Origin of the sequence: Nocardioides alkalitolerans (assembly GCA_038184435.1) — a bacterium.
Classification (GTDB): domain Bacteria; phylum Actinomycetota; class Actinomycetes; order Propionibacteriales; family Nocardioidaceae; genus Nocardioides; species Nocardioides alkalitolerans_A.
In genome coordinates, this window is record CP116227.1 from 454,263 (window position 1) to 566,796 (window position 112,534).

Sequence of the window (112,534 nt, forward strand, 5' to 3'; positions counted from 1 at the left end):
CCCGTGGGGCTGGGGCCGCTCGCTGGAGTGGGCCACGTCCTCGCCGCCGCCGCGTCACAACTTCCACTCGATCCCGCGCATCCGCTCGGAGTCGCCGGCGTTCGACCTCCACCACCCGGAGATCGCCGCCCTCGAGCTCGCACAGAACTCGGCGGAGCGTCACGGCCGTGTGGCCGACGCTCCGGACATGGAGGGTCGCGAGGAGCACCTGCGCTCGCGCGGCGCCGACGTCGACCACGCCGACGACACGAAGGGCAAGGACAAGTGAAGGCGCTCCGCTCCGAGGTCTGGATCTTCCTGATCACGACCGTCTTCCTGGTGCTGGTCACGCCGGCGTACTGGTTCGTCACCGACGCCAGCGACGAGGGTGGCGACTGGACGGGCACCTCCGCGCTCGTCATGACCACGCTGCTCGCGGCCATGGTGACCTGGTACCTCGGGTTCCAGGCCCGCAAGCTCGACGAGCGTCCCGAGGACCGCAAGGACGGCGAGATCGCCGACGGCGCGGGCGAGCTCGGGTTCTTCCCGCCCTACTCGTGGTGGCCGCTCTGGAACGCCATGGTGTTCGGCGTCCTGGTGCTCGGCGTCATCTTCGGCTGGTGGCTCTTCATGATCGGGTGCGCCTTCGGCATCCTGACCCTGTCGGGCTGGGTGTTCGAGTACTACCGCGGGGTGCACGCCCACTGATCAGGTCCCGCACAGGTGGCGGGGTTACGCTGGAAGCGCTCGTCGGACTCGTTCCGACGGGCGCTTTCGCGGTTCCGGAGGGGACCCGGCGACACCCAGCAGCACTCGGGAAGGACGCAGCGCATGGCCTCGAACGACCTCACGACCGGCTCGGACGGCTGGCGGTTCACCCGCCGGGGACTGGTGCGCGTGGTCGGCGCCGGCGGGGTGGCGGCCGCACTGGGCGGGTCCGTGGCCGCGTGCAGCCGTGACGAGGACGGCACGAGCGGGTCCCGCGGCGGGGGCGGCGGCGCCGCGAACGGCGGCGGGGCGGACCCGGTCACGATCGTGACCAACCTGCCCGAGGGCGACGAGCCGGTCGCCGTCGACACCCAGGTGCAGGTCGAGGCGCAGAACGGCACCCTGACGACGGTAGCGCTCGTCACGGCCGACGGCGCCGAGGTGGCGGGCGAGATGCGCGAGGGCGGCATCAGCTGGGCCGCCGGCAGCCTCCTCGACCCGGGCGCGACGTACACGCTGACCGTGGAGGCCACCGGTGACGGTGGCGACACGTCGGCCGAGCGGTCCTTCGCGACCGTCGACCTCCCCCTCGACCAGCTCACCTACCCGTCGATCGCCCCCCTGGCGGACGAGGAGGTGGGCGTCGGGATGCCCGTCGTCGTGCGTTTCGACGTCGCGGTGACGGACCACGCGACGTTCGAGCAGCACATGCGGGTCACCAGCGAGCCGGCGCAGGAGGGTTCCTGGCACTGGTTCGACGACCACGAGGTCCGCTGGCGGCCGCGGGAGTACTGGCAGCCCGGCACCGCGGTGACGGTCGACGTCGACGTGAAGAGCCTCCCCGCGGGCGGCGGTGTCTACGGCCAGGAGAGCCGCCAGGTCGCGTTCACCGTCGGGCGCTCGGTCATCCACCGCGTCGACGCGACGACGCACACCATGACCTCGGAGGTCGACGGCGCGACGGCGCGCACCATGCCGATCAGCGCCGGCAAGCCGGGCTTTGAGACCCGGTCGGGCGTCAAGGTCATCATGGAGAAGTTCCGCGAGAAGACCATGGACGCGGCCACCACCGGCATCGAGCCGGGGGACCCGGACTACTACAACATCGCCGACGTCCAGTACGCGCTGCGCGTCACCACCTCCGGCGAGTTCCTGCACGCCGCGCCGTGGTCCGCGGGCTCCCAGGGCGTGGCCAACGTGAGCCACGGGTGCGTGGGCATGGCGACGGAGGACGCTCGCTGGGTGTTCGAGAACTCCCGGCGCGGCGACGTCGTGGAGGTCACCGGGACCGACCGGCAGATGACCCTCGAGAACGGGTGGGGTGACTGGAACGCCACCCCGGAGGCGTACGCCGAGGGCTCGGCGCTCTAGGGCCTCTCGCGTCAGCGCTGGCTCACGGGTAGGCGGTGCGACGCATCGTGAGCAGGAACGACGACTCCAGCCACGCGTGCTGGAGCAGCAGGCCGACGACGAGCACCGCGCCGAGCACGGCCGCCTGCCCGGCGCGGTGCCACCGGCGGCCCAGTGTCGGGAACGGCCACCAGACGACAAGCAGCAGGAGCGCGTAGCGCGTGATGCTGGGGGTGGGCCGCGCCGTCACGAGCAGGAACGCCCCGTAGGAGACGGCCCACGCGCGCAGCTCGGGCGTCCACACCCGCGCCGCCGGCTGCAGCACGATGGCGAGCACGAGCAGCACGACGACGGCGACGTCGGCGGCGAGCGTCGCCCCCGTGACGCCGAGGAGCTGGCCCAGCCAGGTCTGCCAGCTGCGCTCCTCGGTCAGCACCCAGGCGCCCTGGGTGAGCAGGTAGGCGTTCGGCTCCCCGGTGACCACGGCCGCGACGAGGGGCCAGAGCCCGAACGACAGACCCGTCAGGACCACGTGGCCGATGAGGCGGAGGAGGTCGCGGTGGGGGAGGGGGCCCTCCGCGCGCCACCGCCACCAGCCGTGGACGAGCAGGACCGGCACGAGGGCGAGCACCACCGGCCGTGTGAGGGCGAGCAGCACCACCCAGGCGGCCACCGCGCCGTACCGACGTCGGGACAGGGCGTCGAGCATGAGGACGATGAGCAGCAGGCTGAGACCCTCCGTGTACGACGTCTGGAGGATCGCGCCCGCCGGGGCGGCGCTGATGGCCGTCGTGGTCACCAGAGCCACGTAGCGGCCCCCGTGGCGGGCCAGGAGGCGGTAGAGCAGCACCAGGGCCAGCGTGGACGCCACGAGGCTCACGGTGGAGGCGGCGACGCCGAAGGAGGCGCCCGTGAGGGTCATGAGGAGCCGCGCGAGGGCGGGCAGCGCGGGGAAGAACGCCCACGGGTTCTGCTGGACCTCGCCGTCGTACCGGGGCAGCTCGGTGGGGTAGCCCTGCTCGGCGATGGTGCGGTACCACTGCCCGTCCCAGTTGGTGACGAGGTCGAAGTACCCGGGATCGGCGGGGACGGGCTCCACGAGGTAGAAGCCCTGGCCCACCTCCAGGGCGACCTGGTCGGCCCCGATCCGCACGAGCATCCAGGCGTCGACCAGCCGGGTCAGCAGCACCAGCGTCAGCGGGGGCAGCCACCACGGGAGGGCGTCGAGCAGCGTCGTCGGCGAACGCCGACGGGCGCCCGGATCCTCGTCGGATCCGGGCGCCCGTGCGGAGGTGGACGTCACCATGGGGTGGAGGTCAGCCGGCCCGGAGGCCGGCCGCCCTCAGTGTCCCTTGACCAGCGCGTCGCGGTCGTCGTCGTGCGAGCCGGCCTCGAGCTCGTGGCCGTCGTGCCCGTCGTGGTGGTGGTGCGCCGCCTCGAGCTCCGCAGCCGTGGGGGGCTGCAGGTTGTCGGCGAACCAGAACCGGTTGAGGGCCAGGCGCAGCCGCTCCTTGCGGTTGTGCGGACGCTCCACGCCGTTCTTGTCGACCGCGGGGTCGAGCTCGAGCAGCTGGTCGCGCTCGCGCTCGACGATCAGCGCCTGCTTGGCGTCGGGCAGCGGCAGGTGCCGCTCCGAGTAGGCGCCGTCCGGCGACCGCTCGATGATGCCCGTCTCGTAGCCGTGCAGCGCCTGCTCCTTGGCGTGACGCTGGAGCGAGATGCACCAGCGCTTCGTGATCCAGAAGGCCAGGATCGGCCCGAGGAAGATCGCGCCACGCAGGAAGTAGGTGATCTGGTTGATCGAGAGGTCCAACCTGATCGCGATGATGTCGTTGCCGCCCGCGAAGAGCGCGAGGACGTAGAACGTCACGAGCGCCGCCATGAGGCCGGTGCGCGCAGGGGTGTCGCGCGGACGCTGGAGCAGGTGGTGCTCCCGCTTGTCACCCGTGATCCAGTTGTCGATGAAGGGGTAGAGGATCAGGAAGATGATGATCAGCGTCGGCACCATGATGACGGTGAGGAACACCGGCAGCGCGAGGGTGACGCCCCAGAAGCTGACCTCGGTCCAGCCCGGGATGATGCGGAGGAGTCCGTCGGGCCAGCCCATGTACCAGTCGGGCTGGGATCCTGCGGTCACCTTCGTCGGGTCGTAGGGCCCGTACATCCAGATCGGGTTGATGGTCATCAGGCCGCCCATCAGCGCGGTGGCACCGAAGACGATGAAGAAGAAGCCACCCGCCTTCGCGGCGTACACCGGCAGCATCGGGAAGCCGACGACGTTCTGCTCCGTGCGGCCGGGGCCGGGCCACTGCGTGTGCTTGTGGTAGACGAGCAGCAGCATGTGGGCGGCGATCAGACCGAGGATCAGGCCGGGGATCAGCAGCACGTGGATGATGTAGAGCCGCGGGATGATCGAGTGACCCGGGAACTCGTCACCGAAGAGCAGGAACGAGCCGTAGGTGCCGACCACGGGGATCGACTTCACGAAGCCGTCGGCCGCGCGGACGCCCGTGCCGGAGAGCAGGTCGTCGGGGAGCGAGTAGCCGGTGAAGCCCTCGAGCGTGCCGAGCGTCAGCAGCAGGACGCCGATGACCCAGTTGATCTCGCGGGGCTTGCGGTAGGCGCCCGTCAGGAAGACGCGCATCATGTGGATGAGCATCGACCCGATGAACAGGTGCGCCGCCCAGTGGTGCATCTGGCGGAGCAGCAGGCCACCGCGCACGTCGAACGAGATGTGCAGCGAGGAGTTGAAGGCCTCGGAGATGTACGAGCCGCGCAGCGGGGCGTAGGAGCCCTGGTACTCGATCTCGGTCATGCTCGGGTTGAACCAGAACGTCAGGAAGATGCCCGTGACGAGGAGGACCACGAAGCTCCACAGGGCGATCTCGCCCAGCATGAAGGACCAGTGGTCGGGGAAGACCTTGCGGAGGTTCTTCTTGGCCAGGCCGGCCAGGCCGAGACGCTCGTCGGCCCAGTTGGCGGCTGCACCCACCTTCGACGGCTTGCCGCTGCGTGCAGCGGTGCCGCCGTTGGTGTCGGCAACCTTGGACGTCGTGCTCATGGTCAGCCACGCTCCCAGTAGCTCGGACCGACGGGCTCGTCGAAGTCGCCCATCGCGTAGAGGAAACCCTCGTCGTCAGCAGCGAGGTGCATCTGCGGGAGGGCGTGCCCGGCCGGTCCGAAGACGACCTTGCCGGAGTCGGCGAGGTCGAACGTGGACTGGTGGCAGGGGCACAGCAGGTGGTGGGTCTGCTGCTCGTTCAGTGCGATGGGGCAACCGACGTGCGTGCAGATCTTGGAGTAGCAGACGATGCCGTCGACGTCCCAGTTCTCACGGTCCGGGTTGCGGACGATGTCGCCGGGCGACATGCGGAGGACGATGACGGCGGACTTGACCTTCTCGATGAGCAGCTGCTCGTGGTCGAGCGCGGGGCGCAGCTCCTGGCCGTCCGGACCGATCGGCGCCGGGAGGTGACCCTCCGAGTTGGGGACGAGGCCCTCGGGCTCGCCGTTGAGCAGGTCGCCGATCTCGAGGTCGGCACGGTTGATCCGCGTGCCGAGCACATCGCGGACGATGTACATGCCCTCCATCCAGAAGGTCTTCTCGAGCCGGCTGGCGCTCATGTTGCGGGGGCCCAGGTCACGCAGGGCCACGATGAGCGGGACGCCCGCGAAGGCGAGCGCGCCGAGCAGCGTGTTGCGGATGAGCGGACGACGGCCGATGCCGGACTCCTCGAGGCCCGCGGTGAGCGCCTTGAGGGTCGTCTCCCGGTCCTCCTCGCTCGAGGCGGCCGGGTGGCGGAGCTCGGCGATCTCGACGTCGCTCATGAGCTTGCGGGCCCACTGGATGACGCCGACGCCGATGGCCAGCATGCCCAGGCCGAGCGTGAGGCCCAGGAACAGGTTCGACGCGCCGAAGCCGAGGAACGTGTCGATCTCGCGACCGATCTCGAAGCTGAAGTAGGCGACGACGAAGAGGACGGCGCAGATCATCGAGAAGACGAAGAGCGTGGCCACCTGGCGCTCGGCGCGCTTCTCGGCCTTGGGGTCGACGTCCGTCGGACGCCAGACGTGGGCCGGCAGACCGGGTGCGACGCCCTGGTCCTCCAGGGGCTCCGGGACCCGCGAGTGTCCCGCTCCGTCGCCGGTGGCGGGGAGGTTGCTCTGGTCGCTCACGCCGTCTCCTTGCCCTTCTTGGTGCGGGTCGTGTGCGCCGCGATCCACACGGCGAATCCGACGAGGCCGCCGATGCCGACGACAAAGACGTAGAGGCCCTCGCCCACGGGGCCGAGGCCACCGAGGCTGAAGCCGCCCTGCTGGGGCTGCTCCTGCAGCGTCTCCAGGAAGGCGATGACCTCACGCTTGTTCTCCGGCGGGATGTTGCCGTCCGAGAACACGTCCATCTGCGACGGGCCGGTCAGCATGGCCTCGTAGATGTGCTTGTCGCTCACACCGCGCAGCGTGGGCGCGTAACCGCCGCGCGGCATGGCGCCGCCACGGCCGTTGAAGTTGTGGCAGGCGGTGCAGTTGGTGAGGAAGATCTGCTGGCCGCGGTTGATCGCCGCGTCGCGCTCGTCCTCGGGGAGGTCGTAGATGTAGCTCGTGTCGTAGTCCGACTCCGCCGGCACGTCCGGGCCCGGGGCCAGCGACTGGACGAACGCGGCGAGCGCCGCGATCTCGTCGTCGTTGTAGGCGACGTTCTTGCGCGGGTTCTGCTGGCCCGGCTGCACCATCGGCATGCGGCCGGTGCCGACCTGGAAGTCCACGGCCGCGCCGCCGACGCCCTGCAGCGAGGGGCCGAGCTGGTTGCCGTTGACGTCGAGGACGCCCTCGCCGTTCTGGCCGTGGCACGTCGAGCAGCCGACGAGGAAGAGCTCGCGGCCCTGCTCGACGAGCTCGGCGTTGTCTTGCGACTGCTCCGCCTGGCCGGCGGGGGCGAGGGCGGCGTAGGCACCGCCCGTCACGAGCAGGGCGACCAGGAGGACCGCGAGGCCGGCGAAGCGGCCGCGACGGTGGCGGGAGAGCCGGCCCGCAGATCGGTTGAGGAAACGCAACGTGATGTCCCTTGTTCAGGTCCGGACGAAACTGCTCGTGCGGTAGGTCGGGGGCAAGAGGGGCGACCCGGGGGTCACATGATCAGGTAGATGGTCGCGAACAGACCGATCCACACGACGTCCACGAAGTGCCAGTAGTAGGACACGACGATCGCGGACACGGCCTGCTCGTGCGTGAACCGCTTCGCGATGTAGGTGCGTCCCAGGACGAGCAGGAACGCGATCAGACCGCCGGTCACGTGGAGGCCGTGGAAGCCGGTCGTCAGGTAGAACATCGAGCCGTAGGCCGAGCTCTGCATCGTCAGACCCGCGTGCACGAGCTCCGTGTACTCCAGCGCCTGGCCGGCCATGAAGATGGCGCCCATGACGTAGGTGAGGATGAACCACTCGCGCATGCCCCACAGGCCGACCTGGTGGAGCTTGCCGATGCGGGCCACGCGGGGGCCACCCTTCGCGGCCGGCCGCTCGATGGCGAACACGCCCATCTGGCAGGTGACCGAGGAGAGCACCAGGATCGTCGTGTTCGCGAGCGCGAAGGGGACGTTGAGGTGCTGCGTGTCGGTGGCCCAGAGGTCCACCTCCGCGGCACGGATCGTGAAGTAGGCCGCGAACAGCGCCGCGAAGAACATCAGCTCGCTCGAGAGCCAGATGATCGTGCCCACGCTGACCATGTCGGGGCGGCCGTGCTGCCCGCGCAGGCGGGAGGCCGGGATCGCTGCAGTTGCTGTCGCCACGAGCGCCATTATGGCCCGAGGACGGGTGGGTTGTGACCACTGGGCCCCCACAAAGTCCGACACAGCGTCGTAGACCGCGTAGCGGCGCGGAATTTACGTTGAAATCAGGCTCCCCACAGGGACGGGTAGCATCGCGCGGGTGAGCGCGATCCCTGAGCACCGGCCCGCTGCCGCGACGACCGCCGAGGAGCCGCTGACGATCCTCGTCTACAGCGACGACGTCCGCACCCGGGAACAGGTCGTGCTGGCTCTCGGCCGTCGCCCCCACCCGGACCTGCCGGAGGTGCGGTACGTCGAGGTGGCGACCGAACCGGTCGTCCGCGAGCAGATGGCCGGCGGCCACGTGGACCTCGCGGTCCTCGACGGCGAGGCCGTTCCCGCCGGCGGCATGGGGATCGCCAAGCAGTTGAAGGACGAGGTCTACGACTGCCCGCCGGTGGTCGTCCTCACGGGCCGCCCGCAGGACGCGTGGCTCGCCACCTGGTCCCGCGCCGAGGCCGCCGTGCCGCACCCGCTCGACCCCGTGCTGCTCGCCGAGACGGTCGTCTCGCTGCTGCGTGCGGAGACCGCGGTGACGGCGCGGTGAGCGCGCCCGGTTCGTCGGTGTCGGCGGGCTCGTCGGCGTCGTCGTGGCCCGAGGTGCTGTCGGCGCTCGTCGCGCGTCGTGACCTCTCGCCCGCCCAGGCGGGCTGGGCGATGAGCGAGGTCCTCGCCGGTGAGGCCACGCCGGCGCAGGTGGCCGGTTTCGCCGTCGCCCTGCGCGCGAAGGGGGAGTCGATCGACGAGGTCTCGGGCCTCGCGGACGCCATGATCGCGGCCGGTACGCCGCTGACCGTCCCCGGACGTCTCCTCGACGTCGTCGGCACCGGCGGCGACCGGTCGATGTCGGTCAACATCTCCTCGATGTCCGCGATCGTCGCTGCGGGCGCCGGCGCGCGGGTGGTCAAGCACGGCAACCGATCCGCGTCGTCGAAGTCGGGCAGCGCCGACGTGCTGGAGGCGCTCGGGGTGCGGCTGGACCTGCCGGCCGCTCGCGTCGGCGAGCTGGCCGAGGAGGTCGGCATCACCTTCTGCTTCGCGGCGGCGTTCCACCCCGCGATGCGGCACGCCGCCGTCGCCCGGCGCGAGCTCGGCATCGGCACGACCTTCAACTTCCTCGGCCCCCTCACGAACCCGGCCCGGCCGGGTGCGCAGGCGATCGGGTGCGCCGACCCCGCGATGGCCCCTGTCATGGCGGGCGTGTTCGCGCGGCGCGGCGTCGACGCGTGGGTCTTCCGCGGCGACGACGGTCTCGACGAGCTGACGACGACCACGACATCCTCGGTGTGGATCGTCCGCGGGGGAGAGGTCACCGAGGAGCGCATCGAGCCCGGGGACCTCGGGATCGCGCGCGCCACGACGGAGGACCTGCGCGGCGGGGACGTCTCCTACAACGCCGCGGTCGTCCGCCGCCTGCTCGCCGGCGACCGGGGGCCCGTGCGCGACGCGGTGCTCCTCAACGCCGGTGCCGCCCTCGCCGTCCACGGCCTCGACGACCCGGCGGCGGCCGCCCTGCCGGTCGCGGAGCAGCTGTCCCGCGGCGTACGGCGGGCGGCGGACGCCATCGACTCCGGTGCCGCGGAGGCCACACTGGCCAAGTGGGTGGAGGCCTCGGCCGCCTGACGGTCGGCACGGGCGGCTCCGGCAGGTGCCGGCGGGTCCGGTGGGCCCGGTCAGGCAGCGGGCTCGGCGGCCGGCGGCGGCACGACCGGAGCGGGCAGCGTCGCGGGGAGGTCGAGCGCGTACGACTCGCCGAGGCGGCGGAAGCCGAGCCGCGCGTAGTAGGGGTCCTTCATGTTCGCCGGGGTGATCACCCGGCGGATGCCGCGGTTGCGGAGGATGTCGCTGCGGAGCCAGACGTACTCGCCCGCGGCGCAGTCGCGGAACCCGGGCGTGACCCAGTCCAGCTCGACGTGCGCCACGTCGCCGGCGGTCCGCAGGACGACCACGCCGACGGTCTGGTCGCCCTCCTGCACCAGGTAGGCCTGCAGGTCGGTGCGGGTGGGGTACCACGCGAAGTCGGGCTGGTGCTCGTGGATGTCGACGTCGTGGGTGCGGAGCACGTGGTTGAGGTAGGCGTCGTCCGAGCCGACGGCCAGCACCGTGAAGCTGCGGACCCGCGCCGGTGCCGACGGTGCTGTCGCGGACGCCGAGCGCTTGGCACGGGTGGTCCACAGCACGATGACCGCCGACGCGACTGCCAGCAGCCCCACGAGGGGCGGCCAGTGGTCGATGATCAGGGTCACAGTCGCGATCGTACGAAGGCCCCGATCGGCCACCGGGCCCCTTAACCGAAGCGTGACGTGAGGTGCATCACTTCGGGTGAGGGGCTTGCCCGCCGTCAGTCGAGACCGAGCGAGAACGCCGACTCGAGGTCGTGGCGCGAGTAGGCCCGGAAGGCGATGTGCGTCTCGGTCGCCAGGACGCCCTCGACCTTGTTGAGCCGGTCGGCGACGACGGAGGCGATGTCGTCGTGCTGGCGCACCCTGACGAGGGCGATGAGGTCGATCTGGCCCGTGACCGAGTAGACCTCGCTGACCCCCTCGAGCGCGGCGATCGACTCGGCGACCTCCGGGATGCGGTCGACCTCGGCATTGACGAACACGATGGCGGTGATCACGGTCGAGAGCCTAGGGCGTGACGTCACCGGTGGCGACGCTCGCCGGAGGCGCGGCCGCTGCGGACGTCATGCGTCGCGGTCGCCCCGGGCACCGGAGCGCATGACGTCCGGGGTGGGCCGGAGCCGCCCGCCGCCGCGGGCGTTGGGAACTGGGATGTTGGTACGTCGCCGGTCCGCCCCGGGCCGTACCAAGCGCACACTTCCAGTGGCCCGGCCGAGGCGCTCAGCGCACCGGGCGGTGGTGGGTGCCGAGGGGGCGCCGGTCGTCGAACGGGGCCGCCGCGGCGCGGGCCTGGTGCTGCGCCTCGCCGATCCAGAGGTGGCGCGCGGCGCCCGCCACGGGGCAGGTCCAGGCGCCGTCGACGTCGACGAGCCGCACCCCGGGCTGCTCGAGCCACGTCAGGACGGCCTCGGTCTCCTCCGCGCTGGCCGCCGGGACCGGACCCGGGGCCGGGCGCACGGTCTCGGCGCCGGCCCGGAGGGTCGCGACGTAGGCCTGCGCGTCGTGGCCCGGCGGGATCACGCCCGCCGCCGCCAGCCGTCCGTGCCGCACGACGTGGACGGCCCAGCGACCGTCCTCGCCGCGGTGCACGGCCACGAGCTCGGGCAGCCGGGTGAGCGCCACCAGGCGCTGGGTGCGGGCCGCCGCGCGGACCAGCGCCACGAGGCGGTCGCGGTGGAGGCCGGCCTCCTCGAAGCGCTCCTGCTCCGCGAACGTCGTCATCCGGGCACCCAGCCGCTCGACCACCTCGGTGGGGTCGGCGACGAGGGCGGCGCGGGTGGCGCCGACCACCGCGTCGTACTCCTCCGGGGACACGCTCCCGTCGCACGGCGACAGGCAGCGCCCCATCTCCGCGAGGGCGCACGCCGTGCCGTTCGGGACCCGGGCCATCCGTCCGGAGCACTGGCGCAGCGGGTAGGTCTCGTGGAGCGCGACCACGGTGGCCTCGGCGCCGCGTCGGGAGCCGAACGGACCGAGGTAGGTCGCCCCGTCGTCGAGCACCCGCGTCACCAGGGAGAGGCGCGGCCAGGGCTCGTCGGTGAGCTTCACGAAGTGGGTCTTCTCGGGGAACCTCGAGCGGCGGTTGTAGCGCGGCTTGTGCTCCGCGATGAGGCGCAGCTCCCGCACCCGCGCCTCCAACGGCGTCGCGCACTCGATCGTGCGCACCCGCTCGGCGATCTGGATCATCTCGCCCATCCGCGAGCGGGTCTCGGAGGCCGTGAAGTAGGACCGCACCCGGGTGCGCAGGTCCTTGGAGGTGCCCACATAGAGCACCCGGTCCGCGGCGTCGACGAACAGGTAGACCCCCGGGGCGTGGGGGAGGCCCTCCGCCAGGTGGCGCTTGCGGCGCTGCGCCGTGGTCACCTTCGAGCTGAAGGCCTGCAGCTCCTCCAGGGTGTGGACGCCCAGCCCGCCGAGGCGACCGATGAGGCCGTGCAGCACGTCGACCGTCGCCCGCGCGTCGTGCAACGCCCGGTGGTCGGGGGTCGTCGTGGCGCCGAACAGCTGCGCGAGCGAGCCGAGCTTGCAGTTCGGCGTCTCGTCCCGCGTCACGACGCGACGGGCGAGGCGGGCGGTGTCGAGCACCTCGAACGCGGGCCACGGCCGCTGCTGCTCGCGCGCGAAGTGCTGGAGGAACCCCACGTCGAAGGGCGCGTTGTGGGCGACGAGCACGCAGCCCTGGGCGAACTCGAGGAACGAGGGCAGCACCGTGTCGATCGTCGGGGCGTCGACGACCATCGCGGTCGTGATGCCGGTCAGCACGGTGATGAAGGCCGGGATCTCCTCGTGGGGGTTCACCAGGGTCTGGAACTCGCCGAGGATCTCGCCGCCGCGCACCTTGACCGCCCCGACCTCGGTGATCTTCGAGCCTGCGGCCGGGGAGCCGCCGGTCGTCTCGAGGTCGACGACGCAGAAGGTGACGTCACGCAGCAGGCGCCCCAGCTCGTCGAACCCGCGCTGCTCCTCCCAGCGGGAGGACTCGCCCCGCGGTCGCCCCGTGGGGCGCGGACCGGGCTGCGGCCCCGGCCCCGGAGCGGGGCGCGGTGTGGCGGGGCGGGTGTGCTGGTGCCTCATGGCGCGGGACGCTAGGGAACGGCACCGACAGTCCTGCTCCCACGGCCTAGGCTGGTCGGACTGTGACCACCACGAGCACCGACGCCGCCGCGCTGCCCGAGCCCCTGCGGGCCCGGGTGGTGCAGCTGAGCGCCCAGGTGCTGCCCGACGTCGGGGTGCTCCCGCCCCCGCTGCGCAAGGTCGCGACGTTCGCCCCCCAGCGCCGCGCCCGGCTCGGGGGCGGGCAGGTCGCCGCCGCGCTCGGTGACGACGACCTGCGTAGCCGGATCGCCACGCAGGTCGTCGCCCGCACCGACCTGCGCGCGCTCGCGGCGGAGCTGCTCGACGCTGCTCCCGGGGACGACGAGGGCGGCGAGGGGGCCGGCGAGGTCCGCGACCTGCCGCTCCACGATCCCGTCGACGTCGCCGCGCTGCTGTGGCTGGTGCGCCCCGCGGGGTGGGAGACGGCGTACGCCGCGGCCCTGGCCCGCCTCGACGAGGTGCGCGACGCGGCGGTCGCCGCGGAGGACGCCGAGGCCCGGCGCACGTTGGAGCGGCGGCTCGCGGCGGTCGAGGACGAGCTCGCCCGGCAGCGGAGCGAGGCGCGGGAGCAGCACGACGCCCTGCGCGCCGAGAACACCGCGCTGCGACGCAAGCTGGGGGAGGCGCGCGCAGCCGGACGCGGTGCCGACGAGGCGCGCGAGCGGGCGCTCGAGGAGCAGCGCCGGGCGCAGGAGAGGGCGACCGCCGCCGCGACCGCGGCCGAGGGCGAGGCGCGCCGGCTCCGCCGCCAGGTCGAGGAGCTCCAGGCCCAGGTGGCCCAGCAGCGCGGCGGGGCGCGCGCCGAGCGCGAGGACGCGACGATGCGCACCCGCCTGCTCCTCGAGACGCTCGTCGCCTCGGCCCAGGGCCTGCAGCGCGAGCTCGGCCTGCCCGCCGCCCTGGACACCGCGACGCCGGGGGAGCGCCACGAGTCGTCGCTCGTGGCGACCGGGGCCCGCACGACCTCCGCCGCCGGCGCGCTCGGGTCGGGGAGCCCGGCGCTGCTGGAGCAGCTGATCGGCATGCCGCGGGCGCGGCTCATCGTCGACGGCTACAACGTCACGAAGCAGACGTGGGGCGGCTCCTCGCTCGAGGTGCAGCGGATGCGCCTCGTCAACGGGATCGCGCCCGTCGTCGCCCGCTCGGGCGCCGAGACCACCGTCGTCTTCGACGCCGCCTCCTCGCCGACCCGCCCCGTCATCACCGCCCCGCGGGGGGTGCGGGTCGCGTTCAGCCCCGAGCACGTCATCGCCGACGACGTCATCCGCGACCTCGTCAACCTGGAGCCCACGGGCCGCGTGGTCGTGGTCGTGACGAGCGACCAGGCGCTCGCCCGCGACGTACGGCGGGCGGGTGCCACCGTGATGGACGCCGTGGCGCTGGCGGGACTCCTCACCCGCTAGCAGGCCACCCGGCACCCAGGAGTCGGCCCGGGTTGGGCTGGCGTTCTCCTCGACCGGCGACAACGGCTCGAGCGGCCGTCACGTGTGTCCCGGTCGCGGCCGAGCGTCGTCGTGCGTCACCGAGCGCCACCGAGGAGTCCCCGTGCTGCCCTGGGTCGTCATCCCCGCCCTCAACGAGGCGGACAACCTCCGCGTGCTCGTGCCGCGCGTCGTGGAGCACGCGCTCGCGCTCCACCCCGACGCCCGGGTGCTGCTCGTCAACGACGGCTCGACGGACGACACCGCCGCGGTGATGCGGACGCTGGCCGCGACGCACCCCTGCGTCGAGCTCGAGATGCTCCGGCACAACCGGGGCAAGGCCGCCGCCCTACGGATCGGCTTCGAGCGCGCGCTCGAGGGCGGCGCCGACGTCGTGGTGATGATGGACGCCGACGGGCAGGACGACCCCGCGGAGCTGCCGGCCCTCGCGGCCGCCCTCGCCGGGGGCGCCGACCTGGTGACCGGGGCGCGCCTCACCCGCCGCGACCGGTTCGTGAAGCGCACGACGTCGCGGCTCTACAACCGCACGACGGCCCTGCTGTCCGGGGCGCCGGGCAACGACTTCAACTCCGGCTTCAAGATGATGCGCGCCGAGGTGGCGGCGGACGTCGCGCCGATGCTCTACGGCGAGATGCACCGCTACCTCACCGTCATCGCCCACGACCTGGGCCACCGCGTGGCGGAGGTGCCGGTCGAGCACCACCCGCGCATGTCGGGGTCGAGCAAGTACGGCCTCGCGCGGTTCTGGCGCGGCTTCGCCGACCTCGTGACGGTGCGGTTCCTGCTGTCCTACGAGAACCGTCCCTCCCACCTCTTCGGCGGCATCGGCTCCGCGTGCTTCGTCCTCGGCGGCCTGGTGCTGGCCTACCTGACGGTGCTCAAGATCGTCACCGGCGCGACCATCGGCGACCGTCCGCTGCTGCTCGCAGGCGTGCTGCTCGTGCTCGTCGGCCTGCAGCTGCTCCTCTTCGGCCTGCTCGCCGAGCTCGTCGTGCACGCACGGCAGCAGGCCCGGCCGGGCCGCGACGTGCGACCGACCTACGACGCCGGCCGCCTGGTGGCCGACGTGCGGCGTACCGACGCGTGAGCGGACCCCACCCGCACCCCCGGGTGCCGCGGCCGTTGCTCGTCGTGGCCGCGGTCGTGCTGCTCACCTCCGTGGCGCTGGCGGTCCACGGCGCCTGGACGACCGGGGTGTCGTGGGACGAGACCTACCACGTGGGGCGGATGCGGAGCTTCCTCGAGCACGGCTGGTACCTGCTCGAGGGCGACCTCGACGGCGACCGGCCGGGCGCGTGGGAGGACCAGGCCTACGTCTACGCGCCGGTGACGGCGCTCCTCATGCACGCCGCGGTCGTCGTCGCCGGCCTCGAGGGCCCGGGAGAGGTCGTGGCCACCGGCGACGCCTACGCGGTGCGCCACCTCGTCGTCGTCGCCGTCGGGCTCGTCGGCACCGCGGCCGTGGCCGTCACCGCCCGCGTGCTGCTGCGGTCGTGGGGCTGGGCCGTCGTCGCTGCGGCGGTGCTGGGGGCGATCCCGATGTGGACCGGCCACACCATGTTCAACGTCAAGGACGTGCCCGTCGCGACCGGCTGCACGCTCGTGACCGCCGGCCTCGTCGTGCTGCTGACCCGCCGACGGGGCGGGCCGGGCGGGCCGGGCCGACCGGGAGGGCCGCGCTCCGCGGCGTACGTCGTGGGGGCGGGCCTCGTCGTGCTCCTCGGCTGGGTGCTGGCGATGGGCACGCGTCCGGGCATCTGGCCCACGCTCGTCGCCAGCCACGTGGTCGCGGCGGTGCTGCTCCACCCCCGGCTGCGCGCCGGCGCCTCGGCCGTGCGTGCCGCCGGGCCGCTCGTCGCGCTCGTGCCCGTCGCGGCGTGGCTGGTGCTGCTGGCGATCTATCCCGCCGTCTTCGCGACGCCGCTGACGACCCTGCGGGAGTCGGCCCTGTCGTCGTCGCGCTTCGACGAGCGGACCGGCCGGTGGTTCTACGTGCCGGCGCTGCTGGTCGGCGAGGTGCCCCTGGTGCTCCTCGTGCTGGTGCTCGTCGGGTCGGTGCTCGCGCTCCGGCGCGTGGTGACCGACGTGCGGGTGCTGTCCGTCGGCACGACGACGACCGCCTGGCTGCTCGTCGGGGTGCAGGCGTGGACGCTGCCGCTCCTGGCGGTGGTGCGGGAGTCGAACCTCTACAACGGGCTGCGGCAGCTGCTCTTCATGGTGCCCGCGATGGCGCTGCTGGCCACGCTGGCGATCGCGGCGGCCGTGGGGGCCGCGGCGCGGTGGCGCGAGCGGTCGCTCCGGGTCGCGCCCGCCCTCCTGCTCGGCGCCGTCGCGCTCGGCCTCCTCGCGCCGACGCTCGACCAGGTGCGGCTGCACCCCTACGGCTACACGTTCGCGACCCTGCCGTCCTACGCCGTCGCGGAGGCCGCGGACACCGACTACTGGCGCACGAGCGCGCGCGAGCTGGCGCCCTCGGTGCCGGCGGGCTGGGTCACCTGCTCCCCGGCGCTCGACGACGAGCGGCGCTCGCTGCGCCGCTCCCTCGACGGCGACGAGGACTGCGCGCGCGACCTCATCGGGCCGCTGTCGGCCTGGGCCGGTGTGCGGGGGACCGACCCCGCCCCCGACCCCGTCGCGGGCGAGCCGCTCGGGCCGACGGAGTTCTGGGCCGTCACGGCCGGCCCCCGCCGGCCCGGCACCAACTGCGTCGAGGTGGCCCGCGTCGACCGGCCGGGTCCCCTGCCGGGGATCGGCACGCTCCTCGGCCTGCCCGCCCGCGACGTCATGAGCCGGCTGGCCCGCTGCGCGCTGGTGCTCCCCGTCCACGACGGAGGTCCGATGACCTTCGGGCCGGGCGGGGACGCCGGGGACCTGGAGCTCGGCGGGTGGACCGCCCACGCCACGGCCGCGGGCATCCGGCTCACGGGCGAGCGCGGCGAGATCGGGTTCACCCTGACGTCGCCCCGGCCCGGCGGTGCCGAGCTGCGGATCGGGCTCGTCGACCCCGTGGCGCCGGACGCGGTCCGGGTGCGCGTCAACGGCACCGAGGTCGCGGTGCGGGGGAGCGGAGCCGGGGCGGCCGGGACGCGGCTGACCGCCGCGGTGCCCGCGGACGTGCTGGCGGCGTACGGCGGGGGACGGGTCGTCGTCGCCGTCGAGCGTGCGGCGGACGTCGCGCCGCGCCTGCTGACGATGGAGCTCGCCGACGTGGCCGGGCTCCCTGCTGGAGAAGGGGACGGATGAGGTGAAGGGTCTCTACGTGCGGCTCCTGCGGGTGCTGCGGGGCGTGCTGCGGACGACCGGGCTGCTGCGGCTGCTCGACCGGTGGGCGGCGCGCTCGCGCACGGGCCTGTGGGTGCGGTCCTGGCTGTCGATCTACGACCTCGACGAGCTGGTGCGCCACGACGTGCCGTGGTGGACGTTCGACGCCGCCGACCGTGTCGAGGCGTTCCTGCGCGGTCGCCCGGGGGCCCGCGCCCTCGAGTGGGGCTCCGGCGCCTCGACGGTGTGGCTCGCCGCCCGGTGCGCCGAGGTCGTCTCCATCGAGCACGACGTCGACTGGGCCGCGTCCATGCGGCCCGTGCTGCCGGCGAACGCCGAGCTCCGCGTCGTACCGCCCCAGGACGCGCGCACCCGGCTCACCCGGGAGGTCGTGGCGTCGGCCAAGCCGGGGTTCGCGGACCTCGACTTCGCGGACTACGTGGCCGAGGTGGACCGGGTGCCCGGCGCGTTCGACCTCGTGGTCGTCGACGGCCGCGCCCGGGAGGCGTGCCTCGAGCGGGCCGTCGGACGGGTCGCGCCGGGCGGGCTCGTCGTGGTCGACAACGTCGACCGCGCTCGCTACCGCGACGCCATCGCGCGGGTCGAGGGGCGGCTCGGGGGCCGGGCGCGCGTGACGTGGACGCGGGGACGCACGCCCACGCTGCCCTACCCGACCCGCACCGCGCTGCTCGAGCCGAGCCCGTGAGGTCGGTGGGGCCGGTGGGGTCGTCCGTGCGGCCGTGGCTGGTGCGCGCGGCGTTCCTCGCGGTCGTGGTGGGGTGCATGGCCTGGAGCCTCGACGGGCGGTGGGACGAGGTGGCCCGGGCCGTCCGGCGGGTCCATCCCCTCGCCCTGGCCGCGGCGGTCCTCCTCACCGGTGGTGGCCTGCTCGCCACGTCCGTGGTGTGGCGACGGACGCTGGCCGCCTTCGGGCACGCCGTGCCGCGCCGGGAGGCACGCTCGGTGTTCTTCGTGAGCCAGCTCGGCAAGTACGTGCCCGGCGCCGTCTGGGCGATCGGCGTGCAGGCCCGGCTGGCGGCGCGGCACGCCGTCCCGGTGCGCGTGACCGTCACGACGGCCCTCACGTTCACGGGCATCCACCTGCTGACGGCGGGACTGCTCGGCGGTGCGCTGGTGGCGGCGGGCGCGGCGCCGGCGCCCGGTCCGCGGTGGCTGTGGGGGCTCGGCGCGCTCGCCTGCGTCGGCGGGTTCGTGCCGGTGGTGAACCGTCGGCTGCTGCGGCGGGCCGCGGGGACCGACCTGGTGGTGGGGTGGCGCGATTCCCTCGCGGTCGTCGGGCTGATGACGGTGGCCTGGGCCTGCTACGCGGCGGCGCTGCTGCTGCTCGTCGAGGACCGCTCCCCGGCGCTCCTGGGAGCGCTCGCCGGGGCGTTCGCGCTGGGGTACGTCGCGGGTGTGCTCGTCGTCGTCGCCCCGGCCGGCCTCGGGGCGCGGGAGGCCACCTTCGTGGCCGTGCTGGCGCCGGTCACCGGGCTACCCGTCGCCACCGCGATCGCCCTGCTGGCCCGCCTCGTGCACACCGTGGCCGACGTGGTGCTGGCAGCGGTGTCGTGGCGTCCGGAGCGGGCCACCGCGGATGGTCCTGCGACGGCCGGCGGCGCGGCCCGTCCAGAACTGTCGGTGCCTGCTGGCACGGTCCGCTCCCATGACGACGATCGACTGTGACAGCTGTCTCGTGCGGGGGCTGCACTGCCACGACTGCGTGGTGACGGCCCTCCTCGGCCCGCCCCCCGAGCAGGGGTTCGACAACGAGGAGCAGCGGGCGCTCGACGTGCTCGCGGCGGGTGGTCTGGTGCCGCCGCTGCGGCTCGTCCAGCCCGTCCGCGGGCCGGAGGCCGGCACCGCCTGAGCCCCGGGACGGGTGCTGCGCGGGCGTGGCGACGGTCTCGCTCCGACACCCGGACCGGAGGTTTGCCGCCGTGGTGCCGCGCGACTACCCTCGGGCGAGGCCTCCGTGGAAGTGGACCGACCGGTTCGCGCGGAGGTCGCGCCGAGTTCGGAGAGCGCGCCGTCGCAGCAGCGGTGGCGGGTGGTCCGGAGCCGGGGAACCAATCCCCCTGGGGTGAATCGCGCGCGAGGCGTGGACCGATCGGTCCGCGAGGAGCGTGTGTAGGGCAATGTCGTGCCCGAACCCGTCAGCTCACCCGGTAGGCGTACGACACGTGTGAGGAGATCGCCGGCTCGTGCTGGACGGACGTAAGCGGATCGGTGCTGGACTGGCCGCGGCCGCAGTGATCGGTGTGTCCCTGCTCCCGAGCGCCCCCGCGGCGGCGGAGCCGGACATCGAGGACGTGAAGGCTCAGATCGAGCAGCTCTACCACGAGTCGGAGCAGGCGGCCGAGCGTCGCAACGACGCCGAGCTCGAGCTGGAGCGCCTGCAGTCGGAGCTGGAGCTCCTGCAGCAGGACGAGGCCGCGCAGAGCGACGGCTTCGACTCCGTGCGCTCCCAGGTGGCGGACTCCGTCGTGGCCCAGTCGCAGGGCAGCAGCATCTCGCCCGTCGCCGAGGCCGCGCTCTCCGAGGACACGGGCGCCTTCCTCGCCCAGCTCTCGACGGCGTCGACCTACAGCGACATCCAGGGACGCCTCGTCGACACCTACTCGACCGAGCTGCAGGCCCTCGAGGTCCGCCGGTCGGCCACCGAGGAGCGGGTCGCCCAGATCGCCGCGGTGGAGGAGCAGGCCGCCGAGGAGAGCGCCACCATCGACCAGAAGGTCGACGAGGCCGAGGCGCTGCTCGCCGAGCTCGAGGCGGAGGCGGCCGAGGAGGCCGCGACGCTCTTCGCCGAGGAGGGCACCGCCGACACCGCGCAGGCCGCCGAGATCGCTTCCGACGTCCCCGTCTCCGGTCGCGCGGGCGCGGCGGTGCAGTACGCGCTGGCCCAGGTGGGCGACAGCTACGTCTACGGCGCCTCCGGCCCCGACGCGTTCGACTGCTCCGGCCTGACCTCGATGGCGTGGGCCCAGGCCGGCGTCTCGCTGCCGCACTCGTCGAAGGCGCAGTTCAGCTCGGGCCGCCAGGTGTCGCGCAGCGAGCTGCAGCCGGGCGACCTGGTGTTCTACTACAGCCCCATCAGCCACGTCGGCATCTACATCGGCAACGGCCAGATCGTGCACGCGGCGAACCCCCGGTCGGGTGTCGCTATCGCCTCGGTCGGCTCGATGCCCTACTCGGGCGCCGTCCGCCCGGGCTGAGGCTCCTCTCAGCCGCGACCGCTACCGTGCCGGTCGTGCCGCACGACTCGCAGGACCCCGAGACCCCCGCTCCGCACCCGGAGCGGGGGTCTCGCCGCGTCGGGCTGCTGGTCGCCGCCGGCGGGGCGGTGGTGTTCGCGGTGCTCGCGGCCGTGCTCGTGCCGTGGCACCCCGTGCCGGGTGGCGTGCCCGATCCCGCACCGGCGTCGTCGGTGCTGACCACGCAGGAGATCGCCCGGGGCGAGGCCTTCGGCGCCTACGCGCGCTGGGTCAGCTGGAGCTCGTTGGCGGTCTCGCTGGCGGTGGCGCTCTGGCTGGGTCTCGGCGCGCGGGGCGCTGCCCTCGTACGCCGCGTGCCCGGCCCGTGGTGGGTGCAGGTGCCGCTCGGGACGCTCGCGGTGCTCGCGATCGGCCGGTTCGCCACGCTGCCGTTCGCCCTCGCCCTGTGGCGGCGCCGGGTGAGCGAGGGCCTCTCGACCCAGGGCTGGGGCGCCTGGTTCGCCGACCTGCTGCTCGACCTCGTCGTCGGCGCCGTCGGGACGTCGATCGCGCTGCTCGTGGTGATCGGGTGCGCCCGCCGGTGGCGCACGTGGTGGCCGGCGATCGCGGGCGGGATCGCAGCCGCCCTCGTCGTGCTCGGCTCCTTCGTCTACCCGGTCGTCGTCGAGCCGCTCTTCAACGACTTCACCTCCCTGCCCGACGGACAGCTGCGCACGGAGGTCCTCGCCGTCGCCGACGCGGAGGGCGTGCCCGTCGACGACGTGCTCGTCGCCGACGCCTCGCGGCGCACCACCACGCTGAACGCCTACGTCTCGGGCTTCGGGAGCACACATCGGGTGGTGCTCTACGACACGGCGGTCGACGGCCTCGACCAGGACGAGCTGCTCTCGGTGGTGGCGCACGAGCTGGGTCACGCGAAGAACCACGACGTCGCGGTCGGCACCGCCCTCGGCGCGGCCGGCGCCCTGGTCGGGGTCGGGCTGCTCGCCGTGCTCGTCGGCGCGGGGCCGCTGCGCAGGCGTTCGGGCGTCGGAGGGCTCGCCGACCCGGCCGTCGTGCCGCTCGTGCTGGCGCTGTTCGCGGTGGGCTCGTTCCTGGCGTCGCCCGTCGAGAACGGGATCAGCCGGCAGATCGAGCGCCGCGCCGACGTCGTCGCGCTGCGGACGACCGACGACCCCGACGCGTTCATCGGGCTGCAGCGGCAGCTCGCCGTGCGGTCGGTGGCGGACCCCACGCCCAACGCGTGGGGGCAGCTGTGGTTCGGCAGCCACCCCACGATGCTCGAGCGCGTCGCCACCGCGCGGCAGGTGGCGGGGGAGTAGGGCTGCGGAAAATGCAGATCGGCCCCGCTCCTGAGGGAGCGGGGCCGACCGTCAGCGCTGGGTCAGCGCAGGTCCAGAGATCACGTGGCGGCCGGCGCCGGGGGGCCGTCCTGGAGGTCCTCGCTGGCGCCGCCGAAGATCTCGGACAGCTGGCCGTAGAACGCCCACACGGCGACGATGATGATGGCCGCGAGCGCCGCGACGAGCAGGCCGTACTCCACGGCGGAGGCGCCGCGCTGGTCGGCCTTGGCCTTCTGAGCGCCGAGCAGGATGGCGAGGAACTGGATCATGATGGACACCTTTCGGGGGTTGAACGAGTCGCCGTTCGGGTTTCTCGGGGAGGTCGGTCCGGGTTCCCCCGGGCGATGACCTGATCCTCCGCCAGGCGGACCCCCGCGCACATCGTGTGATCGTCCGCACTCGTGTAGTCCTTTGGGACTAGGACGCTCGGCGGGCCCGGGACCTGAAGTCCCACACCCGTTCGGGTCGTGGGCAGGCGCTCAGTCCGCGCGGCGCTGCACGCTGGAGAGCAGGCCCACCCGCATGGCGGTGACGACGGCCTGCGCCCGGTTGGTGGCGCCCAGCTTCTGGTAGATCCGCGCGATGTGGGACTTCGTCGTCGACTCGCTGATGTGCAGCCGCTGGGAGATCTGCTGGGTGCCGAGACCGTCGGCGAGGTGGAGGAGGATCTCGTGCTCGCGCTCCGAGAGCCGGGTCGACTCACCCGACATGCGCCGCACCATGGCCTGGGCCAGGCCCGCGCAGATGAAGGTGCGGGGTGACCGCGCGGCGTGGGCCGCCGTGCGCAGGACCTCCGCGGCCGGGGCGTCCTTGCCGACGAAGCCGGAGGCCCCGGCCTCCATCGCGGCGAAGATCTGGTCGTCGCCGGAGTGCATGGTGAGGACGACGAGCCCGACGGTCTCGGACCGGGCCCGCAACCGCCGCACGATGTCGAGCCCGGTGCCGTCCGGGAGGTGCAGGTCGGTCACCACCACGTCGGGCTGCAGGTCGTCGTACGCCGCGGACGCGCCCGCGACGTCCTCGGCCTGCGCGACGACACGCATGCCGGGGTCGCGGGTGAAGGCAGCGGCGAGACCGGCGCGGATCAGCTCGTGGTCGTCGACCAGGAGGACCGTGGTGGGGTCGTCGGTCACGGTCGTCCTCCGTCGGGTCGGGGTCGGGTCCCTGGGCGCCGGGCGCCCAGGGCGACGTATACCACGGTGCCCAGGGCCGAGCTGTCCACCGAGAGCGACGCGCCGACGAGGTGCGCGCGTTCCCGCATGATGGTCATCCCGTGGGAGTCCTCGCGGGCCGGCCCCAGCCCGGTGCCGTTGTCGCGCACGACGATCCGGGCGCGGGGGGCGTCGACCAGGCACTCGACGTCGATCTCGCTGGCGCCCGCGTGCTTGACCGCGTTGGTCATCGCCTCCTGGGCGATGCGGAGCAGCTCGGCCTCGACGTCGGGTCGCAGGCGGGTCGCGCGCTCGTCCACGGTGCAGCGGATGGAGAGGCCCGAGGAGTCGCTGAGCCGGCGCGCGAGACCGGAGATGGCCTCGCCGAGGCTCTGGTTGGCGTCGACGTCCATGCGCAGGGCGGTGACCGAGGCCCGCACCTCCCCGACCACCCGCGAGATGGTGCCCCGCAGCAGCTCGACCTGGGGACGCAGGTCGTCGGGCAGCGGACCGTCCGCCATCGCGTCGACGAGGTAGCCCATCGACGCGATGTCCTGGGCGACGCCGTCGTGCATCTCCCGGGCGAGGCGGTGGCGCTCGTTGCGGGTGGCGGCCGCGTTCACCTCGGCGAAGACGAGCGCGGTGTCGAGCTGGGTCGTCAGGCCGACCAGGCGACCGCTCGCCGCCTCGAGGCGCTGGACGAGGCTCCGCCGACCCACGGCGAGGGACGGGGACAGCTCGCCCTCGACGAGGAGGGAGCGTCCGCCGATCGAGGCGAGCGGCACGGCGAAGGCACCGCCGCGGAGCACGGGCCTCCCCTCGTCGAGCGCCGCGAGCAGGACCTCCGGGGGGTCGGTGTCACCCTGCGCACCGTGGGGGGCGCTCTCGAGCAGGGACCCGGTCGGCACCGGCGTCAGGCCGCGCTCGTCCCGCAACCACAGCGAGGCACGGATGGCGGGGATGTCGTCCTGGAGCGAGCTGAGCAGCCGCGCGCCGATCGACTGGGGATCGAGACCGGCGTCGAGCACGTCGGTCAGCGCCAGCAGCTGCTGCAGCAGGTCGATCGCGTCGCGGTAGGGCGTCAGCTCCGCCTGGCGGCCCTGGCTGAGCCGGACGTAGGCACCGATCAGGCCCACGCCGAGGCCGACGACCATGCTCGCGACGAGCTGTCCGGCCACGTCCGCCGCCGGTCGCGCCTCGAGCTGGAGGAGGACGAGCGCGAGCACGGCGACCTCGACGAGGATGAGCCCGGTCGCGCCGCGGATGCCGCGGGCGAGACCGCCGAGGAACGGGGGGATCGCCAGCGCCAGCACGGGCACCGCGTCGGCCTGGACCACCGCGAAGCCGCAGATCGCCGCCGACGCGACGGCCTCGGCGACCAGGAGGGCGCGGGGCGGCACCCACCGGAGCGCCGACAACGAGGTCGCCACCAACCAGACGATGGCGAAGAGCAGCACGATCACCAGGCTGGTCGAGTCGCGCAGCCACAGCGCCGGGCCGGCGACCGCACACAGCCCCAGGATCCGGGCGACTGCCCCGATCTCGACGGGTCGGACCACCTGGAGCCTCAGGGCGTCAACCTCCGAAGCCGGAGTCCAGGATGCCGATGACCGCCGGCCCCATCACGGCGATGAAGAGGCACGGGAGGATGAGCAGGATCAGGGGGACCGTGATCTTGACCGGCACCTGCTGGGCGCGCTTCTCGGCGTGCTGCCGACGCTTGATGCGCATCTCCTTCGACTGGGTGCGCAGCACCTGGCCGATGGGCACGCCGAAGGAGTCCGCCTGCACCAGCGCCCCGACGAACGACTGGAGGTCGTCCACCTTGCTGCGGTTGGCCATGCCGCGCAGCGCCTCGGCACGGCTGAAGCCGAGCTGCATCTCGCGGAGCACCCGGGAGAACTCCTCGGCGACCGGCCCGGTCGTGTTGCGCGCCACCTGCTGCACGGCCGCGTCGAACCCGAGGCCCGACTCGACGCTGATGGTGAGCAGGTCGATGGCGTCCGCCAGCTCCCGTCGGGTCGTCTCGGCGCGGTCGTAGGCGCGTTGGTAGAGCCACATGTTGGGGGCCGTGAAGCCGCCGGCGGTCAGGCCGCCGAGCAGGAGCACCAGGACCGGCAGCCCCGGCCTCACCAGGAGCACGAGGAGGAGGGCGACGACGAAGCCCGCAATGCCGCCCACCACCTTCGCGGAGGCGACGCGGTCGACCGTCCAGCCGGCCGGGCTCCCGGCCTGCTCCAGCTTGCGCTGCCAGCGCTGCGCCGAGTCCCCGCCGATGAGGCGGCGGCCGAGCCGCGAGAACCGGTTGAGCAGCGGGGTGACGACGCGTTCCTCGAAGGACCGGTCGGCGTCCTGGCGGAGCTCCTCGGGCGCGTTGCCCAGCGCCTCGAGGTAGGCCAGCGACCGGTTGAGGCCTCCCGTGGCCTCGGTGCGGCTCAGCGCCATCCAGGCGATGACGAACGCGCCGACGAGCAGCAGCGCTCCGAACACGGCGATCACGACCACGTCGTCACACCTCCACCTTGACGAGCCGGCTCATCCAGAAGACGCCGGTACCCAGCAGCACGCCGGCGAGTCCGAGCATCACCCACCCCCGGGGGTCCGTGAACATGGGCATGACGTAGTCCCGCTGGACGAGCACGAGGTAGAGCAGGAACGCCGGAGGCAGCCCGCCGATGATCCACGCCGAGAGCTTGCCCTCGGCGGCGAGCGAGTCGACCTGGCGCCGGAGGTACTCCCGCTCCCGCATCGTCGCCGCGACCGTGTCGAGCAGCTCGGCCAGGTTGCCGCCGACCTCGCGCTGGATGCGGATGGCCATGACCACCCAGCGGAAGTCCTTGCTGTCGTAGCGCTCGGCCACGTCGGCGAGGGCCACGTCGAGGTCGACCCCCAGCCGCGTCTCGACGAGCACGCGCTTGAACTCGCCCGCCACGGGGTCGCGGCCCTCGCGGGAGACGGTGTCGCAGCCCTGCGCGAGGGACAGCCCGGCGGCCAGCGAGCTCGACAGCAGCTGCAGCGTGTCCGGCAGCGCGGCGTTGAACGCCTTGCGCCGCCTCGTGCGCCGCATCCCCAGGTAGACCCACGGCGCCACCGCGCCGATCACGAGGAACAGCAGGCCGACCACGATGTTGCCGCCGCCGAGCAGGAGGCCCAGCAGCCCCACCACGAAGAAGACGCCGAGGTGCACGAGCAGCCACTCGGCGGGCTTGAGCGCACTGCCGGCACCCTCCAGGCGCTCCGCGATGCGGGCCTCGAGGCCCTGGTTGCGCTGGAGGACGTTGGTCGCGGCCGCCTTGGTCGTGGCGAAGGGGTCCTCGGCGCCCTTCGTCGGCGCGGGGGCCGACGGACGCGTGGCGGACACCGTCTCGGCGTACGTCGTGACCCGCTCCGCGGGGGACAGCGCGGCGGGCCGGCGGGGCACCGCCAGCACGAGCACGGCGACCAGGCCGAGGGCGCACACGGCGAGGCCGACGTAGAGGCCCCACGCAGGTATCGCGAAGGAGTCCGAGGCCGGCGCGGCCGCGAGCGGTGCGGCGTCCGCGGTCGCCGCGCTGGCCAGCTCGCCCAGCGGCGCCTCGGCGGAGGCCGTGAGGGGACCGGCAGCGGATCCCACCGTGACCGCGAGGGCGGCCGTGGCGCCGTCGACGCCGGCGGGCACCTCGACGTCGAGCACGAGCTGGGCCGCGATCGCCTGGGCCTGCTCGGAGAACACCGCGGTGAGGCTGTTGGGGTCGGCGGCGACCACCTCGCCGCCGCCCGCGGCCGCGAGCTGGCCCAGCGCGGTGGCGGGGGAGTCCTCGTCGAGAGCGACGGCGTCGAGCCGCACCCCCGCGTCCTGCAACGTCTGGACGGTGGCGGCCAGGTCGCCGCCCACGCTGTCCTCGCCGTCGGAGAGCAGCAGCACCTGCCGCGCTCCCTCGCTGCCGGTGAGCGTCACCGCGGCCTGGACCCCGCCGTACAGCGCCGTGTCGGCGTTCATCTGCAGGTCGCTGACGGCGGCCTCCGCGGCGGCGCGGTCCTGGGTCGGCTCGAGCACGGTCTGGGGTTCGTCGTCGAACGTCACGACGCCGACGAACACGTCGTCCGGGACCGTCGCGAGGAACGCGAGCGCGGCGGTCTCCGCCGCGCCGATGCGGTCGTCCTCCTGCATCGACAGGCTGGTGTCGATGGCGAGGACGGCGGTACGGCGCACCTGGTCCCCGGCGACCGACGCCGTCGTCGGCGCGTCCTGGCCGTCGAGGGTGACGGCCACGTCGTTGAGGTCGGCCTGCACCCCGTCCGGGAGGGACACCAGGACGCGCAGGGACGACTCGCCCGGCTCCATGAGGTCGATCGACACCTCGCCCGGCTCGGCCGCGAGGGCCGGGGCCGCGGCGTACCCAGTGAGGAGGAGCCCGCCGAGCAGCGCGCCCGCCCGCGCCCTCCGCGGGACCGTGGTGCGGCCGCGCATCAGTGCCGGTCCAGCGCGAACACCATCGGGTCGACGGTGACGTTGTGGTAGGCCATCTTCTCGAGGAACTTCGGCCGCAGGCCCGTCGAGCGCAGCCGGCCCAGCGACCGTCCCGCCGCGTCGAAGCCCGCGCCGTGGTCGTAGACGAACACGTCCTGCAGCGTCACGACCTCGCCCTCCATCCGCTCCACCTCGGTGATGTGGGTGATGTGGCGGGAGCCGTCCTTGAAGCGCGTCTGGTGCACGATCAGGTCGATCGCCGACGCCATCTGCTCGCGGATGGCGCGGATCGGCAGGTCCATGCCCGCCATGAGCACCATCGTCTCGATGCGCGACAGCGTGTCGCGGGGGCCGTTGGAGTGCGCCGTGGCGATCGAGCCGTCGTGGCCCGTGCTCATCGCCTGCAGCATGTCGAGCGCCGAGGCGTCGCGCACCTCGCCGACGATGATGCGGTCGGGCCGCATGCGGAGGCTGTTCTTGACGAGGTCGCGGATCTGCACCTCGCCCTTGCCCTCGATGTTGGGCGGCCGGGACTCGAGCCGCACGACGTGGTCCTGCTTGAGCTGAAGCTCGGCGGCGTCCTCGATCGTCACGATCCGCTCGTCGGCGGGGATGAACGACGAGAGCACGTTGAGCGTCGTCGTCTTTCCCGCGCCCGTGGAGCCCGAGACGATGATGTTGAGCCGACCGCGCACGCAGGCCTCGAGGAAGTCCGCCGTGCGGGGCGTCAGCGAGCCGAACGAGATGAGGTCGTCGACGGTGAACGGGTCCGCGGCGAACTTCCGGATCGTCAGGGCCGAGCCGTCGATCGCCAGCGGCGGCACGACCGCGTTGACGCGGCTGCCGTCGGGCAGGCGCGCGTCGACCATGGGGCTCGACTCGTCGACCCGGCGGCCGATGCGGGACACGATCTTGTCGATGATGCGGCGCAGGTGGGCCTCGTCGGTGAACACGGTGTCGACCGACTCCAGCCGGCCGTTCCGCTCGACCCAGACCTGGTGGGGGCCGTTGACCATGACCTCGGAGACCTCGGGGTCGCGCAGGTAGGCCTCGATGGGGCCGTAGCCCAGGATCTCGTCGCTGATCTCCTGCGTCACCCGCACGCGGTCGGCGCTGCTCAGTGGGCGCTCCTGCGCGGACAGGACCTCCTGGAGCACCACCTTGACGCGACCCTCGAGGTCGGCCTGGTCCATCTTCGCGTCGTAGAGCTGCGGGCCGAGCTGCTGCAGGAGCTGCCCGTGCACGCTGGCCTTGATCTCCTCGATGCGGTCGGCCTGCTGGGCGGCCAGCACCTTGCGCGGGCCCGAGGACGACGGGACCTCCGACTTCGGCGGCAGCGGGCGGTGGCGTCCGACGCCCTCGCCGGCGCGCCCCGCGGAGGGGACGGGCTTCGCGGTCGACGGGGCCGACGGCTCGGGCGTCGTGCCCAGCGTGCCGACCGAGCGGGCGATCGTGGCGTCGAGGAGGTCCTCGGCCGCCGGGGGTGCGGCCGCGGCCGGTGCGGGCGGCGGTGCGGCCGCGGGCTCCGGGGCGGGCGTGGGCTCCGGCTCGGGCGTGGGCTCCGGCGACGGCGGGGGCTCCGGTGCGGCCGTCGCCTCCTCCGCCTGGCGGCGGGCGGCGGCAGCGGCGAGTCGTTCGGCGAGCGTGCTCATCTAGGTCACCTCCGGCGACGGAAGAAGCCCCCACGCTCCTCGCGCGGGTTCTGCGGGGTCGTTGCTTTCATCGTCGACGCCGGGGTGGGCGCCGCCGGGGTCCCGGACAACCGGGAGGCGAGCTGCTGGAACTCCGTGCTCGAGGCGTGGTCGGGCTTCGCCGCGACGATCGGGCGGCCGGCGTTGGTCGCCGCGGCGATCTCCACCGACGTGGCCACCTGCGCGGCGATCCGCAGGCCGAGGATCGCCTCGACCTTCTCCGCGCCGATCCCGACCTCGTCGTCCGCGCGGTTGAGGAGCAGGTGACGGTGGCCCTGGGCGATCCCGAGCGCGTCCATCGTCTCGAGGGCGACCTTGACGTTCTTCAGGGTCGGTACGTCGAGGGTCGCGACCATCACGCACTCGTCGACCTCGTCGAGCGCCGTCAGGGTCAGCTCGTCGAAGGCCGGCGCCGTGTCGATGACGACGAAGTCGAAGTTCTCGGCCAGCACGCGGAGCGTCCGCGCCACGAGCGTGGGCGTGATCCGGTCCCGCGCGTCGGGCGTGCTCGGCGCGGCCAGCACCATGAGCGAGTCCTCGTGGCGCGTGAGGATCGGCTCGAGCAGGTGGAAGTCGAGCACGTCCTCGCTGCCGATCGCGTGCTCGATGGAGTGCGACGGGAAGAGCTGCAGCGTGATGGCGACGTCCCCGAACGCGAGGTCGAGGTCGACCAGGCAGACCTGGCGCGCCCCCCGGTCGGCGAGCGCGAGCGCGAGGTTGACGGCCGCGGTCGTCTTGCCGACCCCGCCCTTGGGGGAGAAGCAGGCGACGATGCGGCCCTGGCGGGCGGCGCCGCCGGGTCCGCGCAGCGCGATCCAGAGCTGGTAGGCACGCTCGACGGCGCCGCTGACCGCCGCGAGGTCACGGGTCGGCACCACGTCGCGGACGCCGGCGTGCATCGCCTTCGTCAGCACGTCGGTGTCGACATGGTCGCGCACGACGACGACGCTCACCGTGGGACGGGTGAAGCGGAGGGTCTCGCACACCTCGAGCGCGACGGCGAAGTCGACGCCGGGGCCGATGACCGCGACGTACTCGTCGGGGCGGTTGTCGAGCCAGGCGGCGAGCTTCTCGGTGGTGTCCATCCCGTGGCCGCCCGGGGGCAGCGCGGTCAGCAGGTCACCGAGGACCGAGCTGTCGGGGTCGACGACGACGGGCATGGTCTCCTCGCTGGGGTCGGTCGGATGGGGGCGTGGTGCTCAGGGGGCGGTGATGTTGCCGAGCGAGACGGTCTGACCGCGCACGAGCTCGACACCGTCACCGCGCAGCACCAGGGACATCACGGCGTCCTGACCGATGGCGCTGGTGAGGTCCAGCGCCTCGTCGGGCGTGAGGGCGAGCGTGACGATCGTGTTCTCGACCGGGTCGGCGGAGCCATCGGTGGTGCCGTCCTGGGGGTCGGTCTCGTCGAGGCCGCCGGAGCTGCCCACGCCGAGCACCTGGGTGTCGGGGATGAGCACGATGCCCTCCCCGGTCTCGAGCACCGCGAGCAGTGCCACGTCGTCGCCCGGGTTCGCGAAGCCGGCCACGCGGCCGGCGTCGTCGAGCTCCACGGCCTGGGCGACGCGGCCCTCCGGCACCGGCAGCACCACGCCGGTGCGCACCTCCTCGGCGAACTTCGCCGTGGTGATCTGCTCGCCGGGTGCGATGTCCATGGCCGCGAGCTGGCCGTCGAGCTGGCCGGCCGTCTCCACGGTCACGTAGCCCTCGAGCAGCTGCCCCTCGGGCACCTTCGCCCGGACGATCTTGCCGGTGTTGAGCGCGTCGTCGAAGGCCTCGCCGAGCTGGATCGGCTCGGCGGCCTTGTAGACCTCCACCGTGTCGTAGCGGGCGTCGGCGCGGGCGTCCGCGCCGCGGGCCCACAGGAAGACCAGCACGAGGCCGAGCGCGGCGACCACGGCCGCGACGATGAGGAGGACCCTGCGTCGATCCATCGCTGCTGCACCTTTCAGGCGTGACGTCCATCGGGGAACGACGAGCCTCCGGTGCCCAGCGCAACCAGCACGCCGTCGACCGTCCCTCCCGATGCAGCACCCTGCACGATCGGCGGACCAGGAGCGGCGCAATCCGGACGGATTCGCCCTAAGTGCACCTACTGGTCTAGACCAGTCCGCTGACCTGGGACGATCCTGAGCCCTTTGCGGGAGCCTCTGGCCGATCTTGCAGTGGCCTTGAGGTCGGCCGGCCCGGTCAGGCGCCGTACAGGGCGTCGACCTCCGCGCGGAACTCGCGCATCACCACGTTCCGCTTGAGCTTGAGGCTGGGGGTCAGCTGTCCCGCCTCCTCGGTCCAGTCGACGGGCAGGATCGTGAACTTGCGGATCGCCTCGGCCTTGGACACCGCCTGGTTGGCGTCGTCGACGGCGGACTCGATGGCGGCGACGAGGTCGGGGTCGTCGACGAGGTCGGCGATCGTCCCGGTCTTGCCGTGGGCGGCGGCCCAGGCCGGGAAGGACTCGGGGTCGATGGTGACGAGGGCGCCGATGAACGGCTGGCCGTCGCCGACGACCATGCACTGCGACACGAGGTGGTGGGCGCGCAGGCGGTCCTCGAGCACGGCCGGGGCGACGTTCTTGCCGCCGGCCGTCACGATGATCTCCTTCTTGCGGCCCGTGATGCGCACGAACCCCTCGTCGTCGACCTCGCCGACGTCGCCCGTGCGGAACCAGCCGTCGGTGTCGAGCGCCTCCGCGGTGGCGTCGGGGTTGCCCCAATAGCCGCGGAACACCTGGCCGCCGCGGAAGTGCAGCTCGCCGTCGTCGGCGACGCGCACGCCCGTGCCCGGCAGGGGCCGCCCGACGGTGCCGATCTTGACCGCGTCGGACAGGTTCACGGTGACGGCGCCCGTCGTCTCGGTGAGGCCGTAGCCCTCGAGCACGACGAGCCCGATCCCGCGGTAGAAGTGCCCGAGGCGGTCGCCGAGCGGTGCGCCGCCCGACACGGCGTACCCGCAGCGGCCGCCGAGGGCGGTGCGGAGCTTCGCGTAGACCAGCTTGTCGAAGACGGCGTGCTGCAGGCGCACCGCGAGCGAGGGGCGGCCGTGGTCGAGGCCCCGCGAGTACGCGATCGCGACGTCCGCGGCGCGGTCGAAGATCTTCCCCTTGCCGTCGGCGGCCGCGTTCTGGGACGCCGTGTTGTAGACCTTCTCGAACACCCGCGGCACCGCGAGGATGAAGGTCGGCTTGAAGACGCCGAAGTCCCGCACGAGGTTCTTGATGTCGGCCGAGTGGCCCATCCGCGCCCGCGCCTTGACGGCGCCGACCTGGATGATCCGGGCGAACACGTGGGCCAGGGGGAGGAAGAGCAGGGTTGACGCCCCCTCCGCGAACAGCTCGTCGAGCTCGTCGACCGCCACGCCCAGCTCGAACATGAAGTTGCCGTGCGTGAGCTCGCAGCCCTTGGGGCGTCCGGTCGTGCCGGACGTGTAGATCAGCGTGGCCAGGTCGGCGGGCGTCGCCGCCGTGCGGCGCGCCTCCAGGTCGGCGTCGGAGACCTCGGCCCCCAGCGCCCCGAGCGTCGCGACGGCGCCGTCGTCGATGCCCCAGACGTGCTGCAGCGCGGGCGCCTCCGCGCGGGCGGCGGCCACGCGCTCGAGGTGCTCCGCGGTCTCGGCGAGCACCGCGACGGCGCCGGAGTCCGCGAGGATCCAGGAGATCTGCTCGGCCGAGGACGTCTCGTAGACGGGGACGCCGACCGCCCCCGCGAACCAGATCGCGTAGTCGAGCAGGGTCCACTCGTAGCGCGTCTTCGACAGCAGGGCGACCCGGTCGCCGGGAGCCACGCCGGCCGCGACGAGGCCCTTCGCGGCCGCGCGCACCTCCGCGAGGAACTCGCTCGCAGTGGTGTCGACCCAGCCGCCGCGCCCGTCGGGGCGGCTCAGCACGGGCGTGTCCGGAGCCTCGGCGGCGTTGCGGACGACGTCGTCCGTCAGGTTGCCCGTGGTCGGGATCTCGATGGTCAACGGGGTGGAGTACTCGCGCACGAGCCGCACGTTACCGGCCCGCGGGCGGGCGGAGGTCGATCCGGTACGCTCGCCGGGCGTCGGCCGGCCCGGTCGAGACACCCAGGGGCAGTCCCCGAGCGCGCGGAGGTCGCAGTGGCAGAGCAGACGTCGTCCACGATCGTGATCGACGCCCCTCCCGCCGAGGTCATGGCCGTCATCGCCGATTTCCCGGCCTACCCGCAGTGGGCCACGGGCATGAAGAGCGTCGAGGTCGTCGAGCCCGGTGCCGCGGGGGAGCGGCCCCGCAAGGTGCGGTTCGTGCTCGACGTGGCGCCCATCAAGGACGAGTACACGCTGGCCTACACGTGGCACGGCGACACCGAGGTCACGTGGGTGCTGGACCAGGGCGGGATCCTGCGCGCGCTCGACGGGGCCTACACGCTCCGCGACCTGGGCACCGGCTCCACCGAGGTCACCTACCGCCTCGCGCTCGAGGTCACCATCCCGCTCATCGGGATGCTGCGCCGGCGCGGCGAGAAGATCCTCATCGACACGGCCCTCAAGGGCCTCAAGAAGCGCGTCGAGGGTCTTGCCTGATCCACGCGTCCTCCTCCTCACGGGGAAGGGGGGCGTGGGCAAGTCGACCCTCGCGGCAGGAACGGCCGCCCTGGCCGCGCAACGGGGCCTGCGCACCCTCGTGCTGTCCACCGACGCGGCCCACTCCCTGGCGGACGCCTACGGCGTGCCGGTGGCCGCGGAGCCCACGGCGGTGGCCGACGGGCTGTGGGTGCAGCAGGTCGACGCCCAGCTGCGCTTCGAGCAGTCGTGGGCCGAGGTCCAGCGCTACCTGCTCTCCGTGCTCGACGTGGTCGGCGTCGACCGCGTCGCCGCCGAGGAGCTCACCGTCCTGCCCGGCGCCGAGGAGGTGCTCGCCCTCCTCGAGCTCCACCACCAGGCGCGCTCGGGCCGGTGGGACCTGCTCGTCGTCGACTGCGCCCCCACGGCCGAGACCCTGCGCCTGCTCGCGCTGCCGGAGGCGCTCGGGTGGTACATGCAGCGCATCTTCCCGGCGCAGCGCACGCTCCTGCGGGCGTTCAAGCCCGTGCTGGGCCGCGCCGCCGGCGTACCGATGCCGGGGGACTCCGTGCTCGACGCGGTCGAGCGGCTGCACGCGGACCTGCGGGACGTGCGGGACCTGCTGACCGGCCCGACCGCCTCGGTGCGGGTGGTGCTCACGCCCGAGCGGGTGGTGCTCGCGGAGGCCCGGCGGGCCTACACGAACCTCTCGCTCTTCGGCTACCGCGTCGACGGTGTCGTGGCCAACCGCGTCTTCCCCGCCGACGGCGCCGACCCCTGGCGCGCCGGGTGGGTGACGGCCCAGGCCGAGGTGCTCGCCGAGACGGCCGCCTCGTTCGAGGGGCTGCCGCTGTGGCGCTCGGAGTACCGCACCGCCGAGCCCGTCGGGCCCGGTGAGCTGGCCGCCCTCGCGGCGGAGGTGTACGGCGCGGACGACCCCGTCGCGCCGCCGAGCGGCTCGGGGCCCTACACGGTCGAGCTCGCGGAGGGCCGCGGGGAGATCGGCCTCGCGCTGCCGCTGGTGGCCCGCAGGGACGTCGCCCTCGCCCGCAACGGCGACGAGCTGGTCGTGACGGTCGGGTCGTATCGTCGGCTCCTGACGCTGCCTGCGGGCCTGGCCCGCATGCGGATCGCGGGCGCCCGGGTGGAGGACGGCCGGTTGCGCGTCCGCTTCGAGGAGCGGCCGGTGGAGCGATCGGGAGAGCGGTCGGGAGAGAAGGTCACGTGAGCGCGGCGGACGGCAGGGGCGAGCAGGAGCAGGTCGGCTCGGTGGGCGAGGAGGCCGCCAAGCTGATCGGCGCGCTCGCGGACTGGGCGAGGGAGCACGGCGGCGACCTCGGGCACGGTGTCGCCGACGCGGCCTCCGGTGCGACGTCGGCCGCCGCCGCGGGGGCTGCCGGTGCGGCGTCGGCGGTGGACGAGCACCTCGCGACCGGTGCCCCGGAGTGCACCTACTGCCCGTTCTGCCGCGGCGTCCACCTGCTCCGCGAGTGCGCCCCCGAGGTGCGCGACCACCTCGCGTCGGCGGCTGCCTCGCTGATGCAGGCCGCTGCCGGGCTGCTCGCTGCGGCCAGCGCCCCGCCCCGCACGGACCGGCCGACCGGCCCGCAGCGCGCGGACGGCGTGGAACGGATCGACCTCGACCTCGACCCCGACGACTCCGACGACGAGGAGCCCTTCGGGTTCCGGCAGGGGAGCCCCTCATGAGCCTGGCCTGCGGCATCGACATCGGCGGCACGAAGATCGCGGGCGGCGTCGTCGACGACGACGGCACCATCCTCGCGCGGCTCCGCGCGGAGTCGCCGGCGACGAGCAGCGCCGCCATCGCCGACACGGTGGTGGGCCTCGTGCGCGAGCTGTCGCGCGAGCACCCCGTCGACCGGGTCGGGGTGGGTGCGGCCGGCTTCATCGACGCCGCGCGCTCGACGGTGCTGTTCGCGCCCAACCTGGCGTGGCGCGACGAGCCCCTCGGTGCAGAGCTGGCGACGCGGCTGGGGTTGCCCGTCGTCATCGAGAACGACGCCAACGCCGCTGCGTGGGGCGAGTTCGCCTTCGGCGCCGGACGCCACCACGCCTCCGACCTCCTGCTCGTCACGGTCGGCACGGGCGTGGGCGGCGGGATCGTCGCCGACGGGGCGCTGCGCCGCGGGGCGTTCGGCATCGCGGCCGAGATCGGCCACCTCCGCGTCGTGCACGGCGGACGGCTCTGCGGGTGCGGCAACCACGGGTGCTGGGAGCAGTACGCGAGCGGGTCCGCCCTCGTCCGCTGTGCCCGCGAGGAGGCCCGCGGCTCGCTCCTCGCGCGGGCGCTCGTCGACCGCGCCGGTGGCGACGTCGACGCGATCACGGGCCCGATGATCACCGAGCTGGCCGCGGCGGGCGACCCGTTCTGCGTCGAGCAGCTCGCCGACCTCGGCCGCTGGTTGGGGGAGGGCATCTCCTCCCTCGTCGCCGTGCTCGACCCGGGCGTCGTGGTGGTCGGCGGCGGCGTCTCCGCCGCCGGCGACCTCCTCATGGACAGCCTGCGCGAGACCTTCCTCCGCACCCTCAGTGGTCGCGGTCACCGCCCGGCGCCGGAGATCCGGCTCGCCGAGCTGGGCAACGACGCCGGGATGATCGGCGCCGCCGACCTGGCGCGGCGGTGACCCGGAGGTGAGCGAGCCCCGCCCCGTCCGGGTCGGCGTCGACGTCGGCGGCACGAAGATCCTCGCCGGGGTGGTCGACGCCGACGGCGTCGTGCAGGACGTGGCCGTGCGCCGCACCCCCGGCCGCACGAGCTCGGTGCTGCTCCTCGAGAGCACCGTCGCGGAGGCCGTCGAGGAGGTCGTCGACGGCCGCCCCGTGGTGGCCGTGGGCCTGGCCGCCGCGGGCTTCGTCGACGGCGCGGGGGAGCGGGTCATGTTCGCCCCGCACCTGCCGTGGCGCGGCGAGGCGGTACGCCGCCGGCTCGAGACCACCCTCGGTGCCCCGGTGCTGCTCGACAACGACGCGAACGCCGCCGGCTGGGCCGAGCACCGGTACGGCGCGGCCCGCGGCGCGTCCCTGTCCCTCACCGTCACCGTCGGGACGGGGATCGGCGGCGCCGTCGTGCTGGGGGGCGACGGGGCCGACGGGGCCGACGGGGGAGAGCCCCGGCTGCTCCGCGGGCGCAACGGCATGGCCGGCGAGTTCGGCCACCAGCAGGTCGTGCCGGACGGCGTCGCCTGCGAGTGCGGCGGTCGGGGGTGCTGGGAGCAGTACGCCTCGGGCAACGCCCTCGTCGCGTTCGCCCGCGCCCGGGTGGGGCGCGAGCCGACGGTGCTCGACGACTGGTGCGGGGGCGTCCCCGACCGGCTCACGGGCCCGATGGTCACGGACGCCGCCGCGGCGGGGGACCTGGTCGCCCTGCAGGCCTTCGGCCACGTGGGCGACTGGTTGGGGGTCGGCATCGCCAACCTGGTCGCCTCGCTGGACCCCGAGGTCGTCGTCGTCGGGGGCGGCGTCAGCGCCGTCGGCGATCTGCTGCTCGACCCGGCGCGCGCCGCCCTCGGGCGCTCGCTGGTGGGGGCGCCGCACCGCGTCGTACCCCTGCTGCGGCCGGCCGAGCTGGGGCCCGAGGCGGCGATCGTCGGCGCGGCCACCCTCGCCGCCGCGCGATTCGGCGGCCCTGCGGCGGCTCGTTAGACTCCACCGACGCCCGCCCGGCGTCGATCGGCGGGCGCGACAGGAGCCGGACGGGGACGGGGCGAGCATGGCGATGTGGCACGAGCGCGGGTTCCGCGTCCTCGTCGTCGCCTCGGTCGCCGCCCTGGTGGCGGCCGTCGGGATTGCCCACGCCTCGGCCGAGGACGGTGCCGCCGGCGCCACCGACCCGTCGGTGCAGCGGACCGGTGAGACGCCCCGCACCGACGCCTCCGGCACCGCCGGCACGACTCGCGCCGACGCGGTCGCCCGCCAGCCGCGGATCCTGCTCGTCGGCGACTCGATCACGCAGGGGATGACCGGCGACCACACGTGGCGCTACCGGGCCTACCACCTGCTCCTCGACCAGGGCGTCGTCCCCGACTTCGTGGGCTACCGCACCGACACGGTCGACCCGGTCACGAAGGAGCGGGTCGAGGACTACGCCGACCCCGACTTCGACCGCGACCACGCCGGCGTGGCCGGGATGACCGCCACGGACCCGGAGTACGACGTGGTCGGCCTCACCGCGGCGACCCGGCCCGACCTGGTGGTCGTCTCGCTCGGCGTCAACGACGCCCTCCAGGGGCACGACCCGGACGACGTCGCCGCGGGGCTGCGCGGCATCGTCGACGACGTGCGGTCGGTCGCGCCGTACGCCGACGTCGTGCTCGCCGAGCAGACCACCACCTGGCTGCCGGGCGTGCCCGCCGTCAACGAGCGGATCCGGGCGCTCGCCGACGAGCTGGACACGGAGCGCTCGCGGGTGGCGCTCGCGCGGGTGCCGGCGGGGTACGACGCGACCGGCGACACCTGGGACGGGATCCACCCCAACGCCGTCGGCGAGATCGCGATCGCCCACGAGGTGGTGGCGGCGCTGTCGGAGCTGGGGTACGCGGCCAAACCGGCCACGGTGCAGGACCTGCCGGCGCCCGGACCGGACCGCTCGGTCGAGGGAGCGCGTGTCGTCGACCGGAGCCCGACGAGCCTGCGGCTCGCCTGGTCGCTGCCCCGGGGCGTCACCAAGGTCCACATCGAGGGCCGCGACCTCACCACCGGCGGTCGGTGGACGCCGCTGGCCACGTCTGCCTGGGGCGCGGAGGAGCAGCGGCTCCAGGGGTTCGCCCCGGGGCACTCCTACGAGCTGCGGCTGCGTCCCTCCCGCGGGACCGCGCTCAGCGACGAGCGCTGGAGCACCGAGGTCACCGGGCGCACGCCGACCAGCTGAGGGGATCAGACCCGGGCGCCGTCGTCCCCGTCGTCGGGGCGCTGAGCCGGCATGGACACCACCAGGTAGGCGAAACCGCTGAGGAACCAGAGCACCATGCCGGTCGTCGCCCACGGGGGCACGGCGACCTGGAGCACGATGAGCACGAGCACCAGCACGGGCATGCCCAGCACGCCCATCCACGCCGCGAGGCGCGGCGGGGCCGGCCGGGGCAGCGGCGGCGGGGGCGGGGGCACGTAGCGCTCCTCCGGCGCAGGCACCCGCGCAGGCGGCTCCTCGGTTGCGCCCCCGAGGGCGTCGAGGTCGCGGAGCTCCGCACGGTCGTCGGCGTCGCTCGTCCGCGGAGCGGCGTCCGTGGCCGTCCCGGCGTCGTCCGCGCCGTCCGCACTGTCCGGGCCGTCCCACGTGTCGTCGAGCTCGGCGCGGTCGCCGTAGTTCTCGACGATCGCGCGCCAGGCCTCGTCGTCGGCGCCGCGGTTCACGCCGCCGAGTCTAGGTCGGTCCCGGGCCCGGGGTCAGACCGCGACCCGGGCGATGAAGTCGAGCGACTCCTCGATGATCCGGTCGGCGTCGTTGTCGAGCGTGGCGACGTGGTAGCTGTCGGTCAGGATCCGCTCCATCACGTCGGGCACGCGGTCGCGGATGAGGGCGGCGGACGACGGGTCCACGACGTGGTCCTCCGCCGAGCGGAACAGGAGCACCGGCGCCTGCACCAGGGGCAGCTGCTGGCGCACCTGCGCCCAGCCGCGCGTCATGGAGACGAGCGCGCGCAGGGGCGTGCGGGGGTAGGCGTGCTCGTCGACGCCGGGCTTCTTGATGTCGTTGCCGATGGCGGGCACGGAGGCGACCACGCGCTGCAGCAGCGGAGCGGCGAGCAGCTGCTTGTTCGTGCTCGTCACGGCCGGGTTCACCAGCAGCACGCCGCGCACCAGCCGGGGGTGGCGCGCCGCCAGCGAGAGCACGAGGCCACCGCCCATCGAGAGGCCCCCGACGACGACGGCGTCACAGCGGTCCGCGAGGTCGGTCAGCACCCGGTCGAGGTGGCCCGACCAGTCGGCCCAGGTCGTCGTGTTCATCTCCTGCCACGACGTGCCGTGCCCCGGCAGGCGCGGCACCTCGACGGCGTAGCCGGCGTCGGCCAGCGCCTCGCCCCAGGGCCGCATCGACGCGGGCGAGCCCGTGAAGCCGTGGCTCAGCAGCACGCCGATGCGACGCCCCCCGGTCTCGTCGGGGCGACCCTCGGCCGAGTAGGGGTGGGCCAGCGGGTGAACGGTCATGGCGGGCATTCTGCCGCAGCACCTCCAGGGTCTAGGGTGCGTTCGCAGGACGGGGCCCGCGGAGGTGCCCGACGGGCCCGCTCGGGCCGGCCGACAGAGAGGTGGCGCGGTGTTCTACTGGTTCCTCAAGTTCATCGCCCTGGGCCCGCTGCTCCGGGTCGTGTTCCGCCCGCGGGCGGAGGGTCTCGAGAACGTGCCGTCGCAGGGCGCCGCGATCCTCGCGAGCAACCACCTGTCCTACGCCGACTGGCTCTTCATGCCGCTCGTGCTGTCGCGCCGGGTCAGCTACGTCGCCAAGGCGGAGTACTTCACCGGCACGGGGGTGAAGGGCCGCCTGCAGCGCACCTTCTTCTCCGGCTCCGGCCAGATCCCCATCGACCGCTCCGGCGCCAACGCCGCCGAGGGCGCGCTCATCTCGGCCAAGGGCGTGCTCGGCCGCGGCGAGCTGTTCGGCATCTTCCCGGAGGGCACCCGCTCCCACGACGGTCGCCTCTACCGCGGCAAGACGGGCGTGGCGCGACTGGCCCTCGAGACCGGGGTCCCCGTCGTACCGGTCGCCGTCATCGGCACCGACACCGTCGCGCCCCCCGGCAAGAAGTTCGGCCGGCTGGCGCGCCCGACGGTGCGGTTCGGCGAGCCGCTGGACTTCTCGCGCTACGAGGGCATGGCGGGCGACCGCTACATCCTGCGCTCGGTGACCGACGAGATCATGTACGCGATCATGAAGCTCTCCGAGCAGGAGTACGTCGACGTCTACGCCTCGCGGGCGAAGGCCGACGCCAAGAAGGCCGCCCGCGCCGGCGACGACGAGGCCCCGCGGGAAGGCGACCGCAAGGCCTCCTGACGTGGCGCTGCGCATCCTCCCGCCGGGCTGGCGGGACGCCGCCGCCGTGGCGGTGGAGAACCGCATGTTCCGCGCGCTCGCCCTGCTGCGGGTGGTGCTGCTCGTCAACGCGGTCGCCCTCAACGTCGTGCGCCGCGACAACGCCCAGGTGCCGTGGGCGCTCTGGCTCTGCGTCGTCGCGATGGTCGTGTGGACCGGGGTCGCCCTGTGGGGGTACGCGTCCCCCCGGCGTCGCCGGGTCCTGCTGCTCCTTCTCGACCTGGCCGTGGCGGTCGCGCTGATGCTGCTGACGGTGCCCATCAAGGGCGACGGCTTCCGGGCGAGCATCCCCGGGTTCTGGATCATGGGCGCCCTGCTCGCCTGGGCGGTGCACTGGCGCTGGCGCGGCGGTGCGGTCGCCGCCGTCGTGCTCATCGTGACCGACGTGTCGATGCGCCAGGAGCTCACGCAGACCAACTACGGCCACCTGTTCCTCATCGGGGTCGGCGCACCGGTCGTCGGCTACCTCTGCGAGTCGCTGCAGCGGATGGCCGCCGAGCGGGACCGCGCCGAGCGGGAGGCCGCCGCGGCGGGCGAGCGCGCCCGGCTGGCGCGCGCCGTGCACGACGGCGTGCTGCAGGTGCTCGCCCTGACGCAGCGGCGCGGGGCCGAGCTGGGGCCCGCCGGCGCGGAGCTGGCGCGCCTGGCGGGCGAGCAGGAGGGTGCCCTGCGGGCCCTCATCCGCCAGCAGGACACGCTCGCCCCGGCGACCGCCGCGGGCGACGTCGACCTCGCGAGCGCGGTCGAGGAGCTCGGCCGCCGCGACCGGCCCCGGGTCTCCGTCGTCACGCCCGGGGTGCCCGTGCGGCTCCCCGCCGGGCAGGTCGCCGAGCTCGTGGCCGCCGCCGGTGCCTGCCTCGACAACGTCGCCGTGCACGTCGGTGAGGACGCCCCGGCCTGGGTGCTGCTGGAGGACCTCGAGGACCGGGTCGTCGTCACCGTGCGCGACGAGGGCCCGGGCATCCCGCCGGGTCGCCTCGAGGAGGCCGCCGACGCCGGGCGGCTGGGGGTCACCGGATCGATCCGTGGTCGCCTGGCCGACCTGGGCGGCACCGCCGAGCTCGCCACCGGCTCGTTCGGCACCGAGTGGGAGCTCACCGTCCCCCGCGCCCCCGAGGAGGCCGCCCCGTGACCATCCACAGCACGCATCCCTTCGCCGATCCCCACCGCGACCCGTTCCGGGCCCTGCGGGGACGCCTGGGCGGGGTGGTGACGCTGTGGACCGCGGGCGGCGCGGGCGGCGGGGGCGGCGGGGGCGGCGGGGGCGACCGGGCGGGCCTGACGGTCACCTCGCTCATGGTGGCCAACGGTGAGCCCGGACGCGTGCTCGGCCTCCTCGACCCCGACGCCGACCTCACCCTCGCGCTCGAGGAGACGGAGCGGGGCGTCGTGCAGCTGCTGCGCTGGCGGCACCGCGACCTGGCGGAGATGTTCGCCGGGGTCGCGCCGGCCCCCGGCGGCGTCTTCCGTCACGGCGACTTCGCCGACGGTCCCGCCGGGCCGCGGCTGACGGACGCCGCGGGCTGGGCCGAGGTGCGGCTCGAGAGCGCCGTCGACGTGGGCTGGTCCCGCCTCGTGACCTGTGTCGTGGAGGCCGTCGAGCTCGCGGACGAGGGGACGTCCGACGGCTCGGCCGACAGCGCCGATGCCCTGCTCGTGCACCGCCGCGGTCGCTACGCCCGCGCCTGACGCGGGCGTGAGACCGGCAACTTCCGGGTTCACAAGCGGCGGCCGCCCGTGCTCGACTGGGACGCATGGTTCGATCTCGGGAAACTCGACCACGTCCTGTCCGCCTGCTCCTCGGAGCCCTCGTCGCGCCGCTCCTGGCCCTCGGCCTGCTCGTGCTGCCCGGCGCCTCGCCGGCCGCGCACGCGGCGTACCCCACGCTCTCCGTCGGGTCCACCGGACCCGACGTGACGGCCGTGCAGCACCTGCTCACCCACCACGGTCGCTCGACCGCGGCGGACGGGCAGTACGGCTCGGGCACGGCCGCCGCCGTCACCGACTTCCAGTCCGCCAACGGCCTCGCCGCCGACGGCATCGCCGGTCCGGCCACCCTCGGGGCGCTCGTCGTGACGGTGCGCCAGGGTGACTCCGGGCCCGCCGTGCAGGCCCTCCAGGTGCTCCTCAACGCCCGGGGCGCTTCCCTCACGACCGACGGCGCGTTCGGGCCGGCCACCGACGCAGCGCTCCGCTCGTTCCAGTCGGCGCGGGGCCTCTCCTCCGACGGCATCGCCGGGCCGCAGAGCTGGTCGGCGCTGTTCGGCTCGGGGTCGACGCAGCCGCCCGGCGACACCTACGCCTCGCTCAGCGAGGAGCAGAAGGCCAACGCGCGCACGATCATCGGCGTCGGCAAGGGCGCCGGCGTGCCGGAGTACGGCTGGGTCGTCGCGCTGGCGACGGCGATGCAGGAGTCGACGCTGGTCAACGTCGCCTACGGCGACCGCGACTCGCTCGGCCTGTTCCAGCAGCGTCCCTCGCAGGGCTGGGGGAGCGAGGCGCAGGTGCAGGACCCGGTGCTCGCGTCGAAGGCCTTCTACGGCGTCGCCTCGCACACGCCCAACCCCGGCCTGCTCGACATCGCGGGCTGGCAGTCCATGTCCGTCACGCAGGCGGCGCAGGCGGTCCAGCGCTCGGCCTACCCGGACGCCTACGCGAAGTGGGAGCCGCTGGCGCGCGACATCGTCGCCAACGAGTCGGGCACGGCCCCGATCGGCTGACGTCCCGCCACCTGGACGGGTGGTCGCCGCGGCCGACGGGGGTCGGCCGCGGCGTACGCTCGAGCAGGTGACCGAGACCCCCACCGTGCCCGCGACCCCGGTCCTGCCCGCCGGCGCGGTGCACCTCACCCTCGACCACGACTTCGCCACCGCGGTGCCGGAGCTCGCGCTGCCCTGGCGGGCGGCCGAGGCCCCGGACCCGCGGTTGGTCGTGCTCAACGACGCGCTCGCCCGCGACTTGGGGCTCGACCCCGACGAGCTGCGCTCCCCCGACGGGGTCCGGCTCCTCGTGGGCGCCGCGGTCCCGGAGGGCGCGCGTCCGGTCGCGCAGGGCTACGCGGGTCACCAGTTCGGCGGGTTCTCGCCGCGGCTCGGCGACGGCCGGGCGCTGCTGCTGGGTGAGCTGACCACCCCCGACGGCGCGGTGCGGGACCTGCACCTCAAGGGCTCGGGGCGCACCCCGTTCGCGCGGGGCGGCGACGGGCTCGCGGCGCTGGGTCCGATGCTGCGGGAGCACCTCGTGAGCGAGGGGATGCACGCGCTCGGCGTGCCGACGACCCGGTCCCTGGCGGTCCTCGCGACCGGCCGCCGTATCCAGCGCGACGAGGTCGAGCCGGGCGGGGTGCTCGCGCGCGTGGCGGCGAGCCACCTGCGGGTGGGCAGCTTCCAGTACGCCCGCACGAGCGACGACCCCACGCTGCTGCGCCGTCTGGCGGACCACGCCATCGCGCGGCACCACCCCCACCTGGCCGGCACCGCCGAGCCCTACGCGGGCCTCTACGGCGCGGTCGTCGCCGCCCAGGCGCGGCTCGTCGCGCAGTGGGTGCTGCTGGGCTTCGTGCACGGGGTGATGAACACCGACAACATGACGATCTCGGGGGAGACGATCGACTACGGTCCGTGCGCCTTCGTCGACGGCTACGACCCCGGGGCGGTCTTCAGCTCGATCGACACGGGCGGGCGCTACGCGCTCGGCAACCAGCCGGCCGTGGCGCAGTGGAACCTCGCCCGGTTCGCCGAGGCGCTGCTCCCGCTGCTCGACGACGACCAGGAGCGGGCGATCGCCCGGGCGACGGAGCTCCTCGGGACGTTCCCGGGGGAGTACGTCGCGGCCTGGGCCTCCGGCATGCGGGCGAAGCTGGGGCTGGCCGAGCCGACGGCGGGCGGGCCGACCGACGAGGAGACCCTCGAGCTGGCCGCGGGCCTGCAGGGCGTCCTCGCGTCGGGCCGCGTCGACTGGACGTCGTCATTCCGGGCGCTCGCCGACGCCGGACGCGGGAACCCCGAGCGGCTGCGGGGGATGGTCCTCGACCTGCCCGAGCTGGACGCCTGGCTGGAGCGGTGGCGGGCGCTGGGGCCGGACCCCGCCGCGATGGACCGCGCCAACCCCGTTTACATCCCGCGCAACCACCTCGTCGAGGAGTCGCTCGCCGCCGCGCGGGACGGCGACCTCGCACCGACCGGACGGCTGCTCGAGGCACTCGCCGCGCCGTACGACGAGCGGCCGGGGCTCGAGCGGTACGCCGAGCCGTCGCCGGACGGTCTCGAGGGATACCGCACCTTCTGCGGGACGTGACGCGCCCCCGGTTCAGGAGTGTCGGTGGCCCGTGCTGGGATGCCTGACGTGGTGGACGTGGGGAACGCAGTGAGACGCGCCGGGGGCGGCGTGGGTGCCGAGGCGCCGCGCCGGCTGGTGCGCGTCGACGCGTCGGTCACGGTGCCGCGGCTCGACGAGCACCAGCGGCGCGTCGTCGACCACCCGGGCGGTCCGCTGCTCGTCCTGGCCGGCCCGGGCACGGGCAAGACCACGACGCTCGTCGAGGCGATCGTCGACCGTGTGGAGAACCGGGGCGTCGACCCGTCCGAGGTGCTGGCGCTGACGTTCTCCCGCAAGGCGGCCGAGCAGCTGCGCGACCGCGTAACCGCGCGGCTGGGGCGCACGACGGGGGCCGCCATCTGCTCGACGGTGCACTCGTTCGCCTACGGGCTGGTGCGGCGCTACGCGCCGCCGGAGCTGTACGCCGCGCCCCTGCGCCTGCTCTCCGCGCCGGAGCAGGACGTGGTGCTGGCCGAGCTCCTCAACGACGCGCCCGAGGCGGTGCGGTGGCCCGAGGGGCTGCGACGGGCGGTCGGCACGCGGGGCTTCGCGCGCGAGGTGCAGGCCGTGCTGGCGCGGGCGCGGGAGAAGGGCCTGGACCCCGCGGACCTCGTCGCCCTCGGCGCGGCGAACGGGCTCGGCGAGCTCACCGCGGCGGGGCACTTCTTGGAGGAGTACCTGAACGTCCTCGACGCCCACGGGGCGATCGACTACGCCGACCTGGTGCGCCGCGCCGTCATCGAGGCCGAGGTGCACCGCGACGAGCTGCGGGCGCGCTTCTCGTGCGTGTTCGTCGACGAGTACCAGGACACCGACCCCGGGCAGGTGGACCTGCTGCGGGCGCTGGCGGGGGACGGGCGCGACCTCGTCGCGGTGGGCGACCCCCACCAGTCGATCTACGCCTTCCGCGGCGCCGACGTGCGCGGCATCCTCGACTTCCCGCGGGCGTTCCCGCAGGCCGACGGGTCGCCGGCCCCTGTCGCGGTCCTGTCGACGACCCGACGGTTCGGGCCCCGGGTGCTCCGCGCAGCGAGCTCCGTGGCGTCCCGGCTCAGCCTCACCGGCAGCATCGACCCGGCCGCGCGGCGGGCGTTCGCCGCTCCCGTGGCCGCCACGGGCGTGCCCCGCGGGCAGGTCGACGTGCTGACCTTCGACACGGAGCGGGCGGAGGCGGAGCACGTCGCCGACCTGCTGCGGCGCGCCCACCTGGAGGACGGGGTGCCCTGGAGCGAGATGGCCGTGCTGGCCCGCTCGGGCCGCGCCACCCTGCCGGCGCTGCGGCGCTCCCTGGCCGCGGCCGGGGTGCCGGTGGAAGTGGCCGCCGACGAGCTGCCCCTGGTGCGCGAGCCCGCCGTGGCAGCGCTGCTGGCCGCGGTGGACGCGGTCGTGCACCTCGGGACGCCGCCCGGGGAACCGGGCCACGTCGACGGCGCGACGGTGGAGCAGCTCCTCATGTCGCCGCTCGCGGGCCTCGACGCGGTCGAGGTGCGCGGGTTGGCCCGGCACGTCCGGGCCGTGGAGAAGCGACGGGTGGCGGAGACCGGTGGTGCCCCGCGCTCGTCGGCGGAGCTCCTGCGCGAGGCGGTGCTGGTCGACGGCGTGCTCACCGATCCCGACGTGCCCGGTGCGGCGAAAGCCGCGGTCCTCGGCGCCCTGCTGCGCCGCGCCCGCGCCCGGCTCGACGAGGGCGGCACCGCGGAGGAGGTGCTCTGGGAGCTGTGGGACGGCACGTCGTGGCCGGAGCGGCTGCGCCGGTCCGCGCTCCGGGGAGGCCCCGCCGCACGGCGGGCCCACCGCGACCTCGACGCGCTGTGCGCCCTGTTCGACGCCGCGGCGAAGCTCGAGGAGCAGCGGGGCCACAGCGGGGTCGCGGGCTTCGTCGCCACGCTGTCGGCCCAGGAGATCCCCGGGGACTCGCTGGCCGACCGGGGCGTGCGGGGCGAGGCGGTGCGACTGCTGACCGCCCACCGCTCGAAGGGGCTGGAGTGGCGCGTGGTCGTCGTGGCGCACGTGCAGGAGGAGGGCTGGCCCGACCTGCGGCGGCGGGCCTCGCTGCTGGGGCCGGACCGGATCGGCCGCCGGGAGGACGGCCTGCTGCCGCCCCCGGGCGTCCGCGAGGCCCTCATGGAGGAGCGTCGTCTGTTCTACGTGGCGTGCACGCGCGCGAAGGAGCGGCTGGTCGTCACGGCCGTGCGCTCCGGCGACGACGACGGCGAGCAGCCGTCGCGGTTCCTCGCCGAGACCGGCGCGCCCGTGCAGCACCGGTCGGGGCGTCCCGGCCGCCCGTTGTCGATGGCCGGGATGGTGGCCCACCTGCGCCGCACCGCGGCGGACCCCGACCGGCCGGAGGCCGTGCGGCTCGCGGCCGCCCGACGGCTCGCCCGGCTGGCGGCGGTGCAGGACGAGCAGGGTCGCCCGCTGGTCCGTGGCGCCGACCCCGGCACGTGGTGGGGCACCCGGGGCCTGACCCACGCGGAGCAGCCCGTGCGCCCGGCGGACGAGCCTCTCCGCATCTCGGCCAGCACGCTCGGCTCGGTGCTGACGTGCCCGCTGCGGTGGTTCCTCGAGCGGGAGGCGGGCGGCAGCCAGGTCAGCAGCGCCTCCCAGGGCTTCGGCCTCGTGCTGCACGCCCTCGCCGAGAAGGTCGCCCGCGGTGAGCTGCCGGCGTCGCCGGAGCGCGTCGACGAGCTCATGGCCCACGTCGACGAGGTGTGGCCGCAGCTCTCCTTCCGCACGCCGTGGTCGGGCGCCCGGGAGCGCACCGAGGCGCGCGCGGCGCTGCTGCGGTTCCTGCGCTGGCACACGCGGCCGGACGCGCGCGCCGTGATCGGCGTGGAGCAGGCCCTGCGGGCCGAGGTGGTGCTCGGCGGCGAGCGGATCGTCGTCCACGGCTTCGCCGACCGTCTCGAGCTCGACGACCAGCACCGGGTGGTCGTGGTGGACCTCAAGACGGGGAAGTACCCGCCGACGGGGGCCGAGGTCGCCGAGCACCCCCAGCTGGGGCTCTACCAGCTGGCGGTGGACTCCGGCGCCGCCGACGGGCTCGTCCCGCCGGAGCGCCGGCCGCTGCGCGCCGGGGGTGCCGAGCTCGTCCAGCTGCGCAAGGAGACGCGGGGCAGCGTCAAGGTGCAGGCGCAACCGCCGCAAGAGCCGGACGAGGCCGGCGTGCGCCTGGTCGAGGCCCAGCTGCTGCACACGGCCACGGTGATGCGCTCGGAGCAGTTCGGGGCCCGTCCGGGCGGCCACTGCGACACCTGTGCGTTTGTCGCCGTCTGTCCGGCGCGCGGCGCGGGGACGGTGCTGTCGTGACCACGCGGGAACCGATCGCCATCTCCGACCCGCGGGCGCTGCAGCGGGTCATGAAGGCCGACTTCCCGGTCAGCGACGAGCAGTGGGAGGCGGTCAGCGCCCCGCTGGAGCCGGCCGTCGTCGTGGCCGGCGCGGGGTCCGGCAAGACGACGCTGATGGCCGCCCGGGTGGTCTACCTCGTCGCCACGGGCCAGGTGCGCCCCGAGCAGGTCCTGGGGCTCACCTTCACCACGAAGGCGGCGCGCGAGCTCTCCGTGCGCGTCCGTGACGCGCTCGAGGTGGCGGGGTACGGCGCGGGCGTCGCCGGTCCCGTCCCGGACGACGAGGCGGAGGTGCTGGAACCCACGGTCGCCACCTACAACGCCTACGCGGCCTCGCTGCTGACCGAGCACGGGCTGCGGATCGGTCACGAGCCCGACACCCGCGTGATGGCGGACGCGTCGCGCTACCAGCTCGCGGAGCGCGTCGTGCTGCGGCACCGGCGTCCCGTCGAGCTGCTGAGCGACCACCCGGCGACCGTGGTCGGCAACATCGTGGCCCTCGAGGGCGCGCTCTCGGAGCACCTCGTGACGGTGGCGGACGTGCGGGCCTTCCACGCCCGCGAGGTGCCCCGGTTCGAGGCGAGCCTCGCGACGTCGCGCGCGAAGAAGCCGATCGAGGAGGTGCTCCACGCGGTCCGCCGCCGCGAGGAGCTGCTCGACCTCGTGGAGGAGTACCAGGAGCTGAAGGCCCGGCTCGGCCTCATGGACTTCTCCGACCAGATCGCCCTCACCGCGCGCCTGGCCGACGAGCACCCCGACGTGGGCCGGGTCGAGCGCGAGAAGTTCGCCGTGGTGCTGCTGGACGAGTACCAGGACACGTCGGTCGCCCAGGCCCTGCTGCTGAGCCGGCTGTTCTCGGGGCCGCGTCCGCAGGACGGCCGCGGCCACGCGGTCACCGCCGTGGGCGACCCCAACCAGGCGATCTACGGCTGGCGCGGGGCCTCGGTCTCCAACATCCTCGGCTTCGGCGCCGACTTCCCGGCCGCCGACGGCCGCACCGACGTGCCGACCTACACGCTGACGGTCAACCGGCGCTCCGACCGGCGCATCCTCGCGTCGGCCAACCTCCTCGCCGAGCCGCTCTACGCGGCGTACGCGGGGGTCCGCCCCCTGCAGCCGCCTCCGGGGGCGGCGGACGGGGCGGTGCGGGTGGCGGTCCACGACACGTACGACGAGGAGCTCGCGTGGCTCGCCGACGAGGTGCTGGCCGTCCACGGGCGGGGCACGGCGTGGGCCGAGATCGGCGTGCTGACGCGCGACAACAAGCACGCCGCCGACGTCTTCGACGCCCTGACGGCGCGGGAGGTGCCCGTCGAGATCGTCGGTCTCGCCGGGCTGCTCCGCCTGCCCGAGGTGGCCGAGGTCGTCGCGACGCTGACGCTGCTCCACGACCTCACCGCCAACGCGGCGGCCCTGACGCTGCTGATGGGTCCCCGGTGGGCGATCGGTCCGCGCGACCTGGCGATCCTCGGGCGGCGGGCCCACGACCTGGCGGCGGGCGACGACACGGGGCCGCACGCGGCGGTCGCCGACTCGCTGGCCGCCGCGGTCGAGGGCGCCGACCCGACCGAGCTGTCGTCGCTCTGCGACGCGCTGGAGTCGCCGGGGGAGGCGCCGGACTATCCCTACTCGCCCGCGGCGCGCACGCGGATCGGCCTGCTCGCCGGGGAGCTGCGGATGCTGCGCACCCACGTCGGGGAACCGCTGCTCGACCTCGTGCGGCGCATCATCGACACCTGCGGCATCGACGTCGAGCTGGCGAGCGCGACGTCCCCGTCCGCGGCGGCCCGACGGGACAATCTCGACATCTTCGTGCGCGCGGTGGCGGACTTCCAGGCGATCGACGGCGACGTCAGCCTGGGCGCGCTGCTGGCCTACCTGACCGCCGAGGACGAGATGGGCACCGGGCTCGACGTCGCGACGCCCACCGAGGCCGACTCGGTCAAGCTGCTCACGGTCCACCGGGCGAAGGGCCTGGAGTGGGACGTCGTGTTCCTCGTCGGCGTGGGCGAGGACAAGTTCCCCACGAAGCAGACCCGCACCCAGTGGATCACGGGGCCCGCCGTGCTCCCGTCGCCGCTGCGGGGCGACGCGCGGGACGTGCCGCAGCTCGCCGGCTACGAGAAGGCCGACCTGGAGGCGCTGCGCGAGGCCGCCCGGGCGCACGAGGCGATGGAGGAGCTGCGGCTGGGGTACGTCGCGTTCACGCGCGCCCGCCACGAGCTGGTCGCGTCGGCCTACCTGTGGACGGAGACACGGTCGTCCCCGGTCGGCCCCTCGCCCTACCTGCAGCCCCTCGTGGCCGTCCTGGAGGAGGCGGGTCGGGAGCCGGAGCGGTGGGTGGAACGACCGGAGAAGGGCACGCCCAACCCGCTGAAGGCCGAGCGCCCGCCCGTGCCGTGGCCCGTCACGGAGCACACCACGGAGGCGGAGCGACGCATCGCGACCGCCGCGGTGGTGCGGGCGGAACAGCGTCGGCTGGCCGCCGGCGAGGCCGGTCCCGAGGACGACGCGGACCTCGACCTCGTGGGGATCGCCGAGGTCGCGGAGTGGGACGACGAGATCGACCGCCTGCTGGCGGAGGCCCGCCGCGACAGCCGGCCGGTCCTCGAGGTGCCGGTGCCCTCGAGCCTCTCGGCGACCTCGCTCGCCCGGCTCCGCGACGACCCCGAGGTGATGGCGGGGGAGCTGGCGCGACCGATGCCGCGTCCTCCGTCGCCCACGGCGCGGTTCGGCACGCGCTTCCACGGCTGGGTCGAGGCGCGCTTCGGCCAGCAGGACCTCTTCGCTGAGGAGGAGGTCTGGGGGCAGGGCGACGCCGACATCGACGGCGACGACGACCTGGCCGAGGTGGTCGCGGCCTTCGAGGCGGGACCGTTCGCGGACCGCCCGCCCCACGCGACGGAGGCGCCGTTCGCGCTCGTGCTCGCGGGGCAGGTCGTGCGCGGCCGGATCGACGCGGTCTACGCCGAGCCGGCGGGCTCCGACGCCGACTTCCTCGTGGTCGACTGGAAGACGGGCCGGTCGGGTCGCGCCGACCCGATGCAGCTGGCGGTCTACCGCCTGGCGTGGGCGGAGCTCCACGGGCTGCCGCCGGAACGGGTGCGCGCGGCGTTCTGCTGGGTGCGCACGGGCAAGCTCGTCGAGCCGCGCTCGCTGCCCGACCGCGCCGCCCTGGAACGACTGGTCACCGACCTGTGAGCGGTCGGGAGCCCCGCCGTAGGCTCGCGGGGTGAATGACCGCGTCGACGACTCCCGTCCGCTCCCGCACGTCGCCCTCTCCTCCTTCGCCCATGACCGGCACGGTCTCGAGCGCACCGACGCCGACTGGCTGGGACGGGCCTGGGCGGATCCGACGACCCGTGTGCTCGCCATCGCCGGCAACCGCATGCTGGTGCGGGACGGCGTCCCGGCGTGGCTGCCGGTCGCGGAGCTGCCGTCCGTCGCGCAGGAGGACGGCGCGCTGCGCCTCCTCGTCGGCGAGCACGAGGGCGCGACGTACTTCGCCGCCGTCGTCGACCCCGCCCGCGCCCCCCACCCCGCCGAGCAGTGGCAGGGGACGCGGGAGGTGCTCGAGGCGGTGCTGGGCTCGGAGCGCGGGCCGTTGCTCCTCCACGCGATGGGCATGGCGGAGTGGCACTGGGCGACCCGTTTCTGCGTGCGCTGCGGCGGTCCGCTGACCCCCACGCACGCGGGCCACGTGCTGCGCTGCTCGTCGAAGAAGGGCTGCGGGCGCCAGCACTTCCCGCGCACCGACCCGGCCGTGATCATGCTCGTGACCGACGGCGAGCCGGGCAGTCCCGACGAGCGCTGCCTGCTCGGGCACGCGCAGGCGTGGCCGGAGGGGCGGTACTCCACGCTGGCCGGATTCGTCGAGCCCGGTGAGACGTTCGAGGACGCGGTGCGTCGCGAGGTCCACGAGGAGACCGGCGTGGGGGTCGGAGCGGTGACCTACGTCGGCAACCAGCCGTGGCCGCTGCCGGCGAGCCTCATGATCGGCTTCCGGGCGCGGGCCGCCACGACGGCGATCGACGTCGACGGGGCCGAGATCGCCCACGCGGCGTGGTTCACCCGCGACGACATCGCGCGCGGGCTCGCGGACGGCTCGCTCCTGCTGCCCGGCCCGGTGTCGATCTCCCACGCGCTCATCCAGGGCTGGTACGGCGCGCCCCTCGCCACCAGCTGGTGACGAGGGGCGGTCGGGCTCGCGGGGAGCCGGGGTCCTGCGGGCTCAGCCGGCCAGGGCGGCGAGCTTCTCCTTGACCTGCGCCAGGCTCGGGTTGGTCTGGGCCGACCCGTCGGAGTAGACGAGCGTCGGCACGGTCTGGTTGCCGTTGTTGACCTTCTCGACGAGCTCGGCCGCGTCGGGCTGCTGCTCGATGTCGACCACGTCGTAGGTGATGCCCTCGCGGTCGAGCTGCCCCCGCAGGCGGTGGCAGTAGCCGCACCACGGCGTGCTGTACATCGTGAAGGTCGCGCTCATGACTTGCCCCTCGGTCGGTGGTGGATGGTCGTGCAGGCGTCAACAACCGGCGCCACGCCGATCATCCCGCACGGACCCTGAGGCCGGTGACGCCCCTCGCCGCGGGTGCGCTGGTGCGCGGGGCGGTCGTCGGACGGCCGCTGGGCCACGAAATGTGCAGCTGGGGTCGGCCCGGGGCGACGCCGGGTGCACCAACCGCACAGTGCTCGTCGCCGGCGGGGCGGCGTCCCTGACCCCCGCGCGGGACGTCGTGCGGTGCGGTGCCCCCAGCCGCCGGACCGCATGACGTCCGGCACCCGGGCACCGCGCACGCAGGACTGTCGGCGCCCCCGTCTAAGGTCGGCGACGCCCCGCACCCACCACTCCCGGAGGACCGCCCCGCATGCCTGCCACGCCGTCGCCCGACGCGCTGCTCGCCGCTCTCGACCCGGAGCAGCGCGCCGTCGCCGAGGCGTTGCGCGGGCCGGTGCGCGTCCTGGCCGGTGCCGGCACCGGGAAGACCCGCGCCATCACCCACCGGATCGCGTACGGCGTCGCGACGGGGGTCTACGCGCCGACGGAGGTGCTGGCCGTGACGTTCACGACCCGCGCCGCGGGGGAGATGCGCACGCGGCTGCGTGACCTCGGGGCCCCGGGGGTCCAGGCGCGCACCTTCCACTCGGCCGCGCTGCGGCAGCTGCGGTACTTCTGGCCCCGCGTCCACGGCACCGAGCTGCCGGAGCTGGTGCAGTCGAAGCTCGGCATCATCGGCCCCGCCGCCCGCCGGCTGCGGATCGGCACCGACGCGGCGCTGCTGCGCGACCTCGCCGGCGAGGTCGAGTGGGCGAAGGTCAGCAACGTCTCGCCGGAGGCCTACGAGCGGATCGCCCCGGCCCGCGGTCGCTCCGTCAACGGCCTCGACGCCGCGTCGGTCGCCCGGCTGCTGGAGTCCTACGAGGAGACGAAGCGCGCCCAGGGCCGCATGGACATGGAGGACGTGCTGCTCTGGACCGCCGGGCTGCTGGCGGACGACGAGCGGGTCGCGGCCCAGGTGCGGCGGCAGTACCGGTGGTTCGTCGTCGACGAGTTCCAGGACGTCTCGCCCCTGCAGCACGCGCTGCTCGAGCTGTGGCTCGGGGGCCGTGACGAGGTGTGCGTCGTGGGCGATCCCGCGCAGACGATCTACAGCTTCGCGGGGGCCGACGCGACGTACCTGCGCGACTTCCACAAGTCCCGCAAGGACGTCACGTCCGTCGAGCTGGTGCGCAACTACCGGTCGACGCCGCAGATCGTGGGGGCGGCCAACAGCCTGCTCGCGGGCACGTCGAGCGCCGGCGTGCGGCTCCGCGCCCAGCGGGAGGCCGGTCCGGAGATCAGCACCCGGCTCCTCCCCGACGAGGTGGCCGAGGCGGAGGCCGCGGCGGCCGAGGTGGTGCGCCTGCGCGACGCGGGCACCTCGCTGGCCGAGATCGCGATCCTCTTCCGCATCAACGCGCAGTCGGAGGTCTTCGAGGAGGCCCTGGCGGCCCGCGGGGTGCCCTACGTGATCCGCGGTGCCGCGCGCTTCTTCGACCGCCCCGAGGTGCGCCAGGCCGTGACGCTGCTCCGCGGCACCGCGCGCTCGGGCGCGGAGGACGGCCTGGTCGAGGGGGTGCGCGGTGCGCTCGCCAGCATGGGTTGGGCGCCGACGCCCCCGGAGGCCCGCGGCCAGACGCGCGACCGCTGGGAGTCGCTCCAGGCGTTGGTGGACCTCGCGGAGTCGGTCCACGCGGCCGACGCGTCGACCACGCTGGCCGCGTTCGTCGAGGACCTCGAGCGCCGTGCCGCCGAGCAGCACGCCCCCGTCGCCGACGGGGTCACCCTCGCGACCCTCCACGCCGCGAAGGGCCTCGAGTGGGACGTCGTCCTCCTCTGCGGCATCCACGACGGCGCACTCCCGATCACGTACGCCGAGGGGCCGGCCGCCATCGAGGAGGAGCGTCGCCTGCTCTACGTGGGCATCACGCGCGCCCGCCGGGAGCTGCTGATCTCCTGGGCGAGCGCCCGACAGCCGGGCGGCCGCGGGTCCCGCAAGCCGTCGCGGTTCCTCCGCCCGATCGCGCCCGGCGCCTTCGACGAGCAGGCGGGGTCCGGTGGTGGGGCGCGGAGCAAGAAGGCCTCCCGCAAGGCCGTCCACTGCCGCGAGTGCGGCAAGCCGCTCGACACGGCCGCCGAGAAGAAGATCGGCCGGTGCAGCGACTGCCCGTCGTCCTACGACGAGGAGATCTTCGAGCGCCTCCGGGACTGGCGCCGGCAGCGGGCCGCGGCGGAGAGCGTGCCGGCCTACGTGCTGTTCACCGACGCCTCCCTGCAGCTCGTGGCGGAATGCCTGCCGCGCACCCCGGAGGCGCTCCTCAAGGTCAACGGGGTGGGCCGTTCCAAGCTGGAGAAGTACGGCGACGACGTCCTCGCCGTCGTCGCGGGGGAGACGCCTCCGGGGCTGGCGGAGGAGACATCGTGAAATGAGTCAGAAATTGAATTGCCCATGACAGAAGCGGCGGGGTAACGTCGCCCGCAGTCCTGATCGCACCGCGCATCCCGGCCCTGGCACGGCCCGCGCACGAGACGCAACCTGAGGAGGTGGCACCCATGGAGATCTACACCAGCACCACGTGGCAGCAGTCGAACGACGCTGCGTGCGTCCTCGGCGGCCACCGCGCCCCGGGTGCCCTCGGCGCCGTCGTGGCGTCCGCGGGTGACGTGCGTCTGCGTGCGGGCGACCGCGGCATCGCGACGTTCGCTGCGGCGAAGCCGATGGGTGCGAAGGCCCGTGCCTTCGACGCGCCCGCGGCGTTCGACGCGTCCGAGGCGTTCGGAGCCGTCGACGCGTTCGGCGCGTTCGCCGCCCCCGCCACGCGGATCCACGCCTGGAGACCACCGGTCTGAGACAGCTCAGTCGGCGCCTCCAGGCCACGGTCCCCACAGGGAACCGTGGCCTTTCTGTTTCCCGCCCACCCACGAAGGTCGACGAAGGAGGTGACGACATGACCGTCCACGAGCTGATACCGCACCCGGACGTGGCGCTGACCGCGCTCCACGACGCGGCGGACCAGGTGGACCCGCGCTTGCTGCCGTGCCGCAACGGTGACGCCGAGCTCTGGTTCGCCGAGTCCCCCGCCGACGTGGAGGCCGCCAAGGCGCTGTGCCTGGACTGCCCGGTGCGAGCGCTCTGCCTCGACGGCGCCCTCGAGCGCCGCGAGCCGTGGGGCGTCTGGGGAGGAGAGCTCTTCGCCCAGGGGGTGGTGATCCCCCGGAAGAGGCCCCGGGGACGGCCCCGGAAGAACCCGGTGGCCGCGTGAGCCCGCCAGCACCACCCGTCCCGCCGCACCACCCACCGCACGACCCACCGCACGACCCACCGCACGACCCGAACCCACGTCCCAGGAGGACCCGATGGAGCTCATCCGACCGCTGATCGACCGGCCCCGCGCCACGGCCGCTGCCTTCGGAGCAGTGACCGCGTGACCACCCCGACCCCCACCTCCGTCCTCACCAGCCAGAACAGGAACACCGAGATGCAACTTCTCAACGAAGAATTGGCCCGAGCACAGTCAGCCGAGCTGCTCCGCGAGGCGGAGCAGCGCCACCAGGTGCAGCGTCTGCTCGCCGCGCGTCGCCTCAGCCGACGGGCCGAGGCGGCCGCGCAGCAGGTTCGCCTGAAGCTCGCGCGCTCGCTCTGACGCGGCGGCCCCGGACCGAGGGGGCCACGCCGAGGAGCACGAACCCCACGACGGACCCGTCGGGCATCAGCCCGGCGGGTCCGTCCCGTCCTGCCAGGAGCACCCGCACCACGGGTGCCGCGGCCACGCCCGGTCCGCGTCGGGGTCGTCGGGGAACACCTCCACCGTGCGGGACCACGTGCGGGGGACGCCGCCGTCGACGTACCGCACGACGTCCCGGGCGGCCACGGCCACCCCGAGCGCCAGGCCGATCGGGTCCACCGGGGGCGGGAGCACGCCCGGCGGCGACCCCGTCGACTGGGCGAGCACGACCGGGTGCTGGGGGTCCTGCTCCCGGTGGGCCGCGTCGACGCAGCGGAGGCACGCGGTCGCCCCCGGGCCGACGAAGGGCCCCACCCGCACGCGGTCGGGGAGCACGGCGACCCAGAGGTGGTCGCGTCCCGCCCGCACGAGGGCGTCGGAGATGGCGCGGTCGGGCTCGCCCACCGTGGCCACCACGGTGAGGGCGGTGGTGCGTGCCGCATCCTCCTCCGCAGCAACCGTCGTGCACGGCACCATGGCCCGCTCCAGCAGGTCGGCGAGCGGTGCGGTGCCGACCGTCCCGTCCAGCACGACGCGGTGTGCGCGGCGGGCCTCGGCGCGCGCCGCGCCCCGTTCCGGATCGGCGGCGAGGAGGGCCGCGACCGCGATGGCGCCGCCGCGGACGGCGCGGTCCGCCGCCTGCGCCGACGCGAGGGCACCGGCCGCGTCGACGACGAGGTGACGCCCCCGCAGCCGCTCGTCGGCCAGCCGGACCCGGGCCGACCAGGACGCCACCGGGCCGAGCACGTCCTCCGGATCGGCGCCGCTGCGCCGGGCGGTGAGCAGGCGCCGTACGTCGTCCGCGTCGGGCACCGTCGTCGCGGCCCCGCCGGGGAACCCCACGTGGAGGTGACCGTCGGTGCGGCGCGCGACGTGGGCACCGGGCCGCAGCAGCATCGGTCGCGAGGAGTCCATGCGCGGCACCCTGGCACGATCGCGGGCCCGGCGTCGGCGCTCCTCCACAGGGCCGGCCCGGCCGGTGTGGCGCGGGGCGGGGTCGTCGGTGGGCGTCGCTAGCCTGCGTCCATGACGAACCTCGCCACCGAACGGCTTCCCCACCTCCGCATCGAGCGCCACGACGACGGGGTGGTCGAGCTGGTCCTCGACAACCCCGAGCAGCGCAACGCGATGTCGGGGGAGATGACGGCGTCGTGGGGCACGGCCGTGGAGTCGCTGGTGGGGGACCGGTCCGTGCGGGTCGTGGTGGTGCGTGGCGAGGGCTCGGCGTTCTGCTCGGGTGGCGACCTGTCGTGGCTGGCCTCCGAGCCCGACGCGACCGTGGACCGGCTGCGGGCGCGGATGCTGCCGTTCTACCGCACGTGGCTCTCCGTGCGGCGGCTCGAGGTGCCGACCATCGCGGCGCTCAACGGCCCGGCGATCGGCGCGGGGCTGGCGGTCGCGCTCGCCTGCGACATCCGGTACGCCGCGCGCGGCGCCAAGCTCGGCGTGCCGTTCGTCGGCCTCGGGATGCATCCCGGCATGGCGACGACCTACCTGCTGCCCGACGTCGTCGGACCGGCCCACGCCCGTGACCTCGTGCTCACGGGGCGGCTCGTGCGGGACGAGGAGGCGGTGGCGCTCGGGCTCGCGTCCCGGGTGATCGAGCCGGACGTGTTCCTCGACGAGGTGCGCGCGGCGGCCCACGGGATCGCGGCCACCGCGCCGCAGCCGAGCCGGCTCGCGACGTTGGCGCTGCGTGCTGGTCACCGCGACCTGGAGGCGGCGCTGCAGTGGGAGGCCCTGGCGCAGCCGATCACGCTCGCGACGGAGGACCTGCAGGAGGGGCTCGCCGCCGCGCGCGGGCGGCGGTCGCCGGTCTTCCGCGACCGATGAGAGCCTGGACGAGCGAGACCCCCGGTGCCCGCGCCACCGGCCTTCCCCTTGCCTGTGGCACGAGCGCCCGGGGGCCTCGTCGCCCGCAACGCTAGGGGGTGCGGGAGCCGCGGTCAACGTCCCGTCCACAGGAGCTGCCGGCGGTCTTGTCCACCGCTGTGGATGAACCTGTGGACGACGTGTGGAACGGTGTGTGGAGATCCGTCAGGATCGGTGGACGAGCTGGGGAGGAACGAGCATGACGGACGCGTACGACGCGGGTCCGGTCGCTGCGCTGCGTCGCATCGCCTTCCTGCTGGAGCGGGCCCGGGAGGACACCTACAAGGTGAAGGCCTACCGCGCCGCCGCGGGAGCCGTGCTGCAGCTGGGCGACGAGGAGCTCGCGCGCCGGGTGGCCGCGGGCACGCTCACGGAGCTGCCGGGCATCGGCGCCAGCACCGCGGCGGTGGTGACCGAGGCGGCGCACGGCCGGCTGCCGCAGCGCCTCGGTGACCTGGAGCGTCGCCTCGGCGGCCCGCAGACGTCGGGCGGTCACGCGCTGCGCGCAGCGCTCCGCGGGGACCTGCACGCGCACTCCGACTGGTCGGACGGCGGCTCACCGATCGAGGAGATGGCGATGACCGCGATGGAGCTCGGTCACGACTACCTGGTGCTCACCGACCACTCCCCGCGGCTCAAGGTCGCCAACGGGCTGAGCGCCTCCCGGCTGGCGCGACAGCTCGAGGTGGTGGACGCCGTGAACGAGCACCTCGGCGCGGCCGCCTCCGGCGCCGCCGACGGCTTCCGGCTGCTCAAGGGGATCGAGGTCGACATCCTCGACGACGGTGGACTCGACCAGACCGACGAGCTGCTGGCGCAGCTCGACCTGCGGGTGGCGAGCGTGCACTCGAAGCTCCGGATGGACAGCCGGCCCATGACGCGTCGCATGGTCGCCGCGGTGCGCAACCCGTTCGTCAACGTGCTGGGCCACTGCACCGGGCGTCTGGTCACCGGAGGGCGGGGCACGCGACCGCCCTCGACGTTCGACGCCGAGGAGGTGTTCGCGGCGTGCGCCGAGAACGACGTGGCGGTCGAGATCAACGCGCGCCCCGAGCGTCGCGACCCGCCGACGGCGTTGCTGGAGCTCGCACGCGACCTCGGCTGCCTGTTCTCGATCGACTCCGACGCCCACGCCCCGGGGCAGCTCGACCTGCAGGTCCACGGGTGCGAGCGCGCCGAGGCCGCGGGGATCGATCCCGACCGCATCGTCAACACGTGGTCGCGCGATCGCCTGATCTCCTGGGCGCGACCCCGCTGAGGCGCTAGCGTCGGCCCATGGAGCGCGGGGCGCGGGACGGCGGGGCCGGGGAGACGGCTGCCGGGAAGGCCCCTGCCCCCGAGGTGGAGGTACGGCGCTCGCGTCGTCGCCGACGCACCGTCTCGGCCTACCGGCAGGACGGCCGCGTGATCGTGCTCGTGCCCGCATCCCTCTCCGCCCGCGAGGTCGACCGCTGGGTCGAGGAGATGGTCGGGCGGCTCGACCGGGCCGACGAGCGGCGGCGGCCGACCGAGGACGCGCTCATGGCGCGGGCCGCGCGGCTGAGCGACCGCTACCTGGGTGGACTCGCCCAGCCGACCTCGGTGCGGTGGGTCGAGAACCAGAACTCGCGCTGGGGCTCCTGCACCCCCGCTGACGGCACGATCCGGCTCTCGACGCGGCTGCGGGGCATGCCCGCCTGGGTGGTGGACTACGTGCTGGTGCACGAGCTCGCCCACCTGCTGGTGCCCGGCCACGACGCGGACTTCTGGGCCTGGGTGGCCCACTACCCGCAGTCCGAGCGGGCGCGCGGCTACCTGCTCGGCTGGTCGGCCGCGAGCAACGTGGAGCCCCCGGAGGAGCCCGACGACGCCGACGACACCGACGGGCCTGCGGCGACGGACGTCGACTGAGCGAGACGGGCGCGCGCCAGCGCGACGGCCTCGACCAGCTCCGGCTCGGGCTCGGGCAGCGCGTCGACGGGCCACCAGCGCACGTCCAGCGACTCCTCGCTGACCGCGGGGTCGACCCGCGCGTCGGCAACCACGAGGTAGCGGACGTCCAGGTGGTGCACGACCTCCCCGTCGCCGAGCCCGTCGGGTCGGCAGAACGGCACCGGGTGGGGCGACAGCTGCACGGGCGACGCGTCGATGCGGAGTCGACCGGCGGCGATGCCGGACTCCTCCACGGCCTCGCGGTAGGCCGCACCCGCGAGCGTCGCGTCGGTCTCCTCGCAGTGACCGCCCAGCTGGAACCACAGGCCCGCCTTGGCGTGCAGGGTGAGCAGCACGTGCTCGCCCGCGGCGTCCAGCACCACGGCGCTCGCCGTCAGGTGGTCGGGCACGCTCCTCCGGAGCACCCCGTCGGCGTGGGCGTCGAGGTGCGCGACGTACCGGCGGCGCAGCCGCTCCTGCTCGTCGTCGGGCGCGCGCCAGCCGGCGAGGGCCGCGCGCGCGTCGGCGTGGAGGCTCACGCCTCGTCGTCGGGCGACTCGGGTGACCCGGGCGCCCCGGGCCCGTCGGAGGAGCCGTCGCCCTTCTCGCCGCCGTCGAGCAGGTCGCGGAGGGCGGCGTCGAAGTCCTCGTCGCTGCTCGTGCCGAGCTCGTCGGTGGTCAGCGCGTCCTCGCGGAAGCCCAGCGGGTCGTCGAGGTCGGCGGCGGTGGGCAGGAGGTGCGGGTGCATCCAGACACCGTCGCGCCCCTCGGCGCCCTGGCGCTGACGGAGGGAACCCCACAGGGTCGAGGCGTCACGGAGACGGCGCGGACGCAGCTCGAGCCCGACGAGGGTCGCGAACGTCTGCTCCGCCGGGCCGCCGCTGGCACGACGCCGGCGGACGGCCTCGGCGAGCTTGGCCGCCGACGGCATGCGGTCGGCCGTGGCCTGGCCGACGACCTCGTCGACCCAGCCCTCGACGAGGGCCAGGGTCACCTCGAGGCGCTCGAGCGCCGCCTTCTGCGCGGGGGAGGCCTCGATCTCGAACAGCCCGCCCTCCATCGCCTGCTGGAGATCGGCGAGGTTGGACGGGTCGATGTTGCCGAGCTGGCCCTGCAGCCGCTCCTGGATGGCGCCCATGTCGATGTCGATGCCCCGCGCGTAGTCGGCGACCGCGCCGACCAGGTGGTCGCGCAGCCACGGCACGTGCGCGAACAGCCGCTGGTGGGCCGCCTCGCGCAGCGCGAGGTAGAGCAGCACGTCACCGGCGGGCACGTCGAGGCCCTCGGCGAAGGCGGCGATGTTGGCCGGCACGAGCGCGGCCTTGCCCGTCGGGCCGAGGGGGAGGCCGATGTCGGAGGCGCTCAGCACCTCGCCGGCGAGGCCGCCGACACCCTGGCCGATCTGGGACGCCAGCATGGCGCCGGTCGCGCGGCCCATCATCTCGACGAGCGGGCCGCCCATGGCCTTGGCCTGCTCGGGGAGCGCGTCGCCGATGGAGCCGACGGCCTGCGCCGCCATCGGCTCGACCAGCACCTTCCAGACGTCGATCGTGCCGACGACCCACTCGGCGCGGCTCCAGGCGGCGGTCGAGGTGACGCCGCTGGAGAAGTCCGTGGTGGCGTCGAGCCACAGGTCGGCGAGGCGCACCGCGTCGTCCACCGCGGCCGCCTGGGCGGTGGTCGTCGACGGGTCGGCGGAGGCCGCGACCTGCTTGCGGGCGATGTCGGTCGCCAGGTTCCAGTTCAGCGGCCCGTCGTGGGGCTGCATGAAGGCCTGCATCTGCTGCATGATCGCGGACAGGTCGGGGATGCCGCCGGCGCCGCCCGCGCCGCCGAGGAGCCCTCCGAGCCCGCCGGCGGAGAAGATCTGCTCGAACGGGGTGCCGCGGAAGGGGTTCTGGTCGTCGCCGGGCTGGTCGCCGTGGGGGTCTCCGGGCTTGTCGTTCATGGCTCCCACGGTACTCGTCGCCGCACAGCCGACGCCCCGTCCCACGAGGATCGCTAGCATCGGGTCGGTGACCACTCCTGCCGCGACCGGCGCGACCCCGGGCGACGTCGTCCGCCTCGTCGGCGTGCGCGACACCGCGCTGTCGGTCGACGAGGTGCTGGCGGCTCTCGACCATCCCGCGGCCGGCGGGGTGGACCTCTTCATCGGGCGCGTGCGCGACCACGACGGCGGCCAGGAGGTGGGCGCCCTCGACTACACGGCGCACCCCGGAGCCCTCGCCGCCCTCCACGACGTCTGCGCTGAGGTGGCCGCCGAGTTCGACGTGAAGGCGCTCGCCGTCGTCCACCGCACGGGAGCGCTCGAGGTGGGCGACCTCGCCGTCGTGCTCGGCACCGCGGCGGCGCACCGCGGGGTCGCCTTCGACGCCACCCGCGCGCTCATCGACCGGCTCAAGGCCCGGGTGCCGATCTGGAAGCACCAGCGCTACGCCGACGGCTCCGACTCCTGGGTCGGCACGCCCTGACCGTCCCGCCGGTACGGCGCGGGTACGCCGCGGGCGCCGCACCGCGGCGTACGCTCCCGGCGTGGAGATCCTGCTCTGGCTCGTGCCCCCGGCGGTGGTGACCGTCGTCGCCATGGTCTGGGTGTCGTGGCTGGGACGGGAGCGCGCGGCGCCCGACCGTCACGAGCAGGTACGCCGCATCGGGACCGCCCTCGAGCAGCCGCCCCGCGCGGGCTACGCCGTGCCGCCGTCGCGCCGCGACCGCAGCACGGGGGTCGCCGTCCGTCGCCCCGGCGCGGACTGATCGGACCGGCCGCCCGGACCCTTGCGGTCATTTGAGAGGCTTGGTCCATGAACCAGCGGACCCTGGCGGGCATCGTCGCCGTGCCGCTGGTGGTCGCGCTCTGGGCGGCCGCGTTCTTCCTGCCCGCTCCGTTCGTGACCTACTACCCGGGCCAGACCGCCGACCTGATCGGCGACGAGGACGGGGCGACGATCACGGTGGAGGACCACGAGGTCTACCCGCCGACCGCGGGGGAGCTGCGGATGACGACGGCGAGCATCACCCGCCCGGAGACCAAACTGACGCTTGCGGAGGCCCTCCTGGCCTGGCGCGACCCGGATGCGTCGGTGCGCCCCTACGACACGGTCTACAGCGAGGACGAGGACGACGAGACGTCCGCCCAGCAGTCGGCGCTGCAGATGACGGGCTCGGTCGACGTGTCCATCGCGGTGGCGCTGGAGGCGCTCGACATCGAGGTGACGTCCACCGTGCAGGTCGGGGCGGTCGAGGACGGGTTCCCCGCCGCCGGCGTGCTGCAGCCCGGGGACGTCCTCCGCTCGGTCGACGGCGAGGAGCTGACCGATCCCGCCCAGCTGGGCGAGATCGTCCGGCGTGCCGGCGTCGGTGCGCAGCTCGACATGAGCGTCGAGCGGGACGGCACCGAGCGGGAGGTCCAGGTCGCGTCGGTCGCAGACGAGGACGACCGCACCGGAGAGACGGTGGCCCGCATCGGCATCACGCCCCTCCAGGGCTTCGAGTTCCCGTTCCCGGTGACGCTGACGCCGCCGCCCGGCATCGGCGGCTCGAGCGCCGGCACGATGTTCGCACTCGCGGTCTACGACTACCTGACGCCCGGCAACCTGACGGGCGGTCTCGACGTGGCGGGCACCGGCACCATCTCGTTCGCGGGCGACGTCGGCCAGATCGGTGGCATCCAGCAGAAGATCCCCGGCGCCCGGGACGCGGGCGCCGACGTCTTCCTCGTGCCCGCCCCCAACTGCGGCGAGGCGCTCCAAGCCGCCCGCGGCTCGATGCGCATCGTCGCGATCGACACCTTCGACCGGGCGGTCTCGACGGTCGAGGCGCTCGCCCAGGACCCCGACGCCGATGTGCTGACCTGCGAGGACGTGGTGGGATGACCAGCTTCGACCCGAACGATCCGGTGGACCCCCGCGCGTTCGACGCCGTCGTGGGCAGCGAGCGGAGCGCCGACCTCGACGCCGGGCTCGACACCGACCCCGCGCTCGCGGCCGCCGTGCTCGAGCTCGAGACCCACGCCGCGAGCGAGGGGTGGGGCCAGCCCGCTCGGCTCTACGCGCTGGTCGACACGGCGCTGCTCGCCGCGCAGGCCCCCGGCCTCGCTGCCGCCATGGGCCTCGACGAGGACGACGCCGCCGGGTCGTTGACGCCGGTCGAGCAGGACGAGCTGCCCGGTGACGTGTCCTTCGAGTCGGCCGTCGCCGAGATCGCCTGGCCGTCGCAGGTCGCCGGGTGCGCGGCGACGCTCGAGCGGCTCGTGCTGCCCCCCGAGGTCGACGCCGAGATCCCCGCCGACCCGACCGAGGCGGCGGAGTTCGCGCGGTCCCACCCGCTCCGCCAGGAGGTCCGCATGGTCGTCGGCGTGACGCGCGCCGGCGCGGCGTACTGCGCCCTCCGCATGCGGTCGCACGACGACGAGCACTCCGTGGTCGGAGGCACCGACCTGGTGCCGGGCCTCGTCCAGCTGCTGTCCACCACCTTCGACGACACCACCTTCGACGACGAGGAGCAAGACACGTGAGCGAGCTGTTCGACCCGGGACCCCGACGACCAGGACGCGGGTCCGGTGGTCGGCCCGCCCCGTCGGGGCGCTCCCGGGCCCTCCTCATCACGGCCATCGTCATCGTCGCGCTGCTGGTGCTGCTCGCCGGCTTCTCGACGTTCTGGACCGAGCGGCTCTGGTACGACTCGATCGGCTACTCGTCCGTCTTCTCGACGCTCGTGTGGACGCGCATCGGCCTGTTCGCGCTCTTCGGCGTGCTCATGGCCGGCATCGTCTCGCTCAACATGTACCTGGCGTACCGGTTCCGCCCGACCTTCCGGCCACCGACGGGGGAGCAGACGAGCCTCGACCGCTACCGCGAGGCCGTCACGCCGGTCCGCCGGTGGCTGCTCGCCATCATCGGCGCGCTCATGGGCGTGTTCGCCGGCACCTCGGCGTCGGGGCAGTGGCGTGACTACCAGCTCTGGCGCAACGCGCAGGACTTCGGCCGGGACGACCCGTTCTTCGGCAAGGACCTCGGGTTCTACGTCTTCGAGCTTCCGTGGCTCCACTTCCTCGTGGACTTCACCATGGCCGCGCTCGTCGTAGCGATCATGGGTGCCGTCGTCGTGCACTACCTGTACGGCGGGGTCCGCCTGCAGGCGGCGCGCGACAAGTTGTCGAGCCCCGCGCAGATCCAGCTCTCGATCCTCGTCGGCCTGCTCGTGCTGGTGAAGGGCGTCGACTACTTCCTCGACCGCTACGACCTGCTCTCGGCGACCGGCGGCTACATCGACGGCATGGGCTACACCGACGAGAACGCCGTGCTCCCGGCGAAGAACATCCTCATGGGCATCGCCGTGATCTGCGCCGTGCTGTTCTTCCTCAACGTGTGGCGCCGCACGTGGATGCTGCCGACGGTGGGCCTCGGCCTGCTCGTGCTCTCCTCGATCCTGCTCGGCATGATCTGGCCGGCCATCATGGAGCGCTTCCAGGTGCTGCCGACCCAGGCCGACAAGGAGGCGCCGTACATCGAGAAGCACCTCGCGGCGACGAAGGACGCGTTCGACATCGCGGACGTGCAGATCGACGACTTCGACGCGCAGACCGACCTCACGGACACCACCGAGGAGACGCGCAGCCGGCTGGCGGCGACCGTCGCCAACTCCGGCGGCGTCCGTCTCGTCGACCCGGCGGTCGTGCCCCAGACGTTCCAGCAGCTCCAGCAGGTGCGCGGCTACTACACGGTGCCGGAGGTGCTGGACGTCGACACCTACGAGATCGACGGCATCGAGCGCGACGTCGTGCTCGGCGTGCGTGAGCTCAACCAGCAGGGCATCTCGGAGAGCAGCCAGAACTGGGCCAACCTCCACACCGTCTACACCCACGGCTACGGCGTCATCGCGGCGTACGGCAACCAGAAGGCGGCCGACAACCGCACCATCCAGGCGCAGACCCCCGCCTGGGCGGAGCGCGAGCTCCCGCCGCAGGGCGACCTGACGACGCTGTCCGGTGAGGACGGTTACGAGGGCCGGATCTACTTCGGCGAGAACAGCCCGTCCTACTCCATCGTGGGCAAGGCCAGCGAGGGCGCGAACGACGTCGAGCTCGACCTTCCGCGCGGCGACGACGGCAGCACCACCACGACGTACGACGGCGCGGACGGCGTGCCGGTGGGTGGGCTGTTCAACAAGCTGCTCTACGCCGTGAAGTTCGGCGAGCCCAACATCGTCCTGTCGGGCCGCGTCAACGAGAACTCGAAGATCCTCTACGACCGTGAGCCGCAGCGCCGCGTCGAGAAGGCCGCGCCGTGGCTGACGGTCGACAACGACGCGCTGCCGGCCGTCGTCGACGGCCGCGTGGTGTGGATCGTCGACGGCTACACCACGACGGACCGGTTCCCGCTGTCCAACAGCGAGTCGTTCGATGAGATGACCGACGACTCGCTCGCCGACAACAACCCGTTCCAGACGGTGCCCACGGACGAGATCAACTACATCCGCAACGCGGTCAAGGCCACCGTGGACGCCTACGACGGCACCGTCACGCTCTACGCCTGGGACGAGGAGGACCCCATGCTCAAGGCGTGGATGGGTGCCTTCCCCGGCACGGTCAAGGACCGCAGCGAGATCCCCGACGCGCTGCTCGACCACATGCGGTACCCCGAGGACATGTTCAAGGTGCAGCGCTACCAGCTGGCCTCCTACCACGTGGACGACGCCAACGACTTCTACGAGGGCAACGACCGCTGGGAGGTCCCGGCCGACCCCAACGACGCGTCGAGCCTCCAGCCGGCCTACCGCCTGTCGGTGCCCTCGGACGACCCGCTCGTGCCCGACACCTTCTCGCTGACGAGCGTGTACACGCCGGCCAACCGCCAGAACCTGGCGGCGTTCCTCCAAGTCAACGGCGATGCCTCGTCGGAGGACTACGGCGAGTTCCGCGCCCGTCGCCTGAGCTCGCAGAGCCAGGTGTCGGGACCTGGGCAGATCGCGAACCAGATCCAGTCGGACGAGGACGTGACGGACGCGCTGCTGCCGTACTCGCGGAACGACATCAGCACCATCTACGGCAACCTCATCACGTTGCCGGTGGGGCAGAGCCTGCTCTACGTGCAGCCCCTGTACTCCATCCGCACCGAGGGCAGCGGCAACTACCCGGTGCTGCGCTTCGTCGCCGTCTCCTTCGGTGACGACCGCGTCGGCATCGGCCAGACGCTGGCCCAGGCGCTGGCGGACGTGCTCGACGTCGGCCCCATCGACGAGCCGGTCGAGACGCCGGACGGAGAGGGCCAGGGCGGCGAGGGCGAGGAGCCGACCGAGCCGACGGGTTCGCTGGAGGAGCAGATCCGCGACGCCCTCGCCGATGCGGACGCCGCTTTCACCGAGGCCGATGCCGCGCTCGCCGAGGGTGACCTCGGAACGTACGGCGACAAGGTCGCCGAGGGTCAGGCGCTCGTCGAGACGGCGCTCGAGCTGGCCCAGGGCCTGCCCGGCGGCGGCGCGGACACCGGCGATGCCGGCGACGGCGCGACGGACGAGCCCACGACGGAGTCGACCGAGTAGGTCGCTGACCTGCGACAACACCCCGATCGGGGCTGGGTGACCTGGTTCACCCGGCCCCGATTTGGCGTCTGGAGGCGTTCCGCGTAATGTTCTGTTCACCGACGCGGGGTGGAGCAGCTCGGTAGCTCGCTGGGCTCATAACCCAGAGGTCGCAGGTTCAAATCCTGCCCCCGCTACAAAGGAACGGCCCCCGATCTCTGGATCGGGGGCCGTTCGTCATTCCCCCCTCCTATCGGCCCAGGGGCTCCTCCCTCGACACGGGGACGTCATGCGCCGCGGTGGCCCAGGGCACCGAACCGCATGACGTCCCGGGTGGGGGCAGGAGCCGTCTGCGTCACACTCCCGCGACCACTTGTTACCCGCGGGTCATAATCCTCGGCATGCTCGACGGTCACGCCCTCCTCGCCCGCTCCCGCGTCGTACGTTCCGCGGCCCGCAACGCCTGGGCCGTGTCGTGGCTCGGGCCCGGTGTCGAGCGGCCCCGGCCCCACCCCAGCGAGGTCGTGCACGACGCGCCCCACGCGCAGCTGCGTCGCTTCACCTCGTCGACCCCGCCCACCGGGCGGCCCGTGCTCCTGGTGCCCCCGCTGGCCGTGCCCGCGACGTGCTGGGACCTGCGGCCGGGGCAGAGCCTCGCGGCGTACCTGGCGGAGGGGGACGGCCAGCAGGACCGCGCGGCACGTCCGACGTACGTCGTCGACTACGGCGACATCACCTTCGCCGACCGCCAGCTCGGGTTCGAGGACTTCGCGTGCCGCATCGTCCCCGACGCCGTACGGCGCGTGTCGGCCCTCCACGACGGTGCTCCGGTGCACCTCGTGGGCTGGTCGCTCGGCGGCACGATCTCGCTGTTGGCCGGGGCGGCGCAGCCCGAGCTGCCGATCGCGTCGATCACGGCGCTGGGCACGCCGATCGACTACGGGCTCAACGCGTCGGCGCGGCCGCTGCGGTGGCTCGACGAGCGCCTCGGGTCACGCGTCATGACCGCCCCGACCGCGCTGCTGGGGGGAGTGCCCGCGCCCCTGGTGCAGCTCGTCTACCGCGGGCTCGCGCCCACGCGCGAGCTGAAGAAGCCCTGGTTCCTGCTGACGAACCTCGCCGACACGGAGACGCTCGCGCGCAGCGAGGCCATCGACCAGTTCATGGCGGCCATGCCCGGGTACCCCGGGCGGCTCTACCACCAGATGCACACCCGGCTGATCGTGCGACGCGAGCTCGCGACCGGCACGGTGCACCTCGGCCGCGGCGTCGTCGTCGAGCTCGACCGCCTGGTCGCCCCCGTGACGCTCGTCGGCTCCACCACCGACGCCGTCGCGTCGGCCGCGGCCGTCGAGGCCGGGACGCGGTCGTTCCCGTCGGCGGCGACGATGAGGTACGTCGAGGTGACCGGCTTCAGCCACCTCGGCCTGGTCGCGGGCAGCGCCGCACGTCACCACACGTGGCCGGCCGTCGTCGCCCAGCTGGAGGCGGCCGACGACTGACGCCGGTCCCGCTCCGGGGCCGCCTCAGGCCAGGCGCGCCGGGAAGCCGCCGGTCGCCACGGGACCCCACTGGGTCGGCGTGATCCGGATGAGGGACTTGCCCTGGTCGAGCATCGCCTGGCGGTACTCGTCCCAGTCGGGATGCTCGCCCGCGATGTTGCGGAAGTACTCGACGAACGCGTCGAGCGCCTCGGGCACGTCCAGCACCTCGGCGTCGCCGTCGACCTGCACCCAGGGGCCGTCCCAGTCGTCGGAGAGCACGACGACGCTGGCACGGGCGCGTCGCCGGACGTTCGTCGTCTTCGCGCGCTCCGGGTAGGTGGCGATGAGGATCGAGCCGTCGTCGCCCAGGCCGCCCGTGACGGGCGAGGCCTGCGGCGTACCGTCGGCGCGCTCCGTCAGCAGCACCATCCGGTGCCGGGGACGCACGAAGTCGAGCAGCTCGTCGCGCTCGACGCGCTCGGACGTGGCGATGGTGCGGGCCATGGGGTCTCCTCCTGCCGGGGGTGGGGTCGCCCCGATCCTGCCAGCGGGGCGGTCAGTGCCCCAGCCACGGACGCGCCCACACCGGCCCGCCCTCGTTGCCGGGGTCGCCGGCGTCGCGACGGCTCAGCGCCTCGATGCGGGAGCTGAGGTCGCGCACCTCGTCGAGCACGAGGTGGGCGCCCCAGACGCGGTCGCTGCGCTTCGGGGTGAGGGGGGCGACCACGTCACCGCGCCGCAGGCGGTCGAGGAGCGCGTCGGTCGCGGCGGCCTCGAGGGCGAGCCGGTCGCCGAGGGCGGGGGTGGTGATGATCGGCTCGGCCATGAGCACCCGGAGGGCGGCGGAGTCGGGGGTGCCGGGCTCGGGGTGCCCGAGCGCCTCGGCCCAGTCGTCGTGCACCAGCTGCAGGTTGGTGACCGTGCGGCGCGCCTCGTGGGTCGCCCACATGGTCGCCGAGGCGAGCAGCCCGATGATCGTGGCCGCGTTGCCGGTGCGGTAGTCGCCGAGGGCGTCGAAGTAGCGCTCGCGGTGGGCCGTCAGCCCCGAGGCGATCGGCACGGTGAGGCGACGGGTGACCTCGCGCCGTCGCAGCACCGCGTGGATGAGGGTGCGGCCGATGCGACCGTTGCCGTCGACGAACGGGTGGATGGACTCGAACTGCGCGTGCACGATCGCCGCCTGGGCCAGCGGCAGCACGTCGTCGCGGTTGGCGAAGGCCACGAGGTCGGCGAGGTAGGGCTCCACCGTCTCCGGGGGCGGCGGCACGAAGAGCGCGTTGCGGGGCGAGTAGTCGGACCCGCCGATCCAGTTCTGGCGGGTGCGCACCCGTCCGGCGCCGGGGCCGAGGTCGGGGTGTTGCCGGAACAGGGCGTGGTGGCCGCGCAGGATCGCCTCCAGCGTCAGCTCCCCGGTGGCACCGGTCGTCGTGATGATCCCGGCCAGCGCCTCGGTGGCCGCCGCCATCGACACGGCGGAGGCGTTGGCCCGCTGACCGGCCAGCGCGCGCCCGTAGTCGGACAGGCTCGCCTCGATGTTCTCGATCTTGCTCGACGCGATGGACTCCGTGCGCAGCAACAGCTGGTTGAGCGCACCGAGGCTGCGGCCGTGCACCTGGTCGAGCCGCACCAGACCGTCCCCGGCCTGGGCGAGGTGGGTGCGCAGGGCGCGGGACGGCTCGTAGGCCACCTCCGCGATCCGCGGCGGCAACCGCACGTCGATCGCCCGCACCGCGCGGTCCGCGCGCGGACCGCGGCCGGACGACGAGCGCCACGGGCGGCGCTCCGTGCCGTGCTCCGGCCAGTCGGTGCCGGTGTCCGTCGGGGCTGCGCCGGTCGAGGTCACGGGATCGATCCTCCCACCTGGGTGCGCCGCGGGGGAGGCCCTCAGGACCGGAGGGCGGCGAGGGCCCGGTCGCGCAGCGGGGGCGGGAAGGTGGCCAGCTGCTCCTCGACGTCGAGACCGAGGTCCTGCGCCTCGGCGAACAGCTCGCCGGCCATCGCCGGGTCGGGCGCAGTGCCCTCGCCGGTCAGCACCATCACGCCCGCGGTGAACGCGGCACCGGCGTGCCCGTGCTCGGCGGCCCGCACGTAGAGCTCGAGGGCCCGCGCGGCGTCGAGGGGGACCCCGCGCCCGGTGGCGTGGCTGGCGGCCAGGTTGTAGAGCGCCCGGGGGTGGTCCTTCTCGGCCGCGGCACGCAGGTGGCGCAGCGACCGCTCCTCGTCGACGGGCACGCCCTGTCCGGTGCCGAACAGCACCGAGAGCTCGAAGTCCGCGGCCGCGTGACCGCGCGCGGCGGCCGCCTCGTGGTCGGCCACCGCCGCCGCGCCGTCGCGGGCGAAGCCGAACCCGTTGAACCGCATCCAGCCGCGCAGCAGGTGGGCGGTGCCGTCGGGATCGTCCTGCGCCAGCGTGTCCACCCGCGCGGCGGCCGCGTCGGCGAGGCCGTCGAGGCGCTCGAAGTAGGCGTGCTGGACCCAGACGAGGGCCCCCTCGCGGGACCCGGCGGCGTCGGCGCGACGGTACGCCTCGAGCATGACGTCGAAGGCGTCCGGCGGGAGCAGGCCGATGAGGTGGTCGGACCGCGCGAACGCGCCGCGCAGGCCGTTGCCGGCGCCCAGCAGCCGCTCCGCGCTGCTGGTGGGGTCGTCGAGCGCGGCGCGGGCCTCGTCGTACGACGGGCTGCCGGACTGGCGCGTGGGGTCGGAGGGGGGCTCGGGACGGTGGTCGGACATGGCCGTCACCCTGACCCTCGTGGCGCGCGCGAAACCTCCGCGCCCCGTCTCAGGCGCCCGACGCGGCGCGCTCCAGGATCGGGTCGAGGTCGAGGCCCGCGGGCAGGGTGCCGAAGGCGTGACCCCAGTCGCCCGCCAGCCGCGTCGCGCAGAACGCGTCGGCGACGGCCGTCGGGGCGTGCCGCACGAGCTGGCTGCCCTGGAACACGAGCGCGAGCTGCTCGACGACGCGCCGGGCGCGCAGCTCGATGTCGTCGAACGAGGTCAGCTCCTTCTTCAGGCGGGCCAGCGCCTCGTCGTACCGGCGGTCGGCGCCGACGGCCAGGTCCGCCTCCGCGAAGAACGCGTCGACCGTGTGCGGCTCGCGCGCCATGGCGCGCAGCGCGTCGAGCGCGGCGACGTTGCCGGAGCCCTCCCAGATCGACAGCAGCGGCAGCTCGCGGTAGATCCGCGCCAGGTCGAAGTCCTCGACGTACCCGTTGCCGCCCAGGCACTCCAGGGCCTCGCCCGCGGCCATCGGCGCGCGCTTGCACACGGCGTACTTCGTCACCGCCAGCGCCAGCCGCCGCAGGGCGGACTCGCCCTCGTCACCCCGTACGGCGCGGTCGTTCGCCCCCGCGAGCCGCAGCATCGCCGTGGTCGCCGCCTCCGACTCGATCGTCAGGTCGGCCAGCACGTTGCGCATGAGCGGCTGGTCGAGGAGCGCCTTGCCGAACGCGCGGCGGTGACGGGCGTGGTGGGTCGCGAGCACGAGGGCGGTGCGCATGCCGCTCGCCGAGCCGATCACGCAGTCGAGGCGGGTCATGTTGACCATCTCGACGATGGTGCGCACGCCCGCGCCCTCCTCGCCGACGAGCCAACCGGTGGCGTGGTCGTACTCGATCTCGCTCGACGCGTTCGACCTGTTGCCGAGCTTGTCCTTGAGACGCATGAAGCGGATCGGGTTGCGCTCGCCGCCGGGCAGCACGCGGGGCAGCGCGAAGCAGGAGAGGCCGCCCGGTGCCTGGGCGAGGGTGAGGAAGAAGTCGGACATCGGGGCCGACGTGAACCACTTGTGGCCCACGACCTCGTAGGTGCCGTCCGGACGCGGCGTCGCCGTCGTCGTGTTGGCCCGGACGTCGGAGCCACCCTGCTTCTCGGTCATCGACATGCCGGCGACGAGGCCGCGCTTGGTGGCGGGGTCGCGGAGGCCGGGGTCGTACTCCCGGCTGGTCAGCAGCGGCTCGAACCGCGCGGCGAGGTCGGGGGCGTGGCGGAGGGCCGGCACCGCGGCGTACGTCATCGAGACCGGGCAGCCGTGGCCGGCGTCGACCGACCAGACCATGAACTTCGCGGCGCGCGCGACGTGGGCGCCGGGTCGGTCGTCCGCCCACGGGGCCGCGTGCAGGCCGTGGGTCACGGCGGTCTCCATGAGGCGGTGGTACGCCGGCACGTACTCGACCTCGTCGACCCGGTGCCCGTAGCGGTCGTGCGTGTGGAGCCGCGGCGGCACGCGCTCGGCCAGCCGGCCCCACTCGCGGGCCTCGGCGGTGCCCGCGAGACGTCCGAGCTCGTGGATCTCGTCCAGTGCCCAGGCGGCGCCCTCGCGCTCGAGGCCCTCGAGGAGGGCGGGGTCGTGCGCGGTGTCGTGGCCCTCGAGGGGCGGTGCCTGGTTGAGCACCTCGTGCGTCGTGGTCATGGCTGCTCCTCGGGTTGCCGGATGCTGCGATGTTACGCACCGGACGACGATTGTGTCGAGAGATGTAATGCAGCACGATGGCGCCCGTGGTCGACCTCCCCCTCCTCAGCGCCCGCTCGGTGGCGGTCAGCGTGCTCCTCGGCGCCCACCCCGCCCGCCTGACCGCCGCGCAGCTCGTCGCCACCGGCGAGCACGTCGGGGTGCCCGCGGCCACCATGCGGGTCGCGCTGACCCGCGCGGTCGCCGCCGGGGACCTCGTGCGCGACGACGGCACCTACCTCCTCGGCGAGCGCCACGTCGCCCGGCGGGCACGCCAGGACGAGGCCGTCGCCGACAGCGAGCGTGACTGGGACGGCGCCTGGGAGACCGCGGTCGTCGTGGCCGGGGGGCGACCCGGGCCTGCCCGGGTCGCCCTGCGCGACGAGCTCCGGGGACTGCGGCTCGCCGAGCTCCGGGAGGGCGTGTGGATGCGCCCGGCGAACCTCACGCGCCCCGGCCCGGTGGCCGAGCCCGACCTGCTGGAGACGATGGCCAGCCGGCCCGACGACCCCGCCCGGATCGTCGCGCGGCTCTGGGACCTCGCGGGGTGGGCGGCGCAGGGGGACGAGCTCGCGGCGTACGTCGCCGAGGCGCCGACGCCCGCCCACCGGCTGGCCGGAGCGGCGGCCCTGGTGCGCCACATCGGCACCGACCCGCTCCTGCCGCCCCCGCTCCGCCCGCCCGGGTGGCCGGGGGAGCGGCTGCGGGCGGTCTACGCGGCGTACGTCGCCGAGCTCGCCGCCCGCGCCCTGGGCTGAGCGCTCGAGGGTGCGTCCTCAGCCGAGGTGCGCCGGGCGCTCCCATCCCTCGCCCAGCACGTGCTGGGCCAGGAACGCGAGGACCGTCTCGTACCAGACGACGGCGTGCTGGGGCTTGAGCACCCAGTGGTTCTCGTCGGGGAAGTAGAGGTAGCGGTGGGGCATCACGCCGTGCTCGTCGGCGTGGTGCTGCGCGAGCTCGGCCCACAGACGGTTGCCCTCGCCGATCGGGACCCGGTAGTCGCGGTCGCCGTGGATGACGAGCAGCGGCGTCGAGATGCGCTCGACGAACTGGTGGGGGGAGTTCGCGGCCAGGCCCGCGTCGTCGAAGATCTCGTCCCAGTAGTAGGCGCCGTCGGTCGTGCCGCGGAACTGGTCGAGCGCCCACAGGCTGGCGTGGGTGACGATGGCGCGGAAGCGGTCGGTGTGGCCGGCGACCCAGTTCGCCATGTAGCCGCCGAAGGAGCCACCCATCGCGGCCGTGCGTCCCTCGTCGATCTCCGGGCGGGCCACGACCGCGTCCGTGATCGCCATCAGGTCGGTGTAGGGCGCACCGCCCCAGGCGTTCCAGCCCCGCGCGATGAACTCGAGGCCGTAGCCCGTGGACAGGGCCGGGTCGGGCAGCAGCACCGCGTAGCCGCGCGCCACCAGCAGCTGCGCGCACCACCGCCAGCTCCACGCGTTCCAGCTGTTGAGCGGGCCGCCGTGGATCCACAGGAGCAGGGGGGCGGGCGAGTCCGCGGAGGCGTCGGGCGGGGTGAGGAGCCACCCGCGCACCCGCGACCCGTCCTCGGCGACGGTCTCCACGTCGGTCATGGTGCCGACCGGCGCGGGCGGCGGCGCGGGGGTGGCGAGCTCGGTGACGGTGCCGTCGGGCGCGACGTGGACCGGGTGGGGCGCGACCTGCCAGCTCGACCGCAGGGCGACGACCGAGCCGTCCGGGCCCACGTGGGCCTGCGTGTAGCCGTGGTCGTCGGTGGTGAGCGCGGTGACCTCGCCGCCGTCGAGCGGGACGCGGAAGATCCGTCCGCGACCGTCGTCGTCGGCGACGACCACCAGGGAGCGGTCGTCGGGAGCGAAGGCGACCTCGGTGGGCCACCGGTCCCAGCCGACCGCGACCTCGCGCGCCTCGCTGCCGTCGACGCGGGAGATCCACAGGTGCTGGTCGGCGGGCCCAGCGGGCGTGGAGAACGCGGACCGCACGTAGGCCACCCAGGCGCCGTCGTGGCTGACGACCGGGCCCTCGACGTAGGTCGACCGCTCGTCCACGAGCGTCGTGTGGGCGCCCGTGGCGACGTCGATCGCGACGAGCGCGAAGCGGTCGCCCCGACCCTGGCGGCGCCGGAGCGCGGCGAGCAGCGTGCGGCCGTCGGGCGTGAGGGCCACGCCCGCGGTGTCGGCGCTGCGGCCCGGGTGCGGCGTCAGGTCGGCGGGGCGGGGGAGGTGCGCCGGGTACGGCGTCGGCGCGCCCCCGGCGTTCCCGGCGTCCTGCGGGCTCCGGTCGGGGGCGGCGGGAGCCACGGTCTCCGGAGCGAGCGCCGCGAGGTCGAGGGCGAGGAGGTGCGGCTCGTCGGGGCCGAGGTCGTGGTCCCAGACCCGCACGGGGTAGTGCTCGTGGAGGATCGCCGCGACCTTCCGCTTCGCCCGCTCCTCCCGCAGCCGGGCGTCGTCCTCGAACGTGGTCGCCGAGGGCAGGAGGTCGGCCGCGAGGACGACCGTCTCGGACGCACGCGCCGTCGCGGCGATCGCGCCGACGCCACCCGCGAGGGCGGTCACGGGGCGGGCCTCGCCGCCGGCCGGGTCGACCGCCCACAGCTGCGTGAGCGGCTTGCCGTCCCGCTCCGGCCCTCCACCGCCGGTGCGGGACGAGGTGAACAGGAGGGTGCCGGCCCCGGTGAAGGCCGCGCCGGACTCGCCGGCCGTGCTGCGGGTGAGCCGCCGCGGAGTCCCACCGCCCGCGGCGTCGACCTCCCAGAGAGCGCGCTCGTACGCCGTGCGGTCCGCGTCGAGCGTCGCCACCGTCAGCACGACGCGGGAGCCGTCCGCCGACCGCGTCAGCGACTCCACGCGGGGGAGCGCGACGTAGTCGGCGAGGTCCGCGAACGGCGAGCCGGTCGGCGGCGGAGCGGGGGCCGCGGCGGAATCGTGGTCGTCATGAGCGTGGTCCGAGAAAGTCACCCTGCGCACGTTAGCCACGCCCACCGACACTCGACAGCGGCCGGGGGGTCACGATGGGGACACGACTGCTCGCCGGCCCGGGCCGCCTTCGGCGCATCGCCGGTTGGGCCATGCTGGGGGCGTGCCCGATCTCCTCGACCGCGTCCTGGGCGACGTCGTCACGCAACAGCCGGCGCTGGACCCCCGCCTCGTCGCGCTCACGGCCGGACTCGCCGTGGTGCTCGTCCTCCACCGCCCGCTCTGGCGTCGCGCCCGGCACCTCGTGACGATCGTGCACGAGGGCGGGCACGGCGTCGCCGCGTTGCTGAGCGGCCGGCGTCTGGCAGGGATCAGGCTGCACTCGGACACCTCCGGCCTCACCGTGTCGCGGGGACGGCCGCGCGGCCCGGGGATGATCGTGACCGCGTTCGGCGGATACGTCGCCCCCACCCTGCTCGGGCTGGTGGCTGCGTTCGTCGTCTCCCGCGGGTACGCCGTCGCGGGGCTGTGGACGGCGCTGCTGCTGCTCGCGCTGCTCCTCCTGCAGATCCGCAACTTCTTCGGGCTGTGGGCGGTGCTCGTCGCGGGGCTCGGCGTCTTCGCCGTCACCTGGTGGGCGAGCGGGCCGGTGCAGGTGGGGGCGACGTACGTCGTCACGTGGTTCCTGCTCCTGAGCGCGCCACGACCGGTGCTCGAGCTGCAGCAGCAACGTCGGCAGGGGCGAGCGCCCCACTCCGACGCCGACATGCTGGGTCGACTGACGCCGTTCCCGGGCGGGTTCTGGGTGGCGGTCTTCCTGCTGGTCACCGCGGGCGGTGCGGCCCTGGGAGCACTGCTGCTGTGGACGGCGGCGGACACGTGAGGTTGTGTCGCGTGCCTACCTTCACTCCATGAGTGAGGACCAGCTGCAGCCCCAGGACACGCTCGACGACCGCGGCGTCGACGACATCCTCGACGAGGGCATCTCGCCGCCGGAGCGCCTGCGCGGATCGAACCTGAAGGACGTCACCGCCGCCGGCGAGCTCGAGGGCGAGACGATCGACGAGCGCGTCGCGCAGGAGGAGCCGGACGTCTGGGACGGTCTCCAGGACGAGCTCGACGCCGACGTCGTCGACGGTCCGGTCGGCGGCGAGGTGGGGGCCGAGCGCACCGGCCGCCTCGTGGCGAGCGACGACGGCTCGGGGAACCTGCGTGAGGACGACCGCTTCGCCACCGACGGCGGCATCGACGGTGCCGGCGCCAGCGCCGAGGAGGCCGCCATGCACACCATCGAGGACGACCCGCAGGACTGAGGCCTCCGCGACGACGCCGCGTGCTCCCGGACCGGGGGCACGCGGCGTCGTCGTTCTCGGGTCAGTAGGCCTGGGCCACCGCGTCGAGGGTGTAGCGCACGTCGTCGTCGAGCGGCTCGCCGCCGCAGGCCCTCGCCGTGTCCTGGTTGCAGTCGACCCGGGACGAGGCGTTGGCGAACGAGACGTAGACGTTGCGCACCTGGCCGGGCTGGAACGCCAGGTACTGCGTCGTCGTGCCCGACTTCAGGCTGATCGCGCCGCGCTTGACCGTGCCGTTCGTGTACTGCACGACCACGAACGCCCCGGGAGACGTCGCCGCGGCGGGCGTCGAGAAGCGCAGGCGCAGGCGGTAGCGCTGGCTCGGCGCCGAGAAGCTCGGCTGGAACCGCACCGTGTACGTCGTCTGCTGCGGCACGGTGAAGCGTCGGGAGACCGGCGTCGTGCTCTTCGTGACCGCGTAGCCGGCGTTCACGGGGGCGGCCGTGTAGCTCGACCCCTCGTCGTAGAACGCGGCCGGGATCTGGTTGGCGGCTGCGAAGCCGGCCAGCTCACGACCGAACTCGGTGCGGGCGCCCGAGGCGTCGCGCAGGCCGTTGAGCACGGTGCGGAGCGCGTAGAGCGAGTGCTGGCCCGGGCTGCTCGTCGCCGAGGCCCGCTCCCACACGCTGCGGGCGATGTTGGCGCCGAAGCGCTCCTCCAGGTACTCGAAGAAGATCCAGTTGCCGTAGGAGTTGCCGGTCGCGTCGTCGAACAGGTCGAGCGGCACGAGGGGGCGGGCCAGCTGGCCGTCGCCCAGGTACTGCCGGTTGTCGTTGACGTCGGAGGCCCAGACCTCCTCCATCCAGGTCGCCGTCGCCTCGTAGAGCCAGGCGTCCTCGAACGCGTCGTACCCGAACTGGATCGCGTGGAAGATCTCGTGGACCGCCGTGACGCGCAGGTTGTCGATCGGCGCGGCCGGTCCGAACTCCGCGTAGTCGTTGTCGAGCACGCAGTAGGACGTCGCGCGGTAGTCCGACCCCGAGACGAAGGCCTCCGGGGCGCAGTACCCGTACACGCCCTGGCTGCCGAGGTCGGTCAGGTAGATGTCGAGCTTGGCGTTGCCGCCACGGGTGCCGTCGGACGGAGCAGCGCGGTAGCCGCGGCTGTTCACGAGGTAGGCGTACGCGTTCTTGGCCACCTGCGCGGTCTGGGAGGCCCACGCCGGTGTGGCGCCGATCTCCTCGTTCTGCGCGCGGTCCACGTAGTGCACGCAGATCCCGCCGGTGCAGCCCGACTTGACGGTCGAGCCGGCCGGGTAGCCGTCCCCACCGGGCTCGTTCGGCCCGTCGGCCGGGCGGGCCAGCAGGCGGTCGGCGGACGCGCGGTCGGCGCCCCGCAGCTTGGGCTTGGCGATCATGAGGTCGCGCAGCGCCAGGGTGGGCGACGCGGTGGTGCCGTCGGCCGCGACGGCGGGACCGTCGCCGGCGAGGAGGACCTCCGCACGCTCGAGCGCCTGCTGGGCCTGCTCGGGCGTGATGTCGTCGGGATCGGCGGGCAGCGAGAGCGGAGCCGGCGGGTCGGTCGGCTCGTCGAGCGCGACGACCGCGGCCGAGGACGGGGCCTCCGCTCGAGCGGCGCCACCGGGGAGCAACGTCGCTCCCAGCATGACGGCGACAGCGGCCACTCCGACGGGCCGCGCGAGATAACGCATAGGGATCCTCCCCCAGGACGAGCGTCCGCCCGGTGCGGACAGGCGACACCCTAGGGGTCCGCGGTGACAGTGCGCTGGGCTCCGGCAGAACCCGCGCACGTTCTCCACAGGTCGGCCGCGCGAGGGTGGTCGAGTAGGTCGTGGCTGTCCTAGATTGGGCGCGGTTGTCGACGCGATCGGGCGCGTCGACCCGGGCTCGTCGGAGGACCGCATGCAGGGCCGTGGAGGCAGGTTGGTCGGACTCGTCGTCGGTACGTCGCTGCTCGCGGCGTGCACCGGGGGCGGGGGTGGTGCGGAGGAGGGTGCGTCGGAGGCGCCGTCGTCGTCGCCGTCGTCGCCGGTGGTGTCGTCTTCGTCGGAGGCGGCGGTTCCGGTGTTGCCGGACGAGGCGCGGGGTGATGACGACGCGGCCGCCGTGGCGTTCGTGGAGCACTGGGTGGAGCTGGTGAACTACGCGATCGCGACGGGTGACACGGCGCCGGCGCGCGCTACATCGCCGGACTGCGAGGCGTGTGGCGTCCTCCTCGACTACATCGCGGGCTCAGAACGGCTTGGTGAGGGCTTCTGGACCCTGAGGGACCTGACCACACGCCCACCGAGCTCTGATGACCCGGCGCCGTCCCCGACCGTTGTCGCGGGACAGGTGAGTATTGAAGGCTCGAAACCCGACCCCTTCGGGGCCACGGCTCTAGGACTGACGACTTCGGACGATGGGTGGCGGGTGCAGTGGTTGTTGAACGAGCCCTACTGACCTTGGCCACGATGGCCCTGATCCTGCCGGACGCCGTCGCGAGCGAAGGCGGTGACGCCAGCGCCGGCGAGGGGGGCTTCGTCGTGTCCGGAGAGGTGCACGAGAGCCACAGCAGGTCGAATGACGGACGAGAATCGGACGCAGTGGCGCCGAGCGAGGCGCAGGTCATGGCTGCGCGGCAGTCCTACGTCGACGCCTCCATCTGCCTGCCCTCCTCGATCGCGGGCCTCACACTCGGCAACATCTGCGCCGGACGCACCGCCTGCGACGAGAACACCCTCGGCCGCTACCTCCAGAACCCCTACCTCGCCACCGGCACCGGACGCCCCACCAACTGCACCCCCACCCCCGGTGAGGACCCCGCCGCCGTCGTCAACGCCGCCGTCTACCAAGCCTTCCGCGAGGTACCGCTCCCCGAGACCGTGCTCCACATCCAACCCCCCGACGGCACCACCCTGGTCAACCTCGAGACCAACTTCTTCACCACCGCCGAACCCTTCACCACCACCATCACCGTCCTGGGCTACACCGTCGACCTCGACATCACCCCCACCAGCTACACCTGGGACTTCGGCGACGGCACCACCACGACCACCACCACCCCCGGCGCCCCCTACCCCCACCTCGACATCACCCACGTCTACACCCGCACCGGCACCTACCCCACCCGCCTCACCACCACCTGGTCCGCCGACTTCCGCGTCGCCGACCGCCCCTGGCAACGCGTCCAAGGCACCGTCGACATGACCAGCCCCACCCTCGACCTCCAGGTCCGCGAAGCCACCCCCGTCCTCACCGGATGACCACCCAGCAGAACCAGAACAGCCACCAACCACGAAAGGGTCACCAACGACACCCATCCCCACCGAAGCACCGTCGTTCGTGACCCTTTCCACCCAGCCCCACAGAGCCCCCACGGCCCCGCGGCCCAGGCCCAGCCCCGCCACACGAACTGTGCAGCTGGAGACCCATCCACCCCCTCTGGGACCCACCAACGTCCCAGTTTCGGGCTCCAACCGAGGTCCGCCGCCCGCCCCCGAGCCCGTCCGAGCCCCCGGCCGTCTGTTGGCTCCACCTCCTAAAGTGAGCGAGCCGCGGAACCGGAGACGAGGAGCAGGGTGACGATGAGCTCGAGCGCGTTCACGGTCCCCGGATCGGCCGAGGCCGACCTGGTGCGGCGCCGCGACCTCAACAAGATGCGCGCCGTGGCCACGGGTCTGCTGGTGGCGGCGGCGGTCGTCTACGTCGCGACGCGTGGCCAGGACGGGTTCCTCGGTTTCGTCAACGCGGGCGCCGAGGCGTCGATGGTGGGTGCCATCGCGGACTGGTTCGCGGTGACTGCGCTGTTCCGCCACCCCCTGCACCTCCCGATCCCGCACACGGCGCTCGTCCCCCGCCGGAAGAACGAGCTGGGCAAGGGCCTGCAGGAGTTCGTGAAGGAGAACTTCCTGGCCGAGGGCGTCGTGCGTGAGCGCGTCGGCGCGGCCGAGGCGAGCCGTCGGGTGGGGGAGTGGCTCGCCGATCCGGCGCACGCGCGGCGCGTGGTGGACGAGGTGGCGGACGTCGCGGTGATCGGGCTGGCGAAGGTGCGCGACGAGCACGTGAGCGAGCTGGCCGAGACCGTCCTGCTCCCGCGGTTCCGCGAGGAGCCCATCGCGCCGATCGCGGCGGCCCTGCTGGGCGAGATGGTCGAGGACGACCTGCACCACGGCGTCGTCGACCTCGGTCTGGGCGAGCTGTTGCGCTGGCTCCGGAACAACGAGGAGACGTTCACCGAGGTGCTCGGTGAGCGGGCTCCGTGGTGGACGCCGACGAAGCTCAACGACGCCGTCACCCAACGGGTCCACGCCGAGGCGATCAAGTGGGTCGAGGACATCCAGGCCGATCCGCAGCACCGGGCGCGGCAGGCCTTCGACTCGATGCTCCACGACCTGGCCCAGGACCTCGTCCACGACCGAGACACCGCGGAGCGCGCCGAGCGGCTCAAGCTGCGCGTGCTTGGCCACCCGCAGGTGCTCGCCACCGCCGTCTCGCTGTGGAAGGCGCTCCAGCGTGCGCTCGTGGCGGGGCTCGAGGAGGAGGCCAGCATGCTGCGGGTCCGCCTCGAGCACGAGCTCGTGAAGTTCGGTCGTCGCCTCACGACCGACGCCGCGCTGCGACGTCGCCTCGACCAGATGCTGTCCGACGCGGTCGTGTTCGTGGTGAACCGCTACGGCACCGAGCTGACGGGCGTCATCACCACCACGATCGAGCGCTGGGACGGCGACGAGGCAGCGCAGCGCATCGAGCTCCACGTGGGGCGCGACCTGCAGTTCATCCGTATCAACGGCACGGTCGTGGGCGGGCTCGTGGGCGTCCTCATCCACGCCATCGACTTGCTGCTGCCCTGACCCCGCGCCGTACCCGCGCGAACGCGGGCGACGGCCCGCCCGGTGCGATGATGGGTCGCGTGAGCGATCCCTTCGACGTACCCGTCCGTGACGGCTCCATCCGTCTCGGGCAGTTCCTCAAGCTGGCGAACCTGGTGGAGTCCGGGGCCCAGGCGAAGCCCGTGATCGCCGAGGGCCGTGTGCTCGTCAACGGCGAGGTCGACACCCGCCGCGGCCGACAGCTCGTGGTCGGCGACGTCGTCACGCTCGACGGTCAGAGCGCCCGTGCCGTCGACGCGGAGGGCTTCGACGACGGCCTCCCGTGGTGAGCCACCAGCCCTCCCGCAACGTCATGCGCCCCGCAGGCTCCAGCCTGCGGGGCGCATGACGTCAGCGACGGGGGACCGTCACCGGCGGGGGACCGGGGGTCAGGAGACGCTCAGCAGGTCCACGACGAAGATCAGCGTCTCGCCGGGCTTGATGACGCCGCCGGCGCCACGGTCGCCGTACCCCAGGTGCGGCGGGATGACGAGCTGACGGCGGCCGCCGACCTTCATGCCCTGCACGCCGGTGTCCCAGCCGGAGATGACCTGGCCGATGCCGAGGCGGAACTGCAGCGGCGCGCCGCGGTTGTACGACGCGTCGAACTCCTCGCCGGTGGAGTGGGCGACGCCCACGTAGTGCACGGAGACGGTCTGGCCCGCCTTGGCCTCCTCGCCGTCGCCGACGGTGACGTCGGTGATGACCAGGTCGGCCGGGGGCTCAGGGTCGAAGAAGTCGATCTCGGGCTTGTCCATGCCGACCACCCTAGAGCCCGCCCCTCGAGCCGGGGCAGCCACCGTGCTCAGCCCTGGTGCACGTAGGCGTCGAGCTGGTCCCGCTCGAAGGCGAGCTCGTCGATGCGGGCCTTCACGACGTCGCCGATGCTGACGATGCCGACGATGCGGGTCTGGTCCTCGACCACGGGCAGGTGGCGGATGCGGTAGGTCGTCATCTCCTGCATGAGGTGGGCGACCTCCTCGCCGGCCCCGCACGTGCGTACCGATGCCGTCATGAGGTCACGCACCGAAGTGTCCAGCAGCTCCCCGGGGTCGCCGGCGGCCAACCGCCGCACCACGTCGCGCTCGCTGACGATCCCGTCGAGCGTGGATCCGTCGCTGCTCACCACCACGGCGCCGATGTTGTGCTGCTCGAGGAGCAGGACCAGCTCACCGACGGTGGCGTCGGGCCCGATCGTGACCACGGGCTCGCCCCGCATGACGTCCTGGATCCTCATGGCCACCTCCGGGTCGCGTCGCTGGCGGCACACGCTACCTGTGACGCACGTCACTCCGGAAGGGTCAGGGACGCAGCTGCCGCACCACACCGCCGGTGAACGGCGGGTCGTCGGGGTCGTCGCCCCCCGCCGTACCCAGGAAGCCGAGCACCGGCTCGTGGAGGTGGCCGTTGGAGGCGATCGCGTTGCCGCTCCACGGTCCGGTCGCGCCGTCGAGGCCCGTGAAGGAGCCGCCGGCCTCGCGGACGATGACGTCGAGCGCCGCCATGTCGTAGACCTCGAGCTCCGGCTCGGCCGCCACGTCGACGGAGCCCTCGGCGACGAGCATGTAGGACCAGAAGTCGCCGTACGCCCGCGTGCGCCACACCCGCCGTGACAGCGCGAGGAAGTCGTCGAGCCGGCCACGCTCGTCCCAGCCCGAGAGCGAGCTGTAGGACAGCGACGCGTCGCCCAGGTCGCGCACGGCCGAGGTCGCGCAGCGGGTCGCTTTGAGGAGGGACCGGCCCGTCCAGGCGCCCTGGCCCTTGGCCGCCCACCAGCGGCGCTGCAGCGCCGGGGCGGAGACGACGCCGGCGACGATCTCGCCGTCGACCTCGAGCCCGATGAGAGTGGCCCACACGGGGACGCCCCGCACGAAGTTCTTCGTCCCGTCGATGGGGTCGACGATCCAGCGCCGGCCGCCCGTGCCCTGCCCGGGCGTCACGCCCTCCTCCTCGCCCAGGATCGCGTCGCGGGAGCGCACCCGCCCGAGCTTCGCCCGGATGGTGGACTCGACCGCCTGGTCGGCGTCGGTCACCGGCGTGAGGTCGGGCTTGCTCATCACGTGCAGGTCGACCGCCTTGAAGCGGTCGAGGCTGATGGAGTCCGCGTCGTCGGCCAGGAGGTGCGCGAGCCGCAGGTCGTCGGTGTGGTCGGCACCGTCAGCGATGGCCATGGCGCTCAGGCTAGGGCATCGCCCGGCTGCCCGGTCAGGACGCCTAGTCCCAGACGTCCGCGCTCTCGCGCGCGGCGAGCACGCGGCGGAACGACGTCACGCGGTCCACGTCGGCCGCTCCGGCGGCGATGGCCGCGTCGAGCCCGCACTCCGGCTCGCCGGCGCCGTGGGTGCAGCCACGCGGGCAGTCCTCGGTCATCTCGTCGAGGTCGGGGAACGCCTCGATGAGGTGCTCCGGACGCACGTGCGCGAGCCCGAACGACCGGATGCCCGGGGTGTCGACGATCCAGCCGGGCCGACCGTCGTGCTCGGGGAGCGCCAGCATGATGGCCGACGTCGACGTGTGGCGCCCGCGGCCGGTGACGTCGTTGACCCGGCCGACCTCGCGGTCGGCGCCCGGCACGAGCCGGTTGACGAGGGTCGACTTGCCGACGCCGCTGTGCCCGATGAGCACGCTGGTGCGACCGGCGAGCCGGTCACGGATCTCGTCGATGTCGGCGCCCTTGCGCGTCACCACCCACGGCACGCCGAGGGAGCGGTACGTCGCGAGCAACGACTCCGGGTCGGCCAGGTCCGCCTTCGTGAGGACCAGCAGCGGGGCCATGCCGGCGTCGTACGCCGCGACGAGCGCCCGGTCGAGCAGCCCCGGGCGTGGTTCGGGGTTCGCCAGGGCGGTGACGATGACGAGCTGGTCGGCGTTGGCGACGATGACCCGCTCGACGGGGTCGTCGTCGTCCGCGGTGCGGCGCAGCACGGTCGCGCGCTCCCGCACCTCGACGATGCGTGCCAGCGACCCCTCCGCGCCCGTCGTGTCGCCGACGAGACGCACGCGGTCGCCGACGACGACGCCCTTGCGGCCCAGCGGCCGCGCCTTCATCGCCGTGACGAGCTCGTCCTGGTCGTCGACGAGCACGGTGTAGCGCCCGCGGTCGACGCGGACGACGCGCCCGTCCTCGGCGTCGTCGTAGGTGGGGCGGTCCTTCGTGCGGGGGCGCGTCCGCCGGCGGGGACGCTCGTAGTGCTCGTGGTCGTGCGTGCCGTACCCCCGTGCCACCACCGCTGCCTCAGCTCGTCGCGGAGCCGCCGGTGACGCCCGTCCAGGCGCCGGCGAAGTCGGGGAAGGTCTTGGCGGTGGTCGCGACGTCCTCGACGAGGACGTCGGGGGTGGTGGCGCCGACGACGACCGCGGCGTGGGCCATGCGGTGGTCGGCGTAGGTGTGGAACACGCCCCCGTGCAGGGCGGCGGGGCGCAGCTCCAGGCCGTCGGGCCGCTCGGTCACGTCGGCGCCGAGGCCGGCGAGCTCCGTGGCGAGGGCGCGCAGCCGGTCGGTCTCGTGGTGACGGATGTGGGCGACGCCCCGCAGCACCGAGGGGCCGTCGGCCAGCGCGCAGAGGGCCGCGACGACGGGGGTGAGCTCGCCGACGTTGTGGAGGTCGAGGTCGACGCCCTGCAGGCGGTCGGGGCCGGTGAAGCGGACGCCGTCGGCGACGCGCTCCACGGTGCAGCCCATCGCGGTCAGGATCTCGCGCAGGGCGTCACCGGCCTGGGTGGTCACCGTGGGCCAGTCGCGCACGGTGACGCTGCCGCCGGTCGCGGCCGCGAGGGCCACGAACGGGCCGGCGTTGGACAGGTCGGGCTCGATGAGGTGGTCGACCGGGGCGATCGGGCCGGGCGCGACGCGCCAGCGGTCGGGCACGCTGTCGTCGACCTCCACACCGTGCGCGCGGAGCACCGTGGTCGTCATCTCGACGTGGGGCAGCGACGGGATCGGCGCACCGCGGTGGAGCACCTCGACGCCCTCGTCGTACGTCGCGCCGGCGAGCAGGAGGGCCGACACGAACTGCGACGACGACGACGCGTCGATCGTCACCGAGCCGCCGCGCACCGCACCGGCTCCCGCGACGGTGAACGGCAGGGTGCCGCGCCCGTCGTCGCGCACCACCACGCCGAGCGAGCGGAGGGCGGTGAGCACCTCGCCGATCGGTCGGGTGCGCATGTGCGCGTCACCGTCGAACGACACCTCGCCGCGGGCGAGACCGGCGAGCGGCGGCACGAACCGCATGACGGTGCCGGCGAGGCCGCAGTCGACGACGGCGTCGCGGTCGAACACACCGGGCGTCACCGTCCAGTCCTCGCCGCTGGTGTCCACCGCGGAGCCGAGCGACGTGAGCGCGGCCGCCATCAGCAGCGTGTCGCGGGAGCGCAACGCCCGGCGCACCACCGACGGCCCCGTCGCGACCGCCGCCAGCACGAGGGCGCGGTTGGTGAGCGACTTGCTGCCGGGCAGCGTGACGGTCACGTCCACCGGCGCCGGCACGTGGGGCGCGGGCCAGAGGTCGGCGGGAGCAGGAGCGGCCGTGGTCGTCACGGACGCAGGGTATCGGTCCTCAGGTCAGCTGTGCCTTGGCCAGCTTGGCCTCACGCTTCGCCGTGGCCGTGACGTGCTTGGCCTCGCGCTTCGCGTCCTTGGCCGCACGACGCGCGCGCCAGGCGAGGCCGGGCTTGCCGTCGGTGTCGACGGCGGCGAGCAGGAGGCCGCCGAGGATCGAGAGGTTCTTGAAGAAGTGGACCTTCTGGTTGCCCTTCGCCCCGGCGTCGGACTCCTCCCAGTACGGGTGGCCCGCGACCGTGGTCGGCGCGAGCGTCGCGGCGAGCACGATGGCGGAGACGCGCGGCGCGCGGCCGGTCGCGAGGCCGGCCGCGGCCAGCAGGTGGACGGCCGCGTTGGCGCGGACGAGGGTGGCGGCGTCGGAGGGCAGCGGCACGCCGGCCCGCTGCGCCGGCGGCACGATCTTGTCGGTCACCTTGGCCGCCCGGGGGGCGATGGCGTCCGCGTTGCGGAACGCATTGATCCCGCCCACGACGAACATGGAGGCGAGCAGCGGACGGGCGATCAGTCGCGTCACGGTCATGCACCTCTTGATACACGACCACGCCAACGCGGCCCAGGGTCTCGGCGCGCGGATCGGCCTAGGCTGACGTCATGTGCGGTCGCTACGCCTCCAGCCGTGAGTCCGACGACCTCGTCGACGAGTTCGACGTCGCCGAGACGATCCTCGCCGACCGGCTGCCTCCGAGCTGGAACGTCGCGCCCACCGACCCGGTCCACGTCGTGCTCGAGCGGCCGCCGAAGCCCGAGGAGGGCATCGATCACGCCCGCCGTCAGCTGCGGGCGCTCCGGTGGGGCCTCGTGCCGTCGTGGTCGAAGGACGCGAAGGGCGCGGCCCGGCTCATCAACGCCCGCCGCGAGACGGTGGCGGAGAAGCCGTCGTTCCGGCGCGCGTTCGCGGCCCGGCGCTGCCTGGTGCCCGCCGACGGGTACTACGAGTGGTACGTCACCGACCGCACCACCGCGAAGGGCAAGCCCGTGAAGCAGCCCTACTACATCCATCCGGCCGACGGTAGCGTGCTGGCGATGGCGGGGCTCTACGAGATCTGGCGCGACCCCGACCGGGCCGACGACGACCCCGACCGCTTCCTCTGGAGCTGCACGGTCATCACCACCTCGGCCACCGACGACCTGGGCCGCATCCACGACCGCATGCCGCTCACCGTCGGCCGCGACGACTGGGACACCTGGCTCGATCCCACGTCGGGCGCCTCGGACGACCTCCTCGACCTGCTCGAGCCGGCTGCGCCCGGCCGCCTCACGGCGTACCCGGTCTCCACCCTCGTCTCCAACGTCCGCAACGACGGCCCCGAGCTCGTCCGGCCGATCCCGCTCGAGGACGCATGAGCACGCTCGACGTCCCCGCGGGGGAGATCGTCGAGCTCCCCACCCCGTACGGCGCGGCCCGCCTCCACCGCAACCCGGTGCCGGCCGGGGTGGCGCCCGTGGCCACCCTGGTCCTCGGCCACGGTGCGGGCGGGGGCGTCGAGACCCACGACATCGCCGCGCTGGCCGCCGACCTGCCCGCCCAGGGCGTCGGGGTCGTCCGGCTGGAGCAGCCGTGGCGGGTCGCCGGACGCAAGGTCGCCTCGGCGCCGCCGACCCTCGACGTGGCCCTGCGCCTCGCGGTCGCGGCGCTGCCGGAGGCGGACCGCGGCGTACCGCTCGTGCTCGGCGGGCGGTCGGCAGGAGCGCGGTCGGCGGCCCGCTGCGCCGCCGAGCTGGGCGCGGCGGGGCTCGTGCTGCTCGCCTTCCCGCTGCACCCGCCCGGGAAGCCGGAGCGGTCGCGGCGGGACGAGCTGGCGGGAGCGGTCGCGGCGGGCGTGCCCGCGCTGGTCGTCCAGGGGGAGAAGGACGCGATGGGGCGGGCGGACGAGCTGGCCGCCGCGTTCGCGGACGAACGGGCGGAGCGTCTCGACCTCGTGGTGGTGCCGGACGCCGACCACGGCCTGACGGTCCCGAAGCGGGCGCCGCTCTCGGTGGAGGACGTGCGGGCGCTCGTCGTGGAGTCCGTGCTGGAGTGGATCGTGCGGGAGGCGGCCGGCTGACGCGGGGCCGCACGCCTCCGGAATAGCTCCGCGGCGGCGGGGGTTGTGCTCGGCGTACCGACCCCGGGGGGATCCCCGGGACCCCCGCCCCGAGGAGGCAGCGCATGCTGGTGTGCGACGAGCGACCGCTCGCGCGCGGCGGAGTACGCTCGTGGACGATGAGCGACGACACCGCCACCCCCGAGACCGTCGAGCCGACGGAGACCGTCGACCGTGCCACCGAGACGGACGACGAGCGAGCGCTGCGCTTCGAGCGCGACGCGCTCCCGTTCCTCGACCAGCTCTACTCCGCGGCGATGCGGATGACGCGCAACCCCGCCGACGCCGAGGACCTGGTGCAGGAGACGTTCGCGAAGGCGTATTCCTCGTTCCACCAGTTCCGGCCGGGCACGAACCTCAAGGCGTGGCTCTACCGGATCCTCACGAACACCTTCATCAACAACTACCGCAAGAAGCAGCGGCAGCCCCAGCAGTCGATGGCGGAGGACGTCGAGGACTGGCAGCTCGCGCGCGCTGAGTCGCACACGTCGTCGGGGCTGAAGTCGGCGGAGCACGAGGCGCTCGAGCACCTGCCCGACAGCGAGGTGAAGGACGCTCTGCAGCGGCTCCCCGAGGAGTTCCGGCTGGCGGTCTACCTGGCCGACGTGGAGGGCTTCCCCTACAAGGAGATCGCCGAGATCATGGACACCCCCATCGGCACCGTGATGTCGCGACTCCACCGCGGGCGGCGACAGCTGCGCGACATGCTGGCCGACTACGTGCGCACCCACGACCTCGTCTCGCCCGAGACGGTCGGCGCCGCGATGCAGAAGGGTGGCGCCCGATGAGCACCGACGCCCACTCCCACGGCACCAGCCCGTCGGGCGAGGTCGAGAGCTGCGCCGACTTCCTCGAGCAGATCATCTACTTCCTCGACAACGAGCTCGACGAGACGGACTGCTCCGTCGTGCAGGCGCACCTCGACGAGTGCGGTCCGTGCCTGCGCAAGTACGACCTCGAGCGCACCGTCAAGGCCGTCGTCGCGCGGTCGTGCCGCGAGTCCGCTCCCGATGCCCTGCGCCAGCGCGTCATGCTCCAGATCCGCGCCGTGCAGGTGCGGATCAGCGAGTAGCCGCGCGGAGGTCGCTTTGGCGCGGCCCACACCGATCTGAGAAGATGCCCGCTGGCCTGTGGGAGACCGACCTTCGGGCCGCACCACTCGAGGAGGACCCACCATGGGCAAGACCGGCCGCAAGCGCCGCGCTCGCAAGAAGAAGGGCGCGAACCACGGGAAGCGTCCGAACGCGTAACTGAAGCTTCAACTTTCTGGAGCTGCAGTGCGTTCGCACTGACCCGCGGAAGGCGTCCGCAGACACGTTCTAGCACGCCCTCCGGTTCTTCGGGAGCATCCGCCCATCGGGCAGGTGCTCCCGAACTGCATTTCCGCACGTCGACGGCCGAATGACACCCGTGTGATAACGTTGCACGTACAGCGCTCCGTCCATCGCGGACGGAGCCCATCGAGAGGGCATCAACAAGACGTCGGACCGCCCTGCGTCCCGCTGACCGGCGGGCGAGCCCGTGGACTTGGGCTCGGCAGCGATTGCGTTCCTGCAGGCTAGTCACCTGTCGCCGACGGGCGATAAACGGGGATGGCGCTGAAACACTGCGTCGTCGGAGGTCTCCGCCGGCTACTCCCCGGCAGCTTCCGCAGCACCTTTCGTGCTGCCCTGTGACCGAGGACTACTCATGTCCCCTGCAACCGACCCTGCCCTGTCCGCCCGCGGACGCGCCCTTGTTGGCGCACGATGGGCCAACACTGCCGACCGGACAGCCGCCACCGCGCCTGCCCGTGTCGCCTTCCTGACCCGCTTCGAGAAGCAGGTCGACCCCGACGGAACCCTGCCCGAGCACGAGAGGCAGCGCCGAGCCATCGAGGCGCGCCGCGCGTACTTCGCAGACCTCGCCGCGCGCTCGGCGGACGCTCGACGAGCGCGTTCGGGGGCCCCCGATGACGTGGCCTGAGAATGGCCGAGGCCGCCCGGGTGGTGACCGGACGACCTCGAGTGTCAACGTGGCGGCTGACAACACGAATGTACGCGCGCGGCGGTCAGGCCGACGGCAGCCGGGAATCGTTGGCGACCTCGAGCACTTCCGGCTGCGTGTCCTGCAGGACGCCATGAACGACGGCCTGGCGGCCACCTGGGAGAGGCGCGCCCGCCAGTTCGAGGCTGCCCTGCCCCGCGAGGGCGACTTCCAGGGACGCGACGTGACCCCCGCGCAGCGGGCCGAACGGGAGCGCGCGCTCCGAGCAACCATCGCTGCGTGCCGAGCCCGTGCTGCCGCCGCACGCCTCCACGACGGCATCGACGCCGACGTCGCCCACGCTCTCCGTTCCGCTGAGGCGGACGTGATGGGGCGTGCCTCGTGAGGGGCGGTCTCCGGTACGTCGTTGAGATCAAGCCGCGCGTGATTCTCGTCCGCGGCTTCCAGGCCGGCGACCGGCTCCGTGGGCACGGCATGAAGCCTCTGTGGTCAGGCGTCGGCCGCGGGTGGGTGCTCGACCGCAAGCGCCTGCCAGACGTTCGCGCGATGTGCGACTACGACGGCATCGGCCTTCGAGAGGTGGAGGCCGATGCAGCGTGACCAGGACCCAAACAAGGCCCCGCGAGCAGTCGTGGGCCAAGCATCGCCAGGCCTGGTATGGCGAGATGCTGCGACACAACCCAGAGGTGCCGTTGTGGCTTCGGGCGAGCTGGGCGGCGTTCGAACGCCACAAGATAAACGGGCACGCCTGCTTCGGTGTCGGCGAGCTGGCCCGGCTACTTGGGGCCGAGCCGACGCAGGTATCTCGTGCCATCAGGACGGCGGCTCAGAAGGGGGCGCTCGCACCCACCTCCAAGGCGCGCTGCCTCGTCGTCCCCAGCCATGCGATCAGTGGTGGAAACGGCGGCAGGGGACGCGCCGACGAGGTATGCCCCGTCCACGGGAAAGTTGGCACTCAGTGACAAGCGATGCGCCGTTTCTTGACACTGGCAGCCATGTCACTTGGCACTCAGGGTCAAGTGACATGGCGCTGACCTGGGAAAACGCAGCCGTTCTCTATGACTCTCATCTACCGCCGCAGGCGGCTCCTCTATGAGAAGTCTGCGGCGGCGCTACCGGTTGCAATGGCGGTTGCCATTGCAACCGGCGACAATTCGACGTACCTTCTTTGCATGGCGAAGAACACCGGAACCGGCAACACCCCGAACCGCACTCTGCGCATCCCCGACGACGTCTGGGAAGCGGCGAAGGCCGAGGCGGCACGTCGCGACGAGACCCTCACCGACGCCGTGATCGGGTTCCTTCGCCGATACGCACGACCGAAGAAGTAGCCAACCCACCCAACAAGAGGCCCCGGCGACCGCTGGCACGGTCCCGGGGCCACGATCGACAGCAGGAGTCGACATGAAGAACGCTACCCCGAACAACGTGGCCGACACCCCCGCCACCGCACCCCTCGCCGCCGCCCCCGCCGGCAACTGGCCCGACGGCGCAGTCGTCGACCTCGAACGCGTCACCGTCAACCTCACCAGCGACCTGGTGGAGCTCGCCCTCGAGATGGACACCGCCGTGGAACGGGACATCGCCGCCACCGTCGGAGAGCGCCCCATCCTGGCCGCGACCCTCCTCAGTCCCCGCGAGGCACGCCGCCTCGCCGACACCCTGACCCGGTACGCCAACCACCAGGACCGCCAGTACCCCGACCTCGCCGAGCACGAAAGCGAGATCAACGACGCCCCCAACGAACGCCTGCTCTGGTCCGCCGTGCAGAACCGCAACCTGACCCCCCGCGCCGCAGGTGAGCAGCTCGGCCTCACCAAGCTCGAGGTCAACACCCACTGTCTCGCGTGGGCGGCGCGCGGCATCTACAAGTACGACGACGCCCTCGACCTCGGAACGCTGGTCTCCTGAGGTCTCGGCAGGCATAGCGCGGCCGGTTCTGGTGTTACGCCAGGGCCGGCCGTCGCTGCGTGTTAGCCTCCGACAACTTTTAGGCCGACGTGTGGGGGGCGCTGAGTGGGGTACGACGCTGACGAGGTGCTCGCCGATGGGCATCCAGAAGCGCGAGAGCTGGCGGCCTCGCTGGCTGAGCAGGGGTGGTCGGTGGCCGTCGTGACCCCGGCAAAGGTCAGGTTCTGGTGCCCCTGTGAGCGGAAGCACTGTGTGTGGGTAGAGGTGCAGCCGCGGTCCTTAACATATTTCGAAAAAGCCCGCAAGCGCCTACACTCGGTTACATGTTGGAAGGAGGGGACGGAATGACAACGCTGGCATACGGACTCGAAGCGAAGTTCGGATACGAACTCGACCAAGACGAGGCCTCAATCATCGACTTCCTCGACAAGGTGGTAGACCACCTCGAGGGGCTCGACAGTATCCACGATGCCACCCTCTACCTGGACGAAGAGGCCACGCGGGTCATCGTCCAACTCTTGGTCATCCAGGAGGGTGCATCCGTCGAGACTGCGGTCGGCATCGGAATGGGCGCTGTGCGCGCCGCCTTCCACGCCTGCGAGGGCGGCACGGCCGGATGGCCGAAGTTCCCCGACCTGTTCGAGTACGTCAACGTGACCCCCGAGATGGTTCCGGCGTCGCCGGAACTCCAGGTGGCTTAGGGCTAGCAGAACTGGCCACCGCGCGTTTCCAGAAACGCTGCCGCCCCCGCTTCGCCCCTCACGGGCGTGGCGGGGGTTCTGCATTTGCCCGACCCGCCGGCCCCCGCCCGCCCGGGATAGCGGGCCACTGCGGGGGCGGCCCGGCATGTGGTGGCCTGCTCGTTGTTGACCTGCGGCTTCGGGCGCTGGGAACGTCCCGGGACTGTCCCGTGTCTGACGCCCACTGCCTGACGATACGGTCATGGCGATGGAGTGCACCGTGTGCCGTCGTCCGGACGTCGCGGGGATCAACAGTCTGCTGATCGCAGGCAGCTCGCAGGCTGAGGTGGGCAGGAGTTTCGGCCTCGCGACGAGCACGCTCTCGCGTCACTCAAAGAAGTGCCTGCCTGCACGCGTCGGCGCGGACCAGGGAAGCGAGGACGCCCCGACGGCCACCAGCATGACGCTGCTGCAGGGTCTGCGCGACGGCTCCGTTGCGGCCGCGCACGACATGCTCAGGGCCAGGAGCCCGCAGGCCCCCGCAATGGTGCGGGAAGCCGCGTCGCTCGTGGTCCGCGTGGGGGAGCTGAACGGCGAGCTGAGCGTCAACCCGGCCGTTGGGCAAGCGAGGTCCCTACTTGAGGAGCTCGTCGCCGGCGAGGATGATGAGGCACCGTGCCCCGACGACTGACGAACGCCGAACGCCTTCGGGAGGCCGAACGGCTGTCCGTGGCGCTCGAGCAGCTCGCCGACATCTCGACGGCACAGCGTGCCTACATCGAGGGTGTGATTGCCGGCCTTCGCGGTGAGGTGCCCGACTCGCTCACGAGCCGACGGCGGTAGCCCGGCTTGCAGTCGCGAGAACCGCGGAGACCGACGACGCGTGCCACCGCCGCCCACCCTGCCCCGTTGGGACCTCGTCGCCGTTGAGCCTGTCGGCGATCGCGCGCAGCGACGCCCCGCCGTGACGCTCGCCGAGGATGCGCTGCACCACCTCGGGCGGCAGCGCTGACGGCCGGCCTAGCCGGACGCCCTGGGCGCGCCGACGAGCTAGGCCCTCGCGGGTCCTCTGGCTGATGAGCTGCCGTTCGTACTCGGCGGCGGCCACGAGCACGTTGACCGAGAACCGGCCCGACGGGTCGCTCGTGTCGATGTCGGGGGACAGCATCACCAGGGCCCACCCGTGGCTGTCCGCCCGGGCGAGGAGGTTCGCGAAGTCGAGGACGGAGCGGCTCAGGCGATCGATGCGGACCGCCAGGAGGGCGGCAGCGTCGCCGGCGTCGAGGCGCGCGAGAGCGGCCTGCAGGCCGGGTCGGCGCATGTTCTTCCCGGACCATCCCTCGTCGGCCACGACCTCCACCCGGTAGCCGCGTCGCTCGCCGGCCTCGAGCAGTGAGGCGCGTTGGGCGTCCAGGCTGACGCCGTGCTCAACCTGGCCCTCGGTCGACACGCGGATGTAGGCGAGCCCGAGGGGCCGGGTGTCGTCGATGCTGGGCGCTGGCTCCGGGGAGTTGGGCAGGGCGCGGAGGGTGCGCTGGCATCGCCCACAGGTGACGTCGAGTGCGTCTCGCGCCGGGACTGCCCCTGCGCGGACGGTGACGGCGATGCTGCGCCGGCAGGCTGCGACGCTGCGGTCGCCCTGCAGGCGGTCGACCGGGGCGGCGTGTGTGGTGCCGTTCGTGGCGCGCCCGATCACGTACATGGTGGCTCCTGCTGTGGTGGTGGTGCGGTGAGCGTACAGCAAACGCTCGTTGCTGGACAGGCTCGCGCGACAACTGGCCCCTGACGCGTCGGGCAGCAACCTCAGGCGCATGACATCCGCCACCACAACGCCCCGCGACCAGCTCGACGCACAGGTCGACCCCCTTCTCGACGACGCCTCCCTGCAGGTGCGCACGGCCGTGGCCGACGCGGTCGACGCCCTGCAGAACCTCGTCGACGTCGTGACCGCCGCCCACGAGGCCGCGACCACGCTCGACCAGCAGTACGCCCCCCACCTGACCGGCCCGCCCGACCCCCGATCCGTTGTGCCCACGCGGCTGGACCACTTCACCAGCCACGGGCGCGGGACCACGTTCCACGCCGCCAGCGAGGCGCTGGCGGCGGCCATCGCGGGAGTGGGCCGCAGCCACGACGTGGCCGGCCCCGCGACCGGGTTCAACGACGGCGTGCTCCGCAAGCGAGCCGCGTCGTTCTCCACGCGCTACGGCATCGAGGCCCAGGCGTGAGCGCGCTGCACCGCCGGCACGACGACATCACCGTCGTGTCCGATGAGGGTGCCGAGCCCCGCTACCTGCGCGACGCCCGCAAGCGCGTCGACGCGGCGAACCGTGCGTTCGCCGAGATGCGAGCTGCAGCGCTCACGGGGGGAGTCAATCGCGCGGCGTACGCCGAGGCTCAGGCCGAGATCGAGCTCGCTGACCTGAACCTCGAAGGCATGATCGCAAGGCAGAAGGCCGAGCAGGACCAGGCAGCGCAGGCCGAGGTCGACGCCATCCGTGACCGCATCGACGGACCGGAGTTGCGCGACGCCCGTGCCCGCGTGCTGCTCGAGTGGGAAGCCGTGACCGCGCGCCTCGACGAGCTGTTCGAGGCCGTCGAGGCGGCACAGGCACTCGGTGCCGAGATGGCCGCCGACCTGCAGCGAGCGCTCGGCGTCTCCTTCACCGACTACCTCAACCCCCCGCCGCCCGGTTCCATCCCGCCCGCTCTGCAGGGGTACGTGTCGAGGTGGGACGACCGTCACCGCGACCTCGTCGTCGGTCAACTGGTGCGGGAGGTCGGCAAGGCAGCCGGCAAGGTCAGCGGAACGGCCTGGTACGACGTCCTGAGCAAGTACGACCCGCGGAGCGGAACCCGGTCCGCCCCGTGGTCGCAGGACCGATCGGAGACCTTCGAGACCCGGTACGGCGCGCCCGAGGGGTCTTCGGAGCACGACCTGTGACCGGGACGGAGGGCCTGTGGTGGAACCCGCGCACCCTGGCCGAGTTCGACGCCGGCACCCCGGAGCAGCGGTCGTCGTTCAGCCGCCTCCGGCCGAGCAACCTGGCTGACCTCCGGTCGGCAGCCGCGCGAGCTGCCGAGCCGGACGTGCCGACCACGGCCGAGGAGTTCCGGGCAGCGTCCTACCGCGCCAAGTGTCGGCTCCACGCCGACGACCCGGGGTCGTACGAACGCCTGCAGCGGGCTGCGCAGGCGCTGCCGGAGTCGCGCCGGTGAGGGGCCGGACTGTGTCGCACGTCGAGGAGGTGGCGCGAGCCATCGAGGCCGCCGCTGCTGCGGCCGTGGTGGAGGTCGCCGAGGACGCCCTGACCGAGGCGAGCGACGACGTGCCCGTCGACCAAGGCGACCTCCGCAGGGCGGGCGAGGTGCTCGCTGTTTCCGACGAGTGCGCGGCCATCGTCGCGTACGACATCCCTTACGCCGCCCGGCAGCACGAGGACACCACCCTGAACCACCCCCGCGGCGGGGAGGCCGGGTGGCTGCGGAAGACGTTCGAGCGGAACGAGCAGCGGTACGTCGACCACATCGCGAATGCGATCCGCTCCGCGACCTCCTGACGTACACCGATCGAACCTTTGTTGTACGGCCCCGCCGAAACGAGTCGTGGTGGCGCGTTTCGGCGGGGCCGTCATTGCTCCAGCTCACGATCCGAGGAAGAGGCGACCCATGGCGACAGATGCAGCTCCCGTCGACCGGTACCTGCTGGGCCGCGAGACCGGTCTCGCCGGGTTCCCGGACGTCGCGGTCAGGCAGCTCGCGGGGATTCCTATGACCGACGAGCAGTGCCTCATCGCGGCCGACTACCTCGACGGCGTGGTGCAGGGCACCATCGCGGCAGCACCGATGACGGACAGTCAGACCGCTTTCGCCATCGGGGTCCGCGAGGGCTTGCTCGAGCGTGTCGCCAACCGCGAGGGCTGACCGATGCCGCTGACCGTTGCCGACCTGCAGGCCATCATCCACGTCGACCCCCGCAACATGCGGCAGGGCATGGAGCGGAGCATTGGCGACGCTGACCGGGCCCTGACCCGTTGGGGTGGTGGGGCGGCGAAGCTCCTCGGTGGGATCGGGCTCGCTGCCGGTGGCGCGTTCGCTGTCGCTGTCGGTTCCGCGTTCGCGCAGGGCCTCGACATCTCGGCCGGCGCGGGGAAGCTGCAGGCGCAGCTCGGGCTCACGGAGCAGCAGGCCGCCGTGTCCGGTGCCGCTGCCGGCGACGTGTACGCGTCGAACTACGGCGAGTCGATGGAAGAGGTGCAGACCGCCATCGGCGAGGTCATGGCCTCGATGGCGGGGATGCGTGAGGCGTCCGAGGCTGACCTCGAGTCGGTCACCCGGGCGGCCCTGACGTACGCGAACGTCTACGACCTCGACGTCGCACAGAGCATCGCCGCTGCGAACCGGCTCATGACCGCTGGCCTCGCGCGGGACGCGGGGCACGCTTTCGACCTCCTCACCGCCGCCTCAACCCGAGTCGCCGCGATCCACCGCGAGGAGCTGCTCGCGGCCACGAACGAATACAGCAACTTCTTCGACCAGGTGGGGCTTGGCGGCGAGGAGATGTTCTCGGTGTTGGCCCGCGCCGCGGATCAGGGCGCGATCGGCATCGACAAGGCCGCCGACGCCGTCGCCGAGTTCACGAAGATCGTCACGGGCGACGCCGCGAGGGCCCAGCCGGTCATTGAGGGTCTTGGCCTCGACTACGAGGACATGGCGACCGCGATCATCGCTGGCGGCGACCAAGCCGCAGGAGCGTTCGAGCAGATCGTTCAGGGGCTCGAGAGCATCGAGGACCCGACGACGCGGGCACAGACCGCGCTCGAACTGTTCGGTACGCCCATGGAGGACCTGAGCACCTCGACGATCGACGACTTTCTGGGGTCGCTTGGAGACACGGAGCAGGCCCTGGCCGATGTCGAAGGTGCGACCGACCGGGCGGGCGAGACGCTCGGCGGCTCGTTCGCGGCGAAGCTCGAGGGCCTCAAGCGGCAGTTGATGGGGAACCTTGTCGATGTCGTCGAGGAGGAGGCCATCCCGCGGCTGCAGGAGCTGGCTGACGAGCTGAACACCCGGTTCGGTCCGGCTCTCGACGACGCCGGGGGCCGGCTCGCCGACATCGCCGACCTCGACTTCGACGACCTCGCCGGCGGCGTGCAGCCGTTCATCGACCTGTGGGACCAGCTCCCCGAGAGCACCGAGGAGTCCCTCGACTCCGTGCTGAACATGCTCGACTCGATTACCACCGCGCTCGAAGGGTTCTCCGAGGGCGCGGGCGTGATCTGGGAGCTGTTCGGCGACGACATGCTGGGTTACCTGCAGACCGTTGCGGAGAGCATCCTGCAGGTCGTCGAGGGCCTGTTCATGATTCTCGAGGGCCAGTTCTCGATGTTCGGGGCGCTCCTGACCGGCGATTGGGAGGGCATGTGGGAGGGCCTCAAGACGGTCGGGTCCGGTGCGATGACGGTCCTGACCGGGCTCATCTCACTGCCGCTCGCCACGATCCAGCTCGCCTTCGAGTCGCTCCGAGGCGCGGCCGGGCGCATCTTCGGCGGCATGTGGTCGGACGTCTCCACCCGGTTCATGAACGGCGTGGCCACGATCGAGGCCGCCGTCGCAGCGGTGCCGGGGAAGATCGCCGCCAAGGGGCAGCAGTTCTACACCGCCGGGTCCGCGATCCTCGGCCGGCTCGTCGACGGCATCACGTCCGTGCCGTCGTTCGCTGGTGACATCGCGGCCGGGCTCGGCGCGACGGTGATGGGTGTCCTGAACGACGTGATCGACGCGATGAACCAGGCGATCCCGAACAGCATCCCGGTCCCGGGCCTGCCCGACATCCCGCTCCCGCACAACCCGATCCCGAACATCCCGGGCTTCGCCACCGGCGGTCGTGTCGAGGGGGCCACGCTGGCGTGGATCGGCGAGGGCCGGGAGGCAGAGACCGTGCTCCCCGACTCCGTGCTCCGTGGCCTGGTGGAGCGCGGCCACGAGACGGGCCGCCGGAAGGGCGAGCGCGAGGGCGCGCCACTCATCGGTGAGGTCAACTTCAACCAGCGGAACGGCCCCTCGTCCGGTGAGGTCATCCGCGACCTGCGGCACGCGCTGCGGGTGATCCGGTTCGGCGGCGTCTACGCAGGGTCGTCCTGATGACGGGTGCCGAGCCCTGTCGGGTCGTCGACTGCGACCGCCCCACCCGGACCCGACAGCTCTGCAACGCCCACTACATCCAGGTCCGCAACGGTCAGCGGCCCCGCGCGATCATCCCCCGCGGCGAGTTGGTCGTCCCGGCACAGTCCCGTCGCTGCGCCGAGTGCTCGCACACACGCAGCCGCCACGACGCCGAAGGGTGCCTCACCTGCGCGTGCGACTCATGGGCTGAACGTCGCGTCCACCGTTGGCGGGACATGATCACCGACGCGCACTGCACGGCCCTGCTCGTCTGGGAGTCGCAGCGCGAGGCCTTCGCGGTGGGCTACGCGTGCGAGATGGCTGAGTTCGAGGAGCTGAATCCGCGCCCTCGACTGGCCGACTTCATGCGTGCGCTCTCATCGGGTGCTTGCCCAGCTAGCAACGATGACGTCCAGCGACCGACCGATTGCTGTACGGAGGAGGCGGCGTGAAGCTGTCGCAGAAGCAGCTCAGCTCCATTCGTCGCGCAGACGCCCGGGTCAACTTGTGGAACGGAGCGGTCTCCGCCGGCAAGACCCTCGCGTCATTGATCGCGTGGGCCAAGTTCGTGGACGAAGCACCGCACGGCGGGGCTCTCGCGATCATCGGCAAGACGCAGACCACAGCGACGCGGAACGTCGTGGACCCCTTGCGTGACCTCCTGCCTGCGGGCGCTGTCCAGCACACGAGAGGAGCCGATACGGCGGTCATCATGGGCCGGCTGGTGTGGGTGCTGGGGGCGAATGACGCCCGCGCGGAGGACCGCATCCGTGGCCTCACCCTGGCCGGCGCGTACGTCGACGAGGCCACGCTGCTGCCCAAGGGGTTCTGGAACATGCTGCTGACCCGACTCCGTGTGCCGGGCGCAAAGCTCTTCGCGACCACGAACCCCGACCATCCTCGCCACCCGTTGAAGCTCGAGGTGATCGATAAGGCCGCCGAGCTGGGTTACCGCGTGTGGTCGTTCACCATGGACGACAACCCCGGTCTCGACGCGCCGTACGTCGAGCAGATGAAGGCCAGCTTCACGGGCCTGTTCTACCGCCGGTTCATCCTCGGCGAATGGGTCGCCGCGACGGGCGCGATCTACGACATGCTCGACCTCGACGCCCGGCATCGGGTCGCCGCAGACGACATCGTCCTCGACCCCGACGGCTACTTCCTCGGCGTCGACTACGGCACGAAGAACGCCACCCACGCGGTCCTCTTGTGCTCAGGGCACCGCCGCTCGACCCGGACCGCCGCACTGTTCGTGGTGGGGGAGTGGACGCACTCGGGCCGCGACACCGGCCGAGACATGACCGACGCCGAGCAGTCTCGCGCGATCCGGGATTGGCTCATCAACGGTGCCGGCGTGCGTGCCTACTCGAGGGTCCGCCAGGAGCTGGTCGAGGCTGGCGCGGTGGAGCCGCGTGCGTACGCGGTGGACCCCTCGGCGGCGTCGCTCAAGGCACAGCTACGCCGCGACGGCGTGCGCGGTCTGCGGAACGCGGAGAACGGCATGTTGACGGGCCTGAGGACGGCCGGCAGCCTGCTCGCCCTCGACCGGCTGCTGTTCGTCGAGGGCGCGGCACCCGTCCTTGAGGGGCAGATGCTCGGGTACGTGTGGGACGACGACCCAGCGGTCGACGAGCCCGCGTCGGGGCAGGAGGACCACGGCTGCGACGGGTTCCGGTACGCCGTCATGGCCGCCCGCACGGCCTGGAAGCCGTGGCTGGTCGACCGGGGAGTCGACGGGCCGGACGCCCCCACCGAGACCGCTGCTGTGCCTCGGTGGGGGCGACGTCGGCGCTAGCTCACGAAGATGACCGAGTCCAGGGCGTAGTCGCTCGGCTGGAACTCCATGACGAGGTCCGCCGGGTCCGCGGCCATGAAGCCGATGCTGTAGACGATCTCTCGTCCGTCGAGCAGCACGGTGCTGGGGGTGTCGCTGAGGGTCTCCATGTCGTAGATGCTCGCGGCTTCGGCGTTGCCGGACTGCAGGGTGATGTAGTCGCCGACCGGCTCGTAGTTGTCACCGGTGTTGTTGACGACGGTGATGGTGAACTTGAGGGGAGTGCCTTCGCCCTCGACGAACGCGTACTCGCTCGGCTGGAACTGCTCGGGAGCGCTCACGGTGACCGTGAGCCCGTTGTCCCAGGTGTAGGCCTGGCCGAAGGCCGGGTTCGTGGCCGGCTCCTCGGTCTCCTCGGTCTCTTCGACCTCCTCGGCGATGACAGTCTCGTCCTCCTCGTCGGCGTCATCCTTCGAGCCGGCGGCGTTGGAGCCGGCCGGCGGGTCGTTGTCGACCTTGCCGTCGGAGTCGGAGTCGCTGCACGCGCTGAGCGTGAGGGCGACGGTGGCGGCGGTGATGACCGAGAGGACGGTCTTGCGCATGGTGGTGGTTCCCCGTTCAGGACGTTCGATGTGGGTTTCGCGAAGCAGCGTGCCACGTGAAGTTGTGGGTGTCCGGGGAACGCTGGAACCGCCTGCCTAACTTGAGGTAGGGGTGCTCTCGGCGTATGTGACCGGCACGACGCGGGGCGGCTTACGAGGGCCCTCCTTGAAGACGTCGAAGTGCGATACGAGCGAGCGGAGCATGTCGCGGCGCGCGTCGACGGCAAGCGTGTCCCAGGCCTCGAGGATCGGGATCACGACGGCGGGTGAGGCATGTTGGGCTACCTGCTCGACGTACTCGGCAGCGGCCAGCTCGGCCCGGGCGGCTTCACGCCTCTCGCGATACGACGTACGCAGAACGCGGTACTCGTCCTCGTCGAGATCGTCCTCGAGCCACTGCTGAGAGAGCTTGACCAGAGCTCGTTCGACGCGGTCGACCTCGGCCTGGGCTGCTCGCACGCGGCGGTGGATCGTCGGGTCCTCATCCGGCTCCACCGTGGCGGTGGCGTCGTCGAGCTGGGACGCGATGGTTGCGAGCCATCCGAGCACGGCGTCGTGTACCTGGCGGGCTGAGACGTAGCCACCCTCGGCGCATCCGGAGCCGCCGGTGCCTCGCTTCGTTTCGCAGCGGTACTTGGGGGTGCGGTTCTCTCCGAAGGTGCCCGCGTGCATGGACCCGCCGCAGTGCCCGCACCTGACGAGGCCCGACAGCAGGTACGGCGATCGCTTCATCTGCGAGGCCGACCGAGTGCGGGCCGCCTTGGCGGTCTGGTACGCCGACCACGCGGCCTCCGTGATGACAGCGGGGTGGGCTCCGGGGAGGAGCTGGTCGCGGCTGCGGATGAGGCCGGCGGCGAACCCGTCGTTCATCATCCGGCGGAGGGTGCGGTCGGTCCACTGCGCGCCGGTTGTGGTCGGCACGCCTGCGGCGTTCAGCCACTGCGTGAGCCGGTAGACGCTCTCGCCGCGGGTGAACCGCTGGTACAGCTCGACGAGGATGGGCGCGGTCTCTGGGTCAGGCTGGTGGACCCGCTTCTCGTCGAGCTGGTAGCCGAACCGGCGGCGGCCGTTGTGGGTGAGGCCCTTGCTGACGCGTTGGTGCTGGACCTCCCGCCAGGTCTCGCCGATACGCTCCGCCTCGAAGGCGGCCATCTCGACGAGCATGCCGCGGGTGAACCGTCCGGTCGAGGTCGTGTCGTCGACTCCCTCAGTGGCGGAGATGACGCGCCCGCCCACTCGCTCGATGCGGTCGACGGCGACGGCCCACCGTGCGCGGTTGCGGGCGACGCGGGAGAACTTCCACGCGATCACGACGTCGGCGTCGCCGCGCTCAATGGACGCGACTGCCTCCTCGAGCCGGGGCCACCACGTGGATCGTGTCTGCGAGCCGGACTCGTCGATCGCCTCGACCCACTGGACGACAGTGGTGCCGGTCCGCGCGGCCATCTCGTCGATCGCGGCACGTTGCAGGTCGGGGGAGAGAAGGGCGTCGCCGCGCCCGCCCTCCTTGGAGACGCGGATGAGGGCGATGGCGCGGTCTGTGCGCCGTTTCGTGGTGGCTTGTGGTGGCATCGGGTCGAGACTCCCCGCGGTCGTGTCAGTAGGGACCACGGACACTTACGACGGCAAGCGCCCCAACGCCTGAGCGCCTGTCGCACTCAACGCCACCCCCGTAGCCGCTCGGCTCCGGGGGTGCGTCGCATTTCGGGCCGTTTTCCGGGGGCAGGCCAAGATGGGCGCATGGCTCCTTCCGACGCAGCAGGGACCCCCACGGTCGAGGCACGTCTCCGGTTCGAGGTGACCGACGACGACACGGCGGAGGCGGTGGGCTCGGGCAGCCTCCCCGTCCTCGGCACGCCCCGGCTCCTCGCATGGCTGGAGGCCGCGACGGTCGCCGCCCTCGAGCCCGGGATGGCGCACGGGGCGACCAGCGTGGGCACCCGGGTCGAGCTGGAGCACCGCTCCGCCACGCCCGTCGGCGGCGTGGTGGAGGTCCACGCCGCCCAGTCGTACCTCGACGGGCGCCTCGTCCGCTTCAGCGTCGCGGCCCGCGAGGTCGTCGCGGGTGCCGACGACGACGCGGAGCAGCTCGGCAAGGTGCTTGCCACCGGTGAGATCACCCGGGTCGTCGTGGACGCCGAGAGGTTCATGGCACGTCTCTGAGGCCTCCTCGGAGAATCTCGCCGGATCGTGCAACCGATCCAGCCCCCTCGCGCGTCTCATCCCGACAGCGGTCGGGAGGCGTCACGGGGGTGCGCCGCCGACCGCTCACGACGGAGGGGGTGGGGCGGTGCCGCAGGTACGTCGAGGACTGGTGGTGGCCGCGACGCTGGGCGCCGTCGGTGCGGGCACGCTCGCGGCCGGGACGGTCGGGATGGTCGCCGCGAGCGCACCGGGGCACCGCCCGTCGGCGTCGGTCGGTGTCGCTGCCGACCCGGAGCCGGCGCTGGACCGCCGGGTGCCGCAGGGGTACCGGCTCGTCGGCCACGGACGTCTCGGCCTCGCGGTGCCGGCGGAGTGGGCGACGGATGCGACGTACTGCGGGACCCCGACGGAGGACACCGTCATCGACCCCCAGGGTGGGACCTGTCTCGCTCTGATCTGGCCACCGCCCGCGGACGTCACGAGCGTCGAGCTGGGCAGCGGCGGAGACGCCGTGGGGGTGGGCATGAGCGGCCCGGTCCCCCAGCGCGGACCCACGAGGTGCAGCGTCGACCACACGACGGCGGTCCCACCCGTCGACCCGAGCACCGGCGAGCGGATGCTCGTCCGCTGTTCGGCGACGGTCACCGACGGGGCCGAGTCTGCGCTCACCGTGAGCTCGACCATCGGCGACCCGGAGGCCGCGGCAGCCGCCGTGGACCGGCTCGCCGACGCCGTCTTCCTGCTCGCCGACGACGAGGTCGTGGTGCCGTCACGGTTCGAGGGTGACTGGATGAGGTTCGGCGACGACGACATGACGCACTACCGCGATCGCCTCGAGGCCGCGGGCCTCGAGGTCGACGTCGTCGAGGTGCCGCGTCCGTCTCCCGACGCGCTGAACTTCGTCGCCGTCGAACCGGCGGTGAGCACGGTCCTGCCCCGCGGCGCGACCGTGCGCCTCGAGGTAGCCGAGCAGCGGCCCTCGCCGCCGGACTAGACAAGGGTCGCAAACGACAGGCGCGAGGTCGCCCGGCCCGGCCCCCGCCCGGAACCCCCCTCACAACCCCCGCGCGAACACCCACAGGTCGACGCCCGGGTACGGCGCCCAGTCGCGCTCGGGCGCCCGCTCGAAGCCGACGGAGCGGTACAGCGCGTGCCCGCCGGTCTGCTCCGGGAGCGACGACAGCGCCATCCCGGTGAACCCGGCGTCGCGCGAACGCTCCAGGCACGCCGCGACCAAGGCCCGGCCGACGCCCCGGCCCTGGGCGTCGGGGGCGACGGCCAGCATGCGGAACTCGCCCTCGTGCGCCCGGCCGACCTCGCGCCACGGCGAACCGGTGGGGCAGTACGTGACCGCGCCCAGCGGCGTACCCCCGTCGTCGACGGCGACCCACACCTCCGCCTCGACATCGCGGGACGCCACGTCGAGGAGGCGGGCGACATAGGGGTCGTCGGGTCCGTCGAGGAAGGGCTCGTAGGCCGCGACGGTCAGTGCTCCGACGGCCTCCGCTTCCGCTGCGTCCTCCGGGCGGAGGCGTCGGACCAGCACGGGGTCAGATCCCGAACGTGGCGCGGGGGTACGCCGCCTCCACGTCCGTGATGATGTTGACGAGGTAGGGCACGCCGGAGGCGAAGGCCCGGTCGAGCGCGGGGCCGATCTGCCGCGGGTCGGTGACGACCTCGCCGGCGCCGCCGAGGGCCTTCACGACCTCGTGGTAGGCCGTGCGGGGCGCCAGGTCGGCCGCCACGTCGTAGCCGTAGAGCATCTGCATCGGGCCCTTCTCCAGGCCCCACGCCGAGTTGTTGCCCATGACCATGACGACGGGCAGGTCGTGGCGCACGAGCGTGTCGACGTCCATCAGCGAGAAGCCGGCGGCGCCGTCACCCAGCAGGAGCACCACCTGGGCCGACGGGCGGGCGATCCGCGCGGCGATGGCGGCGCCGAGGCCGGCGCCGAGGCAGCCGTACGGCCCGGGGTCGAGCCAGCCGCCCGGGCGCTTGGGCTCGACGTACTTGCCGGCGAACGACACGAAGTCGCCACCGTCGCCGATCACGACGGCGTCGTCGGCGAGACGCGGCACGAGCTCGCCGTAGATGCGCGCCGGGTGCACGGGGTCGGCCTCCGCCGCGAGGAGCTGCGCGTCGCGCTCCGCCGCCGCGCCCACCTTCGCCTGCAGGTCGGTGACCCACGCCGCGTGGTCGGGCTTGCGCGGCTGGGCCTGCAGCGCGGCGAGGATGCCGTCGAGGGCGAGGGTCAGGTCGCCGTACGCCGAGGCGGCGAGCTCCGCGTGCCCCGAGACCTGGGCAGCGGAGTCGGCGACGTGGGCCACGCGGGCGGGGGTGGCGCCGTCCTTGCCGCCGAACACGCCGTACCCGAGCCGGAAGTCCAGCGGCGTGCCCACGACGACGACCAGGTCGGCACCCCCGAAGGCGGCGCTCCGGGCCTTGGTGACGAGCAGCGGGTGGCCGCCGGGGACGACGCCCCGGCCCATGCCGTTGGTGATGGCGGGCAGGCCGGCCTCCTCGACGAGGCGCAGGGCGGCCTCCTCGGCGCCGTCGGCCCACACGTCCGTGCCGAGCACGAGCACCGGCCGGCTCGCCTCCGCGAGCAGACGGCCGATCGTGCGCAGCGCGTCGGGGTCGGGCTGCTCGGGGGCCGGTGGCGCTCCCGTCGGCGCCGGGCCCGACGCCGAGTTGAAGAACTCGTCCATCGGCACGTCGACGAAGACCGGCCCGCGGTGGGAGGCGCCGGCGGTCGCGAACGCCGCGTCCATGCCGCCGAGCACGTCGGAGGCGAGGTGCAGCGTGCGCGCGTCCTTCGCCACCGGGGCGACGATCGGCGGGTGGTCGAGCTCCTGCAGGCTGCCCGAGCCCCACCGGTTCGCCGGAGCGCGGCCGCCGACGACGACCATGGGGGAGCCGGCGAAGGTCGCCTGGGCGATCGCGCTGACGCCGTTGGTCACGCCGGGACCGGCGGTGAGCACCGCCAGGCCGGGACGGCGGGTCAGCTTGCCGGTCGCCTCCGCGGCGAACGCGGCCGTCTGCTCGTGCCGCACGTCGACGAGCCGCATCGGCGGGTCCGCCTTGACGGCGCCGTCGTACATCGGGAACACGTGGGCACCGGAGAGCGTGAACATGGTCTCGACCCCGTGCGCGCGAGCGGCGGCGACCGCGAGCGTGCCCGCGTGGCCCTCGATCTCGGCGGCGTCGGGGCTGGAGGAGCCGGCAGCGGTGGCGTCGGACGTGGGGTCGGTCGTCGTCATGTGACCCACGTTACTCACCGGTCACCTCCAGGGGGAGCCCCCGTCCCGCTCGAGCCCCCTCGGGGGTGAGGTCAGGCGCGGGTGCGCAGCCCGGGGTTGGTCTGCCGCAGCGCGTCGACGAGCACCAGCAGCAGGTCGGAACGCACCTGGGGCGGGTCCGGCGCCAGCGCGAGCTGCAGGTGCAGTGCCCGGAGGAAGGCCTCGGGGTTGCCCGTCACCAGGTAGGGGTCCTGCCGCTCGCTGGGGTACGCCGTCGCGCGCGCCGCGATGCGCCGCACCCACGGCTCCACGACGGACAGCGGCAGCACGTTGCGGCGCAGCACCCGCATGGTCGCCTCGGCGATGCGGTCCGGCTCGCCCGAGACGAGGAGGCGCGCACCGTCGGCGAGCACGCGGTCGGCGAGCACGTCGAGGAGCACGGTCAGCTCGGGGGCGGCGAGGTGGGGCGACTCGGCGAGCGTGCCGATGGCGTCGGCGCCGTGCGCGACGGCGTGGGCCCAGCCCTTGTCCTCCACGAAGCCGCGATCGTCGCGCTCGCGGAGGTACCACGACACGAGGCGGTCCCCCCAGTCGAGCACCTTCGTGCTGCGCACGAGGGCGCGCCGGTTGTCGCGCGCCACGCACTCGCCCAGCAGGAGCGCCGAGAAGCTGCGCCGGAAGACCGTGTCGGTGCCGACCTCGCCCAGCCCGACCGCGAGACCGGTCGCGATGCCGTCGCCGAGCCCCGCCAGCAGGTCGTCGTAGACCCCGCGGTCGATCCAGGTCGCGAGCATGGGGTACGCCGTGTGGTCCCGCTCGGCGGGGTCGCTCGAGCCCAGCATCCGGGTGAGCTCCGCCGTCAGGTCACCGAGCGGACGGTCGGTCGGGACCCCGAGGCCGGAGTCGATCACCTGCCTCCAGTACGCGCCGACCATGGGCCCCATCCTGCCAGTCGCGGGCCGTCCCTCGTTCGGGTGGTCCGGCCCCCGGCGAGGCCCCCGGTGAGGCCCGCCGAGACGCTCGGCAGGCGCTCAGGGGACGCTCAGCAGCTCCTCAGCACGGCCCCGGCGACGGCCCCCGGACAGCCCTCCGCGAAGTCCCAGGTCAGCCCGGCCTACGCTGGTGCCGTGGCGTGGATGAGCGACCTGGTGCGGGACCACACCGACCTCGACGACGACGACCTCGTCTGGTTGCAGCTGCTCATGGCGGACTGGCAGATCGTCGCCGACCTGTCGTTCGCGGACCTCGTCATGTGGCTCCCCGACCGCGACGGACGCGGGTTCTGGGCCGTCGCGCAGATGCGGCCCACGACCGGACCGACCGCCCTCGTCGACGACGTGGTGGGCGACTTCGTCGAGGCCGGGCAGCGTCCGCTGCTCGACGGGGCGCTGCGGCACCGCAAGCTCCTCCGCGAGGGCGACCCCGAGTGGCGTGACGACGTGCCGGTGCGCGTCGAGAGCATCCCCGTGCAGCGGGGCGGCCGGGTCATCGGCGTCATCGCCCGCAGCACCAACCTCCTCGGCGTGCGCACGCCCTCCCGTCTCGAGCTGTCCTACCTCGAGACGGCCTCGGACCTCACCCGGATGATCGCGGGCGGGCAGTTCCCGGTCGCGGGGCAGCGGAGCGCCAACGCCGACTCGCCCCGGGTCGGCGACGGCTTCGTGCGCGTCGAGGCCGACGGCCGGGTGCGCTACGCCAGCCCCAACGCGCTCTCGGTCTTCCGCCGGCTCGGTCATCGTGGCGACCTCGTCGGCGTGAACCTCGCCGACCTCACGCGCGCCCTCGTGCCCCCGCGGCGCCGACCCGACGAGGAGACCCTGTCGGCCGTGCTGGGCGGGCGCGCCCACCGCGACACGGAGGTCGCCACCGATGCGGTCGCGATCATCCTCCGCACGATCCCGCTGCGTCCCTACGGCGACCACGTGGGTGCGCTGATCCTGCTCCGCGACGTGACCGACCTGCGCCGCCGCGACCGCGAGCTGGTCACGAAGGACGCGACCATCCGGGAGATCCACCACCGGGTCAAGAACAACCTGCAGACCGTCGCGGCGCTGCTCCGGCTGCAGGCCCGGCGCATCGACGAGCCCGCGGCGCGGGCGGCGCTCGGGGAGGCCGTGCGCCGGGTCGGGTCGATCGCGATCGTGCACGAGACGCTGAGCCAGGTCGTCGAGGAGAACGTCGACTTCGACCAGGTCGCGGAGCGTCTGCTGCGGATGGTCGTCGACGTCAGCGCGGCGGGGGAGCGGATCTCCGTGCGGGCCACCGGCGCGTTCGGCACCATCCCGTCGGAGGTGGCGACCCCGCTGGCGATGGTCGTCACCGAGCTCCTGCAGAACGCGGTCGAGCACGGCTTCGGGGCGTTGGACGACCCGGAGGCATCAGGGGCGGTCACCGCCGACGCGCAGCGGGTGGACGGCCGGCTGCGGGTGGTCGTCGAGGACGACGGTCGCGGGCTGCCGCCCGGGTTCGACCTCGACGGCGGCAGCGGACTGGGGCTCACGATCGTGCGGACGCTCGTCGAGTCCGAGCTCGGGGGCCGTCTCGAGCACGGCCGCCGCGAGGACGGGCCGGGGTCGCGCTTCGTCGTCGACGTCCCGGTGGAGCAGTGAGCCCCCCGGTGTCGCCCCGGGAGGGGGCTCGACGCCGGAGGGCTCGGGAGTGCGGTGGGTCAGGCGGTGCGGACGCGCGCGCGGGCCGTGCGGCGCTTGAGGGCGCGACGCTCGTCCTCGCTGAGACCGCCCCAGACCCCGTGGTCCTGGCCGGCCTCGAGGGCCCACGCGAGGCACTGCTCACGCACGTCGCAGCGGCGGCAGACCTGCTTGGCCTCCTCGATCTGGAGGATGGCCGGGCCGGTGTTGCCGATCGGGAAGAAGAGCTCGGGGTCCTCGTCGAGGCAGGCCGAACGGTGACGCCAATCCATGATCGGGCAGTCCTTTGCAATCGGGGGTGACGAGCGGGCTGGTGGCCCGCTCGCAGCTGGTGACGCAGCCGGGCAGCGCGCCGACCGGCGCCCGAACACGTATGACCTCAACACTGACAAGAAGTCGACTGCCGCACAACCCCTTTCGGGGGTCTGGTGTGTCACAGGTGTGACAACGGTGTGACTTCTCCGTGTCCTTCTCCTGGCCGTAGCCTGGCGCGGTGACGTCCCCCGACACCGTCGACCCGACCGCCGCGCCCGCTCCCGGCCCCGTTCCCGTGGCGCTCCGCCTGGGGGTCGGGGTCATCGGCCTGCAGACGCTCGTGGTGGTCGGCTACGCCCTCACCGAGCTGGTGTACGGCGCGGTCGAGCGCTCCGGCACCGCGGTGGCGGTCGCGCTGTTCCTCGGGGCGTACGGCGTGGGCATCGGGTGGGCCGCCTGGCTGCTGCTCCGGTGCCGCTCGTCCGCGCGGTCCCCCCTCGTGCTGGCGCAGCTCCTCCACCTGGGGCTGGCGTGGAACATGCGGGACGAGCCGACGACGCTCGCCGGGGTCGCGCTCGCGGTCTCGGCGGTGCTGGCCCTGCTCGGGCTCTTCTGGCGCAGCAGCCACCGTTGGCTGCTCGACGGCGACCCGGAGGCCGCAGGCCCCACCCGGCGCGCCTGACCTCCCCGGAGGTCACCCGGAGAGGATCAGTCCTCGGCCTGCAGGTTGGTGCGCAGCTGGTCGAGCGTGCGGGCGAGCAGGCGCGACACGTGCATCTGCGAGACGCCGATCTCGGCGGCGATCTGCGACTGCGTCATGTTCTTGAAGAAGCGCAGCAGCAGGATCTTCTTCTCCCGCGCCGGCAGCTGGTCGAGCAACGGCTTGAGGGACTCGCGGATCTCGACGTGCTCGAGGCCCTCGTCGTCGACGCCGATGGTGTCGAGCATCGTCATGGTGGAGTCGTCGCTGTTGTCGGTCGCGTCGAGCGACAGGGTCGAGTAGGCGTTGCTCGACTCGATGCCCTCGACGATCTCCTCGCTGCTGCAGCCGATTGCCTCGGCCAGCTCGCTGACCGTGGGGGAGCGGCCGAGCCGCTGGGTGAGCTCCGCGGTCGTGGCGCTGATCTGCATCCGCAGCTCCTGCAACCGGCGCGGCACGCGGATGGCCCAGCCCTTGTCGCGGAAGTAGCGCTTGATCTCACCGATGATCGTGGGCGTCGCGTACGTCGAGAACTCGACGCCGCGCTCGGTGTCGAAGCGGTCGATCGACTTGAGCAGGCCGATCGTGCCGACCTGCACCAGGTCCTCGAACGGCTCGCCGCGGTTGCGGAACCGGCGGGCGCAGTGCTCGACGAGCGGCAGGTGCAGGTGGACGAGGTTGTCGCGCGCCTCCTGGCGGGTGGCCTCGCCCGACAGCTCGTGCCGGAGGTCGGCGAAGAGAGCCGCGCTGCGGGCCCGGGTCTGCTCGATGCCGATGGCGCGGGCGTCCGGCTCGGGGCCGGTGACGGGTTCCGGGGCGGCGCCGCCGTCGGCCTCCGTCATGGAGGCGACGACCTCGGC

The 112,534-nt window shown here is 73.5% G+C and carries 110 protein-coding genes, 1 tRNA gene, 2 pseudogenes and 1 riboswitch (2 of these 114 only partly in view); of the genes and pseudogenes, 69 read left to right on the top strand and 44 right to left on the bottom strand.

Annotated features, from left to right (window positions below; translation table 11 throughout):
- The 3 genes from ctaD to PIR53_02230 all read left to right on the top strand — a co-directional run.
- On the top strand, positions 1-268 hold the end of the coding sequence (gene ctaD, locus PIR53_02220; GenBank protein WZH54387.1) for a cytochrome c oxidase subunit I. Its footprint begins 1,445 nt before the window's first position; the window shows 268 of its 1,713 coding nt (coding positions 1,446-1,713); its start codon lies beyond the left edge, outside the window; the stop codon is at positions 266-268.
- A complete protein-coding gene (locus PIR53_02225; protein WZH52822.1) occupies positions 265-687 on the top strand; it encodes a cytochrome c oxidase subunit 4 in 423 nt (140 codons plus the stop codon). Before ctaD ends, PIR53_02225 begins: the two co-directional genes overlap by 4 nt.
- Before the next feature lie 123 nt (positions 688-810).
- Entirely contained in the window at positions 811-2,058 is a 1,248-nt protein-coding gene (locus PIR53_02230; GenBank protein WZH52823.1) for an Ig-like domain-containing protein, read from the top strand.
- A 22-nt stretch (positions 2,059-2,080) separates the two neighbouring features.
- On the opposite strand, the gene PIR53_02235 is transcribed toward PIR53_02230, so the two are convergent.
- From PIR53_02235 to PIR53_02255, 5 genes are all read right to left on the bottom strand, one after another.
- Positions 2,081-3,343 (bottom strand): hypothetical protein, encoded by a 1,263-nt coding sequence (locus PIR53_02235; protein ID WZH52824.1) that lies wholly within the window; start codon positions 3,341-3,343, stop codon positions 2,081-2,083.
- A gap of 36 nt (positions 3,344-3,379) precedes the next feature.
- Positions 3,380-5,098, bottom strand: a complete 1,719-nt coding sequence (locus tag PIR53_02240; protein ID WZH52825.1) for a cytochrome bc complex cytochrome b subunit — start codon at positions 5,096-5,098, stop codon at positions 3,380-3,382.
- A 2-nt stretch (positions 5,099-5,100) separates the two neighbouring features.
- Complete coding sequence (locus tag PIR53_02245) at positions 5,101-6,213, bottom strand: Rieske 2Fe-2S domain-containing protein (protein WZH52826.1); 1,113 nt, start codon at positions 6,211-6,213, stop codon at positions 5,101-5,103.
- Positions 6,210-7,091 (bottom strand): cytochrome c, encoded by an 882-nt coding sequence (locus tag PIR53_02250; GenBank protein WZH52827.1) that lies wholly within the window; start codon positions 7,089-7,091, stop codon positions 6,210-6,212. Before PIR53_02250 ends, PIR53_02245 begins: the two co-directional genes overlap by 4 nt.
- 74 nt (positions 7,092-7,165) lie before the next feature.
- Entirely contained in the window at positions 7,166-7,753 is a 588-nt protein-coding gene (locus PIR53_02255; GenBank protein WZH54388.1) for a heme-copper oxidase subunit III, read from the bottom strand.
- A gap of 211 nt (positions 7,754-7,964) precedes the next feature.
- Between PIR53_02255 and PIR53_02260 the strand changes: the two genes are divergently transcribed.
- On the top strand, positions 7,965-8,411 hold the full coding sequence (locus tag PIR53_02260; protein ID WZH52828.1) for a hypothetical protein: 447 nt from the start codon (positions 7,965-7,967) through the stop codon (positions 8,409-8,411).
- Positions 8,408-9,487 (top strand): anthranilate phosphoribosyltransferase, encoded by a 1,080-nt coding sequence (gene trpD, locus PIR53_02265; GenBank protein WZH52829.1) that lies wholly within the window; start codon positions 8,408-8,410, stop codon positions 9,485-9,487. Before PIR53_02260 ends, trpD begins: the two co-directional genes overlap by 4 nt.
- Positions 9,488-9,537: 50 nt before the next feature.
- Here trpD and PIR53_02270 read toward each other — a convergent pair whose 3' ends face one another.
- From PIR53_02270 to PIR53_02280, 3 genes are all read right to left on the bottom strand, one after another.
- The gene (locus PIR53_02270) at positions 9,538-10,110 is read right to left on the bottom strand and encodes a hypothetical protein (protein ID WZH52830.1); all 573 of its coding nucleotides are present in this window, start codon (positions 10,108-10,110) and stop codon (positions 9,538-9,540) included.
- A 95-nt stretch (positions 10,111-10,205) separates the two neighbouring features.
- Complete coding sequence (locus PIR53_02275; GenBank protein ID WZH52831.1) at positions 10,206-10,484, bottom strand: Lrp/AsnC ligand binding domain-containing protein; 279 nt, start codon at positions 10,482-10,484, stop codon at positions 10,206-10,208.
- Between the two features lie 223 nt (positions 10,485-10,707).
- Positions 10,708-12,561 (bottom strand): DEDD exonuclease domain-containing protein, encoded by a 1,854-nt coding sequence (locus PIR53_02280; protein WZH52832.1) that lies wholly within the window; start codon positions 12,559-12,561, stop codon positions 10,708-10,710.
- A gap of 62 nt (positions 12,562-12,623) precedes the next feature.
- On the opposite strand from PIR53_02280, the gene PIR53_02285 reads away from it, so the two are divergent.
- The 8 genes from PIR53_02285 to PIR53_02320 all read left to right on the top strand — a co-directional run bounded on the left by PIR53_02285 (position 12,624) and on the right by PIR53_02320 (position 21,822).
- Positions 12,624-13,985, top strand: coding sequence for an NYN domain-containing protein (locus PIR53_02285; protein ID WZH52833.1), 1,362 nt, complete (start codon positions 12,624-12,626; stop codon positions 13,983-13,985).
- A 142-nt stretch (positions 13,986-14,127) separates the two neighbouring features.
- Positions 14,128-15,111 carry a glycosyltransferase family 2 protein gene (locus PIR53_02290; GenBank protein ID WZH52834.1) on the top strand — a complete coding sequence of 328 codons (984 nt, stop codon included), beginning with the start codon at positions 14,128-14,130 and terminating at the stop codon, positions 15,109-15,111.
- Positions 15,108-17,267: a hypothetical protein gene (locus PIR53_02295; protein WZH52835.1), complete on the top strand. Its 2,160-nt coding sequence runs from the start codon at positions 15,108-15,110 to the stop codon at positions 17,265-17,267. The genes PIR53_02290 and PIR53_02295 overlap by 4 nt, the downstream gene beginning before the upstream one ends.
- A gap of 1 nt (position 17,268) precedes the next feature.
- The gene (locus PIR53_02300) at positions 17,269-17,991 is read left to right on the top strand and encodes a class I SAM-dependent methyltransferase (GenBank protein ID WZH52836.1); all 723 of its coding nucleotides are present in this window, start codon (positions 17,269-17,271) and stop codon (positions 17,989-17,991) included.
- 26 nt (positions 17,992-18,017) lie between these two features.
- Positions 18,018-18,971, top strand: a complete 954-nt coding sequence (locus PIR53_02305; GenBank protein WZH52837.1) for a lysylphosphatidylglycerol synthase domain-containing protein — start codon at positions 18,018-18,020, stop codon at positions 18,969-18,971.
- Complete coding sequence (locus tag PIR53_02310) at positions 18,952-19,155, top strand: hypothetical protein (GenBank protein ID WZH52838.1); 204 nt, start codon at positions 18,952-18,954, stop codon at positions 19,153-19,155. Before PIR53_02305 ends, PIR53_02310 begins: the two co-directional genes overlap by 20 nt.
- Before the next feature lie 147 nt (positions 19,156-19,302).
- Positions 19,303-19,475, top strand: a riboswitch (cyclic di-AMP (ydaO/yuaA leader).
- A 14-nt stretch (positions 19,476-19,489) separates the two neighbouring features.
- On the top strand, positions 19,490-20,500 hold the full coding sequence (locus tag PIR53_02315; protein ID WZH52839.1) for an NlpC/P60 family protein: 1,011 nt from the start codon (positions 19,490-19,492) through the stop codon (positions 20,498-20,500).
- Positions 20,501-20,535: 35 nt separating this feature from the next.
- A complete protein-coding gene (locus tag PIR53_02320; GenBank protein ID WZH52840.1) occupies positions 20,536-21,822 on the top strand; it encodes a M48 family metallopeptidase in 1,287 nt (428 codons plus the stop codon).
- Positions 21,823-21,902: 80 nt separating this feature from the next.
- Here PIR53_02320 and PIR53_02325 read toward each other — a convergent pair whose 3' ends face one another.
- The 9 genes from PIR53_02325 to PIR53_02365 all read right to left on the bottom strand — a co-directional run bounded on the left by PIR53_02325 (position 21,903) and on the right by PIR53_02365 (position 33,116).
- Positions 21,903-22,112 carry a Flp family type IVb pilin gene (locus tag PIR53_02325; protein WZH52841.1) on the bottom strand — a complete coding sequence of 70 codons (210 nt, stop codon included), beginning with the start codon at positions 22,110-22,112 and terminating at the stop codon, positions 21,903-21,905.
- A 210-nt stretch (positions 22,113-22,322) separates the two neighbouring features.
- Positions 22,323-22,976 (bottom strand): response regulator transcription factor, encoded by a 654-nt coding sequence (locus tag PIR53_02330; GenBank protein WZH52842.1) that lies wholly within the window; start codon positions 22,974-22,976, stop codon positions 22,323-22,325.
- Positions 22,973-24,553, bottom strand: a complete 1,581-nt coding sequence (locus tag PIR53_02335) for a sensor histidine kinase (protein WZH52843.1) — start codon at positions 24,551-24,553, stop codon at positions 22,973-22,975. Before PIR53_02335 ends, PIR53_02330 begins: the two co-directional genes overlap by 4 nt.
- Positions 24,554-24,569: 16 nt before the next feature.
- Positions 24,570-25,499 (bottom strand): type II secretion system F family protein, encoded by a 930-nt coding sequence (locus PIR53_02340; protein ID WZH52844.1) that lies wholly within the window; start codon positions 25,497-25,499, stop codon positions 24,570-24,572.
- Positions 25,500-25,503: 4 nt separating this feature from the next.
- A complete protein-coding gene (locus tag PIR53_02345; GenBank protein ID WZH52845.1) occupies positions 25,504-27,444 on the bottom strand; it encodes a type II secretion system F family protein in 1,941 nt (646 codons plus the stop codon).
- Positions 27,444-29,096 carry a CpaF family protein gene (locus PIR53_02350; GenBank protein ID WZH52846.1) on the bottom strand — a complete coding sequence of 551 codons (1,653 nt, stop codon included), beginning with the start codon at positions 29,094-29,096 and terminating at the stop codon, positions 27,444-27,446. Before PIR53_02350 ends, PIR53_02345 begins: the two co-directional genes overlap by 1 nt.
- A 5-nt stretch (positions 29,097-29,101) precedes the next feature.
- The gene (locus PIR53_02355) at positions 29,102-30,295 is read right to left on the bottom strand and encodes an AAA family ATPase (protein WZH52847.1); all 1,194 of its coding nucleotides are present in this window, start codon (positions 30,293-30,295) and stop codon (positions 29,102-29,104) included.
- Between the two features lie 39 nt (positions 30,296-30,334).
- Positions 30,335-31,069 (bottom strand): RcpC/CpaB family pilus assembly protein, encoded by a 735-nt coding sequence (locus PIR53_02360; GenBank protein ID WZH52848.1) that lies wholly within the window; start codon positions 31,067-31,069, stop codon positions 30,335-30,337.
- Positions 31,070-31,325: 256 nt separating this feature from the next.
- Positions 31,326-33,116 (bottom strand): AMP-dependent synthetase/ligase, encoded by a 1,791-nt coding sequence (locus PIR53_02365; protein ID WZH52849.1) that lies wholly within the window; start codon positions 33,114-33,116, stop codon positions 31,326-31,328.
- A 114-nt stretch (positions 33,117-33,230) separates the two neighbouring features.
- On the opposite strand from PIR53_02365, the gene PIR53_02370 reads away from it, so the two are divergent.
- The 6 genes from PIR53_02370 to PIR53_02395 all read left to right on the top strand — a co-directional run bounded on the left by PIR53_02370 (position 33,231) and on the right by PIR53_02395 (position 38,541).
- Positions 33,231-33,674 carry an SRPBCC family protein gene (locus tag PIR53_02370; GenBank protein ID WZH52850.1) on the top strand — a complete coding sequence of 148 codons (444 nt, stop codon included), beginning with the start codon at positions 33,231-33,233 and terminating at the stop codon, positions 33,672-33,674.
- Complete coding sequence (locus PIR53_02375) at positions 33,667-34,881, top strand: ArsA family ATPase (protein ID WZH52851.1); 1,215 nt, start codon at positions 33,667-33,669, stop codon at positions 34,879-34,881. The genes PIR53_02370 and PIR53_02375 overlap by 8 nt, the downstream gene beginning before the upstream one ends.
- Complete coding sequence (locus tag PIR53_02380; GenBank protein ID WZH52852.1) at positions 34,878-35,360, top strand: hypothetical protein; 483 nt, start codon at positions 34,878-34,880, stop codon at positions 35,358-35,360. Before PIR53_02375 ends, PIR53_02380 begins: the two co-directional genes overlap by 4 nt.
- Positions 35,357-36,298 (top strand): ROK family glucokinase, encoded by a 942-nt coding sequence (locus PIR53_02385; GenBank protein WZH52853.1) that lies wholly within the window; start codon positions 35,357-35,359, stop codon positions 36,296-36,298. Before PIR53_02380 ends, PIR53_02385 begins: the two co-directional genes overlap by 4 nt.
- Before the next feature lie 7 nt (positions 36,299-36,305).
- On the top strand, positions 36,306-37,316 hold the full coding sequence (locus PIR53_02390) for an ROK family protein (GenBank protein ID WZH52854.1): 1,011 nt from the start codon (positions 36,306-36,308) through the stop codon (positions 37,314-37,316).
- A 67-nt stretch (positions 37,317-37,383) separates the two neighbouring features.
- Entirely contained in the window at positions 37,384-38,541 is a 1,158-nt protein-coding gene (locus PIR53_02395) for a GDSL-type esterase/lipase family protein (GenBank protein ID WZH52855.1), read from the top strand.
- A 5-nt stretch (positions 38,542-38,546) separates the two neighbouring features.
- On the opposite strand, the gene PIR53_02400 is transcribed toward PIR53_02395, so the two are convergent.
- Together PIR53_02400 and PIR53_02405 are read right to left on the bottom strand one after the other, a co-directional pair.
- Positions 38,547-39,023: a hypothetical protein gene (locus PIR53_02400; GenBank protein ID WZH52856.1), complete on the bottom strand. Its 477-nt coding sequence runs from the start codon at positions 39,021-39,023 to the stop codon at positions 38,547-38,549.
- A 33-nt stretch (positions 39,024-39,056) separates the two neighbouring features.
- Entirely contained in the window at positions 39,057-39,818 is a 762-nt protein-coding gene (locus PIR53_02405) for an alpha/beta fold hydrolase (protein WZH52857.1), read from the bottom strand.
- Between the two features lie 109 nt (positions 39,819-39,927).
- On the opposite strand from PIR53_02405, the gene PIR53_02410 reads away from it, so the two are divergent.
- From PIR53_02410 to nudC, 9 genes and pseudogenes are all read left to right on the top strand, one after another.
- Positions 39,928-40,662 (top strand): lysophospholipid acyltransferase family protein, encoded by a 735-nt coding sequence (locus PIR53_02410; GenBank protein WZH52858.1) that lies wholly within the window; start codon positions 39,928-39,930, stop codon positions 40,660-40,662.
- Between the two features lies 1 nt (position 40,663).
- Positions 40,664-41,833, top strand: coding sequence for a DUF5931 domain-containing protein (locus PIR53_02415; GenBank protein WZH52859.1), 1,170 nt, complete (start codon positions 40,664-40,666; stop codon positions 41,831-41,833).
- Positions 41,830-42,390 (top strand): flavin reductase, encoded by a 561-nt coding sequence (locus PIR53_02420; GenBank protein ID WZH52860.1) that lies wholly within the window; start codon positions 41,830-41,832, stop codon positions 42,388-42,390. Before PIR53_02415 ends, PIR53_02420 begins: the two co-directional genes overlap by 4 nt.
- Before the next feature lie 65 nt (positions 42,391-42,455).
- Positions 42,456-42,950, top strand: a pseudogene (locus PIR53_02425) (peptidoglycan-binding protein).
- 138 nt (positions 42,951-43,088) lie between these two features.
- A pseudogene (locus PIR53_02430) lies at positions 43,089-43,379 on the top strand (hypothetical protein).
- Between the two features lie 109 nt (positions 43,380-43,488).
- Entirely contained in the window at positions 43,489-44,997 is a 1,509-nt protein-coding gene (locus PIR53_02435) for a YdiU family protein (GenBank protein WZH52861.1), read from the top strand.
- 69 nt (positions 44,998-45,066) lie between these two features.
- On the top strand, positions 45,067-48,327 hold the full coding sequence (locus PIR53_02440; GenBank protein WZH52862.1) for an ATP-dependent DNA helicase: 3,261 nt from the start codon (positions 45,067-45,069) through the stop codon (positions 48,325-48,327).
- Positions 48,324-51,569: an ATP-dependent DNA helicase gene (locus PIR53_02445; GenBank protein WZH52863.1), complete on the top strand. Its 3,246-nt coding sequence runs from the start codon at positions 48,324-48,326 to the stop codon at positions 51,567-51,569. Before PIR53_02440 ends, PIR53_02445 begins: the two co-directional genes overlap by 4 nt.
- 31 nt (positions 51,570-51,600) lie before the next feature.
- Positions 51,601-52,557 carry an NAD(+) diphosphatase gene (nudC, locus tag PIR53_02450; GenBank protein WZH52864.1) on the top strand — a complete coding sequence of 319 codons (957 nt, stop codon included), beginning with the start codon at positions 51,601-51,603 and terminating at the stop codon, positions 52,555-52,557.
- A 42-nt stretch (positions 52,558-52,599) separates the two neighbouring features.
- Here nudC and PIR53_02455 read toward each other — a convergent pair whose 3' ends face one another.
- Positions 52,600-52,851 carry a mycoredoxin gene (locus PIR53_02455; protein WZH52865.1) on the bottom strand — a complete coding sequence of 84 codons (252 nt, stop codon included), beginning with the start codon at positions 52,849-52,851 and terminating at the stop codon, positions 52,600-52,602.
- A 382-nt stretch (positions 52,852-53,233) separates the two neighbouring features.
- On the opposite strand from PIR53_02455, the gene PIR53_02460 reads away from it, so the two are divergent.
- The 4 genes from PIR53_02460 (at position 53,234) to PIR53_02475 (ending at position 56,549) form a co-directional block, all read left to right on the top strand.
- Positions 53,234-55,330: an ATP-dependent DNA helicase UvrD2 gene (locus PIR53_02460; GenBank protein ID WZH52866.1), complete on the top strand. Its 2,097-nt coding sequence runs from the start codon at positions 53,234-53,236 to the stop codon at positions 55,328-55,330.
- A gap of 128 nt (positions 55,331-55,458) precedes the next feature.
- Entirely contained in the window at positions 55,459-55,755 is a 297-nt protein-coding gene (locus tag PIR53_02465) for a hypothetical protein (protein WZH52867.1), read from the top strand.
- Between the two features lie 98 nt (positions 55,756-55,853).
- Positions 55,854-56,168, top strand: coding sequence for a WhiB family transcriptional regulator (locus PIR53_02470; protein WZH52868.1), 315 nt, complete (start codon positions 55,854-55,856; stop codon positions 56,166-56,168).
- 162 nt (positions 56,169-56,330) lie between these two features.
- Positions 56,331-56,549 (top strand): hypothetical protein, encoded by a 219-nt coding sequence (locus PIR53_02475; protein ID WZH52869.1) that lies wholly within the window; start codon positions 56,331-56,333, stop codon positions 56,547-56,549.
- Positions 56,550-56,615: 66 nt separating this feature from the next.
- Here the strand turns inward: PIR53_02475 and PIR53_02480 are convergent, their stop codons facing one another.
- Positions 56,616-57,545, bottom strand: coding sequence for a hypothetical protein (locus PIR53_02480; GenBank protein ID WZH52870.1), 930 nt, complete (start codon positions 57,543-57,545; stop codon positions 56,616-56,618).
- A gap of 111 nt (positions 57,546-57,656) precedes the next feature.
- On the opposite strand from PIR53_02480, the gene PIR53_02485 reads away from it, so the two are divergent.
- From PIR53_02485 to PIR53_02495, 3 genes are all read left to right on the top strand, one after another.
- On the top strand, positions 57,657-58,463 hold the full coding sequence (locus PIR53_02485) for an enoyl-CoA hydratase/isomerase family protein (protein WZH52871.1): 807 nt from the start codon (positions 57,657-57,659) through the stop codon (positions 58,461-58,463).
- Between the two features lie 238 nt (positions 58,464-58,701).
- Positions 58,702-59,760, top strand: a complete 1,059-nt coding sequence (locus PIR53_02490; protein WZH52872.1) for a PHP domain-containing protein — start codon at positions 58,702-58,704, stop codon at positions 59,758-59,760.
- Between the two features lie 17 nt (positions 59,761-59,777).
- A complete protein-coding gene (locus PIR53_02495; GenBank protein WZH52873.1) occupies positions 59,778-60,392 on the top strand; it encodes a M48 family metallopeptidase in 615 nt (204 codons plus the stop codon).
- Here the strand turns inward: PIR53_02495 and PIR53_02500 are convergent.
- Both PIR53_02500 and PIR53_02505 read right to left on the bottom strand, forming a co-directional pair.
- A complete protein-coding gene (locus tag PIR53_02500) occupies positions 60,293-60,952 on the bottom strand; it encodes an NUDIX domain-containing protein (GenBank protein ID WZH52874.1) in 660 nt (219 codons plus the stop codon). The two genes, PIR53_02495 and PIR53_02500, sit on opposite strands and share 100 nt — an antisense overlap.
- A complete protein-coding gene (locus tag PIR53_02505; GenBank protein WZH52875.1) occupies positions 60,949-62,361 on the bottom strand; it encodes a zinc-dependent metalloprotease in 1,413 nt (470 codons plus the stop codon). Before PIR53_02505 ends, PIR53_02500 begins: the two co-directional genes overlap by 4 nt.
- A gap of 58 nt (positions 62,362-62,419) precedes the next feature.
- Here PIR53_02505 and PIR53_02510 point away from each other — a divergent pair, with 58 nt between their 5' ends.
- The 7 genes from PIR53_02510 (at position 62,420) to PIR53_02540 (ending at position 69,433) form a co-directional block, all read left to right on the top strand.
- Positions 62,420-62,884: a molybdenum cofactor biosynthesis protein MoaE gene (locus tag PIR53_02510; protein ID WZH54389.1), complete on the top strand. Its 465-nt coding sequence runs from the start codon at positions 62,420-62,422 to the stop codon at positions 62,882-62,884.
- 61 nt (positions 62,885-62,945) lie between these two features.
- The gene (locus tag PIR53_02515; protein WZH52876.1) at positions 62,946-63,167 is read left to right on the top strand and encodes a hypothetical protein; all 222 of its coding nucleotides are present in this window, start codon (positions 62,946-62,948) and stop codon (positions 63,165-63,167) included.
- 47 nt (positions 63,168-63,214) lie between these two features.
- On the top strand, positions 63,215-64,285 hold the full coding sequence (locus PIR53_02520; protein ID WZH52877.1) for a PDZ domain-containing protein: 1,071 nt from the start codon (positions 63,215-63,217) through the stop codon (positions 64,283-64,285).
- Positions 64,282-64,926, top strand: a complete 645-nt coding sequence (locus tag PIR53_02525; protein ID WZH52878.1) for a PPA1309 family protein — start codon at positions 64,282-64,284, stop codon at positions 64,924-64,926. Before PIR53_02520 ends, PIR53_02525 begins: the two co-directional genes overlap by 4 nt.
- The gene (locus tag PIR53_02530; GenBank protein WZH52879.1) at positions 64,923-67,952 is read left to right on the top strand and encodes a UPF0182 family protein; all 3,030 of its coding nucleotides are present in this window, start codon (positions 64,923-64,925) and stop codon (positions 67,950-67,952) included. Before PIR53_02525 ends, PIR53_02530 begins: the two co-directional genes overlap by 4 nt.
- Positions 67,953-68,054: 102 nt before the next feature.
- Positions 68,055-68,128 (top strand) — tRNA-Met (locus PIR53_02535).
- 204 nt (positions 68,129-68,332) lie between these two features.
- Positions 68,333-69,433, top strand: coding sequence for an alpha/beta hydrolase (locus PIR53_02540; GenBank protein ID WZH52880.1), 1,101 nt, complete (start codon positions 68,333-68,335; stop codon positions 69,431-69,433).
- Positions 69,434-69,457: 24 nt separating this feature from the next.
- On the opposite strand, the gene PIR53_02545 is transcribed toward PIR53_02540, so the two are convergent.
- Genes PIR53_02545 through PIR53_02560 form a run of 4 tightly spaced genes read right to left on the bottom strand, consistent with a single transcriptional unit; the run spans position 69,458 to position 73,826 of the window.
- Positions 69,458-69,919, bottom strand: coding sequence for a PPOX class F420-dependent oxidoreductase (locus PIR53_02545; protein ID WZH52881.1), 462 nt, complete (start codon positions 69,917-69,919; stop codon positions 69,458-69,460).
- A 52-nt stretch (positions 69,920-69,971) separates the two neighbouring features.
- Positions 69,972-71,258, bottom strand: coding sequence for a Fic family protein (locus PIR53_02550; protein WZH52882.1), 1,287 nt, complete (start codon positions 71,256-71,258; stop codon positions 69,972-69,974).
- A gap of 41 nt (positions 71,259-71,299) precedes the next feature.
- Positions 71,300-72,148, bottom strand: coding sequence for a hypothetical protein (locus tag PIR53_02555; protein WZH52883.1), 849 nt, complete (start codon positions 72,146-72,148; stop codon positions 71,300-71,302).
- A 49-nt stretch (positions 72,149-72,197) separates the two neighbouring features.
- Positions 72,198-73,826 (bottom strand): acyl-CoA dehydrogenase family protein, encoded by a 1,629-nt coding sequence (locus PIR53_02560; protein ID WZH52884.1) that lies wholly within the window; start codon positions 73,824-73,826, stop codon positions 72,198-72,200.
- Positions 73,827-73,903: 77 nt separating this feature from the next.
- Here PIR53_02560 and PIR53_02565 point away from each other — a divergent pair, with 77 nt between their 5' ends.
- The gene (locus PIR53_02565) at positions 73,904-74,623 is read left to right on the top strand and encodes a PaaX domain-containing protein, C- domain protein (GenBank protein ID WZH52885.1); all 720 of its coding nucleotides are present in this window, start codon (positions 73,904-73,906) and stop codon (positions 74,621-74,623) included.
- 18 nt (positions 74,624-74,641) lie between these two features.
- Here PIR53_02565 and PIR53_02570 read toward each other — a convergent pair whose 3' ends face one another.
- Positions 74,642-76,801, bottom strand: coding sequence for a prolyl oligopeptidase family serine peptidase (locus PIR53_02570; GenBank protein WZH52886.1), 2,160 nt, complete (start codon positions 76,799-76,801; stop codon positions 74,642-74,644).
- Positions 76,802-76,922: 121 nt separating this feature from the next.
- Here PIR53_02570 and PIR53_02575 point away from each other — a divergent pair, with 121 nt between their 5' ends.
- Positions 76,923-77,642: a M50 family metallopeptidase gene (locus tag PIR53_02575; protein ID WZH52887.1), complete on the top strand. Its 720-nt coding sequence runs from the start codon at positions 76,923-76,925 to the stop codon at positions 77,640-77,642.
- Between the two features lie 28 nt (positions 77,643-77,670).
- Positions 77,671-78,072 (top strand): DUF5709 domain-containing protein, encoded by a 402-nt coding sequence (locus tag PIR53_02580; GenBank protein WZH52888.1) that lies wholly within the window; start codon positions 77,671-77,673, stop codon positions 78,070-78,072.
- Between the two features lie 61 nt (positions 78,073-78,133).
- Here the strand turns inward: PIR53_02580 and PIR53_02585 are convergent, their stop codons facing one another.
- Positions 78,134-79,762, bottom strand: coding sequence for a hypothetical protein (locus PIR53_02585; protein WZH52889.1), 1,629 nt, complete (start codon positions 79,760-79,762; stop codon positions 78,134-78,136).
- 232 nt (positions 79,763-79,994) lie between these two features.
- On the opposite strand from PIR53_02585, the gene PIR53_02590 reads away from it, so the two are divergent.
- From PIR53_02590 to PIR53_02605, 4 genes are all read left to right on the top strand, one after another.
- Positions 79,995-80,513 (top strand): DUF6318 family protein, encoded by a 519-nt coding sequence (locus PIR53_02590; protein WZH52890.1) that lies wholly within the window; start codon positions 79,995-79,997, stop codon positions 80,511-80,513.
- Between the two features lie 167 nt (positions 80,514-80,680).
- Positions 80,681-81,316, top strand: a complete 636-nt coding sequence (locus PIR53_02595) for a PKD domain-containing protein (protein ID WZH52891.1) — start codon at positions 80,681-80,683, stop codon at positions 81,314-81,316.
- 321 nt (positions 81,317-81,637) lie between these two features.
- Positions 81,638-82,903 carry a DUF445 domain-containing protein gene (locus PIR53_02600; protein WZH52892.1) on the top strand — a complete coding sequence of 422 codons (1,266 nt, stop codon included), beginning with the start codon at positions 81,638-81,640 and terminating at the stop codon, positions 82,901-82,903.
- 50 nt (positions 82,904-82,953) lie between these two features.
- Positions 82,954-83,211 (top strand): RNA-binding S4 domain-containing protein, encoded by a 258-nt coding sequence (locus PIR53_02605; protein ID WZH54390.1) that lies wholly within the window; start codon positions 82,954-82,956, stop codon positions 83,209-83,211.
- 99 nt (positions 83,212-83,310) lie between these two features.
- On the opposite strand, the gene PIR53_02610 is transcribed toward PIR53_02605, so the two are convergent.
- The 6 genes from PIR53_02610 to PIR53_02635 form a co-directional block, all read right to left on the bottom strand.
- The gene (locus PIR53_02610; GenBank protein ID WZH52893.1) at positions 83,311-83,679 is read right to left on the bottom strand and encodes an FKBP-type peptidyl-prolyl cis-trans isomerase; all 369 of its coding nucleotides are present in this window, start codon (positions 83,677-83,679) and stop codon (positions 83,311-83,313) included.
- A gap of 47 nt (positions 83,680-83,726) precedes the next feature.
- Positions 83,727-84,158: a CBS domain-containing protein gene (locus PIR53_02615; GenBank protein WZH52894.1), complete on the bottom strand. Its 432-nt coding sequence runs from the start codon at positions 84,156-84,158 to the stop codon at positions 83,727-83,729.
- A gap of 64 nt (positions 84,159-84,222) precedes the next feature.
- Positions 84,223-85,092 (bottom strand): histidinol phosphatase, encoded by an 870-nt coding sequence (locus PIR53_02620; GenBank protein WZH52895.1) that lies wholly within the window; start codon positions 85,090-85,092, stop codon positions 84,223-84,225.
- 43 nt (positions 85,093-85,135) lie between these two features.
- On the bottom strand, positions 85,136-86,146 hold the full coding sequence (rsgA, locus tag PIR53_02625) for a ribosome small subunit-dependent GTPase A (protein WZH52896.1): 1,011 nt from the start codon (positions 86,144-86,146) through the stop codon (positions 85,136-85,138).
- A gap of 10 nt (positions 86,147-86,156) precedes the next feature.
- Positions 86,157-87,461 (bottom strand): 3-phosphoshikimate 1-carboxyvinyltransferase, encoded by a 1,305-nt coding sequence (aroA, locus tag PIR53_02630; GenBank protein ID WZH52897.1) that lies wholly within the window; start codon positions 87,459-87,461, stop codon positions 86,157-86,159.
- 19 nt (positions 87,462-87,480) lie between these two features.
- Complete coding sequence (locus tag PIR53_02635) at positions 87,481-88,005, bottom strand: DoxX family protein (protein WZH52898.1); 525 nt, start codon at positions 88,003-88,005, stop codon at positions 87,481-87,483.
- Positions 88,006-88,076: 71 nt separating this feature from the next.
- Between PIR53_02635 and PIR53_02640 the strand changes: the two genes are divergently transcribed.
- The 4 genes from PIR53_02640 to rsrA all read left to right on the top strand — a co-directional run bounded on the left by PIR53_02640 (position 88,077) and on the right by rsrA (position 90,641).
- Positions 88,077-88,829: an SOS response-associated peptidase gene (locus tag PIR53_02640; protein ID WZH52899.1), complete on the top strand. Its 753-nt coding sequence runs from the start codon at positions 88,077-88,079 to the stop codon at positions 88,827-88,829.
- Complete coding sequence (locus PIR53_02645) at positions 88,826-89,530, top strand: hydrolase (GenBank protein ID WZH52900.1); 705 nt, start codon at positions 88,826-88,828, stop codon at positions 89,528-89,530. The genes PIR53_02640 and PIR53_02645 overlap by 4 nt, the downstream gene beginning before the upstream one ends.
- Before the next feature lie 158 nt (positions 89,531-89,688).
- Positions 89,689-90,357 carry a sigma-70 family RNA polymerase sigma factor gene (locus tag PIR53_02650; protein WZH52901.1) on the top strand — a complete coding sequence of 223 codons (669 nt, stop codon included), beginning with the start codon at positions 89,689-89,691 and terminating at the stop codon, positions 90,355-90,357.
- Entirely contained in the window at positions 90,354-90,641 is a 288-nt protein-coding gene (rsrA, locus tag PIR53_02655) for a mycothiol system anti-sigma-R factor (GenBank protein ID WZH52902.1), read from the top strand. Before PIR53_02650 ends, rsrA begins: the two co-directional genes overlap by 4 nt.
- Before the next feature lie 978 nt (positions 90,642-91,619).
- Here the strand turns inward: rsrA and PIR53_02660 are convergent.
- Positions 91,620-91,895 (bottom strand): hypothetical protein, encoded by a 276-nt coding sequence (locus PIR53_02660; protein ID WZH52903.1) that lies wholly within the window; start codon positions 91,893-91,895, stop codon positions 91,620-91,622.
- 832 nt (positions 91,896-92,727) lie between these two features.
- On the opposite strand from PIR53_02660, the gene PIR53_02665 reads away from it, so the two are divergent.
- From PIR53_02665 to PIR53_02680, 4 genes are all read left to right on the top strand, one after another.
- Positions 92,728-92,886: a hypothetical protein gene (locus tag PIR53_02665; GenBank protein WZH52904.1), complete on the top strand. Its 159-nt coding sequence runs from the start codon at positions 92,728-92,730 to the stop codon at positions 92,884-92,886.
- Positions 92,887-92,959: 73 nt separating this feature from the next.
- The gene (locus PIR53_02670) at positions 92,960-93,466 is read left to right on the top strand and encodes a hypothetical protein (protein WZH52905.1); all 507 of its coding nucleotides are present in this window, start codon (positions 92,960-92,962) and stop codon (positions 93,464-93,466) included.
- Between the two features lie 344 nt (positions 93,467-93,810).
- Entirely contained in the window at positions 93,811-94,167 is a 357-nt protein-coding gene (locus tag PIR53_02675; GenBank protein ID WZH52906.1) for a hypothetical protein, read from the top strand.
- Positions 94,168-94,414: 247 nt separating this feature from the next.
- Positions 94,415-94,837, top strand: a complete 423-nt coding sequence (locus PIR53_02680; protein WZH52907.1) for a hypothetical protein — start codon at positions 94,415-94,417, stop codon at positions 94,835-94,837.
- Between the two features lie 132 nt (positions 94,838-94,969).
- Here PIR53_02680 and PIR53_02685 read toward each other — a convergent pair whose 3' ends face one another.
- Positions 94,970-95,971: a recombinase family protein gene (locus tag PIR53_02685; GenBank protein WZH52908.1), complete on the bottom strand. Its 1,002-nt coding sequence runs from the start codon at positions 95,969-95,971 to the stop codon at positions 94,970-94,972.
- Here PIR53_02685 and PIR53_02690 point away from each other — a divergent pair.
- From PIR53_02690 to PIR53_02725, 8 genes are all read left to right on the top strand, one after another.
- Entirely contained in the window at positions 95,958-96,374 is a 417-nt protein-coding gene (locus PIR53_02690) for a hypothetical protein (protein WZH52909.1), read from the top strand. The genes PIR53_02685 and PIR53_02690 overlap by 14 nt on opposite strands.
- Positions 96,371-97,090, top strand: coding sequence for a hypothetical protein (locus PIR53_02695; protein WZH52910.1), 720 nt, complete (start codon positions 96,371-96,373; stop codon positions 97,088-97,090). The genes PIR53_02690 and PIR53_02695 overlap by 4 nt, the downstream gene beginning before the upstream one ends.
- On the top strand, positions 97,087-97,365 hold the full coding sequence (locus PIR53_02700; GenBank protein WZH52911.1) for a hypothetical protein: 279 nt from the start codon (positions 97,087-97,089) through the stop codon (positions 97,363-97,365). The genes PIR53_02695 and PIR53_02700 overlap by 4 nt, the downstream gene beginning before the upstream one ends.
- Positions 97,366-97,376: 11 nt before the next feature.
- Positions 97,377-97,706 (top strand): minor capsid protein, encoded by a 330-nt coding sequence (locus tag PIR53_02705; GenBank protein WZH52912.1) that lies wholly within the window; start codon positions 97,377-97,379, stop codon positions 97,704-97,706.
- A gap of 109 nt (positions 97,707-97,815) precedes the next feature.
- Positions 97,816-98,070 carry a hypothetical protein gene (locus PIR53_02710; GenBank protein WZH52913.1) on the top strand — a complete coding sequence of 85 codons (255 nt, stop codon included), beginning with the start codon at positions 97,816-97,818 and terminating at the stop codon, positions 98,068-98,070.
- Positions 98,071-98,073: 3 nt separating this feature from the next.
- Positions 98,074-100,290 (top strand): hypothetical protein, encoded by a 2,217-nt coding sequence (locus tag PIR53_02715; GenBank protein ID WZH52914.1) that lies wholly within the window; start codon positions 98,074-98,076, stop codon positions 100,288-100,290.
- A 257-nt stretch (positions 100,291-100,547) separates the two neighbouring features.
- Complete coding sequence (locus tag PIR53_02720) at positions 100,548-100,763, top strand: hypothetical protein (GenBank protein ID WZH52915.1); 216 nt, start codon at positions 100,548-100,550, stop codon at positions 100,761-100,763.
- Positions 100,760-102,106 (top strand): terminase family protein, encoded by a 1,347-nt coding sequence (locus tag PIR53_02725; GenBank protein WZH52916.1) that lies wholly within the window; start codon positions 100,760-100,762, stop codon positions 102,104-102,106. The genes PIR53_02720 and PIR53_02725 overlap by 4 nt, the downstream gene beginning before the upstream one ends.
- Here the strand turns inward: PIR53_02725 and PIR53_02730 are convergent.
- Entirely contained in the window at positions 102,103-102,687 is a 585-nt protein-coding gene (locus PIR53_02730) for a hypothetical protein (protein WZH52917.1), read from the bottom strand. The genes PIR53_02725 and PIR53_02730 overlap by 4 nt on opposite strands.
- 96 nt (positions 102,688-102,783) lie before the next feature.
- On the bottom strand, positions 102,784-104,259 hold the full coding sequence (locus PIR53_02735; protein WZH52918.1) for a recombinase family protein: 1,476 nt from the start codon (positions 104,257-104,259) through the stop codon (positions 102,784-102,786).
- A 168-nt stretch (positions 104,260-104,427) separates the two neighbouring features.
- Between PIR53_02735 and PIR53_02740 the strand changes: the two genes are divergently transcribed.
- Entirely contained in the window at positions 104,428-104,850 is a 423-nt protein-coding gene (locus PIR53_02740; GenBank protein WZH52919.1) for a thioesterase, read from the top strand.
- Positions 104,851-105,004: 154 nt separating this feature from the next.
- Positions 105,005-105,826: a hypothetical protein gene (locus PIR53_02745; protein WZH52920.1), complete on the top strand. Its 822-nt coding sequence runs from the start codon at positions 105,005-105,007 to the stop codon at positions 105,824-105,826.
- Positions 105,827-105,886: 60 nt separating this feature from the next.
- Here the strand turns inward: PIR53_02745 and PIR53_02750 are convergent, their stop codons facing one another.
- The 3 genes from PIR53_02750 to PIR53_02760 form a co-directional block, all read right to left on the bottom strand.
- Complete coding sequence (locus PIR53_02750) at positions 105,887-106,378, bottom strand: GNAT family N-acetyltransferase (GenBank protein WZH52921.1); 492 nt, start codon at positions 106,376-106,378, stop codon at positions 105,887-105,889.
- 4 nt (positions 106,379-106,382) lie between these two features.
- Complete coding sequence (locus tag PIR53_02755; GenBank protein ID WZH52922.1) at positions 106,383-108,092, bottom strand: acetolactate synthase; 1,710 nt, start codon at positions 108,090-108,092, stop codon at positions 106,383-106,385.
- A gap of 71 nt (positions 108,093-108,163) precedes the next feature.
- Entirely contained in the window at positions 108,164-109,006 is an 843-nt protein-coding gene (locus PIR53_02760; GenBank protein WZH52923.1) for a DUF2785 domain-containing protein, read from the bottom strand.
- A gap of 192 nt (positions 109,007-109,198) precedes the next feature.
- Between PIR53_02760 and PIR53_02765 the strand changes: the two genes are divergently transcribed.
- Positions 109,199-110,680: a histidine kinase N-terminal domain-containing protein gene (locus PIR53_02765; GenBank protein ID WZH52924.1), complete on the top strand. Its 1,482-nt coding sequence runs from the start codon at positions 109,199-109,201 to the stop codon at positions 110,678-110,680.
- Positions 110,681-110,739: 59 nt separating this feature from the next.
- Here the strand turns inward: PIR53_02765 and PIR53_02770 are convergent, their stop codons facing one another.
- Positions 110,740-110,991, bottom strand: a complete 252-nt coding sequence (locus tag PIR53_02770) for a WhiB family transcriptional regulator (protein ID WZH52925.1) — start codon at positions 110,989-110,991, stop codon at positions 110,740-110,742.
- Positions 110,992-111,212: 221 nt separating this feature from the next.
- Between PIR53_02770 and PIR53_02775 the strand changes: the two genes are divergently transcribed.
- Complete coding sequence (locus PIR53_02775; GenBank protein WZH52926.1) at positions 111,213-111,656, top strand: hypothetical protein; 444 nt, start codon at positions 111,213-111,215, stop codon at positions 111,654-111,656.
- A 26-nt stretch (positions 111,657-111,682) separates the two neighbouring features.
- On the opposite strand, the gene PIR53_02780 is transcribed toward PIR53_02775, so the two are convergent.
- Positions 111,683-112,534, bottom strand: the 3' portion of a protein-coding gene (locus PIR53_02780) for an RNA polymerase sigma factor SigF (GenBank protein ID WZH52927.1). 105 nt of this gene lie beyond the right edge of the window; only the last 852 of its 957 coding nucleotides appear in the window; its start codon lies off the right edge, out of view — the gene reads right to left on this strand; its stop codon occupies positions 111,683-111,685.

What these genes read in the sequence shown, in the direction of transcription:
- PIR53_02230 (WZH52823.1), top strand. Translation starts at nt 811, where the DNA reads ATGGCCTCGAACGACCTCACGACCGGCTCGGACGGCTGGCGGTTCACC.
- PIR53_02235 (WZH52824.1), bottom strand. Translation starts at nt 3,343, where the DNA reads ATGGTGACGTCCACCTCCGCACGGGCGCCCGGATCCGACGAGGATCCG.
- PIR53_02240 (WZH52825.1), bottom strand. Translation starts at nt 5,098, where the DNA reads ATGAGCACGACGTCCAAGGTTGCCGACACCAACGGCGGCACCGCTGCA.
- PIR53_02280 (WZH52832.1), bottom strand. Translation starts at nt 12,561, where the DNA reads ATGAGGCACCAGCACACCCGCCCCGCCACACCGCGCCCCGCTCCGGGG.
- PIR53_02310 (WZH52838.1), top strand. Translation starts at nt 18,952, where the DNA reads ATGACGACGATCGACTGTGACAGCTGTCTCGTGCGGGGGCTGCACTGC.
- PIR53_02325 (WZH52841.1), bottom strand. Translation starts at nt 22,112, where the DNA reads ATGATCCAGTTCCTCGCCATCCTGCTCGGCGCTCAGAAGGCCAAGGCC.
- PIR53_02345 (WZH52845.1), bottom strand. Translation starts at nt 27,444, where the DNA reads ATGCGCGGCCGCACCACGGTCCCGCGGAGGGCGCGGGCGGGCGCGCTG.
- PIR53_02350 (WZH52846.1), bottom strand. Translation starts at nt 29,096, where the DNA reads ATGAGCACGCTCGCCGAACGACTCGCCGCTGCCGCCGCCCGCCGCCAG.
- PIR53_02355 (WZH52847.1), bottom strand. Translation starts at nt 30,295, where the DNA reads ATGCCCGTCGTCGTCGACCCCGACAGCTCGGTCCTCGGTGACCTGCTG.
- PIR53_02360 (WZH52848.1), bottom strand. Translation starts at nt 31,069, where the DNA reads ATGGATCGACGCAGGGTCCTCCTCATCGTCGCGGCCGTGGTCGCCGCG.
- PIR53_02385 (WZH52853.1), top strand. Translation starts at nt 35,357, where the DNA reads ATGAGCCTGGCCTGCGGCATCGACATCGGCGGCACGAAGATCGCGGGC.
- PIR53_02395 (WZH52855.1), top strand. Translation starts at nt 37,384, where the DNA reads ATGGCGATGTGGCACGAGCGCGGGTTCCGCGTCCTCGTCGTCGCCTCG.
- PIR53_02405 (WZH52857.1), bottom strand. Translation starts at nt 39,818, where the DNA reads ATGACCGTTCACCCGCTGGCCCACCCCTACTCGGCCGAGGGTCGCCCC.
- PIR53_02455 (WZH52865.1), bottom strand. Translation starts at nt 52,851, where the DNA reads ATGAGCGCGACCTTCACGATGTACAGCACGCCGTGGTGCGGCTACTGC.
- PIR53_02460 (WZH52866.1), top strand. Translation starts at nt 53,234, where the DNA reads ATGCCTGCCACGCCGTCGCCCGACGCGCTGCTCGCCGCTCTCGACCCG.
- PIR53_02465 (WZH52867.1), top strand. Translation starts at nt 55,459, where the DNA reads ATGGAGATCTACACCAGCACCACGTGGCAGCAGTCGAACGACGCTGCG.
- PIR53_02470 (WZH52868.1), top strand. Translation starts at nt 55,854, where the DNA reads ATGACCGTCCACGAGCTGATACCGCACCCGGACGTGGCGCTGACCGCG.
- PIR53_02480 (WZH52870.1), bottom strand. Translation starts at nt 57,545, where the DNA reads ATGGACTCCTCGCGACCGATGCTGCTGCGGCCCGGTGCCCACGTCGCG.
- PIR53_02485 (WZH52871.1), top strand. Translation starts at nt 57,657, where the DNA reads ATGACGAACCTCGCCACCGAACGGCTTCCCCACCTCCGCATCGAGCGC.
- PIR53_02490 (WZH52872.1), top strand. Translation starts at nt 58,702, where the DNA reads ATGACGGACGCGTACGACGCGGGTCCGGTCGCTGCGCTGCGTCGCATC.
- PIR53_02495 (WZH52873.1), top strand. Translation starts at nt 59,778, where the DNA reads ATGGAGCGCGGGGCGCGGGACGGCGGGGCCGGGGAGACGGCTGCCGGG.
- PIR53_02505 (WZH52875.1), bottom strand. Translation starts at nt 62,361, where the DNA reads ATGAACGACAAGCCCGGAGACCCCCACGGCGACCAGCCCGGCGACGAC.
- PIR53_02520 (WZH52877.1), top strand. Translation starts at nt 63,215, where the DNA reads ATGAACCAGCGGACCCTGGCGGGCATCGTCGCCGTGCCGCTGGTGGTC.
- PIR53_02525 (WZH52878.1), top strand. Translation starts at nt 64,282, where the DNA reads ATGACCAGCTTCGACCCGAACGATCCGGTGGACCCCCGCGCGTTCGAC.
- PIR53_02540 (WZH52880.1), top strand. Translation starts at nt 68,333, where the DNA reads ATGCTCGACGGTCACGCCCTCCTCGCCCGCTCCCGCGTCGTACGTTCC.
- PIR53_02545 (WZH52881.1), bottom strand. Translation starts at nt 69,919, where the DNA reads ATGGCCCGCACCATCGCCACGTCCGAGCGCGTCGAGCGCGACGAGCTG.
- PIR53_02555 (WZH52883.1), bottom strand. Translation starts at nt 72,148, where the DNA reads ATGTCCGACCACCGTCCCGAGCCCCCCTCCGACCCCACGCGCCAGTCC.
- PIR53_02560 (WZH52884.1), bottom strand. Translation starts at nt 73,826, where the DNA reads ATGACCACGACGCACGAGGTGCTCAACCAGGCACCGCCCCTCGAGGGC.
- PIR53_02565 (WZH52885.1), top strand. Translation starts at nt 73,904, where the DNA reads ATGGCGCCCGTGGTCGACCTCCCCCTCCTCAGCGCCCGCTCGGTGGCG.
- PIR53_02580 (WZH52888.1), top strand. Translation starts at nt 77,671, where the DNA reads ATGAGTGAGGACCAGCTGCAGCCCCAGGACACGCTCGACGACCGCGGC.
- PIR53_02585 (WZH52889.1), bottom strand. Translation starts at nt 79,762, where the DNA reads ATGCGTTATCTCGCGCGGCCCGTCGGAGTGGCCGCTGTCGCCGTCATG.
- PIR53_02595 (WZH52891.1), top strand. Translation starts at nt 80,681, where the DNA reads ATGGCTGCGCGGCAGTCCTACGTCGACGCCTCCATCTGCCTGCCCTCC.
- PIR53_02600 (WZH52892.1), top strand. Translation starts at nt 81,638, where the DNA reads ATGAGCTCGAGCGCGTTCACGGTCCCCGGATCGGCCGAGGCCGACCTG.
- PIR53_02605 (WZH54390.1), top strand. Translation starts at nt 82,954, where the DNA reads ATGGGTCGCGTGAGCGATCCCTTCGACGTACCCGTCCGTGACGGCTCC.
- PIR53_02610 (WZH52893.1), bottom strand. Translation starts at nt 83,679, where the DNA reads ATGGACAAGCCCGAGATCGACTTCTTCGACCCTGAGCCCCCGGCCGAC.
- PIR53_02615 (WZH52894.1), bottom strand. Translation starts at nt 84,158, where the DNA reads ATGAGGATCCAGGACGTCATGCGGGGCGAGCCCGTGGTCACGATCGGG.
- PIR53_02620 (WZH52895.1), bottom strand. Translation starts at nt 85,092, where the DNA reads ATGGCCATCGCTGACGGTGCCGACCACACCGACGACCTGCGGCTCGCG.
- PIR53_02635 (WZH52898.1), bottom strand. Translation starts at nt 88,005, where the DNA reads ATGACCGTGACGCGACTGATCGCCCGTCCGCTGCTCGCCTCCATGTTC.
- PIR53_02640 (WZH52899.1), top strand. Translation starts at nt 88,077, where the DNA reads ATGTGCGGTCGCTACGCCTCCAGCCGTGAGTCCGACGACCTCGTCGAC.
- PIR53_02645 (WZH52900.1), top strand. Translation starts at nt 88,826, where the DNA reads ATGAGCACGCTCGACGTCCCCGCGGGGGAGATCGTCGAGCTCCCCACC.
- PIR53_02650 (WZH52901.1), top strand. Translation starts at nt 89,689, where the DNA reads ATGAGCGACGACACCGCCACCCCCGAGACCGTCGAGCCGACGGAGACC.
- rsrA (WZH52902.1), top strand. Translation starts at nt 90,354, where the DNA reads ATGAGCACCGACGCCCACTCCCACGGCACCAGCCCGTCGGGCGAGGTC.
- PIR53_02665 (WZH52904.1), top strand. Translation starts at nt 92,728, where the DNA reads ATGGCGAAGAACACCGGAACCGGCAACACCCCGAACCGCACTCTGCGC.
- PIR53_02670 (WZH52905.1), top strand. Translation starts at nt 92,960, where the DNA reads ATGAAGAACGCTACCCCGAACAACGTGGCCGACACCCCCGCCACCGCA.
- PIR53_02675 (WZH52906.1), top strand. Translation starts at nt 93,811, where the DNA reads ATGACAACGCTGGCATACGGACTCGAAGCGAAGTTCGGATACGAACTC.
- PIR53_02680 (WZH52907.1), top strand. Translation starts at nt 94,415, where the DNA reads ATGGAGTGCACCGTGTGCCGTCGTCCGGACGTCGCGGGGATCAACAGT.
- PIR53_02690 (WZH52909.1), top strand. Translation starts at nt 95,958, where the DNA reads ATGACATCCGCCACCACAACGCCCCGCGACCAGCTCGACGCACAGGTC.
- PIR53_02710 (WZH52913.1), top strand. Translation starts at nt 97,816, where the DNA reads ATGGCGACAGATGCAGCTCCCGTCGACCGGTACCTGCTGGGCCGCGAG.
- PIR53_02715 (WZH52914.1), top strand. Translation starts at nt 98,074, where the DNA reads ATGCCGCTGACCGTTGCCGACCTGCAGGCCATCATCCACGTCGACCCC.
- PIR53_02720 (WZH52915.1), top strand. Translation starts at nt 100,548, where the DNA reads ATGATCACCGACGCGCACTGCACGGCCCTGCTCGTCTGGGAGTCGCAG.
- PIR53_02730 (WZH52917.1), bottom strand. Translation starts at nt 102,687, where the DNA reads ATGCGCAAGACCGTCCTCTCGGTCATCACCGCCGCCACCGTCGCCCTC.
- PIR53_02735 (WZH52918.1), bottom strand. Translation starts at nt 104,259, where the DNA reads ATGCCACCACAAGCCACCACGAAACGGCGCACAGACCGCGCCATCGCC.
- PIR53_02740 (WZH52919.1), top strand. Translation starts at nt 104,428, where the DNA reads ATGGCTCCTTCCGACGCAGCAGGGACCCCCACGGTCGAGGCACGTCTC.
- PIR53_02755 (WZH52922.1), bottom strand. Translation starts at nt 108,092, where the DNA reads ATGACGACGACCGACCCCACGTCCGACGCCACCGCTGCCGGCTCCTCC.
- PIR53_02760 (WZH52923.1), bottom strand. Translation starts at nt 109,006, where the DNA reads ATGGTCGGCGCGTACTGGAGGCAGGTGATCGACTCCGGCCTCGGGGTC.
- PIR53_02770 (WZH52925.1), bottom strand. Translation starts at nt 110,991, where the DNA reads ATGGATTGGCGTCACCGTTCGGCCTGCCTCGACGAGGACCCCGAGCTC.